The organism is Cognaticolwellia mytili (assembly GCF_002104475.1).
In the GTDB taxonomy this organism is placed as follows: Bacteria; Pseudomonadota; Gammaproteobacteria; order Enterobacterales; family Alteromonadaceae; genus Cognaticolwellia; species Cognaticolwellia mytili.
In genome coordinates this window covers 1-111,053 of the sequence record NZ_NBOF01000008.1, presented here as the reverse complement: position 1 = coordinate 111,053, position 111,053 = coordinate 1, and the positions used below count along the sequence as shown (strand labels likewise).

Annotated in this window: 104 protein-coding genes and 2 rRNA genes; 50 read left to right on the top strand and 56 right to left on the bottom strand. The window is 38.3% G+C overall.

Annotated elements, in window-relative coordinates; genetic code table 11:
- The first annotated feature begins 541 nt into the window (after positions 1–541).
- Together B7C41_RS19810 and trmA are read left to right on the top strand one after the other, a co-directional pair.
- A complete protein-coding gene (locus B7C41_RS19810) occupies positions 542–985 on the top strand; it encodes an RNA recognition motif domain-containing protein (RefSeq protein ID WP_085300709.1) in 444 nt (147 codons plus the stop codon).
- Positions 986–1,235: 250 nt separating this feature from the next.
- Positions 1,236–2,330, top strand: a complete 1,095-nt coding sequence (gene trmA, locus B7C41_RS19805) for a tRNA (uridine(54)-C5)-methyltransferase TrmA (RefSeq protein WP_085300708.1) — start codon at positions 1,236–1,238, stop codon at positions 2,328–2,330.
- On the opposite strand, the gene fabR is transcribed toward trmA, so the two are convergent.
- The gene (gene fabR / locus B7C41_RS19800) at positions 2,311–2,964 is read right to left on the bottom strand and encodes an HTH-type transcriptional repressor FabR (RefSeq protein WP_085300707.1); all 654 of its coding nucleotides are present in this window, start codon (positions 2,962–2,964) and stop codon (positions 2,311–2,313) included. The two genes, trmA and fabR, sit on opposite strands and share 20 nt — an antisense overlap.
- Before the next feature lie 269 nt (positions 2,965–3,233).
- On the opposite strand from fabR, the gene B7C41_RS19795 reads away from it, so the two are divergent.
- The 3 genes from B7C41_RS19795 to B7C41_RS19785 all read left to right on the top strand — a co-directional run bounded on the left by B7C41_RS19795 (position 3,234) and on the right by B7C41_RS19785 (position 6,456).
- Positions 3,234–4,352, top strand: a complete 1,119-nt coding sequence (locus B7C41_RS19795; RefSeq protein ID WP_085300706.1) for a fatty acid desaturase — start codon at positions 3,234–3,236, stop codon at positions 4,350–4,352.
- A 69-nt stretch (positions 4,353–4,421) separates the two neighbouring features.
- Positions 4,422–5,858 carry a Si-specific NAD(P)(+) transhydrogenase gene (sthA, locus tag B7C41_RS19790; RefSeq protein WP_085300705.1) on the top strand — a complete coding sequence of 479 codons (1,437 nt, stop codon included), beginning with the start codon at positions 4,422–4,424 and terminating at the stop codon, positions 5,856–5,858.
- Between the two features lie 106 nt (positions 5,859–5,964).
- Positions 5,965–6,456 carry a SixA phosphatase family protein gene (locus tag B7C41_RS19785; RefSeq protein WP_143764509.1) on the top strand — a complete coding sequence of 164 codons (492 nt, stop codon included), beginning with the start codon at positions 5,965–5,967 and terminating at the stop codon, positions 6,454–6,456.
- A gap of 6 nt (positions 6,457–6,462) precedes the next feature.
- On the opposite strand, the gene B7C41_RS19780 is transcribed toward B7C41_RS19785, so the two are convergent.
- Positions 6,463–6,933 (bottom strand): hypothetical protein, encoded by a 471-nt coding sequence (locus B7C41_RS19780; protein WP_143764506.1) that lies wholly within the window; start codon positions 6,931–6,933, stop codon positions 6,463–6,465.
- A 232-nt stretch (positions 6,934–7,165) separates the two neighbouring features.
- Positions 7,166–8,233 (bottom strand): uroporphyrinogen decarboxylase, encoded by a 1,068-nt coding sequence (hemE, locus tag B7C41_RS19775; RefSeq protein WP_085300703.1) that lies wholly within the window; start codon positions 8,231–8,233, stop codon positions 7,166–7,168.
- An 852-nt stretch (positions 8,234–9,085) separates the two neighbouring features.
- Here hemE and B7C41_RS19770 point away from each other — a divergent pair.
- Both B7C41_RS19770 and B7C41_RS19765 read left to right on the top strand, forming a co-directional pair.
- Positions 9,086–9,919 carry a hypothetical protein gene (locus B7C41_RS19770; RefSeq protein ID WP_085300702.1) on the top strand — a complete coding sequence of 278 codons (834 nt, stop codon included), beginning with the start codon at positions 9,086–9,088 and terminating at the stop codon, positions 9,917–9,919.
- Positions 9,920–10,010: 91 nt separating this feature from the next.
- Positions 10,011–11,126 (top strand): NAD(P)/FAD-dependent oxidoreductase, encoded by a 1,116-nt coding sequence (locus B7C41_RS19765; protein ID WP_085300701.1) that lies wholly within the window; start codon positions 10,011–10,013, stop codon positions 11,124–11,126.
- An 84-nt stretch (positions 11,127–11,210) separates the two neighbouring features.
- On the opposite strand, the gene B7C41_RS19760 is transcribed toward B7C41_RS19765, so the two are convergent.
- The gene (locus B7C41_RS19760) at positions 11,211–11,969 is read right to left on the bottom strand and encodes an FKBP-type peptidyl-prolyl cis-trans isomerase (RefSeq protein ID WP_085300700.1); all 759 of its coding nucleotides are present in this window, start codon (positions 11,967–11,969) and stop codon (positions 11,211–11,213) included.
- Positions 11,970–12,100: 131 nt separating this feature from the next.
- Here B7C41_RS19760 and B7C41_RS19755 point away from each other — a divergent pair, with 131 nt between their 5' ends.
- Positions 12,101–13,084: a WD40 repeat domain-containing protein gene (locus B7C41_RS19755; RefSeq protein WP_407919566.1), complete on the top strand. Its 984-nt coding sequence runs from the start codon at positions 12,101–12,103 to the stop codon at positions 13,082–13,084.
- Entirely contained in the window at positions 13,084–13,305 is a 222-nt protein-coding gene (locus B7C41_RS19750) for a SlyX family protein (RefSeq protein ID WP_235839797.1), read from the top strand. Before B7C41_RS19755 ends, B7C41_RS19750 begins: the two co-directional genes overlap by 1 nt.
- A gap of 87 nt (positions 13,306–13,392) precedes the next feature.
- Here the strand turns inward: B7C41_RS19750 and B7C41_RS19745 are convergent, their stop codons facing one another.
- Positions 13,393–13,587, bottom strand: a complete 195-nt coding sequence (locus B7C41_RS19745) for a YheV family putative zinc ribbon protein (protein WP_085300697.1) — start codon at positions 13,585–13,587, stop codon at positions 13,393–13,395.
- A gap of 130 nt (positions 13,588–13,717) precedes the next feature.
- Here B7C41_RS19745 and B7C41_RS19740 point away from each other — a divergent pair, with 130 nt between their 5' ends.
- A complete protein-coding gene (locus tag B7C41_RS19740) occupies positions 13,718–15,619 on the top strand; it encodes an ATP-binding cassette domain-containing protein (RefSeq protein ID WP_085300696.1) in 1,902 nt (633 codons plus the stop codon).
- 71 nt (positions 15,620–15,690) lie between these two features.
- Positions 15,691–16,413, top strand: a complete 723-nt coding sequence (locus B7C41_RS19735; protein ID WP_085300695.1) for a tetratricopeptide repeat protein — start codon at positions 15,691–15,693, stop codon at positions 16,411–16,413.
- Positions 16,414–16,490: 77 nt separating this feature from the next.
- Here B7C41_RS19735 and B7C41_RS19730 read toward each other — a convergent pair whose 3' ends face one another.
- A complete protein-coding gene (locus B7C41_RS19730) occupies positions 16,491–17,351 on the bottom strand; it encodes a LytR/AlgR family response regulator transcription factor (RefSeq protein WP_085300694.1) in 861 nt (286 codons plus the stop codon).
- 159 nt (positions 17,352–17,510) lie between these two features.
- On the opposite strand from B7C41_RS19730, the gene B7C41_RS19725 reads away from it, so the two are divergent.
- The 4 genes from B7C41_RS19725 to B7C41_RS19710 all read left to right on the top strand — a co-directional run bounded on the left by B7C41_RS19725 (position 17,511) and on the right by B7C41_RS19710 (position 20,436).
- Positions 17,511–18,770, top strand: coding sequence for an acyltransferase family protein (locus tag B7C41_RS19725; protein WP_158089168.1), 1,260 nt, complete (start codon positions 17,511–17,513; stop codon positions 18,768–18,770).
- Positions 18,771–18,916: 146 nt separating this feature from the next.
- On the top strand, positions 18,917–19,048 hold the full coding sequence (locus B7C41_RS19720) for a DUF3149 domain-containing protein (RefSeq protein ID WP_085300712.1): 132 nt from the start codon (positions 18,917–18,919) through the stop codon (positions 19,046–19,048).
- 183 nt (positions 19,049–19,231) lie between these two features.
- A complete protein-coding gene (locus B7C41_RS19715) occupies positions 19,232–20,203 on the top strand; it encodes a hydrolase (protein WP_085300692.1) in 972 nt (323 codons plus the stop codon).
- Positions 20,200–20,436 (top strand): YheU family protein, encoded by a 237-nt coding sequence (locus B7C41_RS19710; protein WP_085300691.1) that lies wholly within the window; start codon positions 20,200–20,202, stop codon positions 20,434–20,436. The genes B7C41_RS19715 and B7C41_RS19710 overlap by 4 nt, the downstream gene beginning before the upstream one ends.
- 194 nt (positions 20,437–20,630) lie before the next feature.
- Here B7C41_RS19710 and B7C41_RS19705 read toward each other — a convergent pair whose 3' ends face one another.
- The 3 genes from B7C41_RS19705 to nudE all read right to left on the bottom strand — a co-directional run bounded on the left by B7C41_RS19705 (position 20,631) and on the right by nudE (position 22,719).
- On the bottom strand, positions 20,631–21,215 hold the full coding sequence (locus tag B7C41_RS19705) for a YceI family protein (protein ID WP_085300690.1): 585 nt from the start codon (positions 21,213–21,215) through the stop codon (positions 20,631–20,633).
- Positions 21,216–21,337: 122 nt separating this feature from the next.
- Positions 21,338–22,165, bottom strand: coding sequence for a 3'(2'),5'-bisphosphate nucleotidase CysQ (gene cysQ / locus B7C41_RS19700; protein ID WP_085300689.1), 828 nt, complete (start codon positions 22,163–22,165; stop codon positions 21,338–21,340).
- Positions 22,165–22,719 (bottom strand): ADP compounds hydrolase NudE, encoded by a 555-nt coding sequence (nudE, locus tag B7C41_RS19695; RefSeq protein WP_085300688.1) that lies wholly within the window; start codon positions 22,717–22,719, stop codon positions 22,165–22,167. The genes cysQ and nudE overlap by 1 nt, the downstream gene beginning before the upstream one ends.
- A gap of 129 nt (positions 22,720–22,848) precedes the next feature.
- Here nudE and yrfG point away from each other — a divergent pair, with 129 nt between their 5' ends.
- Positions 22,849–23,523 carry a GMP/IMP nucleotidase gene (gene yrfG / locus B7C41_RS19690; RefSeq protein ID WP_085300687.1) on the top strand — a complete coding sequence of 225 codons (675 nt, stop codon included), beginning with the start codon at positions 22,849–22,851 and terminating at the stop codon, positions 23,521–23,523.
- 89 nt (positions 23,524–23,612) lie between these two features.
- On the opposite strand, the gene B7C41_RS19685 is transcribed toward yrfG, so the two are convergent.
- The 12 genes from B7C41_RS19685 to gspC form a co-directional block, all read right to left on the bottom strand.
- Positions 23,613–24,356 (bottom strand): type II secretion system protein N, encoded by a 744-nt coding sequence (locus tag B7C41_RS19685; RefSeq protein WP_085300686.1) that lies wholly within the window; start codon positions 24,354–24,356, stop codon positions 23,613–23,615.
- Positions 24,356–24,823: a type II secretion system protein GspM gene (gene gspM, locus B7C41_RS19680; RefSeq protein WP_085300685.1), complete on the bottom strand. Its 468-nt coding sequence runs from the start codon at positions 24,821–24,823 to the stop codon at positions 24,356–24,358. Before gspM ends, B7C41_RS19685 begins: the two co-directional genes overlap by 1 nt.
- Positions 24,820–26,052 carry a type II secretion system protein GspL gene (gspL, locus tag B7C41_RS19675; RefSeq protein WP_085300684.1) on the bottom strand — a complete coding sequence of 411 codons (1,233 nt, stop codon included), beginning with the start codon at positions 26,050–26,052 and terminating at the stop codon, positions 24,820–24,822. Before gspL ends, gspM begins: the two co-directional genes overlap by 4 nt.
- A gap of 111 nt (positions 26,053–26,163) precedes the next feature.
- On the bottom strand, positions 26,164–27,156 hold the full coding sequence (gene gspK, locus B7C41_RS19670) for a type II secretion system minor pseudopilin GspK (protein ID WP_235839796.1): 993 nt from the start codon (positions 27,154–27,156) through the stop codon (positions 26,164–26,166).
- Position 27,157: 1 nt separating this feature from the next.
- Complete coding sequence (gene gspJ / locus B7C41_RS19665; protein ID WP_085300682.1) at positions 27,158–27,832, bottom strand: type II secretion system minor pseudopilin GspJ; 675 nt, start codon at positions 27,830–27,832, stop codon at positions 27,158–27,160.
- Positions 27,832–28,227, bottom strand: coding sequence for a type II secretion system minor pseudopilin GspI (gene gspI, locus B7C41_RS19660; RefSeq protein WP_085300681.1), 396 nt, complete (start codon positions 28,225–28,227; stop codon positions 27,832–27,834). Before gspI ends, gspJ begins: the two co-directional genes overlap by 1 nt.
- Complete coding sequence (gene gspH / locus B7C41_RS19655; RefSeq protein WP_235839795.1) at positions 28,211–28,819, bottom strand: type II secretion system minor pseudopilin GspH; 609 nt, start codon at positions 28,817–28,819, stop codon at positions 28,211–28,213. The genes gspI and gspH overlap by 17 nt, the downstream gene beginning before the upstream one ends.
- Positions 28,820–28,863: 44 nt before the next feature.
- Positions 28,864–29,298 (bottom strand): type II secretion system major pseudopilin GspG, encoded by a 435-nt coding sequence (gene gspG, locus B7C41_RS19650; protein ID WP_085300679.1) that lies wholly within the window; start codon positions 29,296–29,298, stop codon positions 28,864–28,866.
- A gap of 2 nt (positions 29,299–29,300) precedes the next feature.
- The gene (gene gspF, locus B7C41_RS19645) at positions 29,301–30,524 is read right to left on the bottom strand and encodes a type II secretion system inner membrane protein GspF (protein ID WP_085300678.1); all 1,224 of its coding nucleotides are present in this window, start codon (positions 30,522–30,524) and stop codon (positions 29,301–29,303) included.
- A gap of 26 nt (positions 30,525–30,550) precedes the next feature.
- Positions 30,551–32,047, bottom strand: coding sequence for a type II secretion system ATPase GspE (gene gspE / locus B7C41_RS19640; RefSeq protein WP_211279559.1), 1,497 nt, complete (start codon positions 32,045–32,047; stop codon positions 30,551–30,553).
- Between the two features lie 68 nt (positions 32,048–32,115).
- Positions 32,116–34,206, bottom strand: coding sequence for a type II secretion system secretin GspD (gene gspD, locus B7C41_RS19635; protein ID WP_085300676.1), 2,091 nt, complete (start codon positions 34,204–34,206; stop codon positions 32,116–32,118).
- Positions 34,207–34,224: 18 nt separating this feature from the next.
- Positions 34,225–35,169 (bottom strand): type II secretion system protein GspC, encoded by a 945-nt coding sequence (gspC, locus tag B7C41_RS19630; RefSeq protein ID WP_158089167.1) that lies wholly within the window; start codon positions 35,167–35,169, stop codon positions 34,225–34,227.
- Between the two features lie 208 nt (positions 35,170–35,377).
- Between gspC and hslR the strand changes: the two genes are divergently transcribed.
- The 3 genes from hslR (at position 35,378) to B7C41_RS20630 (ending at position 41,650) form a co-directional block, all read left to right on the top strand.
- Positions 35,378–35,791 (top strand): ribosome-associated heat shock protein Hsp15, encoded by a 414-nt coding sequence (gene hslR / locus B7C41_RS19625; protein WP_085300674.1) that lies wholly within the window; start codon positions 35,378–35,380, stop codon positions 35,789–35,791.
- Between the two features lie 3 nt (positions 35,792–35,794).
- Positions 35,795–36,658 (top strand): Hsp33 family molecular chaperone HslO, encoded by an 864-nt coding sequence (hslO, locus tag B7C41_RS19620; RefSeq protein WP_085300673.1) that lies wholly within the window; start codon positions 35,795–35,797, stop codon positions 36,656–36,658.
- A gap of 306 nt (positions 36,659–36,964) precedes the next feature.
- Positions 36,965–41,650 carry a S8 family peptidase gene (locus B7C41_RS20630; protein ID WP_085300672.1) on the top strand — a complete coding sequence of 1,562 codons (4,686 nt, stop codon included), beginning with the start codon at positions 36,965–36,967 and terminating at the stop codon, positions 41,648–41,650.
- 532 nt (positions 41,651–42,182) lie between these two features.
- Here B7C41_RS20630 and B7C41_RS19610 read toward each other — a convergent pair.
- From B7C41_RS19610 to B7C41_RS19575, 8 genes are all read right to left on the bottom strand, one after another.
- Positions 42,183–42,950: a TIGR04219 family outer membrane beta-barrel protein gene (locus tag B7C41_RS19610; RefSeq protein ID WP_085300671.1), complete on the bottom strand. Its 768-nt coding sequence runs from the start codon at positions 42,948–42,950 to the stop codon at positions 42,183–42,185.
- A 4-nt stretch (positions 42,951–42,954) separates the two neighbouring features.
- Positions 42,955–43,947 (bottom strand): DUF2333 family protein, encoded by a 993-nt coding sequence (locus B7C41_RS19605; protein WP_085300670.1) that lies wholly within the window; start codon positions 43,945–43,947, stop codon positions 42,955–42,957.
- A gap of 9 nt (positions 43,948–43,956) precedes the next feature.
- Positions 43,957–44,427 carry a copper chaperone PCu(A)C gene (locus B7C41_RS19600; RefSeq protein WP_085300669.1) on the bottom strand — a complete coding sequence of 157 codons (471 nt, stop codon included), beginning with the start codon at positions 44,425–44,427 and terminating at the stop codon, positions 43,957–43,959.
- A gap of 255 nt (positions 44,428–44,682) precedes the next feature.
- Positions 44,683–45,672: a tetratricopeptide repeat protein gene (locus B7C41_RS19595; protein ID WP_085300668.1), complete on the bottom strand. Its 990-nt coding sequence runs from the start codon at positions 45,670–45,672 to the stop codon at positions 44,683–44,685.
- A gap of 41 nt (positions 45,673–45,713) precedes the next feature.
- Complete coding sequence (locus tag B7C41_RS19590; RefSeq protein WP_085300667.1) at positions 45,714–46,052, bottom strand: hypothetical protein; 339 nt, start codon at positions 46,050–46,052, stop codon at positions 45,714–45,716.
- A 72-nt stretch (positions 46,053–46,124) separates the two neighbouring features.
- On the bottom strand, positions 46,125–46,346 hold the full coding sequence (locus B7C41_RS19585) for a PspC domain-containing protein (protein WP_085300666.1): 222 nt from the start codon (positions 46,344–46,346) through the stop codon (positions 46,125–46,127).
- Positions 46,347–46,500: 154 nt separating this feature from the next.
- Positions 46,501–47,163: a phage shock protein PspA gene (gene pspA / locus B7C41_RS19580; RefSeq protein ID WP_085300665.1), complete on the bottom strand. Its 663-nt coding sequence runs from the start codon at positions 47,161–47,163 to the stop codon at positions 46,501–46,503.
- 13 nt (positions 47,164–47,176) lie between these two features.
- Positions 47,177–47,470, bottom strand: a complete 294-nt coding sequence (locus B7C41_RS19575; RefSeq protein ID WP_085300664.1) for a hypothetical protein — start codon at positions 47,468–47,470, stop codon at positions 47,177–47,179.
- A gap of 167 nt (positions 47,471–47,637) precedes the next feature.
- Between B7C41_RS19575 and B7C41_RS20540 the strand changes: the two genes are divergently transcribed.
- Complete coding sequence (locus tag B7C41_RS20540; RefSeq protein WP_268875412.1) at positions 47,638–47,760, top strand: hypothetical protein; 123 nt, start codon at positions 47,638–47,640, stop codon at positions 47,758–47,760.
- A gap of 122 nt (positions 47,761–47,882) precedes the next feature.
- On the opposite strand, the gene B7C41_RS19570 is transcribed toward B7C41_RS20540, so the two are convergent.
- The 5 genes from B7C41_RS19570 to B7C41_RS19550 form a co-directional block, all read right to left on the bottom strand.
- A complete protein-coding gene (locus B7C41_RS19570; protein ID WP_085300663.1) occupies positions 47,883–48,773 on the bottom strand; it encodes a sulfurtransferase in 891 nt (296 codons plus the stop codon).
- Between the two features lie 732 nt (positions 48,774–49,505).
- The gene (gene dusA / locus B7C41_RS19565) at positions 49,506–50,531 is read right to left on the bottom strand and encodes a tRNA dihydrouridine(20/20a) synthase DusA (RefSeq protein WP_268875411.1); all 1,026 of its coding nucleotides are present in this window, start codon (positions 50,529–50,531) and stop codon (positions 49,506–49,508) included.
- A gap of 338 nt (positions 50,532–50,869) precedes the next feature.
- Positions 50,870–51,715: a TIGR04219 family outer membrane beta-barrel protein gene (locus B7C41_RS19560; protein ID WP_085300662.1), complete on the bottom strand. Its 846-nt coding sequence runs from the start codon at positions 51,713–51,715 to the stop codon at positions 50,870–50,872.
- A gap of 230 nt (positions 51,716–51,945) precedes the next feature.
- On the bottom strand, positions 51,946–52,395 hold the full coding sequence (locus B7C41_RS19555) for a GNAT family N-acetyltransferase (protein WP_085300661.1): 450 nt from the start codon (positions 52,393–52,395) through the stop codon (positions 51,946–51,948).
- 358 nt (positions 52,396–52,753) lie between these two features.
- The gene (locus B7C41_RS19550; RefSeq protein ID WP_085300660.1) at positions 52,754–53,158 is read right to left on the bottom strand and encodes a YybH family protein; all 405 of its coding nucleotides are present in this window, start codon (positions 53,156–53,158) and stop codon (positions 52,754–52,756) included.
- Between the two features lie 108 nt (positions 53,159–53,266).
- Here B7C41_RS19550 and B7C41_RS19545 point away from each other — a divergent pair, with 108 nt between their 5' ends.
- The 12 genes from B7C41_RS19545 (at position 53,267) to B7C41_RS19490 (ending at position 68,241) form a co-directional block, all read left to right on the top strand.
- The gene (locus B7C41_RS19545) at positions 53,267–54,205 is read left to right on the top strand and encodes a GlxA family transcriptional regulator (protein ID WP_085300659.1); all 939 of its coding nucleotides are present in this window, start codon (positions 53,267–53,269) and stop codon (positions 54,203–54,205) included.
- 194 nt (positions 54,206–54,399) lie between these two features.
- Complete coding sequence (locus B7C41_RS19540; protein WP_085300658.1) at positions 54,400–55,554, top strand: sensor histidine kinase; 1,155 nt, start codon at positions 54,400–54,402, stop codon at positions 55,552–55,554.
- A 45-nt stretch (positions 55,555–55,599) separates the two neighbouring features.
- The gene (locus B7C41_RS19535) at positions 55,600–57,297 is read left to right on the top strand and encodes a putative bifunctional diguanylate cyclase/phosphodiesterase (RefSeq protein WP_085300657.1); all 1,698 of its coding nucleotides are present in this window, start codon (positions 55,600–55,602) and stop codon (positions 57,295–57,297) included.
- A 147-nt stretch (positions 57,298–57,444) separates the two neighbouring features.
- Positions 57,445–58,671, top strand: coding sequence for an ABC transporter substrate-binding protein (locus B7C41_RS19530; RefSeq protein ID WP_085300656.1), 1,227 nt, complete (start codon positions 57,445–57,447; stop codon positions 58,669–58,671).
- A complete protein-coding gene (locus tag B7C41_RS19525; protein ID WP_085300655.1) occupies positions 58,671–62,093 on the top strand; it encodes a PAS domain S-box protein in 3,423 nt (1,140 codons plus the stop codon). The genes B7C41_RS19530 and B7C41_RS19525 overlap by 1 nt, the downstream gene beginning before the upstream one ends.
- Positions 62,090–62,539 carry a response regulator gene (locus B7C41_RS19520; RefSeq protein ID WP_085300654.1) on the top strand — a complete coding sequence of 150 codons (450 nt, stop codon included), beginning with the start codon at positions 62,090–62,092 and terminating at the stop codon, positions 62,537–62,539. The genes B7C41_RS19525 and B7C41_RS19520 overlap by 4 nt, the downstream gene beginning before the upstream one ends.
- Positions 62,540–62,553: 14 nt before the next feature.
- Positions 62,554–63,306, top strand: coding sequence for a sensor histidine kinase (locus B7C41_RS19515; RefSeq protein ID WP_085300653.1), 753 nt, complete (start codon positions 62,554–62,556; stop codon positions 63,304–63,306).
- The gene (locus tag B7C41_RS19510) at positions 63,299–63,691 is read left to right on the top strand and encodes a response regulator (RefSeq protein WP_085300652.1); all 393 of its coding nucleotides are present in this window, start codon (positions 63,299–63,301) and stop codon (positions 63,689–63,691) included. Before B7C41_RS19515 ends, B7C41_RS19510 begins: the two co-directional genes overlap by 8 nt.
- Positions 63,692–64,091: 400 nt before the next feature.
- Positions 64,092–66,455, top strand: coding sequence for a M1 family metallopeptidase (locus B7C41_RS19505; protein WP_085300651.1), 2,364 nt, complete (start codon positions 64,092–64,094; stop codon positions 66,453–66,455).
- On the top strand, positions 66,455–66,955 hold the full coding sequence (locus B7C41_RS19500; protein WP_085300650.1) for a DUF6702 family protein: 501 nt from the start codon (positions 66,455–66,457) through the stop codon (positions 66,953–66,955). Before B7C41_RS19505 ends, B7C41_RS19500 begins: the two co-directional genes overlap by 1 nt.
- A gap of 75 nt (positions 66,956–67,030) precedes the next feature.
- Entirely contained in the window at positions 67,031–67,498 is a 468-nt protein-coding gene (locus B7C41_RS19495; protein ID WP_085300649.1) for a chemotaxis protein CheX, read from the top strand.
- A gap of 323 nt (positions 67,499–67,821) precedes the next feature.
- Positions 67,822–68,241: a secondary thiamine-phosphate synthase enzyme YjbQ gene (locus B7C41_RS19490; protein ID WP_085300648.1), complete on the top strand. Its 420-nt coding sequence runs from the start codon at positions 67,822–67,824 to the stop codon at positions 68,239–68,241.
- A 26-nt stretch (positions 68,242–68,267) separates the two neighbouring features.
- Here the strand turns inward: B7C41_RS19490 and alr are convergent, their stop codons facing one another.
- The 6 genes from alr to rpmE all read right to left on the bottom strand — a co-directional run bounded on the left by alr (position 68,268) and on the right by rpmE (position 73,568).
- A complete protein-coding gene (gene alr, locus B7C41_RS19485) occupies positions 68,268–69,341 on the bottom strand; it encodes an alanine racemase (RefSeq protein WP_085300647.1) in 1,074 nt (357 codons plus the stop codon).
- A gap of 6 nt (positions 69,342–69,347) precedes the next feature.
- Positions 69,348–70,766 (bottom strand): replicative DNA helicase, encoded by a 1,419-nt coding sequence (gene dnaB, locus B7C41_RS19480; protein ID WP_085300646.1) that lies wholly within the window; start codon positions 70,764–70,766, stop codon positions 69,348–69,350.
- Between the two features lie 256 nt (positions 70,767–71,022).
- Positions 71,023–71,964 carry a DUF4097 family beta strand repeat-containing protein gene (locus B7C41_RS19475; protein WP_085300645.1) on the bottom strand — a complete coding sequence of 314 codons (942 nt, stop codon included), beginning with the start codon at positions 71,962–71,964 and terminating at the stop codon, positions 71,023–71,025.
- Positions 71,965–72,005: 41 nt separating this feature from the next.
- Positions 72,006–72,533, bottom strand: a complete 528-nt coding sequence (locus B7C41_RS19470) for a hypothetical protein (protein WP_085300644.1) — start codon at positions 72,531–72,533, stop codon at positions 72,006–72,008.
- A 3-nt stretch (positions 72,534–72,536) separates the two neighbouring features.
- Entirely contained in the window at positions 72,537–73,094 is a 558-nt protein-coding gene (locus B7C41_RS19465) for an RNA polymerase sigma factor (protein ID WP_085300643.1), read from the bottom strand.
- Positions 73,095–73,355: 261 nt separating this feature from the next.
- Positions 73,356–73,568 carry a 50S ribosomal protein L31 gene (gene rpmE, locus B7C41_RS19460; protein WP_077286181.1) on the bottom strand — a complete coding sequence of 71 codons (213 nt, stop codon included), beginning with the start codon at positions 73,566–73,568 and terminating at the stop codon, positions 73,356–73,358.
- A 248-nt stretch (positions 73,569–73,816) separates the two neighbouring features.
- Here rpmE and priA point away from each other — a divergent pair, with 248 nt between their 5' ends.
- The 5 genes from priA to B7C41_RS19435 all read left to right on the top strand — a co-directional run bounded on the left by priA (position 73,817) and on the right by B7C41_RS19435 (position 79,207).
- Positions 73,817–76,033, top strand: a complete 2,217-nt coding sequence (priA, locus tag B7C41_RS19455; protein ID WP_268875410.1) for a primosomal protein N' — start codon at positions 73,817–73,819, stop codon at positions 76,031–76,033.
- 137 nt (positions 76,034–76,170) lie between these two features.
- Complete coding sequence (locus B7C41_RS19450) at positions 76,171–76,728, top strand: SPOR domain-containing protein (protein ID WP_085300641.1); 558 nt, start codon at positions 76,171–76,173, stop codon at positions 76,726–76,728.
- 199 nt (positions 76,729–76,927) lie between these two features.
- Entirely contained in the window at positions 76,928–77,446 is a 519-nt protein-coding gene (hslV, locus tag B7C41_RS19445; protein WP_085300640.1) for an ATP-dependent protease subunit HslV, read from the top strand.
- 25 nt (positions 77,447–77,471) lie between these two features.
- Positions 77,472–78,800 carry an HslU--HslV peptidase ATPase subunit gene (gene hslU / locus B7C41_RS19440; protein WP_085300639.1) on the top strand — a complete coding sequence of 443 codons (1,329 nt, stop codon included), beginning with the start codon at positions 77,472–77,474 and terminating at the stop codon, positions 78,798–78,800.
- Positions 78,801–78,829: 29 nt separating this feature from the next.
- Positions 78,830–79,207 (top strand): gamma-butyrobetaine hydroxylase-like domain-containing protein, encoded by a 378-nt coding sequence (locus tag B7C41_RS19435; RefSeq protein ID WP_085300638.1) that lies wholly within the window; start codon positions 78,830–78,832, stop codon positions 79,205–79,207.
- Between the two features lie 313 nt (positions 79,208–79,520).
- Here the strand turns inward: B7C41_RS19435 and B7C41_RS19430 are convergent, their stop codons facing one another.
- On the bottom strand, positions 79,521–81,521 hold the full coding sequence (locus B7C41_RS19430) for a putative bifunctional diguanylate cyclase/phosphodiesterase (protein ID WP_085300637.1): 2,001 nt from the start codon (positions 81,519–81,521) through the stop codon (positions 79,521–79,523).
- Between the two features lie 173 nt (positions 81,522–81,694).
- On the opposite strand from B7C41_RS19430, the gene rraA reads away from it, so the two are divergent.
- A complete protein-coding gene (gene rraA, locus B7C41_RS19425; protein WP_085300636.1) occupies positions 81,695–82,180 on the top strand; it encodes a ribonuclease E activity regulator RraA in 486 nt (161 codons plus the stop codon).
- Positions 82,181–82,286: 106 nt separating this feature from the next.
- Here rraA and hutI read toward each other — a convergent pair whose 3' ends face one another.
- Positions 82,287–83,522, bottom strand: a complete 1,236-nt coding sequence (gene hutI / locus B7C41_RS19420) for an imidazolonepropionase (protein WP_085300635.1) — start codon at positions 83,520–83,522, stop codon at positions 82,287–82,289.
- A gap of 248 nt (positions 83,523–83,770) precedes the next feature.
- On the opposite strand from hutI, the gene hutC reads away from it, so the two are divergent.
- Genes hutC through B7C41_RS19405 form a run of 3 tightly spaced genes read left to right on the top strand, consistent with a single transcriptional unit; the run spans position 83,771 to position 88,067 of the window.
- Positions 83,771–84,481 carry a histidine utilization repressor gene (hutC, locus tag B7C41_RS19415; RefSeq protein ID WP_085300634.1) on the top strand — a complete coding sequence of 237 codons (711 nt, stop codon included), beginning with the start codon at positions 83,771–83,773 and terminating at the stop codon, positions 84,479–84,481.
- A 23-nt stretch (positions 84,482–84,504) separates the two neighbouring features.
- On the top strand, positions 84,505–86,028 hold the full coding sequence (gene hutH, locus B7C41_RS19410) for a histidine ammonia-lyase (protein WP_085300633.1): 1,524 nt from the start codon (positions 84,505–84,507) through the stop codon (positions 86,026–86,028).
- Positions 86,029–86,042: 14 nt separating this feature from the next.
- Positions 86,043–88,067, top strand: coding sequence for a urocanate hydratase (locus B7C41_RS19405; RefSeq protein ID WP_085300632.1), 2,025 nt, complete (start codon positions 86,043–86,045; stop codon positions 88,065–88,067).
- Positions 88,068–88,358: 291 nt separating this feature from the next.
- Here the strand turns inward: B7C41_RS19405 and B7C41_RS19400 are convergent, their stop codons facing one another.
- Positions 88,359–90,734 carry a TonB-dependent receptor gene (locus B7C41_RS19400; protein WP_085300631.1) on the bottom strand — a complete coding sequence of 792 codons (2,376 nt, stop codon included), beginning with the start codon at positions 90,732–90,734 and terminating at the stop codon, positions 88,359–88,361.
- Between the two features lie 893 nt (positions 90,735–91,627).
- Between B7C41_RS19400 and B7C41_RS19395 the strand changes: the two genes are divergently transcribed.
- The 3 genes from B7C41_RS19395 to B7C41_RS19385 all read left to right on the top strand — a co-directional run bounded on the left by B7C41_RS19395 (position 91,628) and on the right by B7C41_RS19385 (position 93,958).
- Positions 91,628–92,332 (top strand): helix-turn-helix domain-containing protein, encoded by a 705-nt coding sequence (locus B7C41_RS19395; protein ID WP_085300630.1) that lies wholly within the window; start codon positions 91,628–91,630, stop codon positions 92,330–92,332.
- Between the two features lie 145 nt (positions 92,333–92,477).
- Positions 92,478–93,464 (top strand): SPFH domain-containing protein, encoded by a 987-nt coding sequence (locus B7C41_RS19390; RefSeq protein WP_085300629.1) that lies wholly within the window; start codon positions 92,478–92,480, stop codon positions 93,462–93,464.
- A gap of 23 nt (positions 93,465–93,487) precedes the next feature.
- Complete coding sequence (locus B7C41_RS19385) at positions 93,488–93,958, top strand: NfeD family protein (protein WP_085300628.1); 471 nt, start codon at positions 93,488–93,490, stop codon at positions 93,956–93,958.
- Between the two features lie 102 nt (positions 93,959–94,060).
- Here B7C41_RS19385 and B7C41_RS19380 read toward each other — a convergent pair whose 3' ends face one another.
- The 4 genes from B7C41_RS19380 to B7C41_RS19365 all read right to left on the bottom strand — a co-directional run bounded on the left by B7C41_RS19380 (position 94,061) and on the right by B7C41_RS19365 (position 96,787).
- Complete coding sequence (locus tag B7C41_RS19380) at positions 94,061–94,384, bottom strand: hypothetical protein (RefSeq protein ID WP_085300627.1); 324 nt, start codon at positions 94,382–94,384, stop codon at positions 94,061–94,063.
- A gap of 68 nt (positions 94,385–94,452) precedes the next feature.
- Positions 94,453–95,295 carry a Rossmann-fold NAD(P)-binding domain-containing protein gene (locus B7C41_RS19375; RefSeq protein ID WP_085300626.1) on the bottom strand — a complete coding sequence of 281 codons (843 nt, stop codon included), beginning with the start codon at positions 95,293–95,295 and terminating at the stop codon, positions 94,453–94,455.
- Positions 95,296–95,338: 43 nt separating this feature from the next.
- Positions 95,339–95,815, bottom strand: a complete 477-nt coding sequence (locus tag B7C41_RS19370) for a nuclear transport factor 2 family protein (protein WP_085300625.1) — start codon at positions 95,813–95,815, stop codon at positions 95,339–95,341.
- Between the two features lie 66 nt (positions 95,816–95,881).
- Positions 95,882–96,787 carry a bifunctional GNAT family N-acetyltransferase/hotdog fold thioesterase gene (locus B7C41_RS19365; RefSeq protein ID WP_085300624.1) on the bottom strand — a complete coding sequence of 302 codons (906 nt, stop codon included), beginning with the start codon at positions 96,785–96,787 and terminating at the stop codon, positions 95,882–95,884.
- Between the two features lie 90 nt (positions 96,788–96,877).
- Between B7C41_RS19365 and B7C41_RS19360 the strand changes: the two genes are divergently transcribed.
- The gene (locus B7C41_RS19360) at positions 96,878–97,645 is read left to right on the top strand and encodes a spermidine synthase (RefSeq protein ID WP_085300623.1); all 768 of its coding nucleotides are present in this window, start codon (positions 96,878–96,880) and stop codon (positions 97,643–97,645) included.
- A 13-nt stretch (positions 97,646–97,658) separates the two neighbouring features.
- On the opposite strand, the gene dtd is transcribed toward B7C41_RS19360, so the two are convergent.
- The 6 genes from dtd to typA form a co-directional block, all read right to left on the bottom strand.
- Positions 97,659–98,096, bottom strand: coding sequence for a D-aminoacyl-tRNA deacylase (dtd, locus tag B7C41_RS19355; protein ID WP_085300622.1), 438 nt, complete (start codon positions 98,094–98,096; stop codon positions 97,659–97,661).
- Positions 98,093–99,070, bottom strand: a complete 978-nt coding sequence (gene pip / locus B7C41_RS19350) for a prolyl aminopeptidase (RefSeq protein ID WP_085300621.1) — start codon at positions 99,068–99,070, stop codon at positions 98,093–98,095. Before pip ends, dtd begins: the two co-directional genes overlap by 4 nt.
- 84 nt (positions 99,071–99,154) lie before the next feature.
- Entirely contained in the window at positions 99,155–100,021 is an 867-nt protein-coding gene (locus B7C41_RS19345; RefSeq protein ID WP_085300620.1) for a virulence factor BrkB family protein, read from the bottom strand.
- Positions 100,022–100,166: 145 nt separating this feature from the next.
- Positions 100,167–100,325, bottom strand: coding sequence for a hypothetical protein (locus B7C41_RS20210; RefSeq protein WP_158089166.1), 159 nt, complete (start codon positions 100,323–100,325; stop codon positions 100,167–100,169).
- A gap of 42 nt (positions 100,326–100,367) precedes the next feature.
- Entirely contained in the window at positions 100,368–100,550 is a 183-nt protein-coding gene (locus B7C41_RS19340) for a hypothetical protein (protein ID WP_085300619.1), read from the bottom strand.
- 324 nt (positions 100,551–100,874) lie between these two features.
- Positions 100,875–102,692: a translational GTPase TypA gene (gene typA, locus B7C41_RS19335; protein WP_085300618.1), complete on the bottom strand. Its 1,818-nt coding sequence runs from the start codon at positions 102,690–102,692 to the stop codon at positions 100,875–100,877.
- Between the two features lie 345 nt (positions 102,693–103,037).
- Between typA and glnA the strand changes: the two genes are divergently transcribed.
- From glnA to B7C41_RS19310, 5 genes are all read left to right on the top strand, one after another.
- Positions 103,038–104,444, top strand: a complete 1,407-nt coding sequence (glnA, locus tag B7C41_RS19330) for a glutamate--ammonia ligase (RefSeq protein ID WP_085300617.1) — start codon at positions 103,038–103,040, stop codon at positions 104,442–104,444.
- Positions 104,445–104,557: 113 nt separating this feature from the next.
- The gene (locus tag B7C41_RS19325) at positions 104,558–105,085 is read left to right on the top strand and encodes a DUF4124 domain-containing protein (RefSeq protein ID WP_085300616.1); all 528 of its coding nucleotides are present in this window, start codon (positions 104,558–104,560) and stop codon (positions 105,083–105,085) included.
- Positions 105,086–105,155: 70 nt separating this feature from the next.
- The gene (gene glnL, locus B7C41_RS19320; protein ID WP_328590815.1) at positions 105,156–106,250 is read left to right on the top strand and encodes a nitrogen regulation protein NR(II); all 1,095 of its coding nucleotides are present in this window, start codon (positions 105,156–105,158) and stop codon (positions 106,248–106,250) included.
- The gene (gene glnG / locus B7C41_RS19315; protein WP_085300615.1) at positions 106,247–107,647 is read left to right on the top strand and encodes a nitrogen regulation protein NR(I); all 1,401 of its coding nucleotides are present in this window, start codon (positions 106,247–106,249) and stop codon (positions 107,645–107,647) included. The genes glnL and glnG overlap by 4 nt, the downstream gene beginning before the upstream one ends.
- Positions 107,648–107,983: 336 nt before the next feature.
- Positions 107,984–109,414, top strand: coding sequence for a hypothetical protein (locus tag B7C41_RS19310; RefSeq protein ID WP_143764500.1), 1,431 nt, complete (start codon positions 107,984–107,986; stop codon positions 109,412–109,414).
- Between the two features lie 115 nt (positions 109,415–109,529).
- Here B7C41_RS19310 and epmA read toward each other — a convergent pair whose 3' ends face one another.
- The 3 genes from epmA to rrf (B7C41_RS19295) form a co-directional block, all read right to left on the bottom strand.
- On the bottom strand, positions 109,530–110,507 hold the full coding sequence (gene epmA, locus B7C41_RS19305) for an elongation factor P--(R)-beta-lysine ligase (RefSeq protein WP_085300613.1): 978 nt from the start codon (positions 110,505–110,507) through the stop codon (positions 109,530–109,532).
- Between the two features lie 103 nt (positions 110,508–110,610).
- A 5S ribosomal RNA gene (rrf, locus tag B7C41_RS19300) occupies positions 110,611–110,725 on the bottom strand.
- A gap of 108 nt (positions 110,726–110,833) precedes the next feature.
- Positions 110,834–110,948 (bottom strand): 5S ribosomal RNA (gene rrf, locus B7C41_RS19295).
- Between the last annotated feature and the right edge of the window lie 105 nt (positions 110,949–111,053).

The following is a 111,053-nucleotide window of genomic DNA, read 5'->3' as shown; positions in this document are numbered from 1 at the left end:
ACATTTTATTTCGTTTTTTTGAACTTTCTTTTTAGAAGATTCAAAACCCTACTTTATAACGTTAAGTCAGCTACTTTGGCCTAAACCAGTGTAGTTAACTCTTTAAAACAAGCTTCTTGGGTTGCCCCGAAGAAGTGGAGCGCATTATGGCGATTTTTCAGAGCACGTCAACACTTAATTTCAATTAAATATCATAAAATGAATCGTTTGCTCTTTAATTATACAAGGCGCATTTTAAACATGCTATTTTTGAGTAATTATCCGCCCCACCGTCGATAGCAGCTTCAGCAGGAGTTGAGTAAACCAGTATAGATGCATTTCATTTATCACTAGTTATGCTTTTAAAAGTACTCATAAGATGAGAATAAAGAAAAGATTACGGCTAAAATTCACGCTTTAGATTCAACGTTAAAAGCGTTTAGGATATTTATCTATTAAATTGAATGAAATTTGCACTTATATAGTTGCACATTACTAAAAGGTGGGTAACATAGAATTGCAATTTAAGTTTTTTTTATAAAATAATAATTAGGTATCCATTATGAAATCTCCTCAAGCATTGACGCTGATTGTAGCGTTGGTATTTGCTATTGCCGTATACTTTTTAGCAGGCAGTGCATTTGAATTAAGTAATATAAGTGTTGCGGTAGTAGCGTTTGTTTGTGCATTTGTTGCCCCTCTTGTTGGCAAAGCTAACAGCGTTAGCCAAGAAGCGGAAGATAACGTTACAACATTGTATGTTGGCAACTTGCCCTATAGAGCAAATGAAGCGGCAGTTAGAGAGTTGTTTTCAGAATATGGCCAAGTTCAGTCTGTTAGATTAATGAAAGATAAACATACAGGGAAAAGACGTGGTTTCGGTTTTGTCGAAATATCTTCACCTGATGCTAGCAAAGCAATATCAGAATTAAATGATAGCGAATTTCAACAAAGAACACTAAAAGTTCGTGAAGCTAAAGAGCGTCCAGAAAAAAGTGCTGAATAGAAATATTTATCATACTTTATATAAAGCCCACTATTGTGGGCTTTATATAATAGCACTTATTTAAATCCATCGATTGCCAACGCTAAAAACCGCATTGTTAGCAGTTAACGAACATGCCTTCCCCTACGAACTATCTCTTAAGTGTAATTTATCCTAAAATATTGATACTAATTAGTAGACAAAAACTGAGCAATCGCTAAAATCGGCGCCTTTATATCATCATTCGCTTCACTATAAGCAAGGTAATTCAATGTTTAGCCATATTCACCCAGACAACTACCAGCAGCAGCTTGATGAAAAACAACAATCTATTGCGACAGATTTTGCTCAATTTGATTTACCGAAATTCGAAATATTTACTTCACCTACACTTAACTACCGTCAACGCGCGGAGTTTAGAGTATGGCATGAAGGTGATGATTTGTATTACATTATGTTTGATAGCAAGACCAAACAAAAATTTCGTGTTGATGATTTCCCGGTAGCAAGCACATTAATAAACCAGTTTATGTCTGCTTTACTTCTCGATATAAAAGATAGAGAAGTTTTACGCCAGCGTTTATTTCAAGTGGACTTTCTTTCGACGATCAGTGGCGAAGTATTAGTTAGCTTGCTTTATCATAAGCAATTGGATGATGAGTGGGTTGAACAAGCAGAGCAATTAAAGTTGCGCCTTAGTGCTATAGCCCCCGTTGATATTATTGGTCGAGCCCGCAAGCAAAAAGTTATACTTAATAAAGACTTTGTGATGGAAACATTAACGGTTGGCGATAAACAATTTCATTACCAACAGGTGGAAAATAGCTTCACTCAACCAAACGCTATCGTAAACGAAAAAATGTTGTTGTGGACACAACAAGCAACCAAAAACACAGGTGGCGATTTAATCGAGCTTTATTGTGGTAACGGTAACTTCGGTATGGCACTCGCAGAAAACTTTGATCGAGTGCTTGGTACTGAGATTTCAAAATCATCTGTAAAGTCTGCACAAGTAAATATCGCCGCTAACAAATTAAAAAATGTCGATATTGTTAGGATGGCAAGTGAGGATTTTAGTCAAGCGATGAATGGTGAGCGAGTTTTTCGTCGGTTAGAAGGATTCGATTTAACTAGCTATAAATATCAGACGGTACTTGTTGATCCGCCACGTGCAGGACTCGATCCTGATAGTGTCGAATTGATCAGCCGATTTGAGCGTATTATCTATATTTCTTGTAACCCTGAAACATTACGCAACAATCTGATCGAATTAGTAAAAACTCATAAAATTGAGCACTTTGCTTTATTCGATCAATTTCCATATACCCACCATATTGAAACGGGAGTTATTTTAACTCGCCTTTAACTTTTCTACGGGCCTCTATACGGACTTCACTACGTAAACCAAATTCAAATGCACCACGAGCAATAAATCTTAACTGCTTAATTGTTCGTAGTGCTAATTCTTCTAAATCTTTTTTATCGCAATCTAAAGCATCAGAGCCGGCACTAAACACGATGGTAACTGCGGCATTGGCTTGTAAATAGGCTACTTCAGCATCTAGTTTATTAGCTTGTTGCAAATAATCACATAACTCAAGCGTAAAATAGCGGATCTCTCTATTCACCGCAGCACGAAATGCAGCAGATGTTCCTGAACGCTCACGTAATAACAACCTAAAAATATTACCATTACTCTCTATAAATTCCATAAAGGTAAGTACAGATATTTGAATAACTGATCCTCCCTTTGCGATACGTTGCCTTGCCTGTCGCATCAATTGCCGCAAAGTTAAACCCGCTTCGTCGACAAGCGTTAACCCTAATTCATCCATATCACCAAAATGGCGATAAAATGATGTCGGTGCTAAGCCTGCTTCTTTTGCAACTTCTCGCAGACTCAAGCTAGAAAAGCTTCGCTCACTACTGAGTTGCCCCAGTGCCGCATCAATCAATTGTCGACGGGTTTTTTCTTTCTGCAGTGCTCGAATTCCGCTCATGACCATTAATACCTAATAATTATTTCAAACTATAGCCAAACAACTTGAAGATGCAGTTTCAAGTGGCTTGAGTACAAAGCTAGTTGGTATGATACTGAAAAGCGCTAATATTGCTAGCAAATTGACGTTAATCAACGACAAATGTCTCTAGTTTGAATTTTTTGTAAATTAACATTACCCAAACAAAACTTGACTCCGCGTTGAGTGAAGCTAAAATAGCGTACATCTGTACACTGAAAATTTGGTGTTTAACCCTAAATGGAAGACCGATGAACAAACCTCCTGTAATTTGGCTAAATGTTTTTGTATTTAGCATCACATTTTTATTCGCCGTGGTAGCAGTGCCTTACCGAGCTTTCACCCATGGCTTTGATGTAGCTGAAATTATCATGGCTATTATTTGCTTTATTTACTGCGGTATGTCAATCACTGCTGGTTATCATAGGTTATGGTCTCACAAAACTTATCAAGCACACTGGTCATTGCGTTTTATTTACGCATTAGGAGGGGCATTTGCACTTCAAAACAGTGCTTTGCATTGGTCTTCAGATCACCGCATTCATCACAAACATGTAGATAAGAATCATGTTGATCCTTATTCAGCAAAAATGGGGTTTTGGCATTCACATATTGGTTGGATGATTAGAGATTATCAGCCAGAGCGTTATAATAATTATGAAAATGTTCGTGATCTACAAAAAGATCCTATCGTGGTTTGGCAGCATAAATATTATTTACTACTCACCATTTTGATGAACTTCGGTGTACCACTATTATTTGGTATATGGCATGGTGATATTATTAGCAGCCTACTTTTAGTTGGTTTCTTAAGGCTAGTGTTAAGCCATCACACAACATTTTTTATTAATTCTTTAGCACATATTTGGGGCAAGCAAACTTACACCGAAAAAAACACCGCTCGTGACAATGGTTTTCTAGCTTTCTTCACCTTTGGTGAGGGTTACCATAACTTCCATCATATTTTTGAAAATGATTATCGCAACGGCATTCGCTGGTGGCAGTTTGATCCAACAAAATGGTTAATTAAAGGCTGTGAACATTTAAAGCTTACGTCTAAGTTGCGTGTGACACCTGAAGATAAAATTGAAAAAGCTCGTTTGTCGATGATATTACTGCGTAGCCAAGAAAAAATTGCTATGCACCCTGATGCAGAGCAACTTCTTGAGCGTTTACAACAAGAATACGACGAATTGATTAATAAGGTGAATGCTTTTTACGCAGCCCGTAAAGCCTTACTTGCCGGTAAACGTGATCAACTTATTGCAGATGTTGAAAGCTCAGAAGCAATGATACAATATCAAGAGATTAAGCAACTTTTAGCCGAACAAAGGCTCAGTTGGCAAAATATGGTAGAAAAACTAGCATAAAAACAGTTACCTTGGTTTTAATTCCTGCTAAAATTTTCTTATCATGGCAGGAATTAAAAAGGTTTATCATTGAGTACTCAAACAAAAAAAAAGACGACCAGTCAAGCCACTAAAAATTACGATTTCGATGCCATTATAATTGGCACTGGGCCTGGTGGTGAAGGCGCTGCAATGAATTTGGCAAAGCGCGATAAAAAAGTTGCTATTATTGAGCGCTATCATAGTGTAGGCGGTGGTTGTACTCACTGGGGCACTATTCCTTCAAAAGCATTACGACAATCGGTAAGTCGCCTAATTGAATATAATTCCAATCCCTTATTTAATGCTGGCCAGAACGCTAAACAGTTAACCTTTCAAGATATTCTCAGTCATGCATCAGCTGTCATTAGAAAACAAGTAAATTTACGTAGTGGTTTTTATAATCGAAATCAGGTCGAACATTTTCATGGTGAAGCCTCATTCATTGATACGAACACAATTCAGATATTACGTACTGATGGCTCTATTGATACGATTACAGCGAAGCAAATAGTTATTGCAACTGGTTCTAGACCATACCACCCTAATGATGTTGATTTTTCACATCCACGCGTATACGACTCAGACAGTATTTTATCACTTGAACACTCTCCAAGGCATATTATTATTTATGGTGCTGGTGTTATAGGTAGTGAATACGCTTCAATATTTAGAGGACTCGGTGTAAAAGTTGACTTAATCAATACCCGTGATCGCCTGTTATCATTTTTAGATGATGAAATGTCAGACTCCTTAAGCTATCACTTATGGAATAATGGCGTTGTTATTCGTCACGGAGAACAAGTTCAACGCGTTGAGGCAAGTGAGAATTCGGTCATTGTTCATTTAGAGTCAGGTAAAAAAATGCGTGCTGATTGTTTACTATTTGCTAATGGCAGAACAGGTAATACTGCTGATTTAAAGCTTGAAAATGCAGGGTTAAAAGCTGATGGTCGCGGGCAATTAAAAGTTAATGAAGCATACGAAACTGAAGTTGAAGGAATTTTTGCCGTTGGTGACGTTATCGGTTACCCAAGTTTAGCTAGTGCGGCATTTGATCAAGGGCGAATTTGTGCCAGTGCCATGCTTAATGGTAATGGTAAAGCTAAACTTACGGTTGATATCCCAACCGGTATCTATACCATTCCTGAAATCAGTTCTGTCGGTAAAACCGAGCAAGAGTTGACAGAAGCAAAAATTCCTTACGAAGTCGGCCGTGCGCAATTTAAACATTTAGCAAGAGCGCAAATTTCAAATAACTTAGTTGGTTCTTTGAAGATCCTATTCCATCGTGAGACTAAAGAGATTTTAGGCATTCACTGCTTTGGTGAAAATGCTGCTGAAATCATTCACATCGGTCAGGCGATTATGCAACAAACCAATGGCGGCAATACTATAGAGTACTTTGTTGAAACCACTTTTAACTACCCAACTATGGCAGAAGCCTTCCGTGTTGCCGCATTAAATGGTTTAAACCGGTTGTTTTAACTAAAATTGAGCAAAGTATGGCTTTATTCTGTCAAATTTTGCTCATTATTGGCTTCAGCTATCAACTACTTCAAACCTCTTGAATCATGCTGAACTAGAGAAAATTATGAAACATAGCTTACTACTCATTTTATTGTTAGAAGTATTTACAGCTCACGCAAGTGATGATTTTACTATTTACTTAACTCGTCACGCCGAAAAGCAAAGTGGATCAAAAGACCCAAAACTTACAGATTGTGGTGCGCAACGAGCGCAGCAATTGGCGAGTATATTAGAAAAAGTTAACATCGAAGGGGTTTATAGCACACAATACAACCGAACGATGGCAACGGCAGCACCAACAGCTCAACAGCAAGGCTTGGCTGTTGAGCATTATTCACCAACGAAGTTAGCTAAATTTTCAAAAAAAATATTAAAACAGAAAAAAAATGTTTTGATTGTGGGTCATAGCAATACTACACCACAATTATCAGCGTTATTAAGTGAATCAGATGTGGCAGGGATTACAGAAAAAGAATTTCGCAACTTATACCAGATACACATCAGTGATAGCGGTAGAACCTTGACCTTATTAACACAACCACTAACCTGCCATTAATGATTACTACATATCAGCATCATTAATTTTATTACCTGGTTTAATCAACTCAATTTCCGTAATAGTCAGAGGTGTGCCCCATTGTTGAATAGTCATAACATTTTTTACTCTACCTTTAAATCGGACGATAGCACCATTTTGAGCAAATTCCTTTGCCATATTCATTGGTAAAACTTTCTTACCTGAATCAGTAATAATGCCATAAAACCCGCCCTCTAAATTTAAAAACTGTACACGACCACGTTGCCAACTACTAAATTCATCTTTTATTTTATGTTCGGTCAATTTTTCAGCATTAATTGACGTAGCAGCAAGCTCTATTACTTCTTGTTTAGCGTTACTATCAGTAAGTTCTTTTTTCATTGCGCTATCAGCTATCGCTGCCTTTTCTGTTTCTTCATTAGTCGAGTTACTACCGCAAGCGCTGAGTAATAAGGTAATTGCTAATACCGATAAAAATTTATTATTTATTGTCATTAAATTATCCATAAAAAACCAGTTATACCTAAAGCATACCTTAATCCAAAAGTAATAACCAAATGCAATAGGATACATCTAGTATTGAAGTTAGCAGACAGCCACCTCTTTAGAGTTTAAGGGCGTTTCAGAAAAAAATCACAAAGTTTAACGCATAAAAAAGGAGCCTTCAGCTCCTTTTTATAAAATAACTCATCTGGTTACACATTGACTACCAAGCTAAAGTTACAATTTATTTATGAAATGGTTTACTTAAGCGATGCACTGATTCAATAAAATGCCCAGCATGCTCAGGGTTAACATCAGGGTGAATACCATGGCCTAAATTAAATACATGACCTGTTCCACCTTCACCAAAGCCGGTTAATATTTTAGAAACTTCTTGTTCAATACGTGGCATTGGTGCATATAGCATCGATGGGTCCATATTACCTTGTAACGCTACTTTATCACCAACGCGGGCCTTAGCGTTTTCAATATCAATTGTCCAATCAAGACCAACAGCATCACAACCCGTCGCCGCAATATCCTCCAACCACATACCGCCATTTTTGGTAAATAAGGTTACTGGAACCTGACGGCCGTCATTATGACGCGTTAATCCATCAACAATTTTAGCCATATATTGTAATGAGAATTCTTTATAATCTCGTGGAGAAAGTACACCACCCCAAGTATCAAATACCATCACAGACTGAGCGCCAGCAGCGATTTGTGCATTTAAGTATAAAATAACTGAATCAGCCAATTTATCAAGCAACAAGTGTAAGGTTTGCGGCTCAGAAAACATCATTTTTTTAATCTTAGTGAAACCTTTCGAACTACCACCTTCAATCATATAAGTAGCGAGTGTCCAAGGGCTGCCAGAAAAGCCAATTAATGGTACGTCACCATTAAGTTCTTTCTTTATAGTACGAACTGCATTCATCACATACTGCAATTCACCTTCTGGATCAGGAATGCCAATTTTATCTACGTCAGCTTTGCAAGTAATTGGACGTTGAAACTTAGGGCCTTCACCTGTTTCAAAATAAAGCCCTAAACCCATGGCATCAGGAATAGTTAAAATATCGCTGAATAGAATTGCAGCATCAAGCGGAAAACGACGTAAAGGTTGAATAGTTACTTCACATGCTAGGTCAGCATCGCGACAAACACTCATAAAATCGCCAGCGTCTTTACGCACGGCACGATACTCAGGCAAATAGCGACCAGCTTGACGCATCATCCATACAGGGGTGTAATCAACAGGTTGTCGCAATAATGCGCGCAAATAAGTATCATTTTTTAATTCAGTCATGAAAATTCTTCTCCGCTATAATATGGGCGCATTCTAGCACTTCAAAATTTATTGATCTATGTCCCAAATCAAATCTAGACCAGCTCTTCTACTCTAAAGCTATTTTTTAACTAAGTTTTGTGACAAAAGAGTAAGTGCGCGATGATAATTATTCACTTTATGCTAACACTCTCTCCTTATTGATGAGATTAATCACACTGGTATTTACTCGACGAATCATCGTCAAAAGCATAATAATAAATTTATTTAAAAAAATAATTAAATTATTTTTTTAAATAAATTTATTATTTGTGTCAGCTTATTTTACAATTTTTTTCTTATATTTCATTGCCTTCCATCAACCTTACAATCTCTAAAGTGGAGCACAGAAAATCTTTTTCTTATTTAATATTTTCCTTTAGACATTGATAGATAACATTTTTTTTACAACTTATAAAACCTATAGCCATTGAGTAGGCCTTTGCCCATTCAAATTTCAAGACATTCTCTGAGCCAAAAGCACTTTTTTTAGATTCTCACCACTGTCATTAATACCTTATATACGAATAAATTCGTGGAATATATGCTCTATTAAAGTTGTTGCACCATGAAAAAGCCTTTGCTATAAATTGTCCCGCGCTACAGAAAAACAATAATAAAAATAAAGAAACAAACAAAAAGAAGCTAGTTAAACTAGACCATACAGCGAGCATTTCAAGCCTTACTTCGGTAAGGCTTTTTTATTGCCAAAATTTTATTAGCACTATTAAATTCATGGCAGAGTATATCGTTTGAAAATCAAGCTATTCACCGTTCTGTTGGTAAAGAACATTAATAGCTAAAACAAAAATAACTGAAACAAGTTGAGGGTTCATGTCTATCGAGCAAACATTAAATCGCTTTAGTAAAATTGCCGTCATTTTATGGTTAGTCGCCGCGGTTCAAAGTTTATTAGCCGTTTTCGGTATTTTCGGTGTTATGCAAACTAACCAAGAACGTATTATATTTGGTATCGTCGAACTCATGACTATGCTGTTAGTCATCATCAATGCAATCGCTATCATGCGTTATGTTGCTCAACAACAAAGTTCATTAGCATTTTTGCTAAGCCGGCTGTGCTTATACTCTCTAATACTTTGTTTTTTCGGCGACATTGTTAATCGAAATTTTATCCAACAGTTCTATGAGTATGATGACGTAATAAAGCACAGCTACTTAGCAGCTTCAGTTATATTCTTTTTTCCTGGCTACCTTATTATTGCGGCTGCCATTAGTTACTTAGCCACGCTCAAAGGCCTTTCAAAAGGCTTTATGATTACTAGCGCGTTAATAACTACGACTATCGCGCTGTATACCTATAACGATATGCATATTACTGGTAGCAGTTCCCTACTAACCATTATTACGGCATCTTACTCTGTGTTGGTCAGTATATTGGCCGTATCGGCAATATGGTTGCTTAAAGCACTATCATGGCGTCAAGTTCCTATTCGTATTTGGTTAGCAGCACTAGGGCTTATTCTCGCGATGGTTGCTGACGCTATAATTGGCCAGTTTTGGATTTTTGGCAATCACGGGCAAGGCTATTTTCCAATTGTTAGCCACATTAATTGGATTATTTATCTAGGTTCACAAGTGTTAATTCAGCAACTTCCATTGGGTATTTTACAATTAAAAATAGCGCAACAGCCTGTTGAGGCAACATAAAACCAAACAGGTGAACCTAATGAGCAATTTGTGGCATGTATGTTTATGGTATATATAGTTAATATCAAACGTTTTATTAGGGACAGTGAGTATGGACAATGTTGATGTATTAATCATTGGCGCAGGGGTGGTTGGTTTAGCAATAGCGGCTCGATTAAGCCAACAATATTCAAATGTTCTATTGGTAGATAAAAACTCAACTTTTGGTGAAGAAACCAGTAGCCGCAATAGCGAAGTGATCCACGCAGGAATTTACTACCCGCAAAACAGCTTAAAAGCCAAGCTCTGCGTACGTGGTAAACAATTACTTTATCAATATTGCCAGCAACGTCACATCCCTCATAAAAAAGTTGGCAAATTATTAGTTGCACATGGCAAGCAAGAAGAAAACTATTTAGCTGAAACTTTAAAACAAGCAAAGTTGAACGGTGTTGACGATCTGGTCTGGCAAAGCAAAGAACAACTACAAGAATCTACCCCCGCGTTAGCGGCAACTGCAGCATTACTTTCACCGTCAACAGGCATTATTGATGTTCACAGTTATATGCAGAGTTTACTTGCGGATACCGAACACAACGGCGCGCTATTTGTTGCTCAAACTCGTTTCGTCTCGGCAACAGCGAATAAGTCGGGGTTAGCAGTTGTGTTAGATAGCCAAGGTGAAACCAGCAAACTGCAATGCCAGCATGTTATTAATTGCGCCGGCTTATATGCCACAGAAGTTGCTACAGCTATTAACGATATGCCAGTATCAGAAATACCTCAATTACATTACTGTCGCGGGCATTATTTTAGTTATCAGGGAAAAAGTCCTTTTAATCAGCTTATTTATCCTATACCTGAAGCAAATGGTTTAGGTATTCATGCATCTTTAAATACCGCTGGGCAATTAAAGTTTGGTCCCAACACTCAATACATTGAAGATATTGATTACCAAGTAGCAGAAACATTAAAAAGAGAATTTGTTACAGCAATTAGTAAGTATTTTCCTGATATAGATAGCAATAAGCTAACTCCTGACTACGCAGGTATTCGACCTAAATTACAAGCTCCTAACGAAGGCTTTAAAGATTTCTGTATTCAAACAGCAAAGCAACACTCAGTACAAGGGCTTATCAACTTATTTGGTATAGATTCCCCTGGACTAACCTCTAGCTTGGCCATTGCTGAGTATGTTGAGCATTTGATGACTAGCGAAAGTACATAATCAAGAATTATAAAAACAAAAAAGCCAACGATAAAGTTGGCTTTAAAAATTTATATACCGATAAACGTATTATAGAATCAGGCCTTACTTGTCACCGACTTGAGCTGCCGCTTCGTGCTTTTGAATTTCAAGTAATTCAATTTCAAATTGAAGTACTGAATTACCTGGAATACTTGGTGGATTGCCGTTTGGTCCGTAGGCTAAATCTGAAGGAATGGTAAATTTAAATTTAGCGCCAACTGACATTAACTGCACACCTTCAGTCCAACCCGCAATAACACGGTTAAGTGGAAATACTGCTGGCTGACCACGGTCATATGAACTATCAAATGTTTCACCGTTTAAGAACGTGCCTTTATAGTGAACTTTTACAGTGTCTGTCGCTGCAGGTTTATCACCTTCAGCGGCAGTTAATACAGAGTATTGGATACCTGAATCAGTCACTTTAACGCCATCTTGCTTGGCATTTTCGTCTAAGAACTTCTGACCTTCAGCTAAGCTAGCTTCTGCACTTACTAATGCTTGCTCTTGTTGCTTCGCCTTCATCGCTTGATCTAAATTCATCAATAGCGCTTGAATATCTTCTTTCTCAATTTGTGACTTGCCATCCATACTATCAGTGAAACCACGGATAATAAGTGACTTATCTAACGTTAAGTCCATTTTATTGTGTTCTTCTAAATTACGTTCCATGTACATACCAATTGATGCACCTAAACCGTAGGCTTGTTTTTGTATCTCAGTATCAAGCACAACTGCTTTTTCTTCTTGTTTTGTTGGTTCTTGACAACCCATTACAGACAATAAAGCAATGGCGACTACAGTCGGTTTAAAAAATCTCATTTACATCTCCGTTATACTACTCAGGCGGAAATTCCCGCTAAGTCATTAAATATGTGTGAATTGTGAAACAATGCGGCTTATACTAACGATAAATGAGACAAGAAAAAAGTATTAATATTTTGCTGAAATTTATCTTCACTATTCGAACGCTCAAAACATTGTTTTTACTAACATTACTATCCGCATGCCAACCTAGCGAGCAAGTCCCAGAGCAACAATGGCGACATGCGATTGAAGGTGCTTATGCCGCAAACATTTCAAATGATGGCAAATACAGTGTTGTATCTTCGATTCACCATGGTGTGAGCCTTTGGGATCTTGACAAAAATGCCTTGAAATACAGCTGGTCACAACAACAAAACAGTACAGACAATTTAGTACTACTTGCTGATATTGCCGATAATAATAGCCATGCCCTGATTGCCAATCGAAATGACTTTTCTTTGTGGAATATAGACAATGGTAAGTCGGAAGGCTTTTGGTCGATCAGTGAATCAAACATTCGCGACATTGCCGTTGCTAATAATGGCAATTATTTATTAGTCGGTCAAAGTAACGGCAAGGTTGTTCATATTACGCCTGACAATGGTCGAAGATTAGAGTTTCTCGGTCACCAAGAAAAAATTAATGCTGTAGATATAATGCCTAATGGCAGAGTCGCTATTTCCGGCTCTAATGATTTTGTAGCCTACGTTTGGGATACTCAATCAGGACAAGTCATTTATCGTTTCAATCACCCTAGTCGAGTTACTATGGTAGCGCTAGATCCTAAAGGTAGATATGCCTTTACTGCTGATAGTAAAAAGTCAGCAAATATTTGGAATTTAAAAACCGGTAAACTAGTCTCTCAACTTAAGTATTTTAATCGCCAAGAAGTCTTTAGTACCGTACGGTTTTCACCTGACGGTACTACATTACTGACTGGTGCTCCTTCACGTAAAGTCAGTATTTGGGCGATTTCTACAGGTGAGCGCTTAACAAGTTGGCGGGTAACACCGCGTGAAGATATTCGTCCTGCAGGAGCGGTTGTGTATAGTGCTGCTTTTAGGGATAATGAGCGCGTAATCACCGAAAGCTCTTCAGGATACGCCGAATTATGGCAGGTAAATAAATAGTGAAATCAGTTAGTGAGATAGAACAAGCGATAGAGTCGCTTGAAACCCGTAATGCCTTTCAAGATGATGTTATTGAACAGCTCAACCATGAACTGTCGGTTCACCAAAGCGAAATAGCAGAGCTTAAGCAGCAACTTAATGTCATTGCTAACCGACTTAAAGAAAATGCGGCTTCGCCACAAGGTAAAGAAGAAATAGAACCGCCACCGCCACATTATTAGCACTATACCCAAGCCACTTGGACGATTAGCGCATGACGAAATTAAGCTAAACAAAAAAACTTTTGTTTAGCTTAAAGTAATTGTTGCTTATTCTTGCTTAAAAATACCAATAACTTGTTCATTTGGTCTCACTTCCTGCGCTACATGTTCTTGGGTTTGCGACATTTGCTCGCCACAATTTACACAAGTTACCGTCTCAACATCATTTTCTTTCGTTAAAGCCATAGTATCCATTGCCTTACATTTTGGGCAAGTTGCACCGGCTATAAATCTTTTTTTCACTTTTTACTCAGTTTTCAGTTAATTTTCAGATAAGAAGGGCAAGATAACTGCCTACAACTCTTATTTTACCTTGAACAACCCCCCAAGGAAAAGCGACAATAGCGCCTTGCATTAAAAAGAGTAGCGATAAATGATCACAGCCACAGATTTAAGTTTAGCCCGAGGCGCAAAATACCTCATAAAATCATCAAGTTTTACCATACATCCAAATCATAAGGTTGGACTTGTCGGGGCAAATGGTTGTGGAAAATCATCTTTATTCGCCAGCTTACTTGGTACCTTACCGCCTGACTTAGGTAACCTTACCATGCCAGCAAGCTGGAAAATTGCCACTGTTAAGCAAGAAACGCCGGCATTAGACCAATCTGCGTTAGATTATGTTATTGATGGCGATATAGAATACCGCCAGCTAGAAGCAAAACTTGAACAAGCTCGTACCGATGATAACGGCACACTCGAAGCAACTATTATCAATCAAATAGATGTTATCAACGGCTATAGCTTACCTGCTCGTGCTGCTGAGTTATTACACGGATTGGGCTTTTTACAAGAGCAATTATCAAACCCAGTTAAATCATTCTCTGGTGGTTGGCGTATGCGTTTAAACTTAGCGCAAGCTTTGATTAGTCGTGCCGATTTATTACTACTTGATGAACCGACAAACCATTTAGACTTAGACGCTGTAATTTGGCTACAACGCTGGTTAAAACGCTTCACAGGTACTTTGGTTTTGATATCACATGATCGTGACTTTCTAGATGATGTCATTGGGCAAATTTTACATATCGAACAACAAGGCGCGAAGTTATACTCGGGTAATTACTCCGCCTTTGAACGTCAGCGTGCCGAACATTTAGCGCAGCAAGACGCTCAGTTTCAAAAGCAACAAAAAGAAGTGGCGCACTTAACCTCTTTTGTTGATCGCTTCCGCGCTAAGGCGAGTAAAGCGAAACAAGCACAAAGTCGTTTAAAGCGTTTACAAAAGTTGCCCGACTTAGCGCCTGCGCATGTTGATAGCCAATTTACTTTCAGTTTTGAACAACCAGAAACCTTGCCGTACCCATTATTGTCACTGACTGAAAGCCAATGTGGCTATAGCGATGAAGCCATTATCCTAGAAAATGTAGAGATGACGTTAGTACCTGGTAGCCGCATCGGCTTACTCGGCCGAAATGGTGCTGGTAAATCAACTTTAATAAAGTCTCTCGCGGGAGATTTAACACTGCTGCAAGGTCAACGCTATTGCGCGCAAGAGCTTAAAGTGGGTTACTTTTCTCAACATCAACTAGAGCAACTTCATTTGCCTAGTAGCGCCATTGAACACATTACACGTGCAAAGCCCGACTTAACAGAACTACAAGCAAGAAGTTTTTTAGGTCGTTTTGGTTTTAGTGGTGACCAAGCATTAGACAAAGTGGGCACGATGTCTGGTGGTGAAAAAGCGCGCTTAGTATTAGCACTTATTGTGTTAGAAAAACCGCAACTGTTACTACTAGATGAGCCAACCAACCACCTTGATTTAGAAATGCGCCAAGCATTAGTATTAGCGTTACAAGACTTTGATGGAGCAATTATTCTTATTGCCCACGACCGTTACTTATTAGAGTCGTGTGTTGATGAGTTTTACTTAGTGGCTAACGGCCGTGTGACTGACTTTGATGGCGACATTGATGACTACCAACAATGGTTAAATGACGATAAAAAACAAACCGTAAAAGCAAACAAAATCATTAGTGAGCCGCAAGTTGATAAAAAGCAGCAACGTAAAGAACAAGCCGAATTACGTAAAAAATCTTCACCACTGCGCAAGCAAGCAGACAAGTTTGAAAAGTTAGTACAAAAAGGACAAAACGAGTTAAGTGAAGTTGAAGCTAGGTTGGCGGATAGCGAAATATACCAAGCTGAGCACAAAGCTGAGTTAACCACACTACTGAAGCAACAAGCTAAGTTAACTCAAGCAATCGAAGAACATGAAATGGAATGGCTCGATTTAGAAGAGCAAATAGAAGAGATAATGTCGCAAGCATTATAAATTTATTGCTACACTTAACTTAAGGTACTTTGTCGCTTTAATAACAGCGGTAACATATATAGGACATTAAAATGAAAAAATTAACCTTAGCAATATTGAGCATAGCCCTATTTGCCAGTCACTCAGCTGTTAGTGGCGACCTTGATCTTGGAATCTATGAATTAAATCGTGGTGAATTTAAAGCCGCGCTTGTTGAATTTGAGCCATTAGTAGCAGAAGAATACGCTCCAGCTCAATATCAAATGGGCATCATGTATTTAAATGGTTATGGTGTGATTAAGAATGCTAAAAAAGCACTTGAGCTGTTCAATTTAGCTGCGTCACAAAACTACTCTGAAGCTTTATTCGACCTATCTCTACTCTACAGCGAAGGTGAAGTGACCAAAAAAGATTTAAAAACCTCTTTTGCACTCATGGAAAAGGCCGCTAATAAAGACTTACCTCGTGCGCAATTTAATTTAGGTGTCATGCTTTACAATGGTGACGGCGTGACACGGAGTTATCTACAAGCATCACGTTGGTATCAAAAAGCCGCTGACCAAAACTATGCTTTGGCACAGTTTAATCTTGCGCTAATGTACTTTGAAGGAAAAGGCGTACCGAAAAGCACCGAGATGTCCTACATCTGGAATATTATCGCCGCAAAAAATGGCTACAAAATGGCAGAAAAAAGCCGTGGTATGGATGAAAACCAACTCACCATAGAGCAAATTAAAGTGGCTAGAGAAAAAGCCGATGCTATTCATCAAAAAATTATCAAGCAACGTGAGATGAAGCTAAGAAAGTATTCTTAAATTTATTATCAGCAAGTAACAAACAATAAGCCCGCGATTAATAGCGGGTTTATTGTTTTTAAAACCGTTAAATAAGATTATTGAACAAGCTGAGATTTAAAGCTATCTTTATAGCGCCGTGACAGGTTTAGCACTTTGCCGTTATTGAGCTTAACTTCACTATCACCACTACTTAATGGCGTTATAGATTCAACACAATTTAGGTTTATCGCATGTGAACGATGAATGCGACAAAAGCCTTTCGTGCTAATTTGTTCACTTAGTTGCGTCAACGTTGCCCTTGTTGGATAAATGCGTCCAGCGATATGTAAATTGACATAATTGCCCGATGATTCTAGCCACTCAACATCAGTAATTTTGATAATAAACTCTTTACCTAACTTTTTAACTAGCAGTCTATCAATGTCGTTGGCGACGCTTTGATTATTGTCTTCTCCCTGTTCAATAGGGTTAGCTTCGCCAGCAAGTCGGTTCAAAATAAATTCATAGGCTTTAATGATGCCAATAAAAAAGATAAAGGCCCATAAGTCTTTACGGTATTCATAAAATAGCTCATACCAAAGATCACCAAAATCGTAATTCCGCTGCACTAAAAAGTAACTTAATTTTCGAATAGCGACCATTATTCCGACATGTAATAGTGAAAAAATGATTGAGGCGAGAAAATATAGAAAAATAGAACGCTTTATCGATTGCCAACTAAAAGGTAAGCGTCGCAATAATACCACCATCAAGGGAAATAACAGCAATATACTAATCGCACTTGAGTATTCCCAAACGAAAGGCTCCCATAATGCAAATGGCAACTCTGATCCCTTACGTTTAGCTTCCATTATTACCGACGTTGCATGCAGAGAATTATTAATAAAAAAGTAGATAAAAAGCACCGCAGCTTCGTAGCGAAGTTTATACTTTTGAAAATGCTCTAGCCTACTCATAATATTTCATCTCAAAGTAATAATGTTTATCCCTGTATTTCACCACTTATCCCTATCTATTGTTTTTACAGCCTTTATGCCGTGAATCTATTCAGTGTAGCAGCGAAGATATCAACATCACAAGCCAACCAAACGTTAACACTTATGTCAAAAATGTTCATGACTACAATTGCAAAACTTTTTATTCCGAACCAAAAGCATATGCCTGAAAGAAGGTATGACCTTGACTGGTTAAGAGTTATTGCCTTTGGTTTATTAATTTTATTTCATTGCGGTATGTTTTACGTAGAGAACTGGGGCTGGCACGTAAAAAGCCAACATAGCTCACAATTTCTTGAAAATATTATGTTGATAGTAGAACCGTGGCGTATGGCACTACTTTGGCTTATTGCAGGTATTGCTATTCGTTTTATTATCGCCAAAGTTTCCGTTTGGCGCTTTATTAGTATGCGATCTTTGCGCATATTACTGCCCTTATTATTCGGCATACTGATTGTTGTGCCGCCGCAACTTTACGTTGAAATGACCAATAATGGCGATCTCAATATGAATTATTGGCAGTTCTTAAAAGTGTTTTTCAGCGATGGTAATGGTGTATTTGATAAATATCAGTCCGGTATCTGGCCTCATATTGATGTTAACCACCTTTGGTTTCTTCGCTCCTTATGGCAGTACTCACTGGTGATACTGTGTTTATTACCTTTACTCAATTCAACCAAAATAGAAAACTGCATTAACTGGTTATTCAAGCAATACGGTGTAATTGCCATTTTATTGACAACTTTACCGATATTTATCATTCAAATTAACTGGTCTATGGAGCAAGTACGCTACCCATTAGGTTTTACCTTTATGGTTTATGGCTACTTAATTGGCTGGCAAACAGACTTTTGGCAACGAATAAGCAACAATATAAGTTGGCTAATATGTAGCTTCGCCATTGCCTATATCAGCTTTATATTCTTTTATAATCAAGTTTGGTTAGTTGAACTGAGCGCTCCAGGCAGTCGTGAGTCATGGTTACTAATGCTTGGTATGTTTATTTACAGTCTATTGCGCATCTTAGGCGTGCTTGCACTGTTTGCTATTGCTCATAAAATGCTAAATAAAAAATCAAAACAGTTAAGCTACCTTAATGAAGCGGTTTACCCTTTTTATATCCTACATCAAAGCTTTATCGTAGTTATTGGCTATAACATTTCTAGATTAAGTCTAAGCGCGACGATAGAAGCTATATCATTGATATCAGCAACTATCATCTGTTGTTTTATCAGTTTTGAAATCATAAAGCGCATTAACATTTTACGACCATTTTTCGGTATACCAATGCAAGCTAACGACAGTTTAATTAACCAACGTTTTACTTATGCCGTAGCGGTAATTCTAGTATTACCGATTGGTTTTGAAATTATTCTATAATCGGGAAATACAAGCCCAACACAGGTATTCGACTTCAATGTAATAAAGTGAATATGACTGTGATCTAAATCAATAAGCGTTAATTACTTGTTATTTACAATATGCTCTATGCTATTTACTTAATTTTATATGTGTTGGAGCAAGTTATGAACATTATAGAAATGCTACTTAATGACCCTGTTGTACTTTATTCTTTCATTGGTTTAGCTATTCTTCTAGGGATAGGTGGCTTTTACATTTACTACTTCTTAAAGCAAATGAATGAAGATGAAAAATAATAAGCCATTGATGTAACTAATTACTATTTTAAAGATGAAAATTCAGCCGCAAGGTAGCCAATAAACCATTAGCTATAATACAGCATTAACTTATGACGATATTAGCAACAGCTTCTTATCCTGTGCATCAATGATGTTTTAACGTACAATAAGCCTTTGTATTCATCAGTATTTATTAGGTTTATGTTTAGCGAAAGTTCTTTTTCTCCGGCCTGGTGGCTAAAAAATGGGCATGTTCAAACCATGGCCGCAAAATTACTACGACGCCATCACATTTTAGAGACTAGTGATGAAACCTTAGAGCTACCTGATGGCGACTTTGTTGATTTAGCATGGACAGAAAAAGTAAGTCCAGCCTGTCAACGTCCAATAGTTGCGGTTTTACATGGTTTAGAAGGCTCTAAAAACAGCCATTACGCTAAAGGGATGCTATCAGCGATTAAAGCCAAAGGTTGGGTGGGTGTATTAATGCATTTTCGTGGATGTAGTGGCCGACCAAACCGTATGGCAAAGTCTTATCACAGTGGCCAAACTTGTGATGTCGATTTTTTCAGTCAACACCTTGCTAGTACCTATCCTCAAGCTAAAAAAGCTATTGTAGGGTTTTCGCTCGGTGGTAACGTACTTACCCGATACCTAGCAGAGCAAAAAGAAGAAATTTATCAGGCAGCAAGTGTAATTTGTGCACCATTAGATCTGTCAAGTTGCTGCGATAGAATCAATCAGGGCTTCTCTCGTATCTACCAAAAGTATCTTGTCGATATGCTCAAAGCCAGTACGATTGAGAAAATCAACATCAACTTGCTCCCTAATATTAATCAGAAAGACTTGCTCAATATTCGCTCTATTCGTGATTTTGATCAAATGATCACTGCGCCAATCAATGGTTTCGCCGATGCCAATGATTATTATCAACAAGCCAGTGGCCGAGATGTACTCAATAATATAGCAACCCCGTGCTTGATTATTCACGCCAGTGACGATCCTTTTTTATGCAATAAAAACACTACAGCTATTAAAACACTACCCGAACACATTAACTTTGAAATTAGTAAACGTGGAGGCCACGTTGGCTTCATTAATGGCAATAATCCTTTCAAGCCGCAATACTGGTTAGAAGCACGAGTACCTGAGTTTTTTGCGAGACACTTATGATTATCCCATTAGACACATTACCAAAAGAAACGTTAAGTGCCATTATTGAAAACTTTGTACTAAGAGAAGGCACTGAATACGGTAGTGAAGATGTTGCACTAAGCGATAAAATTCAGCAGGTTCAGCAACAATTAAAACAAGGTAGTGCATTACTGGTTTATTCTGAGCTACATGAGACCGTTAATATCATGCCGGCCGATCAATTCATTGAAGGTGTTGAAGAAGAAGTTTAAACATTGTTAAAAAAATCATCACTGCATGTATTTTGTTCTAAACATTATTTCAATGTTGGAAACTCTCAGGTGAATCACTATTCTTTCAGATCCATGTGAGCGTGGTATATCGTACTTCATATAAATAAAAAGGCACTTTTTAGTGCCTTTATGTTCATCTAGCATCATTAAGTTACTAGCGTTTTACACCACGTTTAATGTCTAAATGTTACCGAAAAGTTCACAGGCACTACGTAATCAATACTTGGTAAAGCCGCCAACTCTTTTAATTTATTAATGCCAGCAACAACACCATAAACATCAGCTTTAATAAAGAAAGGTTTTGTCGTACTTACTAATAATGTTTTAGTGTTAATTTTACTCACGTTAACTTCGATGGTGACCTCTTGATTTTGACCATGAAAGCTCAAGTTACCTGTTACAGTTTTCACATCACTTTTTCCAACTTTAAGGTTTGACAACAAGTCTTTATCAAGTTGAGTAGTAAACATTGCTGAAGTATATTCTGTAGTTTCAAAAACAAACGTTTTCATACGTTCATCTCGAATAGCAATATTGGTATCTACACTGGTTAAGTCGACCTTAATACTAACTTTACCGCTCTTATCGATACTTCCCTCAAGTGCAGAAAAATGATGATTTTCAGCCACGGTACCTTTTTTAACTGAAACAAAATTAAGTAGCGAATTTTTGTTATCAAGCTGCCAACCTGCGAAGCTAGGTAAACTGGTTAAAGCAAATGAAAGTATCGTTATTAAAGTTAATGTAGATTTGCGCATTAAGCACTCCGTAAATTAAGTTAAGAATAGCTGTTGATTAAACTTATTAGCTATTTCATCAAATTCTTAGTTAACTCAATTGTAAGGGTAATTTTGTGACATATCTAACACTATATGGTTTTTCATCCCAGTGAGCGACTCGTTCTGTGCGGTTTAATGGCATGTTGCCAAGGTATAGCCTTATTGCCTAACGAGAGAAAGTCGGGCTGCATTAGCGTTGTACGTTGATTATAGGTAAGTGGATTAAACTCACTATCAATAATACTACCGCCAGCTTGTTCAATAATACAGTGACTAGCACCGGTATCCCATTCTCCTGTTGGCCCAACTCGCAAATAACAATCGGCACCGCCTTCAGCTATCAAACAATTTTTTAATGAACAACTACCCAACGCAATATGGTCGTAGGAAAATTCATCATTTAGATATTGCCCCATTAAATTAATATCTTGGCGTCGACTAATCGCGACTTTAATCCGGCGTTCACCATCATACTCTGCAACATGAATTCTATGACTGGCAAGGTTATTTTCTTTATAAGCACCTAAGTTATTCTGCGCATAATAAGTTAGTTGGTGATCTGGCGCATGTATCACTCCAATACTAGGCCAGCCATTTTCAACCAAAGCTATATTTACCGCAAAATCGCCACTGCCAATAATAAACTCACCAGTGCCATCTATCGGGTCTAGTAGCCAATAACGGGACCATTTTCCTCGTTCTGCTAACGGTAAAGCTCCAACTTCTTCCGAAATTACAGGAATATCAGGGGTCAAAGTCTTCAACTGATCCATCAAAACATCATTTGCAGCAATATCTGCACTGGTAACAGGGCTATTATCAGCCTTCATTTCAGCGGTATAGTCACCTTGTTTGTAGTGTTTAGCGACTTCTATACCCGCTTTTTTAGCACTTTCAATCGCAATAGATAATAATTTCTCTGAGTCCATCAAATTCCCCTCAAATGGTCTTTTACTAATAATAGCGCAGCAATACTACGCGCCTCATTAAAATCACTCGCCGCCAACAATTGCTGGTAATCAGCTAGTCTCCATGGCACAACTTCTAACTCTTCAGGTTCATCACCTTCAAGTTTTTCAGGATAAAGTTTTTCACCAAGAAATATAGTCATTTGGGCATCAAAAAAAGCAGGGGCAGTGGCAACATGGTGAAGGAAGGTGAGGTTTTCTGCGCCATAGCCTATTTCTTCTTTAAGCTCTCGATTAGCAGCTGTTGACGGCGCTTCGCCTGGATCAATTAGCCCTTTTGGAAAGCCCAGTTCATAACTATGAGTACCAGCACAATATTCACGAACTAGCAGCATAGTTTTATCATCAAGCATAGGCACAATCATTACAGCACCCGAGCCTTTACTAGGTATACGCTCGTACTCTCTACTTTCGCCATTACTAAAACTCAGATCAATTTGTTCGATAGTAAACAGTCCGCTTTTGGCTACTTGTTTACGTGCAGTAATTTTCGGCAATTGTTTTTTTGTACTCATAACGCCCTTTAATCGCAACAGAAAGTGAAGAAAGCTTCAATAAAGCAAACTAAGATTTAGTAATATTGAATACACAGCTCAACCTCTTGGGTATAATCCTATAATAAACGTGTTTCTAGGATAAAATCTATGCTTGATTGGTCAAAAATCTCAACTGTTTTACTGGATATGGATGGAACCATCCTAGATTTACATTTTGACAACCATTTCTGGCTACATCATTTGCCCAAACGCTACAGCGAAAGCGAAAATATAAGTCTTGAACAAGCCAAAAAAAAATTATCCGCGCACTACCAAGATGTTGAAGGTACTATAGACTGGTATTGCTTAGATTACTGGGCTAAACATACAAATTTATCAATTACTGACTTGAAACGCGAGATACAGCACTTAATTCGATTACGTGATGATGCTCATGATTTTCTAACAGCATTAAAAGCCTCGGGACGCGATGTAGTCTTAGTCACTAATGCGCACCCTGACAGCTTGTCATTAAAAATTGAACGTACCGAGTTAGATCAGTATTTTGATACTTTATATTCAACCCACGAATTTGGCGTCACCAAAGAATCACAACTATTGTGGCAGAAGTTACAAGCTAAACATGGCTTTGATGTCGACTGTACGTTATTCGTTGACGACAGTTTAGTGATCTTAGATTCCGCCAAAAAATTTGGTATCAAGCACCTTTTAGCGGTCGCCAACCCTGATAGTAAACAAGCAAATAAAAAAATTAGCGGTTATCCCGCGATAACTGATTTTGGTATATTTGTAGAAGAGATAAAACGTAGCGGTTTGAACTAATTCGCATCTAAATAGCCACAGGTAATGAAGGTTGCTAAAAGGCAATAAAAGCACTGATGGCACCTATTACCTTTCTAGTTAGTTGACCGCTATATCTTTAATCGATAACGCCCTTTTTTATCTGCTTTACCAATAAAATTTAAGGCTGACTTTAGTTCTTCAGGGAATTTCGCACCCGGCGTTAAATAACCGCTACCGCTAAAGCGACCACTCTTTTTAATTTGTGCACGGTAACTAAGGCCTAAATTATTTTTCGGATCAATGTCAGCAATTAGCTCGCCTTCATCACAACTGAGTTTCGCAGATAACTTGCCTAATTTAATTTTTTCATCAAGCGCAGTGACAGCAGCATTACGCCAATGAAAATCACCGTCAAGTTCACTACATATCGGCGCGCCAATAACAAAGCGTGCAACGTTAATGGTCAGCTGCTCATGGGCAATAATATCAATCGGTAAATTAAGTTTTGCTGAGACATTATTAGCGGCCAAACCAACCATCGCGTCTTCAATGGTTATATCTGTTAGCAAACCACTTAACACTAAGTGCCCTTCTGGCCCATTGATTAATGCATCACCAAAAGTGATATCAAACTTAGGATCTAACATCAATACTGATAGCAGGGACAATGAACTTTCTACTTGACTAATGATAATATCATCAACGATAACTTGTGATATTTTAGTCTGCCAAATACTGCCTTCAATACCAGCAACAGTAACATTATTAGGTAATTTAATTTGTCCTGCTAGCCAATTAGCTGGCATCAGTGCAATAACAAAAACACTGTACAAAACGATAAAAATTGCAGCTATAGTAAAGTTTTTTTTCATTAATTTTTTCCTAACTGTAATCGACGAACTCTAACAACACCTTGCTGATCTGCCTTGCTCAAATCAATATTTTTCACTTGTAGGCCATCTCTGCTGGCGAGCTTTCCTAGCCATAATAATAATTGATTGAAAGATATTTCATCAATCCATACCTGTAAATCATCGCCTTGTGGCTGCATACGCGTAATGCTAATTTGTTCTATTCGTGAAGTGCGGTTAACGATACTTGATAAGCTTTCACCACTACTGTTACCGCCATTACGCTTAGCCTGCTGGTACCGTTGAGCACTTTCTTGTACCCAAGTTAACAACTTTTGCTGACGTTCAATTTTCAACTTACTTGTCGCGATACTTTCATTCATCGGTTGCCAGATTAAGCTATAAAGAATGAAGATAGATATCAGTGCTGACATCACAACCACAAGTCGTTGCTCACGAATATTTAACTGTTGCCACCAAGTTTTCATGAGCGTCCCTTAGATGATTTATCTGTGATACTAAAAGACCCTGAAATTTGGTCACCCTGATTATTTTGTGCACCGAGATTAACCGTCAGCCCGGCTTTTTCTAACGCTACTTTGAGTTTTTCAAAATACTGATAATCTTTAGCTACGGCTTGCATACGAACTTCTTTACGCTTGCCATCAAACTTCAACGTTTGCGGCTTAATCTCAGGCACACTCGCTAACGCTGGCTCTAAGTTAATCAATAAGGGTAAGAAGCCTGCTGATTCACCACTATTACCGACTTCTGCTAACTTGCGTTTTAGTTGCGAACGAATAGTAGATATTTTAACTCTTTTCGTTTCTGGGAAGGCACTTTTATAAGTCGCAATAACTTCCTGCTCAATTGCTGCTTGTTGGTTTGATAGCTGATATAACTCTGCACCTTTGAGTGCAAAATTAAGCACTAAAGCAAAACTTGCAATACCGGCAACCCACAACCAGTTCGTCAATGTTGTTGAACGCTTTTCTTTAACCTGAAATTCACCTTGCAGCAGGTTAAACTTAGTCGAATAGTGATTGGCTAAAATAGCTAATGGTAACTCTTCTGGCAAAAACTCAACACTTAAGTTATCAGGCATATTGGGTAATGGCGAATACGAGTGAATTTCTTTATCTACATCGCTGTTATTAATCAGTTGTGGAACAACATATGGCCAAGCATTACTTTCAAATGACATTACTTGCCAAGGTGATAAGCGCATAAGAATTTGTTCGTCTAACATCACCGCAGTGCAATGTTCTTCATTGATAGGTAACGCTAGCGCGTCTGGGATCATCAATTTACAGAATATATCAGCATCGGCTAACCATTGCTGCCAAAGTGATAGCTGTTCGCGTTCAAGTGCGGCTAAAAAACAATTATTACCTTGCTCATTTTGCTTTTGTTCGTTAAAGGCAAAAAACAGCTTTTCAACGTCTTGCGCTAATTCATCCTCTAACATATAAGGGGCCGCTAAACGAATTGCTCGTTGTGAAGAGCCCGGTACTGTTAAGCTTTTAACGGCAACATCGCATGCAGGTACAAAGGTAACAACATCACGTGCCGCAGCCTTTGTGGTTAACTGTGTTAATTCGCTTGCATTGGGCAATTCGCCACTGGCAATAATTTCTTCATGTCCGTTAGTTTTAACCAGCCAATGTATTTTACTGTCAACTCGGTTGCCTAAACGGATAAATAAGGTTTCACCCATTACTTTTGTCCTATGACGCAATTGTTCACGCTAATATTATTTTTATTTGCCACTTTAGCTTTCACTTTTCATTTTTAATTTTTCATTTTAAGAAGACTAACCATCGTAAAATCACTCTCGTCCAATGATGCGACTGACCACGTTAATATTATTCTTATTTTCTACTCTCATAATGCTTTTCATCGCAAAGTAGCTGCTATTAAAACTTGCGTTAGTTTTGAACTTAAAATATTCACTTTTGACGGTAAAGAGAGTTTTCTTATCTTCAGGCTTTTTTACACTTTTCAATATACTTAATTTAAAAAGCTCATCGACACTTTGAAAACCTTCTTCTTTTCGACTTGAAAGCACTTCTTCAGCTACATTTTGGGTGATCCCCAGCATGGCGACAAGCAATTCAGGCTTGTCTTGTGCAATTGTATTAATATTCACTTTGTTCAAATTCGTATCAGGTAACACGCAAACGTAATCTCTTAATTTATTTATCACGGTAACGTTAAAGTGCTCTACAACACGTAACTCATTGATACTCGCTAAATAATTATTTGCGGCTAAATAAGGAAATTCTTTCGCGGCATAATCATTGTCTTCAGCGCCACCTGAGCTAGATATACTATCATCTGCATCAAGCCAATCAGCTAAGGCATCCGCCATTGATTCCGCTTCAAAATTCCCAATACCTTCAATATTAAGTGCGATCAGCAACTCTTCAAAAGCTCTTCTTGCTATTGACTTAACTGTGCCCTTATCACCGCTACCATCATCAGAGCGCAGTGAATTTAAATTAAAGCAGCTGTGCAAATCAGTTATTTCACCGGTTATTTCACCAAAATCTACTGGTAAAGTACTTTCACCTTGTGCCCAAATCTGTTCTAAGCTGGTGACTTCTGCATTGTCTTCAAATGACTGTTTTAATATACCTTTAGCAAAAGCTTCTGCCCCCATAGCATACCAGTACGCTTGTTGGTTTGAGCCGATATTAGTAGTTCGCTGCATTTGTAACTGCAAACGTGCTGTCATTTGCGTCGCCAATATGGCAATTAAAGCAACAATTAGCATCACTGTAATTAAAGCGACACCTTTTTGTCGATTATTTTTTGCCATTCTATTCATCCTTGTCTTGCTGGCTGTCACCTGCCATTAGATACTGGCGGCGAATGACACCATAATCTGTGGTATCAAGTTCAATAGCAATCGCAATCGGCAAGGTATTTTTTTGTAAATTTTTTTGCCATTTCTTACCATCATAAAACTCAAAATCTAATTTTTCTACTTGAGAAATTAATGGCCGAATTTTTGGCTCTTCCCCTAAGACCGCATCAACAAAATTAAAATGTAAACGCTCAAGGACATTATCATTTAATTGATAAGCAACAGATTGCACATCACTACGCGGTAAGAGCAAACCAGGGTTAGTCCAACCATGACGAACGAAGCCTATAGCTTTCTCATCACTAGAAAAACTTTCATTGTCGGTATGTAAAAAACCTTCTTGTGGCGCTTCGCCATTAAATCTCATACTACGCCTGGCTATTTGCAGCATATCGCGTTCAATGATTAAGAAACCGCGTTGTAATTCATTAATTCTATCAGTACGTTCTTTCGTTACGGTATCGCTATTTAATACGGTTTCAAAGATGCTAAAACTTGCCATACTAATCACTGAAAATATTGCAATAGCTATCAATACTTCCAGTAAAGTAAAGCCTTTACTTTTATTTATTAAAGACAAGTTAGTTTTCTTGACAAGCTTATTATGCCTTGTTGCTGTTTTTTTCATTAGTTCTTCTTAGCAACATAGGTCGTCAAACTGCTAAGTATTGACTCTTCTGTTTCTGTAAGCCGTACTTCCATGACAACTGCTCGTAAATTTTTATCGGTAGTTTTAAGTACTTTTTGCTGCCAAAACCATTCTTGTCCAGCCAATTCAACTTTGCCTTTTTTATTGTTTTTTGGCGGCCATACAGTATCTAAGGTCACTTCAACTAACTGGTTTGAGGCAACCCAGCTAGCGATAATTTTACTTTCCAAGTGCCCTAAGTTACGAGCATTAGTATCAGCGGTTCCTAAAATAGCAATACCTGCGATAGAGAACACCGCCATTGCTAACATTACTTCAATTAAGGTAAAACCATTTTTAAGTTTTGTGCGGGTGTAGTTAACGACGGTTAGCATTTTCTAGCGGTCCTTCTATCGTTAATGGCACGGTGTAAATGCCTGTAACCTTAAAAATAACGTCTTCACCTTTATCGAAGCTAAAATCAGCAAGTTCAAATGTTAAGCTAAATGGTGTGATATCGCCTCCTGAAAGAATATACACCTGCGGAATGATTTTTTTCTCTTCTCCTTCCTTTTCGAAAAGGCTTTCATCGTCTTCGTTATTTAATAACGTAGGGTCAAACAGCAAAACATCTTCGATCGGTAAGTCGTCAAGCTGCAATACCACTTCAACACCTTCCGGCAAAGTAAAAGCTTCAAACACTGGCTTATCAGCTATTGGTGACCAACGCACGCCATCATAACCAAGGAATTGATAGGTATTTTCATCAATGTACAAACCAAGCTCAATATTATTAAGCATGCCGTATTCAGCGGCGACATCAAAAATGCCCGCAAAGCGGGCACTACTTTGTTGTAATAATTGCTCAGGCTTACTACTGGAAAAACTGAATTGAACCGAAGAAACCATAATGCCGATCAAGACAATCACCAACATCACTTCGATTAACGTAAAACCTTGATATTGCCTATTTTTTATAGTCCGCAAATGGCAGATTCTAGTCTTCATAGTTAACAAGTAATCAAAATTGACTACTGAAAATCACCTAAATTCCAGTTACCAATATCATCATCGGTGCCTGCTTCACCATCAGGCCCCATAGAAAAAATATCCATATTACTGTTTTCGCCGGGGTTTAGTAACTGATATTCACTGCCCCAAGGATCATTAGGTAACCGCTTCACATAACCATTTTCAGGGAAACGGCGTGGTGCCGGCTCAATATCAGTTTCAGTCACTAATGCTTCTAAGCCCTGCTCTGTACTTGGGTACTTATAGTTATCCATTTTATACATGCTTAATGATGTTTCCAATGCATTGATGTCAGAAATAGCTTTTTGCATATTAGCGCGCTCTTGGCTCCCCATTAAGTTAGGGACTACCATACTGGCTAAAATGCCTAAAATCACAATAACAACCATGACTTCTAAAAGGGTAAAACCTCGAATATTTTTAACTGCTTTCATTTCTAACTTCCTATTAATGTATTTAACTGAAGAATTGGCTGTAATATAGCCATTACGATGAATAAAACAATGCCCGCCATAACCACCATTAATGCAGGTTCAAAGGCCTTTAACGAAATGCTAACGATGGCTTCGAATTCTCGATCCTGATTATCGGCAGCACGACCTAGCATATGCTCAAGCTGACCACTTTTTTCTCCACTAGCAATCATATGTAACATCATCGGTGGAAAAAGTTTTGTCTGCTCTAATGACACGCGCAAACTTGCTCCTTCTCTAACTTTATCTGCTGATTCTTTGACGCTTTGTTTAATGAAAAGGTTATCTAAAACTTCACCAGAGATTTTCATGCTCTCTAATAGAGGAACGGCGCTAGCGGTTAAAATGCTCAACGTTCGGGCAAATCTGGCAGTATTAATACTTTTAGCCACTTTACCAATACCAGGTAAGGCAAGGAAGTGCTTATGATAAGCAAACTTAAAGTTAGCCTTTTTTAATAGTTGTGACCAAAGAAACATTAAGGCTGCAATAAAAATCACAATAAATAAACCATAATCACGTAAAAAATCACTACTCGCAATCAACAGTTTAGTTGTACCAGGTAAGTTCGCGCCCATATGTTCAAATTGGCCAACAATTTTAGGTACTACTGCTGTTAACAAAATGGTGATAACGCCCGTAGCAACTATTGTCATAATAATAGGGTAAACCAGTGCCTGAATAAGTTGCGATCTTAACTGTTGCCTTTGTTCTGTATAATCAGCAAGTCGATCGAGCACTTTATCTAAATGTCCTGATTTTTCGCCTGCCGCAACCATAGCACGAAACAAATGGTTAAATACCTGCGGAAATTCAGCCATACTTTCCGCCAAGCTATAGCCTTCGGTGACTTTAGTACGAACAGCCATCACCATACTTTTCAAAGATGTTTTGTCACATTGCTCACCGACCGCCATTAGCGACTCTTCAATTGGCAAACCAGATTCAACCAAGGTAGAAAGCTGCCGAGTGATCAATGCTAATTCAGTTGCTGATATTTTCTTACCGCCACTGAATATTGACTTTTTCCCTGCCTGTTTACTTTTTTGTAAACTTGCGGTGACTTCTGTTGGCATTAGCCCTTGTTCGCGTAGCAAGCTGCGAACATGTCTTGGCGTATCTCCTTCGATTACACCTTTTTTATTCTTACCACGGCTATCAACCGCTTGATAATCAAATGCTGCCATAATTTACAATTTAATTTAAAACCTAGTTAGTCTTCACGAGTAACACGTAAGACTTCTTCAATAGTCGTTTCCCCACACATGACTTTGTCAAAGCCATCACGACGAATACTCGGTGTTGTTTCACGAATGAACTTTTCGATAACTTGCTCACCTTTGCCGTTATGAATAAGCTCTCGCACTTTATCATCAACAACAATCAGTTCATGTATACCTGTTCGGCCTCTATAGCCTTTGAAATTACACTCTTCACAACCTACGGCTTTAAAAATTGGCGCTTGGTCACCTTCAGAAAGTTGCAACAAACGGCGTTCTTCTTCCGATGGAGCACAACATTCACGACAATGTGGGCACAAGGTTCGCACTAAACGTTGTGCTAATACACCAAGTAGACTCGACGAAAGCAAGAAAGGTTCAACGCCCATATCTTCCATTCGCGTAATCGCACCCGCAGCGGTGTTAGTATGCAAGGTTGAAAGCACTAAGTGACCAGTTAAACTAGCTTGAACACCAATTTGAGCAGTTTCTAAATCTCGAATTTCACCCACCATGACTACATCAGGGTCTTGACGAAGTATTGCACGTAAGCCTCGAGCAAAAGTCATGTCTACTTTAGTATTAACCTGTGTTTGACCAATACCTGCAATAGCGTATTCAATAGGGTCTTCTACCGTTAAAATATTTCGTTCTTTACTATCAATTTGGCTTAAGCCTGCATACAAGGTAGTACTTTTACCTGAGCCTGTTGGCCCAGTAACCAAAATGATGCCATGCGGCTTTTCGATTAATTCAGAAAAGCGTGCTCTATTGCCGTCCGTCATTCCTAAATCTTGTAGGTCTAATCGGGTAGAATTTTTATCTAATAAACGCAGTACGACTCGTTCACCATGGCCTGTCGGCATAGTAGATACACGGACATCAACCGCTCGACCAGCTATTTTTAACGAAATACGGCCATCTTGTGGAATACGTTTCTCAGCGATATCAAGCTTTGCCATAACCTTAATACGTGAAACTAGCAATGATGCTAACTTGCGATTTGGTTTTAAGACTTCACGTAAAACACCATCAACACGAAAACGAATTTGTAATGATTCTTCAAAAGTTTCGATATGAATATCTGAGGCATTTTCTTTAATTGCTTCACTTAACATGGCATTGATCAATTTAATGATCGGTGCATCATCTTCATTTTCGAGTAAATCTTCAGTTTCAGTCATTTCATCGGCAAGCGAATATAAGTCGACTTCGTTACCAATATCTTCCATCATTTGCTGTGCTTCAGAAGAGTCACGCTGATAAGCAATCGTCAGCATTTGCTCGAACTCTTCAGCCGTTTTCACTTCAATTTCAAAAGGTGACTTCAGTACTCGCCTAACTTCAAGTAAAATATCAGCATTTAACGTATCAACACAGACTAAGCGTAAGCTATTCTCGTCTTTTTCAATAAGCACGTTATGGCGCTTAGCAAAGCCAAATGGCAAGCGAAAACGAATGCTTTCATCGACAATAATGTCACTATCCATTAATTGTTGTTCATCATCAGCTTCACTTGCCACAATAAAAGCCTGAGCTTGAGAATCGATATCACTCATTACTCATCTTCTTTTTTGGTAAATATTTTTTTCTCTTCTACTTTTTTCATATGCTCTTCAAATGATGGTGGCAAAGATAACTCATCATTCCATTCAGGCAAAATAGGTAGCTTTTCATCATCCATTAATTCTAGCCCGGCTTCACGGCTTGACACTTCTTGCGCACGAATATAGTTGTATTTCTCTTTACTTAAATCACTCATTAGCTGGCCATCACGAACAATCGTTGGACGTAGAAACACCATTAAGTTACGTTTGCGCTTAGTATTACTTGTTGATTTAAATAAATGCCCAAGGATTGGAATATCACCTAATAATGGTACTTTCTGCACACTTTCTTGCACGTCTTCGTCAATCAAGCCGCCTAAAATTACTGTCGCGCCATCATCGGCCATCACAGTAGTTTTAATTTCACGTTTATTAATCGAAATATCAACACCAGTTGCACCACTAACAGAAGAAACTTCTTGCTCGATGGTTAACTGCACACCACTACCTTCATTAATTTGCGGTGTAACCTTTAACTTAATACCAATTTCTTGACGTTCAACTGTTTGAAATGGGTTGTTATTACTACTACCCGTTGCAGAGCCCGTGATAATGGGCACTTCTTGACCAACAATAAAATAGGCTTCTTCGTTATCAAGGGTAGTAATACTTGGCGTAGATAATATGTTCGAGTTGGTGTCCGAACTTACCGCTTGTAAGACTGCGCCCCAATCACCTTTAACAATACCGAACAGTGTTCCGCTTACTGAACCTAAGACATCGGCAGCTAGGCTGTAATCGCCTTTAACGTCAGGCTGATCGGGATTTGTAGTTTTATCGTCTCCATTTACCACTGTAGAACCTTTCGCTCCTGGTGTTGATTGAGCAGCTTCAGCTGCTGCGGCAATTGAGCTAATTGGTGCAACACCATTGGTAAATTGCGTCATTGCTCCTGATTCGTGATACCACTGTACACCTAAGTTAACACCATCACCTTCAAAAACTTCAACAATGATGGCTTCAATAAGTACTTGAGCACGGCGAATATCTAATTGACGAATAACAGCTTCAAGTGAGCGCAACATATCAGGTTGAGCCGTAATAACTAACGTATTAGTATCTTCATGAGCATCAATACTAACATTTCTTGTTTTACTATTTTTAGAGCTCTTTTTCGAGCCTGAACTATCAGATTCAATCGATTTACTAACACCCTCTAACACTTTTACCATCTCTTCAGACTTAGCGTATTTAAGATGATAAACACGAGTATTACCGTTAGACTCTAATTCACTATCTAAACGAGATACAAGTCTTGCTACTCGCTCTCTGGCTTGTGCTTCACCGCTGACAATAACGCTATTCGTTCGATCATCGGCAACAATTTTGGGAATTAAAAACGTAGGTGTACCTGCCGACTTGCCTTGGCTAGATTTGTTCATCGCTTCAATAATACGCACCATTTCACCGGCAGAAGCGTATTTAAGCTTAATAATTTGTACGTCATGATCACCAGCCTTATCAACGCGCTCAATGATTTTGACTAAACGGTTAACTACCGCAGCGGTACCGGTAAGCATTATAACGTTGGCAGGGTCGTAGTTAACTACATTACCGCCACCTGCTTGATCCGATAATTGACGAAGTAATGGGGTTAACTCACGTACAGTAACGTTCTTCACTTCAACAACACGGGTGACCATCTCATCACCAACACCTGGATTTTCATTACCAACAACCGGTATTGATGAGGTTTTTGCATCTTTATTACGAATAATTTTGACAACATTATTGTCCATTTCTACTGCTGCAAAACCATAAACTTCGAGAACATTTAAGAAAAATTGATAATACTGTTCTTCAGTTAACAGGTCGTAACTACGAACATTAACTTTGCCACGGACATTAGGATCAACGATCATCGTTTTCTTTAAGTTCTTACCAACAATATTGATAAATTCTGCAATTTCAGTGCCTTTAAAGTTTGGTGAGTAATCAGCAGCATTAACGCTAGCTGAAAGCAAAACACCATTGAGCATCACAGCAGTAACAACCCCAGTAAGACTTCTCTTATACCAAGGCGCGCCTAATAATTTGCGCATTTATTATTCCTTTTTATTCTAATTATCGATACTGAAAAGTATTTCAGTCATTTCATTATTACGGTTTAGCAACAGTGAAACTTCTCGTTCTGTTTTTAAAGATTGCAACGCTTGGGCTGCTTCTCTTGGCTCTATTAAATTGAAACCATTCATTTGCACAGCAACATCACCATTCTTAAGACCGGCATTTTGGAAAAAAGTTGGATCTTTTCCTGGCATTAGTCGGTAACCGCTAATTTTTCCATTCTCACGTTTCGGTGATATTTTCAAATAATCTGTAATTTTTCCTGGGTCATCATTTAAGTCCTTTCTCAATGATTTAGTACTTTGCGTGAGTGCTTTGTTATTTCGTTGGTCAACAATATTAGGCGAAGAAAACCTTTTAGATGGAGCTTTTTTAGTTGTTCTTTGTTGTTTACTCACTGGCTTTATTGCTTGAACGTTTTTATTAAAATCTATGCCTTCAATCATCAATGTTTCTAAGCGGCCAGAAACTTTCAACAAGACTCTGTCGTTAAACACTTTTTCCAACACGGCACGTGTGCCTTTAATATTTTCACCAATGCTGTAGGTTTCTTGCTTACCTGCACTTTCAATAATGGCTGCTGAGGTTGCTTTATCACTACTGGCAACGGCACCAGTTAAGGTTAATTTCAATCGAGTTTCTGGGGCATCTTCAATAACTAACTCTTCAACTTTTTCGACTGCCTGTTGAGAGAATGCGCCAAATAAATTAAGCGCTTCAATAGCTTTAACATTGAACGACTTGGGCAATGATGTTTGGGTAGGTTGAACTTTATTGGCTTTTAGCCCTGATGCACTATTAGGTTGCGGCATTGCTAACCAAGTAACTTGGGCAAATAGGTAGGCGATGTAAGCAAGCAACAGAAAAATAACCACTTGAGTTAATTTTCGCTGAGGAAGTTTAGCTAGCTGCTCAAATATATTTGATAAGTTGTTCATTAATGACATTTTATAATAATTTTATTGTCTAAAAATTTTAATTCACTTTGATGATACTTGACCGAGAGCTTGGCAACAAGACGTCATATTATTTTTTAGCTATAATTAGTTAAAAATTTGTAACCAAATACAATCTAGCTAGCGTAATCATTAGCTTTATGCTAACTTTCGCCATTTTTATAGTACTTAAAAGAGTAATAGCAAAGCAATGGCTAAATCGATCGACAGCAGTGCAGGAAACAAACAAACTACACGCTTAGATAAGTGGCTATGGGCTGCGCGCTTTTATAAAACACGTGCCATCGCAAAACAAATGATTGATGGCGGAAAAGTTTTTTATAATGGTCAACGCAGTAAATCAGGTAAAGCCGTAATATTGGGCGATCGCATCACTCTGCGACAAAGCTTTGAAGAGAAGCATGTAATTGTTATTGCACTTGCTGATAGACGGCGGGACGCCACTTTTGCCCAAACACTCTATCAAGAAACCTCTGAAAGTATTCAAACCCGAGAAAAAAATAGCTTAGCTCGTAAACAAGGCATTTTACTTAGTCCCGCGAGTGAGACAAAACCAGACAAGAAACAACGTCGACAAATTCGACATTTGAAAGAAAGGATCTAGACAGTGACCAGACAAACTGACGTATTAAATCGCTATTTATTTGATAACCTGCACGCCCGAGGTGAGTTGGTAAATTTAAAGCAAACGTTTCAAGATATTGTTGCCCCACATGATTACCCTGCCGGCGTAAAACAACTATTAGGAGAGCTTGTTGCTGCAACTTGTCTATTAACAGCAACATTAAAGTTCGAAGGCGAAATTGCAGTACAACTGCAAGGTGACGGTCCTATAGGTTATATGGCTGTAAATGGTAACCACCTGCAAGAAATGCGTGGCATTGCCCGTATGGCAAGTGAAACCAATGCTATGACCTTAAAAGAACTTATTGGCAAAGGCAATATGATAATCACTATTCGCCCTAATAGTGGCGAACCTTATCAAGGTGTTGTTGCACTTGATCAGGAAACATTAGCCGGATGTTTAGCGCATTATTTTGAAGTTTCAGAGCAAATTCCCACTAAAATTTGGCTCTATACCAACAGCGACATCACACAAATTGCTGGTAGCCTAGTTCAATTAATGCCTGATGGCGAAGATAAAGAAAAGCAACAGGCCGATTTCGAGCACTTATGTCAACTAACAAACACGATACAAAATGAAGAAATATTTTCTATTGATAGTGAAGCCCTACTGTACCGCTTATACCACCAAGAAAAAGTCGTATTATTTGAACCGCAAAATGTTAGTTATAAATGCAGTTGCTCAGAAGAAAAGTGCTTAAGTGCTATTTCACAAATAGAGCCTTCAGAACTTGAAAACATTATTGCTGAACAAGGGAATGTATCAATGACCTGTGACTATTGTATGACAACCTATAAATTTTCACGTTATCAACTAGCACATTTCATTGATGATACTTCACACTAAAAAGTCTTATTTTCAATTGGTTGCATATACGAAGTGATAAGCAACTAATTGAAAAGGTTTCTGCATGACACTCTATTAGCTAGTTAACCTCCAGAAGCTGTTTTGTAAGCTTAGCTTTCCATATGCCGTAAAATTTAAATTTAGCTCAACTACCTATAGCATATTTCGTTTACATTATTTTTACATGTGATATGTTTATGCATTCTATTTTTTACCTCTAATATTCAAAATCAGTTTTCAGAAAACAACTATTTTTAATCTTAAAATAACAACTTGCACAAATATTGTGCCTTAGGGAGGTTCTTTGTGAATAACAAAGTAACAATCGCTGTTTCTACAGCACTATTATCGATGGCGAGCTTGCAAGCTTCAGCCAGTACTATACCAGTGCAGCATTCGGCTGAATCGTTAAAATCAGTAGCACCAATTTCAATCAATAAAAACGGTACATACAACAAACAACAAGCCAAAAAGATTCACATAGAAAAAGACTTAGCTGACGGAACTTATACCTATATTGTTCGCCTTAAAGACCAACCTATTGCTACATATGATGGTTCAATTGCAGGTTTAACTGCAACTAATCCTCAAATCGCTAAAAAGTCATTATTCAAATCATTAGCGAATAGTACAAAAAGCTCACAAGAAGTTAGAAAAGAACTGCGTCTTGATTTAGAAACGGTTGAAGCTATAGCTTATAGTAACTATTTAGAAGGCAAGCAAACGTCTTTCCTAGCTAAAGCAAACAATAAATTAACCAACAACCTAAATCCTCTTTATAAATATAAAAATGCCTTTAATGGCATGGCATTACGGTTAACACAATCAGAAGCAGAAGCATTATCTAAGTTAACTGACGTTGCGTTTATTGAACGTGAACGTATGGAGCACATGGATACCGATACTGGTCCAACTCATATTGGTGCCACTCAAGTGTGGGACGGTGAAGGTCAAAGCGCTCTTAATATGGGCGAGGGAATCGTTATTGGTGTCATTGATAGTGGTATTAATTCAGATCACCCATCATTCGCAGATATAGGTGGCGATGGCTACGATCATACCAATCCACGAGGCGCTGGTAATTATGTTGGTGATTGTGCGGGCGACTTCGTCGAACTATGTAATGATAAACTCATTGGTGTTCGTTCATATGCTTCAATTACTGATGATTACGATGATACTACTGTTTTCGGTGATAACCCTCCAGCCAAAAATGGTGAAGATTACGGTGGACATGGCTCACATACAGCAAGTACTGCAGGTGGTAACATTTTAAAAGATGTTCCTATGGTTGAACAAGAAGTAGGCAAAGAACAAGGTAAAGGCATTAATAGTACGGGCTTTGAATTTGAGCAAATATCTGGTGTAGCTCCACATGCCAACATTATTGCTTATCAAATTTGTAGCCCTGGAAATAGGGGTTCTAATGGTGCCCCATCAGATACTTATAATGGTTGTGCCGGCGCAGCAATTCTTGCTGCATTAGACGATGCACTAACCGACAATGTTGATGTACTAAACTATTCGATTAGCGGTGGCGGAAACCCTTGGACTAGTGCCACAGAGCTTGGCTTCTTAGCAGCACAAGAAGCTGGGATTTTTGCTGCAGTATCTGCTGGTAACAGTGGTCCTGAGGCGCAAACTACGGTGAAGAATGCTCCTTGGTACACTGTAGTCGGTGCTTCAACACATGGCCGTGAAATTGTATTTGATAAACAAATTGGTGAATTCACTGGCGGTGATACTGAGCTTTCAACGCTTAACGGCAAAAGCGCTTCAGGTGGCATTACAGCTAAAATAGTTTGGGCTGGTGATTATACCAATTCAAATGATACTGATGGCGCACCAGAACAATGTTTAAAACCTTTCCCTGCTGGCACTTTCAATGGCGAAATCGTTGTTTGTGATCGTGGCGCAATTGCTCGTGTTGATAAAGCTATTAATGCTGCGGCTGGCGGCGCGGCAGGTTTCGTACTGGGCAACCTTGACGTTGAAGGTGCTTCAAACTCTGTAGCTAGTGATGTTTTTGTTATTCCAGGTATTCATGTTAATGCTGAAAACGGTAATGCGCTACGTACTTGGTTAAGTACTGGTGAAAACCACATGGCAACCATCACAGCTTCAAATGGCGATACAAAAATCGGCCAAGCAGATGATATGGCGGGCTTTTCATCACGAGGTAGTAACGTTACCGTACCAGATATAATGACTCCATCAGTTACCGCGCCAGGCGTAGCAATTTATGCAGCTTATGCTGATGAACAATACGGACATGATGTCATTCCTCCTGACCCTGCTGACTACGCTTTTTTACAAGGTACATCAATGGCAGCACCGCATACGGCTGGCGCTGGCGCTGTGTTAAAGTCTGCTCATCCGACATGGACACCTGATAATATTCGTTCAGCATTAATGTTAACGGCGGTTACAGATGTTCGTAAGGAAGACGGCACAACAGCTGCTGATTTCTTTGATATGGGCTCTGGTAGCATTCGTGTAAACTTAGCACATACAACCGGCCTTTTAATGAATGAGACAGCAGCAAACTATACTGCTGCAAACCCTGCAATAGGTGGAGATCCTAAAACATTAAACATTCCATCAGCGACAAATGCTAGCTGTATTGGCTCTTGTGATTGGACTCGTACTGTGACAGCTACTATGGCAGGCACGTGGACGGTTGAAGGTGCTGAAATTTCTGATGGTTTAGTTATAACAGCCACGCCAGCATCATTTTCACTTGCTGAAGGTGAGAGTCAAACTATTGCAATAAATGCTAATGCTATTAGAGCTCAAAGTGATGTTTGGACATTTGGTCATGTTGTTATGACATCTGATCAACATCCAACGGCTAGAATTCCTGTTAGTGTTCAAGCTTCAAACGGCAATCTACCAGATTCAGTTTCTTTTGAAGCAAACCGTAATGAAGACAGTGGATTAATTGAAAACGTAACTGCAATTGAAATTACCGAATTTACCAGTCGTTCTTATGGTCTAACTAAAGCAGATCAAATAAAAGCAACATTAGCAGTCGATAGTGACAATGGCTCTGCCTACGATGATATATCTGACGGTATTAATGTCACTATTCACACTGTTCCTGAAGGAGCAAAGCGCTTTGTTGCTGAAGTATTGGCATCAGCATCTCCAGATTTAGATCTGCGTGTGGGCTTAGATGCAAATGGTGATGGTATACCACAAGAAGATGAAGAAGTGGGTAGCAGCGCAACGGGTACCGCACTTGAAAAAGTATCTCTAACCATGCCGGCCGCTGGCAGTTATTGGGTTGCTGTTCAAAACTGGGCTGCATCTACTGAAGGTGCTGAAGATGCTTATACTTTAGCAACCGCTGTTGTTGACAGTGAATTAGGTGATAACCTTACTGTTGAAGCAGACAGCGCTATCTCTGCCTTAACAGAGTTTGACTTGCGCTTTAAATGGTTACTTAATGACGGTGTATATGGTGATATGTATTACGGCGCTGTTGATATCGGTTCAAGTGCAGAAGATGCAGGTAATTTAGGCTTAGTTTCTGTTGACCTCATGCGCGGCATGGACGATGTATCTATTTCAAGCAATGCAGATGCTTACATGCAGCGAACCGACCAAGTTGATTACACTATTACGGTGTTACCAAAACTAACTAAAGGTGATCGTACCTATACAATTAAAGCAAATATTCCAAGTAGCTTAGAGCTAGATGCTGACTCCATAACAGGTGATGCGACGGTAACAGGTAATGAAATAACTTGGCAAGTAGCTAGAGAATCATTATTTGGCCAAGTACCTACTTATTTAATGACAAGTAATGCAACTGATGCAACTTGTGATTTGCCAAACTTTGGACAAAATGGCACTGGCTCAGGTTACATTGATTTATTAGCATTAAGCCCTACGCTTACTCCAAGTGCTCTTGATGGTGACCAAGTCACAGCGACATTTAATGTGCCAGCTAACTTTCTTGGTAAGGCGTATAGCTCTATAAATGTTTCAGAAAATGGCTTCATCTACTTCTCAGGAACCGATGGTGCAAATGCATGGAGAAATCAATTATTACCAGATACTGATACTGCAAACAACTTGGTTGCACCTTTCTGGCGCGACTTTAAAATCGTTCGAACTGATACTTCAGGTGTTACCGTTGTTCCATCAAGTTCAGGTAGATATACTGTTGTTGAATTTGATGACATGGTTCACTCTATTACAGTAGATGGTCATTCATCAGGTATTGCACCAGGTGAAATTGAAGATGTTATGGATTTCGAAGTTGTATTTGATAATGCAACAGGTAACTTTGTATTTGCTTATGCCAATGTAAATCACGACTGGGGCAATACTTTAGGTGGCACAGTTGGTTTTGAAAATAGCACGGGTACTGAAGGACGTACAGATATTTACCGTAAGTCTATTTGGGGTGGTGCTGATGGTTCAACTGGCTCATTGGAATCAGTTGAGTCTGGAACAATTTTTTGCTATGAGTTACAAGAGGTTCCGAAAACTCCTGTTACATTGACTTTCTCTGCAACAATCGTTGACGATTATGTTGGTGGTCCAATTAACGTAGCCCTTACACACAGCACTGATGATACAAATACAACTGAAGCAGTGAATGATTCAAGTGTTACTATCCAAGTTGAAGGTGCTCCTACAGCCGTAATTACAGGTGCTACAAATGTTGTCGAAGAAACAAATGTTCAACTTAGCGGTTCAAGCTCTTCAGATCCTAATGGTGATACGCTTTCTTACGTATGGGTGCAGTTAGCAGGTACACCTGTAAGCTTTAGTGAAAACTCAGCTTCTATTAGCTTTGAAGCACCTAAAATAGTCAATGACGAAACGATGTCTTTTCAATTAACAGTAAATGATGGCAAAGGTAACTCAGACACAGTTGTTACCTCAATATCAATTGTAAATAAGAAATCAAGTGGTTCATTCGGTTGGTTAATGTTGCTACTAACTCCTATGTTATTTACTCGTCGCAAAAAAGCATAACTTCATAGTTTAGGTTACTCATAACCTTAAAAACAAAAGCCATCAACATTTTGTTGATGGCTTTTTATTATTCACTGTTTTATCTATCTACTTTTAAACGTTTATCACTTAACTCCCATTCAACTGCACTTGACTTCCAGATAAGTAATTTTGTCTCTCGGGTTGGTAGTCACGTAGACTGATAGAGTAGAATAATTTTACACGCTAATTAAAGCCTGTTTTATGCCGTGAACTATTACTAGTAAAGCCCTTATAATAAGTGGTTCCAATTTTCATTAGTCGGAATAAAAGTATAACTAATCACCTCTGTCATAACCCTTTAACACTATTTAACCTCAGCCCGGCTTAGACAATGCGCCCAATAAACTGAGTTGAGGTTACTTAGCCATTCATCACTAAGATCAATTATTCATTATCTAGTACTCGGGTTTAATAATGAAAACGGATGAGTAACAAGAAACAAAAAAGCAGGGCCAATTGCTCGACTCTGCTTTTTATAAAATCACTTAATTTACGTTGTAGGTTTTAGACCTTAAAAATGTATTGTGGTGCCTATGAATACGCCGTCAAATTCAATGTTCGTATATAAGTCATTTAAATCTTCTAGCTCTAGTTTAACTGAACGGTATCCAGCATTAACATCAACATCTATTAATAGGTTATCGATAAGCTCATAACTTACACCGACTTGATAATCGTATAGAGTGTGATCATCAATTGATAGAAAATTACCTTGCGCGAAAAGGTTTAAGCCCGTTAGAGGCAAGCCTAAGTTTGCTGCCACATATAACATAGGAACAATATCAGTAACGGCAATACTAGACGATAGTGTAGAGGCGCTTGAACCAGAAGTTATTTGCGTTGAAGCAGTAACGTCGCCATCAAAATCACGTGCGGTAATACCAAAATCAAATGATAACAAGTCATTATCAAACAACTCATAATATAAGGTGTAGTCAACATAACTTATATTAAAATCAGCGTTAACGTCAGCCCCTTTAAGGAAGGTTTCATCATCAAATTTAAATTCATTATCCAGCGTTGCCATGCCATTAGTTTCTAATGACGTAGAAGCAATACGAATATTTGGAATTAATGGTAATGGGTGTTCAAAAGCAATAAAAAAACTACTTTGTTTTTCATCAACTAAATTAAAGTCAACTTGTGAGCTACCGTCACCAAATGTACCTGAAGCTTGGTTTTCCCATAATTGGCCACCTAAATAAATGCCTATGGCATCAGCTTGTACATTTGCTGATAAAACCGTGGCAAGTGCTGCCGCTAGCGCTATTTTCTTCATGTTTTTACCCTTGACTCAATAAGTCATTTAAATCAATCAGTGCAGCATTTGCACGTGATATATAATTTGCCATTACTAAAGAATGGTTTGCTAACATACCAAAGCCATCACCATTTAAAACCATTGGGCTCCAAATAGACTCTTGACTTGCTTCTAGTTCTCTAATTATTTGCTGAACACTAACTTTGGCATTCTTCTTTTCTAGTACATCATTAAAATCAATTTCTATTGCTTTTAAGAAATGTAATAAAGCCCAACAAGCACCACGAGCTTCATAAAATTCATTATCTATTGCCCACCAACTTGTTTTTATTTGCATACTAGATGCAGTGTTTGTAGATTGCTGTGCAACACTATCACCAGCAAGATCAATATTAATCTGGTCACGACCAACACTTGCACTTAAACGCTGCGAATAGCTCCCTAAACGTTTCGTAGCTTCTTGAATCCAAGCACGCAAATTGTCTGAGCGAGCATAAAACTGTGCTGATTGATTATTTACTTTTGTTAACGCCGTGCGGTAAGCATAAAGTTCATCTATAGCTTTTTGATATTGCCCTTCAGCACTTGGAATCGCCCAACTGGTGTGGTCAATATTAAATTGTGGTTGCGCGACTTTTAAGTTCTTATTTTCAGCTGACTGAGACTGTGAACGACTAAACTCTTGACGCATTACCAACGCCATATCCCTAACCATTTCCAGAGCGCCAAATTCCCATGCTGGAATATTGTCTAATAACACTGATGGTGGAATAGCATCATTGGCTAAATAACCACCCGGTTTATTTAACAATGTTTCAGTCACTCGAATCAGTGCAGTTGTCGTTGTATAACCAACCACTGGTGCAACATTTTCAGCCGTCGCCGCTTTTGTTACTTCAGCACGAATATCTAGTTGGTCTGGTTCAAAACTCCAATAAACACCGAGGAAATATAGAAAAATAAAAATACCAGCGAACGCAGATACAACTGCTTTTGTCGAAATATTAACACTCATATTTTACTCCTAATGATGGTGATGCTTCTTCTGCTTAAGACCTTTGATCAGATAATTCACATCAATGCTCGACTCGTCGTCGAAATGCAACGTTATCTTAATATTTTCTTTAGCTTTTAGTGGTTGTTTTAAATCAAAAATCATCAAATGAAAACCTGATGGCTGAAATACTGTGCTGTCTTTAGCTAATATTTCTACATATTCACGCTGACGCATTTTCATTAAACCATTTTCCATGGTGTGCTCGTGAATTTCTACGCGATCACTTACCGAACTGGATGCACCAATCAGCCGTAAATTATTTTTAGAAACATTATTTAATGTCATATAGGCAGATGAAATTGTTGTACCGGGAATACTTTCTCGCGCATAACTATTTTCAACGACCATACCGTTGCTCTCGTTCGCAAAAACACTATTAACAAGAACACTACAAATTAATAATACCAGTGTAAGTACTGGTGCAAATACATTCCTCATAAGCTGTTATACATCCCTTTTATTCATATTATGATTCTTCAACACCATTGTAACTAAGCTGGAAGAAAATGGATAACTTAATTAATTCAAATGAGAAAAATGCCGTTCTTTGTACGCCCGTTAAAGGCAATAAAAACATAAAATAAGTGTACAAAAAAAGCCAGAAGCTTAAGCCGCTGGCCTCCTATTAAAAACCGTCAATATACTGTAGAGCGAAACAAATAATCGACCGTAACAACTTATTTTAATAACGACTTAACCAACGCGTTTTTTTAATTGCTTTTTAAGCTTTTTCTTTAATTTTTTAACTTTATCTTCTAATTCTTCATCTTCACTAATATCTATTTGAGCAATAAAGTCAGTTGCTTTTGCTAACTCTTTCTCTTCAATATACAGCTGCGCTAAGCGATATCTCACCCAAGGTTGGTATTGTTTTTCAGCTAAAGGCAATGCCTGTGTTAAGGCATTAATACCTAATGCGGCTTCTTCGCCTGACTTTACCGAAACCTTACCTTGTTGATACAAAGCTTGCCCTTTTTTCTCATCATCTTTGGCAAACTGAGCAGCAAAGGTTAAATCTGTTCTCGCTTTATCCCAAGCTTCACTGGCAATATTTTCCATCGCACGGGCAAAATACAAAGTGCCGCTTTCAGGGAATTTTTCAAAACCTTCAGCCATAGTTTGTTTCGCAAGTTCTGGCTTTTCAGTTTTCCAATAAACGTTAGCAATTTGACTATAACCTTGCTCCGCATCATATTTTTGCAATTGTTTAGCATAAGTTAGGGCTTCTTCTGTATCACCACCAGCAATGCCTGGGGCATTTAAATGAAAGCCAATTAAGGTATTAAGTGCGTCTTGATGATCAGGTTTTAATTCAACCGTTCTTTCCATCGCTTTAATGAAATCTTTCGCATAGCCAAGTTTTGAAAAAATACTGGCTTTTTGCGCCATAATCACTGCGCTAACGCCCAAGTAATAGTTCACATCAACATTGTTTGAATGCTGCTCAAGCATATCTTCAAAATAGTCAAAAGCATCTTCTGTTTCATCTTTTGCAATTAATAGACGCCCAACAAGTATTTGTCCGTCAACACTCGCTTTTTCATCTGCCGTTAGGGTGCTAAATGCTTGTTCAGCTAATGCAGTGTCATTCGCTTTAAATACTTTTTTCACTGACGTAATATCGGCATGACTTGCCATACTAATTGAGGTAAAAAGTGCTAGTGCAATTAATTTCTTCTTCATTTAACTTCCTGTTTTTTTTATTATGCTCAAATTTACTCTGGTTAATATTGTACGGCTCTTTTATCTCTTGTAACCAACCAAATAACGATTGCTACCAATATGATAGGCCAAAAAACACCTACCAATAGCATTGCACCACCACCTAGCAGCAACATAGCAACAAAAATTAACGAACCAAATACACTCATCGCTATCGCTAAAGCAACCAAAACTAATAAAACGACAACTAATGCTGAGATACTAATTGCCTTTAAAGGTTCAATTAACCTCTCGCCCATATAGATATCAACATCAAGTAATTCAATCAAGCTAACACCCAACACGTAAGTTAAGAACATGGTGGCAAAAATTGCTAAAAACAAAGACTTAAAAAAAGTCATAGTGTTCTCCTTTTCATACAAAAGCGCTTAATAAGCTACTTATACACTTAGTGCATCACTACCCTAAACACCTTAAAGGCGGCGAGTTTTATTAGGTATTAATAACGTAGCCACTAAGTAAGCAACACCAGTTGCAACAGGGAAAACTAGTAACGCAGCAATAGCGCCAACTCTAACCGCAATACGAGGCACATTGTAATGCTTAGCAATACCACCACACACACCAGATAACTTTTTATGAACTAGGTCTTTAGTTAAGGTTTTATTAACTGAATATTCACGATTAAAACTCATTATTTACTCCTCATGTTCAACTTTGGCTTCTTGAACATTAACTTTAAAAAAACTAACAGCCCGGCACCGATAAAGAAGCTAACTACCGGCGTTATAAACATAACACCAGCAATTAACCACAATGAAGATGCCACACTAATACCTCTACGATTTATTAACCGTTAACAACTTTTTTCTTAAGTTGTTCAAGCTCTTGCTCGATGTTCTCATCGTTTTCAAGCTCACGAAACTGGCTATTCAAATCTTTCGCTGATGTCATATCGTAGGCTTCAACTTCCGCTTCAACACGGTCAATCTTCTGCTGGTAGCGCTCAAACTTACTAATGGCTTCATCAATATTATGCACAGCCGCTTTTTCACGAACTTTTAAACGAACTTCTGCAGACTGCTGACGAACTCGGTAAGCTTCTTGTTTACGCTTGGCTTCAGAAAGCTTTTCTTGCAAACGTTGGCCGTCTTGCTGCACTGCTGTTAAATATTCGTCAAACTGGCTTAACTCTTCATTAAACTCGGCAAGCTTTTGGGCACAACTTTGTTTTTCAACTAAGGCAGCTTTTGCTAAATCTTCACGGCCTTTGGTCAAGGCAAGTTCGGCTTTTTGCTGCCAATTAGCAACACGACTTTCCATATCGCGAATATTGCGCATTACCGTTTTCTTTTCCGCAATATGTTTAGCGGCTGTTGAACGAACTTCAACTAATGTTTCTTCCATTTCTTGAATGATCAACTTGATCATCTTCTCTGGGTTTTCAGCCTTGTCTAACATTGAATTAATGTTCGCGTTAATAATATCTGTGAATCGTGAAAACATGCCCATGGTATTTCTCCTGTTACTCTTCTGAAGTTTGTTGTTTTTGTTGACGTAATTTAGATTGCTTTGACACTACAGCTACTTCTTGTGGCTTCACGGTTGCATAGCGTAGTGAAAAACGGTTTAACTCAGCCTTAATAGAATTTGATAGTTCCGCTGATAAATCACGTGCGGCCTTTTGTCCCTGTGCCTGTATTGTTGCTGCTAAACTACGTTCTAAAGATGCTTCTTCTGCAAAAGCGCTAAAAGTAAATAGCAACGTACAAGATAATAAAACGGTGCTTAAAGCTTGTTTACTTGGTAAAAGTTTCATTATTGATATCCTTATGTCAGTAACATGAAAAGTTAACGTTTAACCTTTCTTGTTGATTTCTGATATTACTATTACAAGTGCTGTGCCAACTGATGAAAACTTTTTAAGTCGCTGTTATTTATATGTTTATACAAAACCACAAGAAACAAGGAATTTCAAGACATAATATGTCGCACGATAAAATGGTCAATATAAACACATTGGTTAGTGAAATTGACCAACAGAAATTTGCTTATTCAATTGGAGGTTTTCGAAAGACAGGTAACAACAATGAAGCTGAATTATTTTAGCCGTAAAAATAAAATAGTAGTGATAAAAATTGCCTATAAAAAGCAAGAGTAAAAGCAAGAATAAAAGTGGCAGCGCTAACTGCCATAATACGAATAACAAACTTGTGGCTAAATAACCTTAACTAGCCTTTTTCAACTTGTGTATGCGCCAATGAGCCCCACTCACTCCAGGAGCCGTCATAAACACGAACATGTTCTAAACCACTTATATCAGCTGCCAAAGCTAAAATACAAGCCGTAACACCTGAGCCACAGCTCATAACCATCGGCTTATTTGCGGTATTTAGCTGTTGAAAAATTTTAGTCAGTTCATCTGCCGACTTAAACAAGCCATGATTCGAAACATCGAATAACTCGCCGAAAGACAAGTTTTTCGAACTTGGAATATGTCCACTGCGCACGCCTGCACGCGGCTCGGCAACAACACCGCGGAAACGATCATTAGCTCTAGCGTCTAAAATGACTTCTTGCTGCTTATCTATTTGCTGCTCAACCTCGCGCCAATCACAAAAGTAATTCTCCTGCGCATTAGCAGCAAAGTCCCCTTTCACATTACTTTTAACATTACCTTTTGCAAGGTCATCGATATTCCCATCAGCACCGGCGCTGGTTACGGGTTTATTCAACGACAGCCAATAGGGCAAGCCACCATCTAATACCGCAACATTTTTATGCCCCATCGCTCGAAACATATACCAAGCTCTTGCCGCTGAAAATAATCCAAGATCATCATAAATTACAATCTGGCTTTGTTGGTTAATACCCAAGGCTTGCGCGGCACATTCAAAATGTTCAGCACCTGGCATAGTGTGCGGCATGTCACTATCAAGGTCAGAAAAGTCTTGGTTTAGATCAAAGCGGCGAGCCTTCACAATACAATGCTCAGGCCAGCTATGCGTAGGTGCTTTCATTTTTCCTACGGGGGGAATACTGGCATCTAGCACCACAAGGTCTTTACAGTCCAAAATGGCATGTAAATCGGTACAAGAAATTAACTGTTGAAAATAAGTCATATGCTGAGGAGTTTACTAATTAACATCTAGCAAAATTAGCTGAGATTAATCGTAAAGTACAGCGTTTACACTTGAGAAGTTTCCACCTAAGTGGCAAGAAATCAGACAAAAAGCCTGACAATGAAAAATAGTAGGGTTAGCAAGTTAAAAGCGAAAGCACTTAAGTAGCAATTAACCTATCAATTGGCTTTGTAGGTTGGTGAAACCCAAGGTTGTATCAGAATTTGCGATACTAACCTTGAGACAATATAGACTTTTTCCCTTGCTCTAAACGCGCGACAACAAAAGACGTCGCCAACATACAAACACCGGGTAACATAAATAGGGTAAATAACATGGTTAAGCTTGGCATTGCATCATTCCTTTTTAGCAGTTTAAACAGCTGTAATTTATAACTTGTTACTAGTTAAGTTGCATAAACACTTACAAAGGTTGTGCCAAGGATCGAACTATTTGTTAGTTCGTTGTTTTTTAAGTGAATTTAATTTTTACAAAATAATGCGATTTGTTAAAAACACCGTAATAGATAAGCGATGTGGTTAAATTAACTAACTTATAGTGAACTTAAAGGCGAACAGTGAAGAAAATAGCATTAATGCTAATAATGTCCCGAAATCGAGAAGTCATTTACCGATATCGGGATTTTTATAATCTCGCACACCGGCGCTAACTTACAGGTGCAACAAATGAAAAAACTTTGGTTAAGCTATGCGAAAAAATTACACGCGTAAATTACACGGCTAAGTTTAAGTCGGGGTTTAGCTGTATTACTCTTGCAAAGGCTTGTTGCAAAATATCGCCTGACACTGCTTGGCCGCTACAGTTTTCGCTTAAAAAACGACGGAACTGCTTTGCACCCGCTAAGCCATTACATAAACCTAGCATGTGCCTTATGACATGCCATGCACGACCACCATTAGCAACGTGATAGTCAATATATGGCACCATCTCATTAATCACCGCTTGTCGTGATTTAACCGACTCATTCGTTTGCCAAATAGCATTATCAGCTTCTACTAGCATATATGGGTTCTGGTAAACCTCTCGGCCGATCATCACGCCATCAATGTGCTGCATATGTTCATTTGCTTCAACAAAGCTTTTTATACCGCCATTGATCGAAATTTCTGTTTCGGGGAAATCTTGCTTAATTTGATAAACACGTTGATAGTCCAACGGCGGAATATCTCGGTTTTGCTTAGGGCTTAAACCACTTAACCACGCCTTGCGCGCATGAATAATAAAATGCTGACAGCCTGCAGCGCTTACCGTAGTCATAAACTTATGTAAAAACTCATAACTGTCTAAATCATCAATACCAATACGCGACTTAACCGTAGTAGGAATACTAGTGGCGTTTTGCATACTCAATACACAATCAGCGACTAGTTGCGGTTCAGCCATCAAACAAGCGCCAAACATACCATTTTGCACACGGTCAGACGGACAACCAACATTAATGTTAATTTCGTCATAACCTTGTTGCTCAGCAATTTTTGCACACTCAGTCATCGCTTTTACATCGCTACCACCCAACTGTAAAACTACTGGATGTTCTTGCTGGTTATATTCAAGGTAATTACCTTTACCAAATAGAATAGCCCCTGTTGTCACCATTTCGGTATACAACACAGTGTGCTTCGACATTACACGATAAAAATAACGACAATGACGATCAGTCCAATCAAGCATAGGTGCTATGGAAAGACGGTGACTTGTTGAATTTGTTGAGTTTAATGGCTTAATGGGATTTAACACTTTATTACCTTGTTCAATGTACTTTAAAAACGTTTAATGCGATATAAATGATAATGACGGCACTCATCATAAAAACAACGCGATTATACACTGAGAAAGTAAAACTTGTTGCAAAAACAGCTATGCCAAATTTTAAAGGCAAGTATCAAAGTGAAATATGAGATATTTTTACTCTTGATTATCATTAAGAATGCTAGCATCTAGCAACATTAAGCCACAGCATCATAATGGAGAATAAGAACTTTAATGGCTTGAATACAAATTCGCGGCCAAAATTAGTTGACCACTACATAATAATTGACTGAAATGTATGAAGCACAGCGTAACCTAGCCAACAATTACAAGTGCACAATCACACCAACAAAAGCCCCTTTAAATTCAAGATCTGTATATAAATTGTCTGAATTTTCAAATTCCATTTTTTCGGCCCGATACCCTAAGGTCAGGTTAAAATCCATTATCCAGCTATCAACTAGGTCGTAACTTAAGCCAACTTGATAGTCATAAAGTGAACGTTCTTCTATTAATAAATCGCCTTGGGCAAATAAACTTAAGCCTGTTAACGGCAAGCTAATATTAGTGGCAACATATAACATGGGCTCAATTTCGTTGGTCTTTATTTCACGCGTAGTTACAGTATTTGTTGTTTCTGCAACATTATGATAATCATGTTCATCGTGCTCTTCTCCATCCCAAATAAGTTCTCTACTGGTAGTAATAATATTTTTTGTTTCCGTTACAGCGACAGCACCTCCAAAATCTCTAGCGGTTAAACCCAAATCAATCGCAAAGAAGCCGTTATCAAATAATTCATAATATAAAGTGTAATCAATATAATTGACGTCAAAAATGGCATCAATATCAGTAGTAACGTCAACATTCACATGAGCGATTTCATTGTCGAAGCTAGATTTTTGCGTTAAATTAGTTTTACCTGTGGTATCAAGCGTGCTACTTGAAATGCGTACATTAGGCAGCAAAGGAAAAGGATGTTCAACGGCAATAAAGTAGTTACTTTGCTGTTCTTTTTTTAAATCAAAGTCAGTTAGCGTATTTTTTTCACCAAAAACACCACTTGCTTCACTTTGCCAAATTTGACCGCCAAAATATAAACCTACGGTATCTGCTTGAACGTTAGCAGTAAAAAGTGCAGCAAGCGTTACTGCAAAAAGCTTTTTTTTCATCTAATAATTATCCCTGTTTATCCATGTCCATGTTTTACATACTCGCCATCATTTTTATAACCACAAAAAATCATAAAAAGTGCAATGAATACAATAGTCCGCTGTAGTTCATACTTCGATTCAAGTTAAGAAAAGCGTAACGCTTCACTTAAGTGCAGAGAAATAATTACTTGAAGTATAAAACGACAGGAAACTTAGTCAGTTGTTATTAGCTTGACTTAAAAGCCTTACTAGGCAACATTTAGCACCATGATAGTTTCATCAAACTCATCTTGTTCAACAACACTAAAATTAAAGCGCTCAAAAAAAACCTTCATTACATCATGTCCTTCAACGTAGCATATTGAAATAGCTTTACAGTCTTCTCTTAGCTTGATTTCATCAAGCGCTAACTTAATTGCTTTCGTACCATAACCTTTCCCTTGATGCGGTACATCGATCATAAATTGGTCAATATAAATTTCATTCGGCTTTTCATTTTCGTAGTTAGGAAAGTACTGGATAAAACCCACGGGATCTTCATTGAAGTAAACTGCACGATTAACATAGTGGTCATTAAACTTAGAGCCTGCGATTGACTCTGCATTTAATGCGACGAAGTCTTCTTGTTCTTTTGTGATTTCTAATAAGATAATATCTTCCCAATTATCTTTAGTAACGTCTCTCAGGCTAATTGCCATAACTGAATAATACTCCTTGTTAGCTAACTATTTATTATGGCGACATGTTCAGTAACATTCGCCTTATACCTTTCATTTAATCGGCCTTAATATCACATAGTTTCAATATTTTAGAAACTAAAAAGTGAAATTACAGCCGAGTTTAGCTATTACTGAGAGGCATCAGTAATAGCTAACAAAAAATTTGACTAAATTATTTTAGATATTGAGTCTTTAGAAGTGCAGTAACTTGTTTTCTAGTTTTTACTCAGAGTGGTTTTTCGTTTGGAAAACAATGAGCTGGCGGTAATAACAAGTAAGCCCTTGAGCTAAGGGCTCTGCTAATTTTTCTTGCTTAAAAAAATGCCGCTATGAACACTTACTGCGCTTCAAAATCATCTTCACGTAATTTAGCACTGCCATCACTTTGAATAACCCATAGTTCATTGGTGATAACACCTGCAGCCTTATTCATTTTCCAGCCAGAACGCAATACTGCGCTTGTCGCGCTAATAACCTCAATAGTAGGTTCGACATAATCAACATCACTAAAACCATCAGCGACTAACTGTTGCCAAAATATCTGAATAGCTTCTCGGCCTTTAAATTGGCCAAACGGCATCGCATTCATCACAGCGTCAGTTTCATATTGCGCAGCACAACCTGCGTAATCACCACTATTAAAGGCCGCTTTCCACTTACTACTTGCTTCGTTAACAGCCTTTAATACTAAACCTTTAGTTTGTTCTGATATTTGGTTTTTCTCTGTTTGTTGACTAGTCATCTTTAATTCCTATTTTATGGATTAGCTTATTGCTTGGTTAATGGTCAGTATTATGCAAAACTTCCAAGCCTTAGACATATGGCGTAACTGACACAAAACGGTTTGAAAATGACAAATAAAATTAACATTGCCCTAATTGACTACCCACAAGCCTTGCAAAGTGCCGTACATGGATTAGCCGAGCTATTTACCATGGCGAATAAAATAGCTAAAGCACAGTTATTTGATAGTGCCTTTGTCGTCAATACAATCCAACAAAAGCAAATACTCACCGACCCAGACATTAATAATCAACAGCAATTTGATCTTATTATTTTACCGCCAAATTCTAATGAAGACTACTTTCAACAACCGCCTGAAGAATTAATTTTACTATTGAAAAATGCACACCAATCGGGTGCAATATTGTGTTCTGCCTGCGCTAGCGCTTTTACCTTGGCACATACCGGTTTATTGGATAACCGCACCGCAACAACACACTGGCAGCTTGCTGAAAAATTTAGTACAACCTTTCCACAAGTTAAGCTAAACATTGAAAGTTTATTGATTAATGATGGCGATATTATTTGTGCTGGCGGCCTTATGTCATGGTTAGATTTAGGTTTAGAAATAGTTGCACAATGCATGAAGCCGCACATTATGCGTAGCTTAGGTAAATTATTACTTGTTGATACGGGTAAACGTGAGCAGCGTTACTATGGCAGTTTTACACCGTTTTTTAATCATGGCGATAAAGCAATTGTGAACGCTCAACATCATATACAAGCTAACTTTCATCAGCCAATAAGTGTTGGTGAGTTAGCAAAAATTGCTTTTATGAGTGAGCGAACTTTGCTACGACATTTCACCCATGCAACTTCATTAAAGCCTATGCAGTATATTCAACGAGTGCGCGTACAAAAAGCTTGTGAATTATTAGAAGCCAGCAAACAAAGCTTTGAACAAATATCTGCGAGTGTTGGTTATGACGACGTAAACAGTTTTCGTAAGGTTTTTATTAAAGTGATAGGGCTAAGTCCAAGTGCCTTTAAAGCACGTTTTGTTTAAATTAACCTAAAATAAACGAGTAATTATTGCTATGAAAGCGCCTCACTTTCCTTTTCACGAGCGCGCAACCACAAGTCAAAAAACAATCGCTTGATTTGAATCAAAAAAAGACGGAATAATCTCGATTTTACTGCCATACTCATTCTTCAGGGTAAATTAACGATATCAAATGGCAGTAGATCAAATAAAACAGTATGAAAAAAAATCAATGGAACGATAATAATTTTGACGGAGTATTTGAAGAGTTTATAGCGGTTGTAATGGCCTCGTGTGAAAGTTCTCTTTGCTATATACACCTTGATTTCTTAACACATAAATGGAGTAAGTATCAGCCAAACAAGGACAAGGGCAACGATGAAAGCATTGCTTTAGTATCTGATTTTGTTATTGCTCAGAAGAGCTTAGTTGAAGTACATGACCTACAACAAGATGAACGCTTCAGCCAACAAAACATTCTACTAGCAAATAAGGCTGTAAGGCACCTTATTGGCATTCCTCTGATCACCAATGATGGCTGTGTTGTCGGCGCGATATGCCTTTTCGATATCAAGCCCAAACGTCTAGACAGTCATCAGAACATAATGCTTAAGTTATTAGCTAGAGATATCGTTTTGCATGTCGAAGTTTTAAGAAAAGAACAGCTATTAAGTGAACTTACTCAACTTCGCCAAACGCTCAATAAAGACCTAGATGAATTTACTTATATCGCATCACACGACTTAGCATCACCATTAAATGCCATAAAAAACTTGGTTTCTTGGATTGAAGAAGACGCTGAACAAGGCATTACTCGCGATAACCCGAAGTATTTTAAAATGATAAAAAATAGCATTGAAAGGATGCATCGTTTATTAAAAGGTTTAGCAAGCTACGCGAGAATAAGCCGCTGTGACACTAGTCCTGAACACATCGGTTTGAAAACAATTATTTCTGAATGCTGTGAGTTATTAGATAACAGCCATCATTTTGACGTTCAAGTTAGTGGTAGTGATATAGAACTTCCTAAGCCGCCATTGATGATCGTCCTACAGCATTTAATCTCTAATGCAATTAAGCACCATCATAAAGGCTCAGGCATTATTAAAATTAATTGCTTATCGCATACAGATCATTATCAATTACTAGTTTCCGATGATGGCCCTGGCATTCCCCCTGAGTTTAAAGATAAAATTTTTCAGCCTTTTCAAACATTAAAACCTAAAGACGAATTAGAAAGTAGCGGGCTAGGCTTAGCCATAGTGAAAAAGACATTAGCGCTATATGCTGGAAGTATTGTTATTGAAGATCAACAAGGAGGCGGTGCTGTTTTTACCATTATCTGGCCAAAAAGTGCAGGTAATAAAAACTAATACTGTATTTAGTTCGATATAAAGTACCACGTAAGGAGGCGTAGTTTGGATATTTTATTAGTCGATGATGATGCCATCGATAGAGAAACAGTGAAAAGAGCATTAAGAAATAATGCCAGTGTAACCCGCCTGCGTGAAGTTCACTCGGCCGAAGAAGGCTTAAAAGCTGTTGAAAATGACCGTTTTGATGTTTTATTACTTGATTATAGAATGCCGAAGGTTGATGGTATTGAGATGGTTATAGAGTTACGAGGCCGACCAAATTTAGGTGAGACTGCCATTGTAATGATGAGTACTTCTGACGATGAAGTATTAGCCCTTTCATGCTTACAGGCAGGGGCTCAAGATTTTATTACTAAAAGCGAGATCACCGCAGCTAAGCTGCAACGCTCAATCATTCAAGCTAAAAAGCGCTTTGAACTTGAGAAAAAACTCTACGACAGCTACTGCCAAGTGAGAGAACTTGCTGAGAAAGATTCACTCACTGGCTTATCAAACCGTTATCATTTTGAAGAGGCATTGAAAGTTTCTATCAGTAACAATGTTCGTTTTCAGAGTAACATTGCGCTACTTTTACTCGATCTTGATCACTTTAAAAACATCAACGACACCTACGGTCATGAAATGGGCGATAAGCTCCTTAAATGTGTGGCTAAGCGCATTAATTTATGCCTACGCGGGAACGAATTATTTGCTCGATTGGGCGGTGATGAGTTCGCTATTCTGATAACAGGTTTAAAATATATAAATGATGCCACAGCAGTCGCCAAGCGCATTATAGAATCACTCGAAGCCCCTATTGATATTGACGGACACACCGTTCAGTGTGGAGTTAGCGTAGGTATTGCCATGCACCCACACAATGCTGACACGGCCGAAGAACTAACCAAGTATGCCGACATTGCAATGTATCGCGCAAAGAAGCAAGGCCGTAACCAACTTTGTTATTTTGAAGATGCGATGCAAGAACAATTTTCTCGTTGCTACCAAATTGAAACACAGCTGAAATCCGCAGTAATACAGCAAGATTTTGAGCTTTTTTACCAACCGGTTATTAATGTACAAACAAAAAAAATCATCGGGGTAGAAGCATTAATTAGATGGCCAAATTCTTCACTTAATTCAACCCCTGATGAATTTATTCCAATTGCAGAACAGACTTACTTAATTGATAAAATAGGCGAATGGGTACTTGAAAAAGCGATTGAACAAATATCCGACTGGCAAAATAAGTTTAATAAGAGTCTTACTATGGCAATCAATGTTTCTGCCGTACAACTTGGCCAAGCATCATTATTATCAACAATTAAGCACTTATTAAATAAATATAATGTTTCCGCTGGCAGCATCGTTCTAGAATTCACTGAAACCGCATTATTAAATAAAGACGAAGCCAGCGAACAGCTAATCAACCAACTTGATGAACTTGGTTGCAAGTTAGCATTGGACGATTTTGGTACTGGCTTCTCATCTTTGTCACATTTACTTAACTACCCTATTAATATTGTAAAGTTGGATAAGTCGTTGCTGCCGACTGACAGTTCAGAAGTACGCCACTTGTCTATCGTTAAAGGACTAGCAGCAATGGCTAGCATTATTGGTTTACATATTGTCGCTGAAGGTGTTGAAACACAGTTTCAATGTGACTTATGCGATGCTTTAAATATTGATGAGTTACAGGGCTATTTTTTTGAAAAAGCACTGCCCGCAAAAGACATCGCACAAAAATGGTTAATGCCTTGATTACTCATATTTTCAATAATGTAGAGGGGGCCTTATGAACTATCTCAAAAAATAGAGTAGCAGTAGGTAATCAGAAAATGAGTATTGGCTATTTTATAAAAGCAATACAACACCTGTAATGAAGATGGATATTTTAACAAGGTTCCTATGAGTAAATGCATAAAAACGTTTGTCGCGCTGCTTTATTTATCTGCTTTTTCATTGTTGGCAGAAGATAAAACTCTCTACATATATCAAGATGCCGACCTTTCTAACCACAACGAATCATCTGAAGCCATTCAAAAAGGTATTGAAGTCGCTTTTAAGGAAATTAACAATCAAATTGAAGGCTATAGTATTGCCTTTAAATATTTAGATCACCGTGGCAATGTCATTAGAAGTAAAAGAAATTATCAACAGTTTCTTGCAGACCCCAATGCCTTGGTTATTTATTCAGGCATTCACTCACCACCGTTAATCAAAAATCGAAATTTTATTAACGAGAACAAAGCACTAACCCTCGTACCTTGGGCAGCAGGAGGCCCAATAACGCGCTACCCATCAAAAGAAAATTGGGTATTTAGATTATCTGTTGATGATACTCAAGCGGGTCCTGTCATTATCGATTTTGCCATTAAAACACAAAAGTGCCGTAGCCCCCATCTATTGCTTGAAGAAACTCCTTGGGGGATTTCAAACTTAACGAGTATGACAAAAGCATTAAAAAAGTACTCAATTGAAGCGCCCAAAGTGGTACGTTTTAGCTGGAACCTAAAAGCAAAAGGAGCGCGTGAAATTCTTAACGAAATAAGGCAGCAAGGTAGTGATTGTATTGTCTTGGTAAGTAATGCCGTCGAAGGAGCAGTCATAGTAAATGAGGTACTCAAGCTATCTAAAAGTGATCGCTTGCCTATTATCAGTCATTGGGGGATCACTGGAGGTGATTTTCACGAAAAAGTCAGCTCTGAGGGGCTAAGCGAACTGGAACTACATTTTATTCAATCTTGTTTTTCCTTTACTAATCCGAAGCAAAGCCCGCTTGCTAATCATGTATTTTTACAACTACAGGAACATTCGCAAGGTGCGATAAAAAAAGCAACAGATCTAAAGTCAGCAGTTGGTTTTATCCATGCATACGACCTGAGCAAGTTACTTATTGATGCGATAAAGCAAGCGGGCATAACAGGTAATATAGCGGTTGACCGAAATGCCATACGCTTAGCTTTAGAAGAATTGGGCACTCCTATTCGAGGGCTCGTCAAAACTTACAATAAGCCTTTTTCAGCTTTTGACGAAAAACAAAACTTTAACGGCCATGAAGCCCTAAATGCAGAAAATTACTGCATGGGGCAGTTTGGCCAACATGGCGAAGTCTTAATTTCACAGGGTAACTGATGACAACTGCAGCAAAGAAACATAGATCACCATTAGAGTTTTCTGTTTTACGAGTTTATGGTATTTTCTCGATCAGCCTATTTTTATTGATTATGCTATTGAGCGCTTTTGTCATCATGCCAAAAATTAATCAGTTATTGGAATCACAGCATAATAAAGACATACAGGCAGAATTAGCACTAGAGGCAGCCTTATTCGCTCGTTTTATTGAAAGCCAACAAACTATCGTTGAAAACTTAGCCGCATATCCAAGTCTGACAAGTGCAGTAATGCTGTCTGACGCGAGTGATCGAGCCACCCATCAATTACTCGATAATGCTTCTATAGGAGGTAAGAAAAGTCGCTTAGTACTACAAGATATTGCAGGTAACATTCTTATTAAGACAGATAATCAATTACAAGCTAATTATACTGGTGAACCTTTGTGGTTAACGCAAGTAATCAATAGCATCATCCCCTATCATTTTCAGTTATTAAGCCAAGAAGGCCCATTACTTACCTTTAAAATATCAGTTCCTATAATCTATAACGGTCACGTAGAAGGCATCTTAAGCAGCGAAATAACTAGCTCCTTACAGGATATATTTGTCAGCCAATCATTTAATAAAAGTGTCGCATTCAAATTAGTTCAAGGTCCTATTACGGTTAGTACGGGTACTGATAGCATTGAATTAATTCGAGAAAATTCGTTACTGCTGCAAGTCCCTAACATCACCTTTACCTATATAACAGACGACATAATTATTAATAAAAGTAAGCGCTCTCTACAAAACAGCATACTGTTAGTGTTGTTAGTTAGCTTTTCACTATCTTTTCTTCTGCTTGCTGTTATAGGTTATCGTAGTTTATTAAGAAGAAATAAAATTAAAAGGCACCAAACCTTCACTTGGAGAACTTATACTTTTCCTGTTGTTGTCGGCATTATTGGGATTAGCGCTAGCATTGCCGCTTTTATGATTTCATCGAATATTAAAAATGCAGTTATTGAAAAAGAGCTTATTTTTGATAGTAAGCAAAAAATAAAAGCACTGCGTAAAAACATAAACGCCAACCTGCAAGTTATAGATTTTGTCAAAGCACTTTATGGTGCTTCAGACAATGTAAGTCGACAAGATTTTTCAACCTTCGTAACCCCAGCCTTATTACGCTACAAAAGTATTCAAGCAGTAGAATGGGTGCCTTTTGTGCCCCATGAGCAACGTGATGCCTACAAAAAAGAGGCAATAGCAGACGGTTTAAGTCATTTCACTATTAAAGAAAAAAGTAGTAATGGCGAACTTATCACCGCTACGGAACGTGACAGCTATTTTCCAGTTTATTACGTTGTTCCGTTAAAGGGCAATGAACACGCGATTGGTTTTGATCTTGCTTCAGATCTTAAACGTTTAGCAGCGCTTAATAACGCGATAGCCTACGGTGATAAGGTTGCAACCGCGCGTATAAACTTGGTTCAAAATTCAGTCACTCAAGCTGGTATTCTAATTTTCACCCCTGTTTATGAAGAAAATTCAGTTACCAACAATTTAAAACAGCAGCAGAAGTTGCTTGGCTTTGCTGTATTGGTACTAAGAATTAGCGAGCTAATTGAAGAGTTATCAATTGAGGAGAGCAATCAAGTATTAATGCATATCGAAGATATTTCAGAGCCTGATCACGTTGAAACAATCTACGGTCTTAAACAAGAGAGCCAAAGCTTATCTCGAGTTGAAGTGATTACCGTTGCTAACAGAAACTGGCGTATTACCACATATAACGATACAAAAGAAAGCCCAAGCATTTTATCTCAATGGTTAGTATTGATTAGTGGTTTAGTGCTATCTGGTGTTATCACTTTAGGCATTTACTCTCTTATACGTCGTCGTGAGGTTGTCGAGAATCAAGTAAGTAAGAGAACATATGAATTACAAGCAAGTGAAGAGCAACATAGAGCAGTTGTAGAAAATGCCGTCGATGGGCTACTGACTATTGATGAGGTAGGTACTATTGAAAAATTCAATCAAGCAGCTCAGAAAATTTTTGGTTACAGCCCAGAGGAAGTTATTGGCGTTAATATCAAAATATTGATGCCTGAGCCATATCACGGTGAACATGACGGCTATTTAAAAAGTTATCGTGATACCGGCGTTAAGAAAATTATCGGCATTGGTCGCTATGTTGAAGGTAAACGTAAAGATGGCACTATTTTCCCTATAGAGCTTTCTGTTAGTGAAATGAACTTTGGTAGTATTAAAAAATTCAGTGGTATTATCCGTGATGTTAGTGAACGCGTTGCCTTAGAAAAAGAGCGTGATAGCTTCACTGAAAAACTTATTGAAAGTGAGGAGCAGCACAGAGCTGTTGTAGAAAACGCCGTCGATGGCCTATTGACTATTAATGAGGTGGGTACTATTGAAAAATTCAATCAAGCAGCTCAGAAAATTTTTGGTTACAGCCCAGAGGAAGTTATTGGCGTTAATATCAAAATATTGATGCCTGAGCCATATCACGGTGAACATGACGGCTATTTAAAAAGTTATCGTGATACCGGCGTTAAGAAAATTATCGGCATTGGTCGCTATGTTGAAGGTAAACGTAAAGATGGCACTATTTTCCCTATAGAGCTTTCTGTTAGTGAGATGTATTTTGGTAGCACCCGCAAGTTTAGTGGTATTATTCGTGATGTTAGTGCTCGGGTAGAACAAGAAAAAGAACGAGAAAAGCTTATTGACAAATTAACCGATTCTAATGAAGAGTTAGAACGTTTTGCTTTTGTCTGTTCGCATGATTTGCAAGAGCCTTTAAGAATGGTACGTAGCTTTTCAGAAAAACTCCAAGACCACATTGCTGAAAGCCTAGAGCATGATGTCAAAGGGAAAAAATACTTTCACTTTGTTATTGATGGTGCAGCACGAGCACAAACACTGATCACTGATATTTTAACATACTCAAGCATCAGCACTGACACTCAACTACTTGAAAGCGTTAACATTGTAGAGATTATTACTATTATTAAAAGTAATATGCTAGATACAGCCGAAAACACAAAAGGTAGAATAACCTTTGACTCCCTACCTACCTTGCAAGGCAATAAAACTCAGCTATTCCAACTATTTCAAAACTTAATTAACAACGGTTTAAAATATCAAAAACCTAACGTAGAACCTCATGTGCACGTTAGCGTGGAAGATAGCGACCAACACTGGACTTTTAGTATCAAAGACAACGGTATTGGTATGGAAGAACGGCATTTGAAGAAAATATTCGAAGTGTTTCAACGTTTACATCGAAGAAGCCAATATGCTGGTACAGGTGTTGGATTATCTATTTGTAAAAAAGTCACTGAACGCCACGGTGGTAGTATTTGGGTTGAATCAGAAAAGGGAATAGGTTCAACTTTTTACGTTAAATTATTAAAACCAACAATTATTGAGGATATATCATGACGCATGACACTCGCTTAGCAGAAATTTTACTTGTTGAAGATAATGAAGGTGATATAGAACTGACCCGTGAGGCTTTTGAGGAGGCAAAGTTTCGTAATAATCTTCATATTGCTGAAGATGGAGATATTGCCTTAGATTATTTATTTAAACGTAATGAATATGAGAATGCCGTAAGGCCCGATATTATTTTATTAGATTTAAACTTACCCAGTACTGATGGTAGAGAAGTATTAGAAACCATTAAAGCTGAGCCTTCACTTAGACGAATTCCGGTTATTATATTAACCAGTTCAAAAGCAGACAAAGACGTTGTCAGTAGTTACGACCTGCACGCTAATTGTTACATCGTAAAGCCAGTTAATGCAGTAAAGTTTATGGATGTAGTAAAAAGCGTTGAAAATTTTTGGGTCGATATTGTTTGCTTACCCTCGAAAGCCTTCAAGTAAGACAAGGTGAATACATGAATGATAAATTAGAAAATGAGTTAAAGATAGCTCGTCAAGAACTTGCTGCGCTTAAAATAGAATACGACGAGTTTGTCTATATTGTTTCGCACGATCTTAGTGCACCCTTACGACAGATAGAAGGCTTTAGCGAAATTATCGTCAGTAGGCATGCCGATAGTTTTGATGAGAAAACCAAACGTCATCTTGCTCTAATTCAAGGAGGGTCTAATCAAGCTAAATCAATTTTAGAAGCGATAAGAAGTTATTCACACCTAAATACTATGACGCAGCCTTTTGTTTTATTAGATCTCAATAAAATCGTCTCTGATACAAAAGTAAAGTTGCTAGCGATGTTCGACGAGGTAAGCGCTTCAATCACTTGCAATAACCTACCAGAAATTATCGGCGACCCAAAAAAAATAACTCTACTATTTGAGTGTCTTATTCATAATGCCTTAACTTATCAACCTCAAAAGCAACACTGCAATATTAATATTACAGCAATTGAACAAACTAATGATTGGCAGTTTTGTATCACAGACAACGGCATAGGCGTCGACGAAAAAGTACAAAAGAAAATTTTTAAAGTACTAAAACGCGGCGTTTCGGACAAAAAATTTCCGGGCCTTGGTATGGGTTTAGCCATTGTGAATAAAATACTTCAACAGCATAAAGGGCGCATATGGTTAGAATCAAACAACAACGGTGGTAGCGCATTTTATTTTACTATTCCAAAGCATCTAACTAAGGGACTATCAAATGAGTGAAGCCTACTATCTGCTGTATGTTGAAGACAATGAAGGTGACGTAGAGTTATTGCAGATGTGTATTGAGCGATATTGTCCAGCACAAGATATTATTCTCGATGTTGCAGAAACCATCGAGGAAGGAAAAAAATCATTTAAATTTGATAAGCATATTGCGGCCTTAATTGACTGGAACCTACCCGATGGTGAAGGCACAGAAATGGTTGAATTCATCCAAGCTAAAGCTATTAATATTCCCATTTTTTTACTTAGTGGCGTTTTTACTCCTCGTCATTTGCGCATTGCTGAAGAATTTAACTTCACGACATGTATAGAAAAAGACTACAACAAACACTTCATTGAACAAATTTTACAAAAACTCAACTTAAACATCATAAGGGACTAAGTACAAGGACTAACAAACTTAATGATTAAAGTAGTCGCTAGATAATGAGAGTTTCATGAGAAACCAACTACAGGTTGGCATTTTAACACTGAGTACAAGTGAACCGGTAATATTAGGTAAATGATGTTTAGCCAAAAAAAGCATGCCAAGTAGTTATTCCTCCTAAGGATTCCGCTATTGATGATAAAACATTTTCTGGCATATTTATTGACCAAGCAATAGCACTCTCTACTTCTAAACAAAAGTGTATTTCAAGTCACTGTTTGTTAAAAACAACCTGACCTGTTTTTTCTACGCTCTATCGCATATTTCACTGTACATTACTCACCTACTGACGAAAAAATGTTATAAAAGATAATTAGTATATTAAAATATAAAAGTTTCATTCTTCAGGGAAAATATGAAATATTCAATTAAGTCAGTATTACTTTGCTTGTGCGTTGCCGCCAGCGGACACACCTTGGCAAAGAGTAACATTAGCGACGACAAGTTTCGTCAGCTAGAAGAAAATTTACCAACGCCAAATACTTACCGTACAGCGTCTGGTGCTCCGGGTCATCAATATTGGCAACAAGATGTGGATTATAAAATCGACATTACGCTAAATGACGAAAAACAGACCTTGTCTGGTAGCGAAACGATTGATTATACCAACAACTCTCCCGATACTTTACGTTACTTATGGATGCAGTTAGACCAGAATAAATTAGCCAGAAATGCAGCGTCTAAAACTACCCGTACCGCCCCTAAGAAAAAAATGACTTATAGCGGTTTGCGCAACGCGATTGAATCAGAGAAATTTAACGGTGGCTACGACATCACTAAGGTTACTGGCTCAAACGGTAAAGCCTTAAATTATGTAATTAATGGCACCATGATGCGTATTGATTTACCAAAGTCACTTAAATCTGGTGATAGTGTTGAACTGAACATTAATTGGAACTACCAATTACACGAGCAAAAAGTTTTAGGCGGTCGTTCAGGTTACGAATATTTTAAAGAAGATAAAAACTACCTTTATGAAATTGCTAGTTGGTTCCCTCGTGCAGCAGCTTATTACGACGTAATGGGTTGGCAGAATAAGCAATTTATCGGCAGCGGTGAATTCACTTTAGAATTTGGCGATTACGATGTAAGCATTACAGTTCCAGCTGACCATGTAGTTGCGGCAACTGGTGTTTTACAAAACCCTAAAGAAGTATTAACGAAAACTCAGCGCAACCGTTTAGCTAAAGCTAAAAATGCTGATAAACCTGTATTAGTTATTACCCCTGCAGAAGCATTAGAAAACGAAAAGTCTCGCTCAACAAAAACCAAAACTTGGGAATTCGAAGCGAAAAACGTTCGTGATTTCGCTTTTGCTTCAAGTCGTAAATTTATTTGGGATGCCCAAGGTTATAAAGGTGGCAAAACCGAGACGATGGCAATGTCGTTCTACCCTAATGAAGGTAATCCTTTGTGGGAAAAATACTCTACTGAGTCAATTATTCACACGATGGAGCAATACAATAAATATACTTTCGACTACCCATACCCTGTTTCAATTTCGGTAAATGGTCCGGTTGGCGGCATGGAATACCCAATGATAACGTTCAATGGTCCACGCCCAACGTTAGATAAGAAAACGGGTGAGAAAACTTATTCTCGCGCGACTAAGTACGGCTTAATTGGCGTTATTATTCATGAAGTGGGTCACAACTACTTCCCGATGATTGTTAACTCTGATGAACGTCAATGGACATGGATGGATGAAGGTTTAAATACCTTTCTACAATTTGTAGCTGAGCAAGCATGGGAAGAAGGTTACCCATCGCGCCGTGGTGATGCTGCCAATATTACTAATTACATGAAGAGTAATAACCAAGTGCCAATTATGACTAACTCTGAGTCAATTTTGCAATTTGGTAACAACGCTTACGGCAAGCCAGCAACGGCATTAAACATTTTGCGTGAAACCATTATGGGTCGTGAATTATTTGATTTTGCTTTTCGAGAATACGCACAACGTTGGAAGTTTAAGCGCCCTACTCCTGCTGATTTTTTCCGTACTATGGAAGACGCTTCTGGTGTTGATTTAGACTGGTTCTGGCGTGGTTGGTTCTACACTACCGACCATGTTGATATTGCTTTAGGTGATATTCACTTATATCGCCCAAATAGCCAAAACCCTGATACGGAAGAAGCTTGGGAACGTGCACTTGATAATGAAAAGCCAGAATTTGTCAGTAAAATTCGAAATAACGGTCAATGGGTTCGTACACAAGACAAACCTGAACTGCTCGACTTTTACAACGAACATGACAAGTTTACAGCCACTAACAAAACACGTAACAAGTATAATTCAAGCAATAAAAAGCTAGAGCAATGGCAAAAAGATTTACTTGTTGACGAAAGAAACTTCTACATAGTTGATTTTGAAAACATGGGTGGCTTAGTTATGCCAATTATTTTAGACCTTACTTTTGCTGACAACACGGTTGAACGGGTAACCTTACCAGCTGAAATTTGGCGTCGTAACAGCAAAAAAGTGTCTAAGTTACTTATTCGCGACAAGGAAATAACGGCTATTGCTATTGACCCTAACTGGGAAACAGCTGATGTAAATGTAAATAACAACTACTGGCCAGCACGTCCGATTAAGTCACGTTTTGACCTTTACAAGCGTAAGAAAAAAGACATGATGCGCGATTACAACGTTAAGTTGAAAAGCGCTGGCGACAAAGATGCGAAAGAAGAGTCAAAAGACAAGGCTGAAGAGCAGTAATGTTCATCAGCCTAGCTAAACGCTTTTTTGTTTTGCTATTGTGTGGGCTAGCCGCAAATGCGGCTGCTCACCGTTATTTTTTCAGTATTACCGAATTATCATTAAATAAAAATAACCAATCGATAGAAATTATTCATCAAATAACAGCTCATGACATTGATAACGCCATTGCTGAAATTAATCAAATTCACTTTTCGGTTGCTCACCCAGATTACGAAACCATTATTCGTCAATATATTGAAAATAATTTTCAGCTGGATTATCAAGGAAAAACGCTGGTATTAAATTGGATAGGCCTCGAAGTAATCAAAGGCAACATCTTTATTTACCAAGAAGCTAAGTTCCATCATTCTTTGCTTGGATTAAAAATAACCAACAAATTGTTAACTGATCACTATCCAAAACAAATAAATACCGTTAATTTTCACGATAAAGCGATTAAAGGTAGCCTAACTTTCAAAAGATCAGTTACTATTAATGAAATAGAAAATAACAATTAATACTGGTAGACTTAATTTTCTGATACAGTTAAAAAAGTAACCAACCAGTTAACACCAAAAGTTTTGGAAATCTTCATGAATGTAGAGTTTATTAATCCGTTTTTATCTTCAATGCTTAATGTTATGTCGACCATGGCTAGAATGGAACTTACACCTGAGAAGCCGCGTTTGAAAAAAAATGAAGTCGCACATGGCGATGTTTCTGGTTTAATAGGTATGGTAAGTGAACAAACCAAAGGTTCGCTATCTATTACGTTCGAAGGAAAACTTGCTTTAGCAACAATGAAAAGCATGGTTGGTGAAGGGCCTGACGAAATTAACGAAGAAATTACTGATTTAGTGGGTGAGATTACCAATATGGTCACTGGTGGTGCCAAGCGTATGTTGAGTGAAAAAGGTATTGAATTTGATATGGCGACACCTATGGTGGTTTCCGGTACAAATCATACGATTACTCATAAAGCTGATGGACCAATTGTTATTATCCCACTTGCTTCAGCCGAACATGGTAAAGCCTATATTGAGTTTAGTTTCGACAAGTAAACTATTTTATCAATTCATTAAGCCTCGTTTATTCGAGGCTTTTTTATGTTCAGGATGAACGGTCAGTTTTTTGGTTCCAGACAGAAACTAAGTACCTGCATCCATGCAGGCAATGTCACGATCGCATGGATGCGAAAGAGTGACGATGTTCAGGCCTTTCTCAGACATCCTGTCTTACAAGGCATTAGTGTATCTCGGTAATTCCTCCTGCATTACGCTAATAACTCACTTCCATGTATGAACATGCACGTCGATGCACAACAATATCAACGCTCAAAACAATCTAGGTGCTATGATATATGTTTTCCAATTGAGAGAGTCTTATGTGGCAACAAATTGAGTTATCTTTAAAACCTCGTGCACGCGGTTTTCACTTGATCACCACTGATATTGAACGAGCGGTAGCGGAGCTATCTCCTGTACGTCGTGGTTTATTAAACGTATTTATCAAACACTCTTCCGCTTCCCTGACTATTAACGAAAATGCTGATCCGACCGTACGCAATGATATGGAACAGCACTTTAATCAATTTGTACCAGAAAATGCCTCGTACTATCGCCACACACATGAGGGCTCTGACGATATGCCAGCACATATTAAAGCTAGTACATTAGGTAGCAGTGTTAGTGTCCCTTTAACATCAGGTAAAATGAACTTAGGAATGTGGCAAGGTATTTATTTAGGTGAACATCGTAATTATGGTGGAACACGCACCTTGGTGTTAACCGTTAGTGGCGAATAACGCTAACCTAGCACCTGGGCGGCTATTTACGCCAATTGAATATGGACTCGACGGGTAATATTACACAGTAGCTCATAGGGAATTGTGGTGGCGAATTCAGCAATTTCTTCAACCGGTAATTCTTTGCCCCATAAAGTAGCAATATCACCAACGTCATCAGTTTTGTCGTTGCCTAAGTCTACCGTAATCATATCCATTGAAACTCGGCCAATAAGAGGCACACGACGTCCATTGATTAATATTGGTGTACCATTCGAGGCATGGCGGGGATAACCATCACCATAACCTATTGCGACGACGCCAATAGTGGTTTTCTTATCACTGACCCAAGCCCCACCATAACCAACAGCTTCACCGGCGTTAATTTCACGTATAGCAATTAAGCTAGATTGCAAAGTCATGACTGGCAATATACCATCGACTGCAACACCTGTCGGTAGTGGTGATACGCCATAAAGTAAAAGCCCAGGGCGAACCCATTGATAATGACTTTCTGGCCAAGCGAGTACGCCAGCAGAGTTAGCCAAGCTTTTTTCTATTGATAAGTCGTCAGTAAGTTTATTAAATAAGGCTATTTGCTTAGATGTTGCCAAGTTGCCTTTTTCATCTGCGCAGCCCAAGTGACTCATCAAAACTATCGGTTGTTGCACATTTTTTGATGCACTTAATGCTCGATAAAAATGTGCTAACTGCTCAGGGTTTATACCTAAGCGATGCATGCCGGTATCAATTTTCAACCAAACTTTTAACGGTTTTTCTAGGTTGGCATTAATGATCGCGTCAAGCTGCTGAGTATTATGTACGATGGTTTGTAAGTTATTAACAGCAAGAATATCAATGTCAGTTTCAGCAAAAAAACCTTCAAGTAGGACGATCGGTTTGACAATACCTGCTGCCCTAAGTGCTAGCGCTTCATCAATACGTGCAACACCAAAAGCATCGGCAGCAGGCAATGCGTTCGCAATACGTGCTAAGCCATGGCCATAACCATTAGCTTTTAGCACCGCTAAAATTTTACTATTTGGAGACATCGTTTGAACCAAACGGTAGTTGCTGCTTAACGCTTCTAGATCAATAATCGCAGTTGCTGTACGTAACATTAAGACTTAGTCTTCTTCAAGTACATGTGGACCAGCATAGTTATCAAAACGCGAGAATTGGCCTTGGAAAGTCAAAGGCACACGCCCAATTGGCCCGTTACGCTGTTTACCAATAATAATTTCAGCCATGCCCTTATATTCAGAGTCATCGTGGTAAACCTCATCACGATAAATAAACATGATTAAATCGGCATCCTGCTCTATTGAGCCTGATTCACGTAAATCTGAGTTAATTGGGCGTTTATCTGAACGTTGCTCCAAACCACGGTTAAGCTGAGACAAGGCGACAACTGGCACTTCTAACTCTTTCGCCAGTGCTTTTAACGACCGTGATATTTCAGCAATTTCCAAGGTACGATTATCGGAAAACTGTGGTGCGCGCATCAATTGTAAGTAATCAATCATGATCATACTAATACCACCATGATCACGGGCAATACGACGAGCGCGAGAACGCACATCTGTTGGCGTTAAACCCGCAGCATCATCAATATACATTTTACCTTTTTCCATCAACAGGCCCATGGTTGATGATAATCGCGCCCAATCTTCATCTTCTAATTGGCCGGTACGAATTTTGGTTTGGTCAATACGGCCCAACGAGGCTAACATTCTCATCATTAGCTGTTCTGAAGGCATCTCTAAACTGAATATTAAGGCAGGTTTATCTTCGGTCATCGCCGCATGTTCCGCGATGTTCATCGCGAAGGTGGTTTTACCCATGGATGGACGAGCCGCCACGATAATTAAATCTGACTTTTGAAAGCCTGCAGTCATTTTATCTAAATCAGAATAACCACTGGAAACACCGGTAACACCACCTGAAGGCGCAGAGCAAAGCTTCTCAATTCTATCAACCGTTTTTTCAAGGACCGAATCAATATTTTCAGGGCCTTCCGATTTATTCGCCCGTTGCTCTGCGATAGCAAATACCTTGGTTTCAGCAAAATCGAGTAAATCTGCACTGGTTCGTCCTTGTGGATCATAACCTGCTTCGGCAATTTCATTAGCTACACTGATCATTTCACGCGTTACAGCACGCTCACGTACAATATCAGCATAAGCAGTAATATTGGCCGCACTAGGCGTATTCTTCATCATTTCAGCGAGATAAACAAAACCACCAGCGTCTTCTAATTTTTGATCGTTTTCTAAGGCTTCAGAAAGGGTGATTAAATCAACAGGTTCACCGACTTCAATTAACGCGCCAACAGTTTCAAAAGTAATACGGTGCGAACGACTGTAAAAGTCTTGTGCAACAACACGCTCACTTACTCTATCCCAGGTTTCGTTGTCTAACAATAAGCCACCTAAAACTGATTGTTCAGCCTCTAAAGAATGTGGTGGAACTTTTAGTTCATCAATTTGTTTGTCACGAGGAAACTGGTTATTTTTACTAAATTTGGCTGGCTTTCGATCGGCCATATTACACCCTAAACGCTTGGCGATAATCTTTACTTATTAGCGTGTTTATTACACCAATGAGCACTAAAAAATTATTCGAAAATAAAGAGAGCTAATGTAGCAGAATTTGCTGCTGAGCAAAATGATAGAATGAAAAGAAATATTGTCACGAGGTAGGGTTAAAATAATAATCGTAGTAAATATTTTAACGAAAATTTTCGCTAAACGTCCGCACATATGGGGACGAACGTTTAACGCTTGTAAGTGCTTTTATTTGTTACTTAACAACTATGCTACCACTTACAGTACTTGCGCGTACTGAACTGCTGCCATTACCTGTTTCAAAAGATAGCTTAGAGCTAGGTCCATACTTTGCTCGCTTCGCTTGTGCCGATGTAAGGCGATTAATGATGTCGCCGCCAGCATTAGTTTTTAAGCTAAAGCTTGCTTGCACTTCGTTTTTAAAGTTAACCTGCAAGTCGCCACTAACACTCGACATTTTAAGTAAACCATCATCATTTAATGAAAGTTCGCTATTAAACTCACCACTGACTGTTGAAACAATTAACTCATCAATCTCAGCTAAATGTAAGTCAATATCACCTGATACCGATTTAGCCGAAACTTCATTAGCCATTGATTTCGAGCCTAAGCTACCACTAACGGTTTTGAAATGGGCTCGGCCTGAAGAGTTTTTATCTTCAATGTTACCACTGACTGATGAAAGGCGTAATTTTCCTGATAATTTTTTACTATAAATATTGCCACTTACCGTAGCTAACTCGACTTGTTGCATTAAGTTCTCAGCCTCTATATTACCACTAACAGTTTGAATTTCAACACCATTAATAAAATTTTCGACTTCAACATTTGATGATACTCCTTTAAAACTTACCCGTACATGCTTAGGCAATTTTATGCTTAGCTCAGAGCCATCAGCACCCCAACCATTATGGCTATTGTGCGGTATTTCAACTTTTATAATTATGCGTGAACCTGACTTTTCAAAAGTTAGACCTTCAGCTTTATCATCAAGCTCACCAACAACAGAAACAGTATCCCCATCGTTACCCATTACTTTTACTTCACCGCGTAAATTTTCAATAATGACACTTTTGGCGCCATTCAATGACATTGATTCGTCAATCTTCTCGCCAGCTAATGTTGGTATTGCTGTTGTTAGCAATATCAGTGGTAAATAACTTCTTAAGTTTCCCATATAAACCTCTTATTTCTTGTTCGTTAACAGCTAAATAACGACTATATTGTTTGCCACTGCGGACTATATAATTGCTTTAGTAAATCTAACTCTTGCTTCTGTGTCCAGCGTAATAGATTTAACAAGTCACTATTATTAGGATCATCTGCAAGTGCTTTGCTAATTGTTTGTTGAGCCGAGCTCAACTTCGTTAATTCTGCTTGCATTGCAGTTGGTAGTTTTTTCACGTCTGGCGCACCAAAACTCACCAACATAGTTTTCTTTTGCTGTTCAAAATCTTGTTGCATTTCAACAACCAAATTTACCTGTTGTTCGCTATTATCTGGCGTTGGCCCTAAGGTTACCCATGTTAGCAGTACAGCAGCAACAACCGATGCCGCCCACGCTGTCGGCATAAAAACCTTAGCTTTTGAATGTTGGCTTGGCGATGCTGTTTGTGAATTTTGGCTAATTGCCTTTTCGATACCTGACCATAAATCACGCTCAGGTGTCATTTCTCGCGGCAATTTCGCAATAGCAGCTTTTAAATTTTGCTCTGCATTTTTATTGTCAGTCATTGTCTTTTTCATATATTACTCACCTAACGACTCGCGTAATAAACCTTTAGCTCGATGATATTGTGATTTACTCGAGCCTACCGCCATTCCCAACATTTTAGATATTTCTTCGTGACGATAGCCTTCAATGGCAAATAAAATAAACACTAGCCTTGCTCGTTCTGGCAAAGATTGAATATTCTTATCTAAATTTGATAGCTCAGGCATTTCTACTGCGATGTCTTCAACCACTTGCTCTTCAATACTGAAAATACGTTGGATCCAAGTTTTATTCTTGCGAATATGTCCTAAAACTATATTGGTAGCGACACTATGTAACCAAGTGGAAAATTTACTTTCACCACGAAAGTTATTAATTTTTTGCCATAGTTGCACAAACACTTCCTGGCAAACATCTTCAGCACTGTCTTTATCTGCCATCATGCGCCAGCACAACGCATAAATACGGCGGTGATAGTTTTCATATAAGTGATGAAATGCCTGTTGGTTTCCCTGCTGAGCTTGTGCTATCCATTGCGACTCAACATCTGGGCTAAAACGTTCATGGGCATCAATAATTTTTAACTTGTCCAAAAAAACAAATTCTCGATGTTTTACATAGTTATTAGGTTAGATGCAGTATGAAGTAAAAGGGTTTAAATAAAAGAAAAATAAAATAATATTTTTAAGTAACCTAAACTTAAGATAAGCAGTACGCATCACCCAAAGTTCGGCTTATGCCATGGCGATTAGAATGAAAAATCTTTGAGAGGATTAAAATAAAGCAGGTGGTTTTTATTTAAAGATATAAAAAAAGCGCCAATAGGCGCTTTTTCATCTGGTAATTTAGCAGAATTACTTCTTGCTAAGAGCACCAAAACGCTTGTTGAATTTATCAACACGACCGCCAGTCTCAGCAGCTTTTTGCTTACCAGTGTAGAATGGGTGACATTCTGAACATACGTCAAGGTGTAAGTCTTTACCTACAGTTGAACGAGTTGTAATAACGTTACCACAAGAACAAGTTGCCTTGAACTCTACATAATTTGGATGAATACCGTCTTTCATGGGAAACCTCTGTTAAGGCCGTATCGCCACTTGATCAGTCATTATTGCTGCCAAGCACCATACGAGTTAAAAATAATGGAGGCGAATTTTATAGGATCATTGCCACCATAGCAATAAATATCGCTAAAAAAATGAGCAGTTTTTCGTTTTATTTATTAAAAAACCATTTCTCATTATTTTCTCGCTTGGCTTCACTCAATTTACCAGTAGAATAAGGCCAACATTTGGTTTTAACATGACAAAAATTTGTGGCAATAACTTCAACTGACAAATACGTAAAAGTAGCGATTCCCGTTCCTATGCGTCAATTGTTTACCTATAAATTGCCAGCAAAATTAAATGTTAACGCTATTAAGCTTGGTGAGCGGGTTATTGTGCCCTTTGGTTCTCGCCAAGTCGTCGCCATTGTTTTAGCTGTCGATGACGACACTGAATATGCCGCAGAAAAAATAAAGTCGATATTAAGCCGTGTTAAAGACAATTTTAGCTTCTCAGCTGAACTATTAAACTTTTTGCAACGCTGCGCTGATTATTATCACCATCCTATTGGTGATGTTTTTCAACAAGCGCTACCGGTTCTTTTACGACAAATAAAACAACCTGATGTTGAATTGCCACAAATTTGGTTAACAAAAGAATCGTTAACTGATGAAGAACACACTGCCACACAAAAGCGTGCACCTAAACAAGGTGAATTACTCACTTTACTTAAGCAACACCAAGGCATGACTTGGTCTGAACTTTTAACCTTAGGTTTTAATAAAGCACAACTTAACGCGCTGGAAAAAAAGCAACTCATTTACTCTGAATCTCGCCCAGTGGAAGTATTCAGCTGGCAAGACAGTGCTTTACAACAAGATAACCGTTTAGAGCTTTCTGCGGAGCAAGCCATTATCGTTGCTACCATCAAAGAAATGCAAAAGCAGTTCTCTTGCCACTTAGTTGATGGCATTACTGGCAGTGGTAAAACAGAAGTTTATTTACAAGCGATGGAAGAAGTCCTAGCAGCAAATAAGCAAGTGTTAGTGCTAGTACCTGAAATAGGCTTAACACCACAAACCTTAGCTCGGTTCGAACAACGTTTTAATGTGCCTATTTGTTTGCACCACTCAGGCCTTAATGACAAAGAACGATTACAAACTTGGCTAGAAGCTCAACGTGGCTCAGCTGCGATAGTAATAGGCACGCGCTCAGCTATATTTACGCCATTACATGACTTAGGTTTAATTATTGTTGACGAAGAGCACGATGGGTCTTTTAAACAGCAAGACAGCTTTCGTTATAATGCTCGTGACATTGCCATATTAAGAGCACGGCAACTTAATATTCCTATTGTACTTGGCAGTGCTACGCCTAGCTTTGAAACACTGCAAAACGCACTAACTGGTCGTTACCATTATCATCAATTAAAAAAACGTGCAGGCAATGCCTCAACGGCAAAAATTAGCCTAATCGATGTTGCCCAACAGCAAATGGAGCATGGCCTTTCAGGTACCTTAAAACAAGCAATAAAAAATACCTTAGAGCGCGGTGAACAAGCGTTAGTTTTTCTTAATCGCCGAGGTTATGCGCCAGCAATTAACTGCCAAGAATGTCATTGGATTGCGGATTGCCAACGCTGTAATAAACCTTATACCCTGCATCAAGGTCAAGGATTATTGATCTGCCACCACTGTGGCAGCCAAAAGCGTATTCCACCACAATGTCCAAGTTGCGGCAGCGTGCGGATAAAGTCGTTAGGACAAGGTACAGAGCAACTTGAAGAAAGGATTGGTGAACTATTTTCTGATTTTAGCACCGTACGCATAGATAGAGACAGTACCCGTAAAAAAGGTGAACTAGCAAAGCTGCTACAACAGGTCAGTGATAAAGAACATCAATTATTGATTGGTACACAAATGCTAGCAAAAGGTCATCACTTTCCCGATGTAACTTTAGTAGCTGTACTTGATGTTGACGGCGCTTTATTCAGCTATGATTTTCGCGCCGCCGAACATATGGCGCAATTATTAGTGCAAGTATCTGGTCGAGCAGGCAGAGCTAGCAAACCAGGTAAAGTTATGGTGCAAAGTAATTTCCCTGATCACCCGCTATTACAAGATCTAGTCAATAATGGCTATCAACACTTCGCCAAACAAGCACTAATAGAGCGCCAACAAGCGATGCTGCCACCGTTTAGCTTTCAAGCACTATTTCGAGCGGATGCAAACTATCCTTCTTACCCTGAAAAGTTTTTAAGAGCATTAACTGAGCATTCCTTTGATGGCTGTCAATTTGCAGGTCCAGTGCCAGCAGCGATGGAAAAAAAGGCTGGAAAGTTTCGCTATCATTTAATTTTGCAAGCAAAGTCTCGCAAGCAGCTACACCAAGCAGTATTTCAATTGATTCATCACAGCGCCAATAATGAATGGCAATCAAAGGTACGCTGGTCAGTCGATATTGATCCGGTAGATTTAAGCTGGTAGGCAAACAGTTTTTAACGGGCATACTTTGTATTCTTGCTGCGCTGTCATATCTAATTACAGCTTATACGTGACTAAGTAGTGATATTTCTTACCCAGTTGGTTAGAATTGGCGAAAGTTTCCCAGTATAAAGTTTTCCATGGCGCATCAAGATTACGTTTCCCGCTCTCGAGCAAAAAATAAAAAGAAAAGCCCATATAAAAAAAATATTGAGCCAGCGCCAGCTATATCATTGAAAGTTAAAATGATTGCGCTATTTCTAGTACTCGCCTTACCTAGTTTTGGTTATTTACTGTGGACAATTAAAGACAAACAGCCTGACGTAGTGGTGACGCCAAAAGCGACAAAAACCGCTAAAGCTAAAACGACTGAATTACCTAAGCCACCTGAAGAAAAGTGGACTTACGTTGACGACTTAAAAAGTAAAGAAGTAGAAGTTGGCGAATATAAGGTCACTCAAAAAGGGCCATATAAAATGCAATGTGGTTCTTTTAAAACTCGTAAACAAGCCGAATCGTTAAAAGCGAGAATCGCCTTTACGGGTTTAGTTGCACAAGTTAGCAAGTCAGTTGGCACTTCTGCTACTTGGTATAAAGTTTACTTAGGGCCATATCCCAAAAAACGTGGCGCTGAAAAAGATAAACACAAATTAAAGAACAATTCAGTGCACGGCTGTAAAATTTGGAACTGGGACTAAACCTTTACATATCATCCAAAAATTCAGGCAATGCTGCTAAATTAAACCACGATGCATTGCCTAAACTATTCCCAAAAGCTTTCTGCAAAAAAACACGACAAATTCCGACTAGCTCCCTTGAAAAATGCCGAGTTATCCCCTATCTATTCTACATTAGACAAGCCGACTATCTCAGTTGGCCATATGTAAGAGGTTATTTGTGACTACTATTGTTTCTGTCAGACGTAATGGCAAAGTTGCCATCGGTGGTGATGGTCAAGTTTCGCTTGGCAACACTGTAATGAAAGGTAATGCCCGAAAAGTTCGTCGTTTATACAATGACAAAGTACTGGCCGGTTTTGCTGGTGGTACCGCTGATGCTTTTACTTTATTTGAACGCTTTGAAAGCAAATTAGAAATGCATCAAGGTCATTTAACAAAAGCCGCTGTTGAACTTGCCAAAGATTGGCGTAGTGATCGTGCATTACGTAAGTTAGAAGCCTTACTTGCTGTTGCCGATGAAACGGCCTCTTTAATCATTACTGGTAACGGTGATGTTGTTCAGCCTGAGCATGACCTAATTGCCATTGGCAGTGGTGGTAACTTTGCGCAATCAGCCGCAACAGCGCTATTAGAAAATACCGAGCTTTCAGCAAAAGAAATTGTAGAGAAATCATTAAAAATTGCTGGCGACATTTGTGTATTCACCAATCAGCAACACGTGATTGACGAACTTTAAACGCCAGATTTAGTAAGGAATTAACATGTCGAATATGACACCACGTGAAATAGTTCACGAACTTGATAGCCATATTGTTGGTCAAAGCGATGCAAAACGTGCCGTTGCGATAGCACTAAGAAATCGCTGGCGTAGAATGCAGCTTAATGAAGAGTTGCGCACAGAAGTTACTCCTAAAAACATTTTGATGATCGGCCCAACGGGTGTTGGTAAAACAGAAATTGCTCGTCGATTAGCAAAACTTGCCAATGCGCCTTTTATTAAAGTCGAAGCAACTAAGTTCACCGAAGTGGGCTATGTGGGCAAAGAAGTAGAAACAATTATTCGTGATCTTGCAGATATGGCGATTAAATTAACCAAAGAACAAGAGATGTCACGCGTTAAGCATTTAGCTGAAGAAGCCGCTGAAGAGCGTATTTTAGACGTATTATTGCCGCCAGCTCGCGATAGCTTTGGTAATGATGAGCAGCCAGATAACAGCTCTACTCGCCAAGTGTTTCGTAAAAAATTACGTGAAGGACAACTTGATGATAAAGAAATTGAGTTAGATCTAGCAGCGCCACAAGTCGGTGTTGAGATTATGTCTCCTCCTGGTATGGAAGACATGACTTCGCAGTTACAAAACATGTTCCAAAGCATGTCTAGCGAGAAGACTAATAAGCGTAAGTTAAAAATTAAAGATGCTTTTAAAGCCTTACAGGAAGAAGAAGCCGCTAAAATTGTTAACCAAGAAGACATCAAAGAAAAAGCCATTTATGCGGTTGAGCAAAATGGTATTGTTTTCATCGATGAAATCGATAAAATTTGTAAACGTGGGGACTCATCAGGTCCGGACGTATCACGTGAAGGTGTACAACGTGATTTACTACCATTAGTTGAAGGCTCTACAGTTAGCACTAAACATGGCATGATTAAAACTGACCATATATTGTTTATTGCTTCCGGTGCCTTCCAAATGGCAAAACCTTCTGACTTGATCCCTGAGTTACAAGGGCGCTTACCAATCCGCGTTGAACTGCAAGCATTAACAACTGACGATTTTGTTCGTATTTTGACCGAGCCAAGTGCCTCGCTAACTGAGCAATATATTGCTTTACTTGCCACTGAGGGCGTTACCATTTCATTTAGTGAGGACGGTATTCAAGCCATTGCTAATGCAGCATGGCAAGTTAATGAAAGTACAGAAAATATAGGTGCTCGTCGTTTACACACCATGATGGAACGTTTAGTTGAAGAATTGTCGTTTAATGCCAATGATCGAGCTGGCGAAAGTATTGTCATTAACGCTGAGTTTGTTGGCAACATCTTAAACGAACTTGTTAAAGACGAAGACTTAAGTCGCTTTATTTTATAATTTACGGCATTGAAACGCTGGAGTGAAACATGAGTAATATCACAGGCTTTACCATTCATCGCCAAGCTGCGAGTTTATCAATTCAATTTGATGGTCTTGAGCAAGATAGCGTTGAATTGAGTTTTGAATATCTCCGCGTATTTGCTCCAACCGATGATAAAGGTCAGCCAACAGGGTTAACACCTAAGGTTTATCATAAGAAACAAGTGCAGTTATTACGCATAGAATCGGTAGGCATACATGGCTACCGATTAATCTTTGATGATAGCCACAGCAATACTTATAGTTCAACATATCTTCAGCTGTTACTAGCGGAATATGAGCAGCGCTGGCAGCATTATCTAAAAAGTGCTAATTCAGCGATTAACAGCCGCGAGGCAACAATAGATTTCAAAGAAGTTAAGTAACCTCAAGTTATTAATTAACTAATCTGAACTCTGGATAATGAGTGCTTGATATTCAAGTGGATCAGCGACTTAGATAGTGAAGTAAATACTATGGCAAGATAAACGTCATTATAGGCGCCATCAATGTTTTATTTTATGTCATTTCCAAGACAAAGCGTTTATGAATAGTGCTATTTATCGACGTTTTCACGCAGAAAATGGATTAAAATGAAGTATTGAGTAAGTGCTGTATATCCAGCATTCAGGTTAACTAAAAAAAGCTTAAATGATTAATCATTTAAGCTTTTTTTTCATTGAATGTTATTCAACGTCATTATTTTCGTTTTAGATACTTAGTAAACTCTTTCTCAGAAATTGGTTTACTAATAAAGTAACCCTGAACAGCATCACAGCCAATGTTGCGTAATAATTGCAATTGCTGTTGTGTTTCAACACCTTCTGCCAAAACACGCTTGCCTAAACCATGTGATAATTCAACCATAGTTTTCACTATCGTTAAATCTGAGTCATTAGAAGCCACTTCTTGAATAAAACTGCGATCTATTTTTATTTTGTCTATCGGTAACTTACGCAAATACGCTAATGATGAATAGCCAGTGCCAAAATCATCAATGGATACCTTGATACCCATATTTTGCAATACCACAATAGTATTCATTACTAAATCAATATCAGTGATCACAACATTTTCTGTTACTTCTAGTTCTAAGTAAACCGGAGGTATAGCATATTTTATTAACAACGCTTGAATATTACTGATAAAGTCAGGCGCTTGAAACTCGACAGCCGTAATATTGATGGCCAAAGGAACTCGGCGTTTATAGGTTTGGTACCATTTGGCAATTGTTTGACAGGTTTTTTCTAAAACATAGCTGTCCAGTTCACTGTAAAGATTCAGCGCTTCAATATCATCAAAAAATTGTCCCGGAGCTAACAACCCTTTAGTAGGATGTTGCCAGCGAACTAAAACCTCAGCCCCCTCCAAGCGATTGTTTTTCAAATTTAACTGTGGTTGAAAATGTAAAATAAACTCTTCATTACTGATTGCTTGTTTAATTTCTTTTTCCATCGCCAGTAAATGACGGCCATGCGACTGCATACCTGACTCATATTTAACCGTTTGAATATTATTACTTTCAGCCTGAAACAAAGCCAAATTTGATTTTTGTAATAGTTCGTCAGCAACCTCAGCATCACACGGGTATTGACAATAACCAACACTACACTGCAAGTGCACTTCTTCTTGAGAAACAAAATAAGGCCTTTCAATTAACGCATGTAAATGTTCTGCGGCGGTCTTTTGCTGCTTTCCATTTTCAGACTCAATAACATACATAAAAGAGTCACCGCTTAAGCGCCCTACTACTTTGGGCTTCAATAAACTTTGATTCAGCCTTTGTGCTATCTCACCTAAAATAAGATCACCTATTTTTAGCCCATAGGTATCATTTACAAATTTAAAATGTTTTATATCTAGAAGAAAAACACACAGTGCTTGATTCTGATCAAGCGATATTTTCATTTCGTTAGTGAGCTTTTCAAGTACCTGCTCTCGGTTGAGTACGCCAGTTAATGAATCATGCTTACCGAGATATTTCGCACGGTTTATCGCCGTTGACGCAACATGACGCTCAGCACCTTGCATCCAGATAAGTATAATAAAGCCTAAGATGGTATGTAGACTCATATCTAAATAGATCAAGTTCTGCGTGAGATACCTAAACCAATCTTCGGTGATAAATATTATCGAGGCGAATGAATAGCTAATATAACGAAGGCCAACCAAAAGGCTGTAGATTAAAAATATTTTTCCAGAAAAGTGATTGATATTCGCTGAAAATAAATAAAAAGCGGAGGCAATAAAAGCACTGCCAAATATGAATGCTGCTAAACTTTCACGTAAGTAAAAACGATTAAATACACTTTGAGTATCAAAGCCATAAAATAATACTGCGAAACACCCGATGAATAAAGCTGAAGATATACCAATGACCTGCATTTTTTTCGTAACATTTTTCTCTTTCGTTGCCGCATAAATGCCGAAAATAAAGAATAAAATATGAAAATACTGACTGACTTGCCGTAACAATGCAAAACTAATATCAAGCGTACTGCCAACATTTTGCTGATAAAAAATACTTTCACAAGCAAGCGCAAATTGATTAACAGCAAGTGCCGATAAACTTAACATCCAAAGCTTAACGTATTGACGTCCTAGCCCACGATAATAGGTAAATAAAAGAAAGGCAAGAATGCTAAAAGCAAGAGTTTCTGTAGAATAAATGAAGCTGTAGGTAAGTGCCCTTTCTGCCATAAAAAACTCTTGGGAGAAAATATAATATAGTTATTAAATAATGTTTTCTGCTGAATTACAAGCAACTCTTTTTTAAAATATTTATTATCTATAGTGACTTGGGGATAACTATTGTGCCTTCGCTCCCAACCGTTATACTAGAGGCTGCTATACACAACAGCAGAGAACAGAATATGGAATACAATACTTCAGAGCTATGTGACACCTACACGGATTTAATCGACGTACTTGAACCCATTTTTAGTAACTATGGCGGCCTCAGTTCATTTGGTGGCAGAGTAGTTACCGTAAAATGTTTCGAAAATAATGGCCTGATAGAAGAAATAGCCGGTAGTGATGGTTCGGGGAAAGTATTAGTAATTGATGGCGGCGGTTCAACACGGCGCGCACTTATTGATATAAAAATAGCTAATCTTGCTGCTAAAAACAACTGGGAAGGCATTATTTGCTTCGGCAGTGTCCGTGATGTTGATGCCTTAGAAGAAGTTGATATCGGTGTACAAGGTTTATTATCTATTCCTGTTGGCGCTAGTGATAGCTGTATAGGTGAAAGTGATTTAGCTATCAACTTTGCTGGCGTAACCTTTTTACCAGATGATCATATCTATGCTGATAACACCGGCATTATTTTATCTCCCGATCCTCTCGATATTGAATAAATGCCGTTATTTCAATCTACATCCTCAATTGAACAGCATACAATTCTTATATATTTGCTAACTCCACAGACTACGCGTAGGAGTTAGCAACATAAACACACAGCCATTAAATTACGATTTTTCCTGCCTTCATTAATTGCTTCAGTGGATTAACACCAAACTGATAACAAAGTTCTGCAGGTTGCTGAATATCCCAACAAGCAATATCAGCATCATAACCAATCGCAAGCTGCCCCTTACAGTCAGCTAAACCAAGTGCTTTCGCTCCTTGTGATGTAACAGCGGCTAGCGCTTCAACCGGTGTTAAGCGAAATAGCGTACAAGCCATATTTAACATCAACTGAATTGAAGTAATTGGTGAAGAGCCGGGGTTAGCATCTGTGGCAATCGCCATGCTAACGCCGTGTTTGCGAAGTAAATCTATTGGCGGCAATTGGGTTTCTCGTAAGAAATAAAATGCACCCGGCAATAATACTGCGGTCATATTGGCCGCTTTCATGGCAATAATACCTGCTTCATCAAGAAACTCAATGTGATCAGAAGATAACGCGTTATATTCTGCCGCTAATGCCGTACCACCTAAATTAGAAAGTTGCTCTGCGTGCACTTTTACAGGCAAGTTATATTTTTTTGCCGCCGTGAATACTTTTTCAGTTTGCTCAATACTAAAACCAATACCTTCACAAAATACATCAACCGCATCTGCTAGCTTCAAGCTTGCCACTTTCGGCAGCATATCAGTAACGATTAGATCAATGTAATCATCAGATCGGCCCTTATATTCAACGGGTAATGCATGAGCACCTAAAAATGTTTTTCTCACCGTAACAGGTAAGCTTTGCGCTAATTGCTCCGCAACTTTAAGCATTTTTATTTCGTTTAAGGTATCTAAACCATAGCCCGATTTTATTTCTAACGTGGTTACACCTTGTTGATGCAATGCCGTTAAACGCTTATGCGCACTAGCAAACAATTCACTTTCACTGGCCGCACGTGTTGCTTTAACCGTTGAAACAATACCACCGCCAGCATTGGCTATTTCTTCATAGCTTTTGCCTTCAAGACGCATTTCAAATTCGTTAGCACGATGACCACCAAAAACAAGATGAGTATGACAATCAACTAAGCCAGGTGTTAACCAAGCGCCTTGTCCATCAATTACTTCGACTACATCTTGATCAAACGTCGGCAATTCATCCATTGCGCCAAGCCAAGCAATTTTACCATCAGCTATCGCAAGGGCACCTTGTTCAATGGTGCCATAACTTTTTGCACCGTCACTCATGGTTGCAAGGTTTACGTGGGTCCAAAGCGTTTGCCAGTGTTGAGTTGTTGTCGACATAAAAAATTCCAAAGCAATTATTTCCCGGCTAGTTTTAACCTGTATTCTGCAATGTAGTAAACTAGTGGTTAAATGTTCTAATACCAAAGAGATTGGTACCATTAATAATTCGCACTCTAACCGATAGCAAATTAACAAGCAAGCTTGTATATACAACCCTTGACCTACTCTAAAAAAGATGAGATTGTATATACAAGTTAAAGTGACTTTTCGTTATTACCCAGTTACAACATTAACCGAGCATAACAATGACACAATTAAAGCCCGCCAAGTATACCATCATCAAACAGTACATTTGCGAAAAGATCGAATCTGGCCAATGGCTTGAGCATAGTAAAGTCCCGTCTGAAAACGAGCTAACTGAACAGTTTTCCGTTAGCCGAATGACCGCTCGCCGTGCTTTACAAGAGTTGACTGAACAAGGTTTATTAGTACGCTCTCAAGGCTCTGGTACCTTTGTCGCCACGTTTAAATCGCAATCATCGTTATTAGAAATTCGTAATATCGCTGATGAAATACAAGACCGAGGTCATCAACATCATGCCACACAACTTGCATTGCAAGCTATCGACGTCAATGAAGAAGTGGCTATTTTGTTGGCGTTAAAAGCTGGAGATAAAGCCTATTTTTCCAGCGTATTACATTTTGAAAATGATGCCGCTATTCAGTTGGAACAACGCTTTGTTAATCCAAAGTTAGTACCAAATTATTTAGCACAAGATTATACCAAAATCACCCCACATGAATACCTATCTTCTGAAGCACCGCTGACAGAAGCAACCCATGAAGTTGAAGCTATTCTTGCCAGCGCAGATATCTGCGAATTATTGAGTATTACTAATACTACTCCCTGCTTACAGGTTAAGCGCCGTACTTGGTCAAGCCAAGGCGTTGTCAGCTTAGCTATATTAACGGCACCTGGTAATAAATACCGTTTAGGTAGCCATTTAGTTTTTTAATTTTATAATTCAGGAGCGTTAATATGACGTTTAAATATGGTATCGATCGTCTAAACCTTGATATTGTTAACGGTATTGCCAATGGCAGTATTAAAGCCGAACTTTGCCAAGAAGCTTTAGATAAAATAGACACAAGTCGCCAACGTGTTGAGAAAATGGCTGCATCAAATGAAGCTGTATATGGTATTAATACCGGTTTTGGTCCGTTATGCGACACCCAGATTTCCCCAGAAGACACAAATTTACTGCAAAAAAACCTGCTTATTACCCATGCCGTTGGTGTAGGCGAGCCAATTGCCAAAGCAATTTCAAAGCTAATGCTGATCACCAAGGTTCATGCCCTTAGTCAAGGTTTCTCAGGTATTCGCTTAGAAACCGTAGAAAGAATGCTAGCCTTTATCGAGCTTGACTTAATTCCAGTCGTACCAGAGCAAGGCTCGGTGGGCGCATCGGGTGATTTAGCTCCTCTTTCTCACCTATTCTTACCGCTTTTAGGTGAAGGTGAGTTTTGGGTAAGTGAAGCTGGGCAAGATGATAAAATAGTTCCAGCAGCTAAACTTCTTAAAGAACACGGTTTAGCAGCAATGGAATTGCACGCGAAAGAAGGCTTAGCGTTAATTAATGGTACACAGTTTATTCTGTCACATGCCATTACTGGCTTAACCAAAATGCGTTACTTATTAAATCTAGCAGATTTAACAGGTGCTATGAGTATTGAAGGTATGCAAGGTAGCGAATCGCCGTTTAGAGAAGAACTACATAAAACCCGTGCTTTCAAAGGCAACTTAGAAGTTGCTGCACGCATGAGAGCATTCTTTCAAAATTCAGAGAACATGGCTGATCATGAAGAATGTGACCGTGTACAAGACCCATACTCTTTAAGATGCATTCCACAAGTACATGGTGCATCACGCAATGCTTATTACCATTTAGAAGAGTTAGCTGAAATTGAAATGAACTCAGTTACTGATAACCCAATTGTTATCAGTAGCGAAGAAGCTATTTCAGGTGGTAGTTTCCATGGTCAACCTTTAGCGATGGTGCTTGATTACGCTTCTATTGCGGCCTCTGAATTAGGTAATATTTCAGACCGTCGCTGTTACTTATTGTTAGAAGGCTTACACGGTTTACCACGGTTATTAACTACTGCCGGCGGTTTAAACTCAGGCATGATGATCCCACAATACGCGACTGCTGCGTTAGTGACTGAAAACAAATCACTTTGTTTTCCACCTTCAGCTGATAGTGTTCCAACCTCAATGGGACAAGAAGACCATGTCTCTATGGGTAGTATTTCAAGCCGACAGTTTAACCAAATCTTAGGTAACTTAGAGAAAATTTTAGCGATTGAGCTGATGTATGCCGCGCAAGCAATTGACTTTAGACGCCCGAATAAGTGCTCAGACATTATTGAGAAAAACTTTGCCGTGATCAGAGAAAAAGTGGCAAAACTTGAAGAAGATAGACTATTAAAGCCTGATATTGATGCCATGATCGCCTTAGTTAAATCACAAGCATTTACCGTTAGCACTGATGAAAATAAATAGGGAGAGTTTTTATTATGGAAGCAACAATGAATTTCCAAGATATGATTATGCAAGGTATCCCAACAAAATTACCAGCAGCTAAGCCTTACCCTGCTGATGCTAACCGCGCACCTAAACGTAAAGATATTCTTAGCGTAGAAGAAAAGCAGTTGGCAATAAGAAATGCTTTACGTTATTTTCCAAGAGAGTGGCATCAAGAACTAGCAACTGAATTCGCGCAAGAGTTAAAAGACTTTGGCCGTATTTACATGTATCGCTTTAAGCCAAGCTATCATTTGCAAGCACGTTCTATTACTGATTACCCAGCAAAATGTGAGCAGGCAGCTGCCATCATGCTAATGGTCGAAAACAACTTAGACCCTGCTGTAGCACAGCATCCAGAAGAGCTAATTACTTACGGTGGCAATGGGGCTGTATTCCAAAACTGGGCACAATACTTATTAGCCATGAAGTATTTAAGTGAAATGGAAAGTGATCAAACCTTACATTTATACTCTGGCCACCCAATGGGCTTGTTCCCTTCATCGGTAGATGCACCACGTGTAGTTGTGACTAACGGTATGATGATACCTAACTACTCTCAGCCTGATGACTGGGAAAAGTTTAACGCCTTAGGTGTTACCCAATATGGCCAAATGACTGCTGGCTCATTTATGTATATCGGTCCTCAAGGCATTGTACATGGTACAACGATTACCGTGATGAATGCATTTCGCAAGGTACTGAATAAAGGTAAGAGCAAAGGCGAAAACCCACAAGGTAAAATATTCCTTACTGCCGGTTTAGGCGGTATGAGTGGTGCTCAGCCAAAAGCAGGTAACATTGCGAACTGTGTAACGGTTTGTGCTGAAGTTAACGCAAATGCTGCCACTAAGCGCCATCAGCAAGGTTGGGTTGATGAGCTAATTGATAACATGGATGACTTAGTTGCACGTGTTAAATCAGCACAAGCTAATGATGAAGTCGTATCAATTGCTTATATTGGCAATATTGTTGATGTATGGGAAAACTTCTATGAGCAAGAAATTTATGTACATTTAGGCTCAGACCAAACCTCATTGCATAATCCATGGTCAGGCGGTTATTACCCTGTAGATATTAGCTACGAAGAATCAAATCGATTGATCCGTGAAGAGCCAGAAGTATTCAAAGAGAAAGTACAATCAACTTTAAAGCGTCATGCTGCAGCTGTTAATAAACACACAGCGCGTGGTACTTACTTCTTCGATTACGGCAATGCTTTTCTACTTGAAGCATCACGTGCTGGCGGCGATGTCATGGCAGAAAATGGCATTGACTTTAAATACCCATCATACGTGCAAGATATCTTAGGCCCTATGTGTTTTGACTATGGTTTTGGTCCATTCCGCTGGGTTTGTGCTTCAGGTAAACCAGAAGATTTAGATAAAACTGATGCCATTGCTGCAAGTGTACTGAAAAAAATCATGGCTGATTCACCTGAAGAAATTCAGCAGCAAATGCAAGACAACATCACTTGGATTGAAGACGCGAAACAAAACAAGCTAGTGGTTGGCTCACAAGCACGTATTCTTTATGCTGATGCACAAGGCCGTATGGAAATTGCTAAAGCCTTTAATGATGCTATTAACAACGGCGAAATTGGCCCAGTAGTACTTGGTCGTGATCATCACGATGTTAGTGGTACAGATTCACCATTTCGCGAAACATCAAACATATATGACGGTAGCCGTTTTACCGCCGATATGGCGATTCACAATGTTATAGGTGACAGCTTCCGTGGCGCAACTTGGGTTTCAATCCACAATGGTGGTGGCGTTGGCTGGGGTGAAGTGACTAACGGTGGTTTTGGTATGTTGCTTGACGGCTCAGCAGCTGCAGAACGTCGCTTAAAATCAATGTTATTGTTTGATGTTAACAATGGTATTGCACGTCGTAGTTGGGCACGTAATGAAGAAGCTAATTTCGCTATTAAACGCGAAATGGCGCGTACACCTAAGCTTAAAGTGACCTTAGCCAACTTAGTTGAAGATGATATTTTAGATAACTTATCACTGTAAGTTGCTAATGCTTTAACTAGCGCTAAAAGCTCTTACTCTATGATAAAAAAGCCGACATTTGTCGGCTTTTTTATGTACAGAACTTTCTAAGAGATCTTCTCTTTCAAGGCATTAGACCATCCCTGCATGTTGGAGCCAACAGCATTACCGATAACTCTTTACGAACGAAAATGAAAAACATGTTTGTTCTCAGCTATTAGAGGTTTCTCTACCATGCTTTTTATGGATGGTCTGGTGCAATTAAAAAGGAACCTGATAAAAGGCTCCTTTGCTTTGAAGGTTAATGACTACTTAGAAGAATGTATAATCTAAACGAACAGTTAAATTACGTTCTGGCAAGTACTCGATATACTGTTGTGCAGTGCTTGTCGCGCTACGACTACGTGCATTTTTGTACTTAACATCTTCAGTGTCAAACAAGTTATTGATGTGAAGACTTAATTGTACAGAGTCAGAAACTTCAACACGGCCAGATAAGTTAAATACTTGATAAGCATCGACTTCATCGCTAGGAAGTGTTTTAAAGTGTGTCTTATAGGCACCATATGCTGTCATATCAATACGAATATAGGCTTGTTTACCAAAAGCTTCTATCGATTTATCAAAAGCAAGATAAGCGTTGTAATCGGGAACCATAGTCATATCGTCGCCTTTCTTACCACTAATAGCGTCATTATCTTCTGTTAGTTCTGACTTGGTATAAGAAGCATTAAATACCATTGAGATATCGTTTGTTAACTGAGCTGTTGATTCAAACTCCAAGCCTCTTGAAACAGCTTCACCGCCATTGGCTGTGTAACTAAATCCGCAAGTGTCCATATAAATATCGGTTTTAATATCTGTCCAGTCAATTTGGTAAGCGGCAGCAGCAAATGTAAAGTTACCGTCAAATACAGAGCCTTTGAAACCCACTTCATAGTTATCGATTTTATCACTGGTATAACGGTCTTTCTTATCACCAGCTTTAGGGTCGTTAACACATGACTGTGCTAATGGGCCATTGTTACCACCAGGGCGATAACCTTCAGAATATAAGAAGTAAGTAGAGAAGTTATCACTTGGACGATAAGAGGCACTGAACTTCAAACGATTACCGCTTTCTTTACCACTTGTAATCACATTGTCTTCAGACCAAATACCAGCAGAGGTTGTGTGGCTATAATCTTCAAGGTCATAACGGCGAATACCGGCATTCAACTCAATTTCCCCCATGTCGCCTGCATCAATTGTATATGATGCATCAGCAAAAAAGGATAGCTCTTTTTCCCATGCAATTACACGTGCTGAATTCCAGTTACGGTTAGCGTCGTTAAACTCTTCAATACCTGTCGCTGTTGCATCTACACCCCACCAATAGTTGGCTAAAGCAGAAACTTGATCACCACCCTCATGATATTGCCACTGTACGTTAGGGTTTTTAGGCTCAGTAGTTTTGTCGTAAAACATACCAACAGTCCAGCTAATTGGACTGTTTACGTCTAGGTTTTGAAAACGTAGTTCATGCGTTGTTCGCTCTTCAAAATCATCATTTATGATCCAAGTACGGAACATGTCGTTTGCATCAAGACGAGACCAGTTATCTAGTCCTCCTTCTTCATACTCGCGATACGAACCAACATAGCTCACTGAGGCTATATCAAATAAGTTGTCGTATTCAAAAGCTAAAGAGAACAAGTCTGTTTGCTCATTATACGTACCGTCGATTAGGTCATAAACAGTATATTTATCTTTAACATTTCTATCTAAAATATTTTCTCCACCTAACAAACAGGCTGGACGCTCAAGGTTAGCATCACAGTCAATCCAGTTTTCACTCACATCATATCCGTATGGGGCATCTGCATCTGGCGTTAATACAGCCTCATAGTATCCTCCTGGTTTAGAACGATCACCTAAAGTAGTACCTTCTGAATCATACTCTTCACGAACATAACCAAAAGTAAAACGCATATCGTCAGCAGGTTCCCATAATAATTGTGTGCGAATAAAGTTACCGTCAGATTCACTTTGGTTACCTGTATACGCATTCACCATAGGTCGCTTGTTATTGTATAAATTACCATTTACACGCAACGCCAAGGTATCGTCTACTAGTGGCAAGTTGATACCTAAAGACATATTAGAATCGTATCCCGCAACACTCTTTTCAGCTTTCCCTTGCATTGAGCCAAATAATTCAAATTCATTCATTACTGGCTTTTTAGTAATAACACGAATCGTACCGCCAATAGCATTTGATCCATACAATGTCCCCTGTGGCCCCCTAAGTACCTCAACACGCTCAACATCCGAAAGGTTGGTAAATTCAAAAGGTACGCCATCAGTGAATGTTGCAGTTGTACCAGGTACAGAACTGTTACCTCCACTCAGGCCTCTTAGAATCAACTCTCCACGAGGCGCTGCTGCACCAGCTAATGTACGATAAAGATCTTGTGAATCAATATAGTTTCTATCAACAATTTCCATGGCTGAAATACTTGAAATAGCCATAGGTACTTCAATAATACTTTCTTCTTTTTTACGAGCAGTAACCATTATACGCTCTACTTGCTCTTCTTCTGCATTACTTGCACTTTCTTCAGCGATTGTTTGTGCAGAGCTTAATGCTGTAATAACTCCGCAGCACACTAGACTGGTTTTCATTAAGTTAGATAACTTTTTAGACATGACGATATCCCTTCAATTTTTATTATTGTAATGATCAAGCTTGCTGATATAGCTACGCTTGAATTAATAGGTGCAACTTTGCATCGTTCTCTTTGCAATTTTGATTGTTCTATAAAAAGACAAAAGGCAGAAAACGTTGTGGAATAAGTTGCGCTCTTACCATTAGGAGTTAATCACGAGGAATTTAGCCAAACAATAGCTCAATTAAAGAACAGCTTAGCTAAGTCTATATTTTTAATCATAAAAAGTGATTTTTTATAAGTTTTAGCGAATTATTTACCTTTGCACATAACGTTAACAGCTGTAGTTGAACTAAAGTAAAGTTAACAATTGTCTTTTTCTAAAAAGTAAATATTTATTCGAATAACCTCAAAAGTAAAAAATATGTAACCAAATGTAACACAAAAGTTAATAACATTACCTTTGGTATCCATTAACGATTTACAACAATAGTAAATTAATTTTTACCTAAGCTGATATTTTCAAATGAAAAAATATTTTTTAACGGTAAGGAAGCCTGCTGACATTTCAAAAAATAAAAACATTAAATGCTATGTTATAAATAAGCTGATTATGAGTAATATCAACATCTGCATGCAAAAAATCACACGGCTAAATATTTGAGTTGCTCAAAAAAATAATATTACGGCTCTAACAACAGATACTACCAATAGAGAAAAAAAAATATTCACATGGAATAGTCTGTACTCTATTGAAGGTTAATTTAGCTGATTTTTCTAGTTAAAGTTAATTAGCGATATCATCACAACTAATTGAAAGCATTAGCCTGTCACAACAATGACGCTATAATGACGTAAGGTATTTCTCGCTTTTTTCTAACCTCAATTGCATATTTGCTGGCGAAACGAAAATGACATTTTTAGGAGTATTCATTGCAAAGCCTCAGTACTAATTTATCCTCTGAAAGGGTAAAACACTTCCGTAAAGACAATGGTTGGTCGCAAGAATTATTAGCTAAAGCTTCTGGCCTAAGCTTACGAACCATTCAACGCGCAGAAAAAGATGGCAATAGTTCAGCGGAAACTCAGTTAGCACTAGCGGCAGCATTTAATATTTCTCCAAAAGAGTTATTCCCTGTTTCATCAACCCTAGATGTAAATTGGAAGAGGAAAAATATTATGCAGAGTTTTTTAGCGTTACTGGTGGTAACAGGTGTCGTTACAATGCTAGCGATACTTGCCGGAGGAATCTCGCAATTTATAGACGTTCAAAGTTTATTGTTTGTGCTGTTATTTATGTATGCAGCCACAGTGATCGCTTTTGGCTCCACTGGATTGTTGAAGTCATTCAAAGGGCTTAGCTACTTGTTTGCCAGTGACATTTCACCAACGCCGGCAACAGAGTTTTTATCCGTCATATTTAAAAGACAAATATACTTTATTTATGGTGCAGCACTTATTGGCTTGCTCATCGGTAGTATTGCAATTCATACCAATGTTGATGAGGCTATTATATTCCACCGAGCTTATGCCGTTAACCTAGTCGTATTACTCTATGCCGCAATCATCGCTGAAGGCTTATTAAGACCACTCGCTGCTAAATTAGAGCATAGGGAGTTAGCTAATAAATTTGACTAAGTACCTTAGCTCATTAAATTTTTCCTTAAACCAGCAAGTTTGACATAATATGTCAAACTTGCTACTTTGTTTTTACTAGAAATTACTCAAGGTTAGTTTTCAATAGCTCACTTTAGTATTTCAATAAAATCAAAAAGGAACAAAAATGGAAGCATTTGCCCCTCTTATCTCTAGTCCATGGTTATGGATCACCATCGTCGTTTTATACACGCTTAAAAAAGGCATCTATTTTGTTCCGCAAAACAGAGGCTATGTTATTTATACGCTAGGTAAATATGACAAAACTCTTTCAGCGGGATTAAACTTTATTATTCCTTTCGTTCAATCTGTTGCGGCAGATAGAAACTTAAAAGAGCAATCTTTAGATATTTCATCGCAAATGGCTATCACCAAAGACAATATAACACTGGCGCTTGATGGCATATTATTTATGAAGGTGACCGATGCTGCAGCAGCAACCAATAACATTACCGACTATAAATTGTCAGTAACACAATTGGCCATGACCACAATGCGTAATGCTATTGGTTCAATGGAACTTGATGAGTGTTTCCAGTCTAGAGATATCATTAATGCCACTATACTATCGGCGATGACAGAAGCTACCGCACCTTGGGGCGTTATGGTGACACGCTATGAAATAAGAGATATTAGTCCGCCACAAAGTATCCGTGAAGATATGGAAAAGCAAATGACCGCAGAGCGTGAAAAGCGTTCAGTGATTTTGACTGCAGAAGGTGTGAAAACAGCGTCAATCACCGAAGCGGAAGGTTTAAAAGCTGCTCGCGTGCTAGACGCTGAAGCATCAAAAGCCGAACAAGTATTAAACGCTGAAGCTGACAAAGAAAAGCAAATATTAGAAGCTGCAGGTAAATCTGAAGCTATCCGACTAGTCGCAAATGCTGAAGCAGCAGCTTTATCTACAATTGGTGACGCTGCAATTACTCAAAGTGGTAAAGCCGCAGTAACATTAACACTGGCACAAGATACAATTGCTGCTCATCAAGCTATTGCTGCACAAAGTACCGTGGTACTAACTGACGGTAAAACTGGCGAAAATATTGCCAATACTGTTGCTCAAGCAATTGCGGTATCTAGCTCTTTAAAGCTACCAACAAATGATGCACCTTAACGTTAATTCTAAAGGATAACCTCATGGATATTATTAGTTACCTCAATGAAAATCATGCCCATTTATTCTACCTAATGGCAGGTATAAGCTTTGTTATTGAACTTACCATTCTTGGCTTAAGTGGACCTTTATTATTCTTTGCTCTTGCAAGTGTATTAACAGGCATCCTGATTAGACTAAATATACTGTCGGGCTGGGAAAGCGAATGTTTTACCGTAGGGTTGTTATCAGGGATAATCGCTTGGGTGCTATGGAAGCCAATGAAACGTTTCCAAAACTCAGGTGGTGGCGCTGATACGAGCAGTGATATGATTGGTAAAAAAGTGCCTAGCTCAAATGAAATAACACATGAAAAAGGCAGCATTCGCTTTTCAGGGATCGACTGGAGCGCTAGGTTATCAAGCGATTGCCACGAAACGAGCTTAGCAGCGAATAGCTCGTGCATCATCACAGGCGTTAACGGTAATATTATGCTAGTAAAGCCAGCGCCTTAAAGAGTACCGTTTGCTGTATCTGTGCTTATTCATTATTAACCCTAGTTTACTAGAACAAAAACCGACAATTATGTCGGTTTTTTTACGGGTGTGGTCATAAATTTATATCAGTAAAAAACCTATCGATAAGACTAAAACGAGTGAACATACCAACCAAAACTTATCGGTTATTCTTACTTTTTTATCACTATCTATTTGTCTTAGTTTACTAATCGCTAAATAAAATCCTGTTGCTAGTAAGGCAATAAGAAAATGTACCTGAATGGTTAACGGCTCACTATTTTCCTGCCAAAGAAATACTGGCCCCTTATAATTTACATAAAATAGATTTAACAAAGACACATGTGCCCACAGCGCTAAAAACAACAAAGCCATTTTATATTGGTAAATCACTTTTAGCGTTTTTATGATGACATTATTTGCCATAGTATATTAACCTTAAATTATTACTGTCTAATAATGCTATTACGACGAAAAGTGCAACTCATACCCAATTATAGTGTTGTTGCCCACTGTAGCAAATCATCATATACATATTGATAATTCAAGTCATTCCGCAATTTATCACCAACAACTTGCTTCCCTATACGACTAACCTGTACTTGTTCAAAGCAAGGTTTAGCCAACCCCATAGCCTGGGCTGTTTGTTGATAGTATTCCTGACGACTTGTTTTAGTAGCACTAACAACATTGTAAACTTTTGAGGGTATATTCGCTTTATCTGCGATGAGTATTTTAATAATGTTAACCACATCAGCTTGATGCACTAAATTCACTTGTGCACTCGCATTTTTAAACAAACGATCTGACTGTAAAAATTTACCCGGATGGCGATTAGGCCCCACTAACCCCGCCAAACGTAAAATGTAAACTTTCTTCGAAAACGCCTGTACAGCTTGCTCTGCAGCGACTAGTGTTGCAACTTTTTCAGCATCTAAATTCAGTGTGTTACTTTCACCAATATCTCCAAGTAGCCCATTATAAATGGCTGTAGTATTTAACAAAATAACTTTCTGTGTTTTCCCTAGTTCAGCGAGCTTAACTAATTGCTGAATTTTCAAAGGATAATCTAACCGCCCTCTCTTTAGTTGTGGCGGAATAGCGATCACTAACACATCATGCTGAAATAATGCTTTGCTAGCATCAGCTATATCAAAGCTATCATGGCTATCAAAAAAAATTGGTAATACTAGCTTAGTCGCTGGTATATTTAAGTCGTTAAGGTTCTCTAACGTTGATTGAGACTGATAGCTAGCAAGTACTTCAATATTTTCTCTCAATAATGCCGACGCAAGTGCTTGTCCTAACCAACCACAACCGATAATACTAACACTCATAAACCAAGTTTCTCCATAATATAATAATGACTTATCAACAAAATCAGTTAACCTTTTCAGCTTTGTTAACGCGATAGGCCTTCACTGACTCGACTACGTTCTGCGCAATAGCGTTAGGAATTGGAATAGATAAATTATATTGTAGTATCTTCCAACCTTGCTCAGTATTAATCATCACACCGCTGCCACGGCAACGGCCATAATTTTTGTTTTCTAATAATTCATCAAAAAATATAATATTTTCTGCTTGGGCTGCGCTAACATGACGCTGAACAGGGTGATATAACCAACCGTGTCCTTGGCTAAAATAAGGTTTTACAAAACTCGAAAATTGCTCTTTAGTCCAACGTTCACCACTATCGGTGCCCATATATACAGCATCATCAGCTAATAATGCCATATACTGCTCATAATTAGCATCTGCGGCGGCTTGGTGAAAGCGATTTAATACTTGCTCAGCATCTTCGTTTGCTAAAGAGAATAGACTCACAAGCAATAAACCTAACACAACTCTATACATAACAAGCTCTCTGCCTTATCTGAATGTAATACCATAATAGCCGATTTTTTTGCCTCGTGGCAGCACTTAAACTAGCTTGTCAGTTTTTAAAACTGCCACAAAAGAGCCAGTAAAAATAGCAACCGTTTTATCTCCACAGCCAATTTTCACTTCAATAGTAAAGCGAGCATTTTTGCCCAAAGCCAGCGCATCACCACTCCCTGAAACTAAGGCATGAGACGTTTTTGCATATGCAACGCCTGCCAGTGGTGCAAGATAGCGAATACTACCTTCTGCTAAAACAATATCAGCCTTCTGCTGATATTGCTGCAATGCAAAGTATACCCAGCCCCAACCAGTTAGTGTCGCAAGAGTGTAAATGCTGCCCGCAAACATAGTATTGTGTAAATTTTTATTAAATATAGGCTCACAATTTGTCACTAGTTGCTGTTGATCAAAATAACAAATATTAATATTCATTGCTTTACTCAACGGGATCGTTCGATGCCAAATACCTTGCAGGTGTTGTGTTTTTTCTACTAAGTTACTACTAGCACTAGTCAGTTCTTTACACATTTTGGTATGGTGTACCACATCATAGAGCGTATGTGAAAAGCCTTGCTCTTGATAGCCTAACTGTAGATAAAAGCCAACGACATTTTCCCTTGCTTTGAGCTCTATTTGAGTAACGCCTACTTGCCGAGCAACTTTTTCAAACTCTTCTAAGAGTAACTTACCCAAGCCTTTTCCTTGTGCATTATCTGCAATCGCCATAAAGCGTACTTGCGCACTATTCTGCGCTGTTTTATGTAAGCGACCAACACCGACAACATTATCCATATCATCCAAGATCACTCGATGATATGATTGTGATTCGAATTCATCTTTTTCACTACCTTTAGGCTGCTGCCAAGGGCTTCGTAATATTTTCCAGCGAAGTTGATAATAAGCATTTAATTCAGTTTGATTTTTTGGCGCCCTACATTTGTACATTATTTTTACCAAACGGGTTAGTTAATGAGATACTTAACGAACAATAAACATCCAAAGTTAAGCTATTAATTTCAGGATAATAAAAAGCACGTGAAAATATCTCAAAATATTAGTCAATATAAACTAGTGTACCTCAGTAATGATGACAGCCAAATATCCATTCTTGAAAATAAATATTATCGTTGGTTAATGTTTGATGATGTTATTCAAAGTATTATGCATTTAAGGCAGCCTAAAAAGCTAACCTTGCCACATCAATACGCTGCGTTAATGCCACTATTATTTTTTAAACCAAAACAGGTGATAGAACTAGGTCTAGGTGGTGGTAACATCAGTCGATTTTTAACTGCATTAAATTCAGATATTGAAGTTGTTAGCGTTGAACTTTCTAGTCAAGTTATTCGTTGCTTTGATGATTTCTTTAACCCATCGCAACGTAATACTTCTATCGAAAATGAAGCAGCACTTACGTGGTTACAGAACAAAGAACGTGTTGAAAGAAAATCTGCAGACTGGTTAATTTGTGATGTATACCAACACCATGCTGACAGCTTTCAAAATAGAGTAAAGTTATTGACCGCTTTAGTCGATAATTTGGCAGAAGATGGCTGCTTAACCATTAACTTACCAGATCTCGATGATCATGAAATTAATCTATGTTTAACGATATTGAAGCAACTACAGGATTCACACCAAATCATTTATTTTCATATTCCACGTTACCTCAATATCGTTATCCACCTTTTACCAAACCATTGGCTTATCAGTAACCCTAAAAAACGTTCAAAAGCTACGTTTCTACCTGCATGGCAGTATCAACGGTGGCGTAAGTTATTTTCTCAACATATTAAGGCATAGTATAAAGTTTATATCAGCACTGTAAGTTAATCGTCACAGGGCCATCATTTAGCAATCTAACTTGCATATCAGCACCAAAAACCCCTGTGGGTACTGCAAAGTCTAATTGACGCAGCCGCTGACAAAAATGTAGGTATAATGCTTTACTTAATTCAGGACGAGCAGCACTAGTAAAACTTGGACGCAGCCCTTTTGATGTATTTGCAGCGAGAGTAAACTGAGAAACAACGAGTATCTCGCCCTTTATTTGCCTCACGTTTAAATTCATTTTACCACTATCATCTTCAAAAATACGGTAGCCTGCAACTCGTTCAGCAAGACGTTTAGCTTTTTCTTTATTATCTTCAGGTTCAATAGCAAGCAAAACCAGTAAACCCTGATCTATTTCACCTACAACGTTATTATCAACACTAACACTCGCCTCAGAGACTCTCTGTAACAATGCAATCATTTACCCATATTTCCTTGCTCTGTAATAAAGTTAGCCATAGTATCCGCTGCTTTGCAAAAACCATCAATCGTTTGTGATTCAAAACCGCCATGCCCAGCCTTTGGCAGGATTTGTAATTGAGCATTAGGCCAGAGTTGCACAAGTTGATGAGCATGGATTAACTGACAAACCATATCATATCGACCATGTAATATAATGGCAGGTATATCAGAAATAACGGCCAAGTTATTTAATATAAAGTTTTCTTCAATAAAGCAATGGTTAACAAAGTAGTGGCTAGAGATCTTCGCCATGCATAGTGCTTGGTGTGCATCGTCAACATGCCTAATGTCAATGTGATGATGCTCGATAGTAGATAGCCGTAACTCCCATAAGCACCAAGCTTTACTTGCGGCAATAGCGGCAATTTCATTACTACCCGTCAATACCTCATAATACTCCTGTAGTAATTTTTTATGGTTTACCCCTGAAATATGCTGATTAAACTCTTGGTAATATTCAGGAAAAAAACAGGCCGCGCCAGTATTATGATAAAGCCACCGGTATTCAGAGTCATTCCCGAGAAAAACTCCCCTCAAAATAAAGCCTAGCACTGCTTTAGGGTATTTAATACCGTAGAGCATTGCTAAGGTAGTACCCCAAGATCCTCCAGCCACTAACCAATACCCAATATCCAAACGTAGGCGAATATTCTCAATGTCTTCAACTAAGTCAGCACTCGTATTATTATCGATGCTGGGAGAAGGTCGAGAGCGACCACAACCTCGCTGATCGATAAGGATAATACGATATTTTTCAGGGTCAAAATAACGACGATGATGCTCACTACAACCGCCACCAGGACCGCCATGAAGATATATAACGGCAATGCCATCAGGGTTGCCTGACTGTTCAATGTATAACTGATGACCACCTCGAACATCTAACCATTCTTTTTGGTATGCGGAAATTTTGGGGAAAAGCACTCTAGACATGTATTTCTCCTCGAAGGGAATAGCTTCAGTTTAGGTACTAGAACAGTAAATAGCGATGCTCACATAATATTAAAATTCAGCCTATTACCGATTAGCTTCTTTTTTACTTTTGATATCAAAGTCTTCTAGTGAAACGGTAAATAATGCGCCAACAAGCACCACTAGCCAACTTAAATATACCCATAAAAATAAAATTGGGATACTTGATAGTGCCCCATAAATAACTTGATAAGATGGTAACTGGATAATATAGATAGCAAATGCTTTTTTTGCGATTTCAAATAATACAGCAGCTAGTGCCGCGCCTGCAAAGGCAAACTTAACGGGGATAATTTTGTTTGGCACCACCATATACAAAATAAAAAATGCAGCAATTGAGGCAAATAAAGGCAAGGCACGAACCAATATATTGGTAATACCTAGAAAGTCATAATCACCAAGAGACACTAAAGAAAAAATATAAGAAGTCATCACTAAGCTACTGCCGACAAGAACAGGCCCCAGTGTTAGCACCATCCAATACATTGAGAAAGAAGTCATTACTTGCCGCTTTTCATTTACTCGCCATAATTTATTCAAACATTTATCGATTGCAGAAATGAGCAACATAGCAAGAACAAATAGTGCTGTGATTGCTACGGTTGACATTTTTGATGTATTACTGACGAAGCCCGTTATGTATTCACGAACGACATCCCCTGATGCAGGGATAAAGTTCTGATAAACAAAATTTTCAATCAATTCTCTAATTTCAGAAAAAATAGGAAAAGCAGTCATCATAGATAACATCACTACCATTAACGGCACTAATGACATTAGCGTTACATACGATAGGTAACCTGCTGTGACGTGAATGTGCTCTTTTTTTAAATTATTCAGAAATAAAGATAAAAAACTTAGTCCTCTATTTACATAATGGTGCTGTTTCATTTCTTCTAACTTAGGGTGCATAATCGTCACTATTAATTACAATTACTAATATATTAAGATAATGCAGGAAGGAACGGTAGTGCATTGTCAAAATATCATTATTTATAAATGATTTTATACATGAATATTATTGGAATTTTATTTAGGGAAGAGAAAAAAGGAGCAGCTATAACGGTAGCGTGTCAAACCGCGCATTCAAATTATCAGATGATGCACTAACTTCTGCTAACAATTCTGATAATTGTTTCATTTGTTTTGGGCCAGCCAAACCACTTTCAAATAGTTGACCTAGTTGCTGTAAATTCTTCAGTTGCTCAGGTGACATTAAAAGTTCCTTCTTCTTTACTTATTAGCAATAGCATTCATTTCAACCTACAGTACATTTTCCTACTCGTGGGAAAATCACCATATTACTACTTTTTTTATCGCGGCCATCATTAATAAACTCATCATATAACTCATCAAGTTCACGTTTTTCTAATAGTTGTGCATTATTGGCAACAGCCTTTTCAAATAAACGGTTTAGCCTTACAAGTTTACTCGGTTCCATGTATTTTACCTTTCTCAGTATTGTAAAGTACTGAAGCTATAATTATAGGTACCTATAACTATAGCAGCAGAGCTTAATTCTAAAAGGTAGATAAAAATGGATTTAAAATAAATATTGAATAGTTGACAGATGACTTTCCATCTAAACTTCTAACATACTGTTTTTAATTAATAATTAATAATCTTGATGAATTAGCTATGCTTATAGCTGATAGTATTTTGAGACATGTCTTACATTTATAATCTTTGCATTGTGGATAAAAAAGCATAAAAAAACCACTTGAGGTACCCCAAGTGGTTTTTTAAATCAGTAATTTACTAAAGTCTATTTAGCAGAGCGACCTTCACGTTTACGGTCAGATTCTTTTAAGAATTTCTTACGTATACGAATACTTTCAGGTGTTACTTCAACCAATTCATCGTTATCAATAAACTCAAGAGCTTGCTCAAGAGACATAAGAATAGGTGGCGTTAATGTTTGCGCTTCATCAGTACCTGATGAACGAACGTTAGTTAACTGCTTGCCTTTAAGAGCGTTTACCGTTAAATCGTTATCACGGCTATGAATACCAATAACTTGACCTTCATAAATATCAATACCGTGACCGATCAACATACGACCACGAGACTGTAAGTTGAATATCGCGTTAGTTAATGCTTTACCTGTTGCATTGGCAATCATTACACCATTTTTACGTTGGCCGATATCGCCACCTTTATGAGGACCGTATTCAAAGAATGTATGGTAAATCAAACCAGAGCCAGAAGTTAATGTCATAAATTCAGTTTGGAAACCGATTAAACCACGACTTGGCATGATGAAGTCCATACGAATACGACCAGTACCATCTGGTGCCATATCAGTTAATTCTGCTTTACGAACACCCATCTTCTCCATGATAGGACCTTGATGTTGTTCTTCAACATCGATAGTTACTGTTTCGTATGGTTCGTGTAATACACCATCAATTTCACGTTCAATTACTTCAGGACGTGATACTGCGATTTCGTAACCTTCACGACGCATGTTTTCAATTAAGATGCCTAAATGTAATTCACCACGACCAGATACTTTAAACTTATCAGGATCATCTAGTTGTTCAACGCGTAAAGCAACGTTATGTACAAGTTCTTTTTCTAAACGATCTTTAATGTTACGTGAAGTAACATACTTGCCTTCTTTACCACAAAATGGTGAAGTATTAACTTGGAAAGTCATGTTAATAGTAGGTTCATCGATAGATAGCGCTGGTAAACCTTCAACTTCTGTTGGACAACAAATAGTATCTGAGATTTTCAATTCGCCTAAACCAGTGATTGCAATAATATCACCAGCAAAACCTTCTGCAATGTCATGACGCTCTAAACCTAAGTAACCAAAAACTTTACCTACTTTAGCATTGTGTACACCACCGTTTGCTAATTGTATTGTTACTTGTTGGTTAGGCTTAACGCTACCACGCATGATACGACCAACACCGATTACGCCTAAGTATGAGCTATAATCAAGTTGAGAAATTTGCATTTGAAATGCCCCTTCAGGGTCTGCTTGTGGTGCAGGAACTTCTGAAAGAATTGTTTCAAACAATGGTGTCATGTCTGAACCAGTTTCGCCTTCTTCAAGTGATGCCCAGCCATTGATTGCTGAAGCGTAAACCACTTTAAAGTCTAGCTGTTCGTCAGTTGCGCCTAAGTTGTCAAATAATTCGAAAACTTGATCCATAACCCAATCAGGACGAGAACCAGGCTTATCAACTTTATTGATAACAACAATTGGCTTTAAACCTTGAGCGAACGCTTTTTGTGTCACAAAGCGAGTTTGCGGCATTGGACCTTCTTGCGCATCAACAATTAGTAGTACAGAATCTACCATTGACATTACACGCTCAACTTCACCACCAAAATCAGCATGGCCAGGAGTATCTACGATGTTTACACGGTAGTCCTTGTAGTTAATTGCCGTGTTCTTAGCTAAAATAGTAATACCACGTTCTTTCTCGATATCGTTCGAGTCCATCGTGCGTTCTTCAAGACCGCCTCGAGCATCAAGCGTACCTGACTGTTCTAATAACTTGTCAACCAAGGTTGTTTTACCATGGTCAACGTGGGCGATGATTGCGACATTACGTAATTTATCTAGCACTGGCTTTACTCACTTTTCTTTAAAGACTTTTTCATTAAAAGAATATAGGACTACAATTGGGCGCGTATTGTACAGTAGAAGTATGGATAAAGACACTGTATTAAAAATATAGCTTAAATTAATAATAACAAAGCATTTTCCTCTTGATATACTTCAATGGCCAAATTAGAGCATGCGCACCACAATACAGCAATAGCTGCACCATATTGGTGCAGTGTCATTAGTTAAAAATCATTAAAAGCATATATTTCAATGACTTTATCCTTGGCACAATATTCGCTTATGCATAGACAATACAAAATTAATTTTTTGAAAATTTAAGATTTCACTACCTGGAGACTTTCAATGTCAAACGCAGTTTTAGATTTAATTAAAGAACATGACGTCAAGTTTGTTGATTTACGCTTTACCGACTCTAAAGGTAAAGAACAACACGTTTCAATTCCTCACCACCAAGTAAACGACGACTTTTTTGAAGATGGTAAAATGTTTGATGGCTCTTCAATTGAAGGTTGGAAAGGCATTAACGAATCAGACATGGTAATGATGCCTGATGCTGAATCTGCGGTATTAGACCCGTTTACTGAAGCTGTAACATTGAACATTCGTTGTGATATTGTTGAACCTGCGACAATGCAAGGTTATAGCCGTGACCCTCGTTCAGTAGCTAAACGCGCTGAAGACTACATGCGTAGTACAGGTATTGCTGATACCGTATTAATTGGTCCTGAGCCAGAATTCTTTGTTTTTGATGACGTACGTTTTCATACGGACATGAGTGGCTCATTCTACAAAATTGATGACAAAGAAGCTGCTTGGAATTCTGGTACAGAATACGAAGAAGGCAACATGGGACATCGTCCTGGCGTAAAAGGTGGTTACTTCCCAACAGCACCGGTAGATTCATCACAAGATTTACGTTCAGCTATGTGTTTAGTAATGGAAGAAATGGGCTTAGTCGTTGAAGCACATCACCATGAAGTAGCAACAGCAGGACAAAACGAAATTGCTTGTCGTTTTAATACTATGGTTAAAAAGGCTGATGAAGTACAAATTTACAAATACGTTGTTCATAACGTTGCCCATGCATATGGCAAAACAGCAACTTTTATGCCGAAACCACTTGTAGGTGATAACGGCACTGGTATGCACGTTCATCAATCACTAGCTAAGGACGGTGTTAACTTATTTTCTGGCGACAAGTACGGCGGATTATCTGAAATGGCGCTTTACTATGTTGGTGGTATCATCAAACATGCTAAAGCACTAAATGCTTTCACAAATGCTTCAACCAATTCTTACAAACGTCTTGTTCCAGGTTTTGAAGCTCCGGTAATGCTTGCTTACTCAGCACGTAATCGTTCTGCATCAATTCGTATTCCAATTGTGCCTAGCCCTAAAGCAATGCGTATCGAAGTTCGTTTCCCTGATCCAACAATGAACCCTTACTTAGGTTTTACAGCAATGTTAATGGCTGGCCTTGACGGTATCAAAAACAAGATCCACCCTGGCGATGCTATGGATAAAGATCTATACGACCTTCCTGCAGAAGAAGCAGCAGCTATTCCACAAGTTGCTTCATCTTTTGAAGAAGCACTTGATGCTTTAGAAAATGACATGGACTTCTTAACTGAAGGTGGCGTTATGGATAAAGATATGATCAACGCGTATATCGGTTTGAAGCGTGACGAAGTTGAATTATTAAACTCAACGACTCACCCAATTGAATTTGATATGTACTACAGCGTATAACAAATTCAGCTAGCTAGTTGTGCAAAAAGCTCACTTAGGTGAGCTTTTTTTGTGGCGAAGAAAGTAATATGTACATAGATTAGAAGGAGGCCTTTTGCACAGGAGCTTTACTATTGAATAATTTAATACGCCTATCGATATTTTTTTTATTGCTCGCACTTACCATACCCTCATTTTCAAACTCAAACAAAATCTATGTCTGGCGTGATAAACAAGGAATGCTAGTATACTCCGACACGGCGATAAATGGTGCTGAAGAAGTTGAAATAAAAACATCTAGCATGGTCAAATATTCAATAGACACTTCAGTTTTGGATATCACGCCAAAAATTATCAATGAAAATTACGTTGTAAATATTACCCAACCGATAAGCAATAGCACTGTGCGCAACAATACAGGCTCAGTTTATATTTCGGCTAATATAAGTCCTGTATTTAAGCCTAAGCATAAACTCCAATTATATTTAAATGATGAACTATATAAACAACCTCAAAGACATTTGATGTTTATGCTGCGAAATATAGACCGAGGCGAACATAAAATAAAAATAACTTTGATTAGCGATAAAGGCAAGGTTATTGCAACATCTTCTCCTGTAACGTTTTATATGCATAGAGTCTCTGTTAACAAGGCAAACTAGCAGTATTTAAGTGCATATTGCACCATAATTATTTACACTCGTTACTTAACGCACTAATTTGGTGCAAAGGATGATGATGTCAAATACTATGGTAGATTTACAGCAACTAAAAGCTCACTATCAGCAAGCATTACCCAATCAAATGGTGACAGCTGTAGTGGTATTAGACCAGAGCCTTGCCATTTGTTATGTCAATCCCGCAGCAGAAGCTTTATTAGTAAAAAGTTTAAGTAAACTATACCAACTTCCTATCGAACAAGTATTTTACAACACACCAATTAATAGCAATCGCTTACAACAGTTGCTTACCACGGGTCAGGAATTTAGCGATAGTGATGTAACAATAGAGTTTTTTGATCATCGAAAAATCACCGTTGAAATTACCGCCTCTTCCGTCACCTTTGAAAACCAGCCACATATATTATTGGAATTCAAACAAATTGATCAACAAAAACAAATCAGCGCAGAAGCATTTCAACAACAACAGTGGGAATCTGCTCGAGATTTGATCCGCGGTTTAGCTCATGAAATTAAAAATCCCCTTGGCGGCTTGCGCGGTGCAGCGCAATTATTAGATTTAGAGCTCAATATTGAACAAAAAGAATATACTGCCATGATCATTGAACAAGCAGACAGGTTAACCAACTTAGTCGACCGCTTGTTAGGACCTAATCAGTTGCCAGTAATGAAATTGCAAAATATTCATATCGTAATTGAAAAAATATTCCAACTAACAAAATTTGATAATCCTAAAAATATTGTACTTGAACGAGACTATGACCCCTCAATACCCGAATTGATATTTGATCAAGACAAGCTCCAACAAACTATTATCAACATTGTTAATAACGCCATTCAAGTATTGGGTAGTGATAACAAGATAACACTAAGAACACGAGCAGCCAGTAATAAAACGATTAATGGCAAACGTATAAAGTTATGTGCAGAGATCAACATTATTGATGATGGTCCGGGGATTCCTGAACATATTCAAAGTACACTTTTTTACCCTATGGTTTCAGGTAGAGCATCAGGCACAGGTTTAGGGCTATCTATTTGTCAAACCATTGTTCATCAACACAACGGAAAGCTTTCATGTAAAAGCCGCCCCGGACACACCGAATTCACAATTTTATTACCTTTTAACAGCGAGATAAATTCATGATCACAGAACAAGTCTGGATAGTTGATGACGATAGCTCTATTCGCTGGGTGCTAGAGAAAGCATTATCAAATGCCAATATAAGTGTTGGAACATTTCATGATCCTCAAGATCTACTCATTGCCCTAGAACATAACCAACCCGAAGTTATTATTTCGGATATTCGGATGCCAAATATTGACGGTATGACTTTATTAAGCCAAATCAACCAACAGTTCGAGCATATTCCCGTCATCATCATGACCGCGCACTCAGATCTTGATAGCGCAGTTAACGCATACCAAGGGGGTGCATTTGAGTATTTGCCGAAACCATTTGATATTGATGATGCTATTAGCCTCACTAACAGAGCACTAACGCACGCACGTGAATTGAAATCTAAAAAGCAACTTAATGTCCCTTTCGCAGAAAATGTCGGTATTATCGGTGCAGCTCCATCAATGCAGGAAGTGTTCCGCGCCATTGGACGACTTTCTCGTTCAAGCATTAGCGTTTTAATTAATGGCGAATCGGGTACAGGTAAAGAACTAGTCGCACATGCTTTACATATGCATAGTCCACGTTCTTCAGCCCCATTTATACCACTTAATATGGCCGCAATTCCCAAAGACCTTATTGAATCAGAACTATTTGGCCACGAAAAAGGCGCATTCACGGGTGCTAATGCGGTAAGACATGGCCGGTTTGAACAAGCGCACGAAGGAACATTATTTTTAGATGAGATTGGCGATATGCCACTTGATATTCAAACTCGGTTATTACGTGTATTGGCTGATGGTCAATTCTATAGAGTAGGTGGACATTCACCAATCAAGGTTGATGTCAGAATTCTTGCGGCTACCCATCAAAACCTAGAAGAACGGGTTGATAGCGGTGAATTTCGTGAAGACTTGTTTCATCGCTTAAATGTCATCAGAATACATATTCCAAGCCTTCGAGAGCGTAAAGAGGATATTGCACAGCTTGCTTCACACTTTTTAAAACAAGCAGCAAACGAGCTTTCGGTTGAAAGTAAAACACTACATAAATCTGCATTGACCTATCTAGAGCAGTGTGAATGGCCAGGTAACGTCAGACAGTTAGAAAATATTTGTCGTTTTCTTACAGTCATGGCCAGTGGTAAAGAAGTGCTGCTTGATGACTTACCTAGCGAACTTACTGATAAGCCAGTAGTAACCACAACTACTGATAGTAGTTGGCAAGAAACCCTAAAGTTATGGGTCGATAGTGAGCTGCTACAAGGAAACAGCAATATTATCGACAAAGCATTACCAGAATTCGAGAAAGTATTACTTAGTTGTGCCTTACAACATACTCAAGGACATAAGCAAGAAGCAGCAAAACGTCTAGGCTGGGGACGAAACACCCTGACTAGAAAGTTAAAAGAACTCGACATGTAGAGTCGCCAACTTAAATAACGTTAATTGCTTTTGACTACTAAAACGCTTAAATTGCTATGCCAGTATTTTTTGTACTTTCAATTAATTAAGCACAATTTAAACGATCTATATAAAGAATAAACATTACTTTTAATACAAGTATATAAAATTTTATACGACCGTTTTGTATATAGAAAGAGTGGTTCTATCATAGGTAAAAGTAATATCAGCTTAGATATAGATTACTTGAAGGCAACGTCAAATCTTACAAACTTTTCGAGAAAATACAGAAAGCAACATTAGTCGCTATAAACTTTTAAGTTACAAATAGCGGTTTAGCAATTAAAAGGACTTATTGTGAATAAAAATATCGTAAAAATATTTATTTTGGCTCAGATACTCACACTATCATCTAACACTTTTGCCAATCAAACAGTACAAGGCCTCCCCCCGATACTTGATTACATTCCTAATTGTACATATCAAGTCATAGAAAAACTCATGGTTAAAACGGATACAAGAAATCCAAAATCAGAAAGCATAGTAAATGAATTGTTAACCAAACTTCAAAATAAAGCAGCTGAAATTGGCGCGGATGCATTGATTTTAGTTGATAAAAAAATAGAAATTAAGAAAGCATATACTCGGGCGCAAAATGGTAAGCGACACTATACGTATCGTATTAGGTACGTTGCAGAGTCAATAAAGCAATGTAAAGATAAAAATTTAACAGACCGAAAACTTGCGCGCTTTAACCATCAAGGACAAAGAACCGTAGCCATGGCAGGTGCAACATTAAAACTCGAAAAAAAATTCACCTTTATTAATAAATCTAAAACAAGTCGTCCAAAAATCACTGACAATGAAGTATCGCTCAGCAACGGTGTTTATGGTGCCAAGCTAGGTGAGGAATACGAAAGCGTCATCGATAAATTTGGTGTACCAAGTGTGCAACTTTCATTGCTAGAAGATGAACTAATTATCGGTTACGGTCGAGGCCATTGGTTTCATTTTCAAGCGAATAAACTTGTAAAAATACAAAGTAGTAATGACTTTTTATCACAAAGCATCATCAATCAGGTTCCCTTATTAGAGTTTTTTGACGATGCAAGCTGGAAAATTAATAATACAGTTGCTAGAAAAATGCTTTTAGATGATGTTAAATCGGCTTTAAATGTCGACAGAGGATTAAATGATAAAAATCAATTAACCTTTAATCGCGATGACGGAATAATGATGTTGAATTTTATTCATAGCATAAATCATCATAATAAAGAAGAGTCCTATGTGCTAAAGGGATTCATTCTACAGACAGATAATTACAAAAAAGGTAACATTCAGCCGTTTAACCAGCAACTCAAACAATTTAACACTATAAGCCAAGCGTATAAAAATTTGGCGCTAGAAGAAGACATAGATTTACCAGAGTTTAAAAATAGCCTAGGGGATCCCGTCGGCAGAATAATTTTATCTAAAAGCTTAACATTAGAGATTTATAATCCTAACTTATTAGTGACACTAAAAAACAACGAACTTGCTTCAATTCATTTAACTGATGGCGTTTTTTCCAATAAACTCAACATTATCCCCGTATCAAACAATTGGTATTTAGACCATTTTAATAATGGAGAATCTCTTGATCAAACTAGAATGTTTTTCCCTGAAAATGCCTTTGAAATGCATAGCAAAGTAGAATTACAATCGGACAAGTACACCTTATACCTATTTTTTGATGAAAATAGCGAAGCTAATGCTTTATATGAAGCTGAGATAAAGCTGTGGTTCTAGTTAATTTTCGGCTGATTACTTTATTAATATTGGAAAACATAAGCACTTAACTATAAGCTATCGTTTTCACATAATTTATAAAAAATGATACCGTAGTAGGAAGTAAATATACCTACTACGCATTTTCAATATTAAAGCTAATGACGCTGTCTATATGATTTTTTTCTAATGCTAACATCAGTAATCTATCGATACCGAGTGCTACACCAGAGCATGGTGGTAATCCATGGGCGAGAGCCGATAAGAAATTTTTGTCGATCATACGTTTGTCTTTACCTAATTCTCCTCTAAATCTATTATCCTGTTCAAAACGAGATTTTTGTTGATTCGCATCAGTTAGTTCATTGAAGCCATTGGCTAACTCAATTCCTTTAAAATAGCATTCGAATCGCTCTGCAACACGTTCGTCTTCCGAACTTATGTTTGCCAATGACGCTTGGCTAGCTGGAAAATTATAAACAAAACAAGGAAACTCTTTACCTATTACCGGCTCTATTATCTCTGACATCACGAATTGCAATAACGTATCGATATTATCTTCTTTCACTAGCCAATCACTTAACATATTACGCACTGCTAACAATGCCAAAAGCTCACTTTTAGTGGTAAGCAACGGATCTATCGCGACTTCACGTATAAACAGTTCTTGATAGCTAATTTTATCGATCTTATCACAATTTAATATCTCGGCTAATAAGTCTGCAACTTCATCCATTAATTGAAAGTGATCAAAACCAAGCCGATACCATTCAAGCATGGTAAACTCCGGATTGTGAAAACGCCCATGCTGCTCATGGCGAAAGGCCTTACATATTTGGTAGCAACAACCGTAACCACTGGCTAACAGCCGTTTCATGGCGAATTCAGGTGATGTTTGTGCATATAGTGGTACTGACTGTTCAATATCACTGTCAGCAGAATAATTGAAATGAGTAACGAAAGGTTCTAAATGTACATCCGTAACCGTCGCATTCGACAGTAAAGGTGTATCAACTTCAATAACATCACGTGTATTAAAGAAGCTTCTAATTTTGGCAATTATCTGTGCACGTTGTTTAGCGTGCTGCCAATTCAGACTAGGTTGCCATGCCATTGATGCAGTTACCTTATAAAAGAGATTGGAAGTTTAACGCTACTGTAAACGAAAAAAGCCCTTGTCAAAAGACAAGGGCTTACTTATACCTTTAAAAAAGGGAGTCTGATAATGTCCTACTCTCACATGGGAACTCCCACACTACCATCGGCGCTAACACATTTCACTACTGAGTTCGGAATGGGATCAGGTGGGACTATGTCGCTATTATCATCAGACAAAAAAACGTTATGAATTAAGTAACTTTGAATTTATATCAAATTATTTAAGTCATAAGGTTTTGACAAAAAGCCCGTCACATCAGCAACGGGCTTTTCTTAATAGAAGCCTAGCAATGTCCTACTCTCACATGGGAACTCCCACACTACCATCGGCGCTAACACATTTCACTACTGAGTTCGGAATGGGATCAGGTGGGACTATGTCGCTATTGTCGCTAGACAAAAAAGTTAATCTAGAAAGCATTTATAAATACGTTAGTGTCTTATTCAATTCTTTATGTACGTGTCACTCTTGCGAGTGTTGTCAAACTTACCTACAAAACCA

Excerpts from the sequence above, each read along its gene's own strand:
- dtd (WP_085300622.1), bottom strand. The coding sequence starts at position 98,096 with ATGATTGCATTGTTACAGAGAGTCTCTGAGGCGAGTGTTAGTGTTGAT.
- B7C41_RS19570 (WP_085300663.1), bottom strand. The coding sequence starts at position 48,773 with ATGACTTATTTTCAACAGTTAATTTCTTGTACCGATTTACATGCCATT.
- B7C41_RS19735 (WP_085300695.1), top strand. The coding sequence starts at position 15,691 with ATGAAAAAATTAACCTTAGCAATATTGAGCATAGCCCTATTTGCCAGT.
- dnaB (WP_085300646.1), bottom strand. The coding sequence starts at position 70,766 with ATGGCCGATCGAAAGCCAGCCAAATTTAGTAAAAATAACCAGTTTCCT.
- rraA (WP_085300636.1), top strand. The coding sequence starts at position 81,695 with ATGGAATACAATACTTCAGAGCTATGTGACACCTACACGGATTTAATC.
- B7C41_RS19405 (WP_085300632.1), top strand. The coding sequence starts at position 86,043 with ATGGAAGCAACAATGAATTTCCAAGATATGATTATGCAAGGTATCCCA.
- gspL (WP_085300684.1), bottom strand. The coding sequence starts at position 26,052 with ATGGGTGAAACCTTATTTATCCGTTTAGGCAACCGAGTTGACAGTAAA.
- B7C41_RS19495 (WP_085300649.1), top strand. The coding sequence starts at position 67,031 with ATGAATGTAGAGTTTATTAATCCGTTTTTATCTTCAATGCTTAATGTT.
- glnG (WP_085300615.1), top strand. The coding sequence starts at position 106,247 with ATGATCACAGAACAAGTCTGGATAGTTGATGACGATAGCTCTATTCGC.
- B7C41_RS19725 (WP_158089168.1), top strand. The coding sequence starts at position 17,511 with ATGACTACAATTGCAAAACTTTTTATTCCGAACCAAAAGCATATGCCT.
- B7C41_RS19505 (WP_085300651.1), top strand. The coding sequence starts at position 64,092 with ATGAAATATTCAATTAAGTCAGTATTACTTTGCTTGTGCGTTGCCGCC.
- pip (WP_085300621.1), bottom strand. The coding sequence starts at position 99,070 with ATGTCTAGAGTGCTTTTCCCCAAAATTTCCGCATACCAAAAAGAATGG.
- pspA (WP_085300665.1), bottom strand. The coding sequence starts at position 47,163 with ATGGGCATGTTTTCACGATTCACAGATATTATTAACGCGAACATTAAT.
- glnL (WP_328590815.1), top strand. The coding sequence starts at position 105,156 with ATGATGATGTCAAATACTATGGTAGATTTACAGCAACTAAAAGCTCAC.
- B7C41_RS19550 (WP_085300660.1), bottom strand. The coding sequence starts at position 53,158 with ATGACTAGTCAACAAACAGAGAAAAACCAAATATCAGAACAAACTAAA.
- B7C41_RS19760 (WP_085300700.1), bottom strand. The coding sequence starts at position 11,969 with ATGAGATTTTTTAAACCGACTGTAGTCGCCATTGCTTTATTGTCTGTA.
- B7C41_RS19730 (WP_085300694.1), bottom strand. The coding sequence starts at position 17,351 with ATGAGTAGGCTAGAGCATTTTCAAAAGTATAAACTTCGCTACGAAGCT.
- B7C41_RS19365 (WP_085300624.1), bottom strand. The coding sequence starts at position 96,787 with ATGTACAAATGTAGGGCGCCAAAAAATCAAACTGAATTAAATGCTTAT.
- B7C41_RS19515 (WP_085300653.1), top strand. The coding sequence starts at position 62,554 with ATGAATGATAAATTAGAAAATGAGTTAAAGATAGCTCGTCAAGAACTT.
- B7C41_RS19525 (WP_085300655.1), top strand. The coding sequence starts at position 58,671 with ATGACAACTGCAGCAAAGAAACATAGATCACCATTAGAGTTTTCTGTT.
- B7C41_RS19545 (WP_085300659.1), top strand. The coding sequence starts at position 53,267 with ATGACAAATAAAATTAACATTGCCCTAATTGACTACCCACAAGCCTTG.
- gspJ (WP_085300682.1), bottom strand. The coding sequence starts at position 27,832 with ATGAAAAAAACAGCAACAAGGCATAATAAGCTTGTCAAGAAAACTAAC.
- B7C41_RS19610 (WP_085300671.1), bottom strand. The coding sequence starts at position 42,950 with ATGAAGAAAATAGCGCTAGCGGCAGCACTTGCCACGGTTTTATCAGCA.
- gspK (WP_235839796.1), bottom strand. The coding sequence starts at position 27,156 with ATGGCAAAAAATAATCGACAAAAAGGTGTCGCTTTAATTACAGTGATG.
- hutI (WP_085300635.1), bottom strand. The coding sequence starts at position 83,522 with ATGTCGACAACAACTCAACACTGGCAAACGCTTTGGACCCACGTAAAC.
- B7C41_RS19375 (WP_085300626.1), bottom strand. The coding sequence starts at position 95,295 with ATGAGTGTTAGTATTATCGGTTGTGGTTGGTTAGGACAAGCACTTGCG.
- gspD (WP_085300676.1), bottom strand. The coding sequence starts at position 34,206 with ATGCGCAAATTATTAGGCGCGCCTTGGTATAAGAGAAGTCTTACTGGG.
- trmA (WP_085300708.1), top strand. The coding sequence starts at position 1,236 with ATGTTTAGCCATATTCACCCAGACAACTACCAGCAGCAGCTTGATGAA.
- B7C41_RS19380 (WP_085300627.1), bottom strand. The coding sequence starts at position 94,384 with ATGGCAAATAATGTCATCATAAAAACGCTAAAAGTGATTTACCAATAT.
- gspE (WP_211279559.1), bottom strand. The coding sequence starts at position 32,047 with ATGGATAGTGACATTATTGTCGATGAAAGCATTCGTTTTCGCTTGCCA.
- B7C41_RS19600 (WP_085300669.1), bottom strand. The coding sequence starts at position 44,427 with ATGAGGAATGTATTTGCACCAGTACTTACACTGGTATTATTAATTTGT.
- B7C41_RS20540 (WP_268875412.1), top strand. The coding sequence starts at position 47,638 with ATGTCGCACGATAAAATGGTCAATATAAACACATTGGTTAGTGAAATT.
- yrfG (WP_085300687.1), top strand. The coding sequence starts at position 22,849 with ATGCTTGATTGGTCAAAAATCTCAACTGTTTTACTGGATATGGATGGA.
- hslR (WP_085300674.1), top strand. The coding sequence starts at position 35,378 with ATGGCTAAATCGATCGACAGCAGTGCAGGAAACAAACAAACTACACGC.
- B7C41_RS19475 (WP_085300645.1), bottom strand. The coding sequence starts at position 71,964 with ATGGGAAACTTAAGAAGTTATTTACCACTGATATTGCTAACAACAGCA.
- gspM (WP_085300685.1), bottom strand. The coding sequence starts at position 24,823 with ATGAAAACTTGGTGGCAACAGTTAAATATTCGTGAGCAACGACTTGTG.
- B7C41_RS19780 (WP_143764506.1), bottom strand. The coding sequence starts at position 6,933 with ATGACAATAAATAATAAATTTTTATCGGTATTAGCAATTACCTTATTA.
- B7C41_RS19435 (WP_085300638.1), top strand. The coding sequence starts at position 78,830 with ATGAGTAATATCACAGGCTTTACCATTCATCGCCAAGCTGCGAGTTTA.
- B7C41_RS19715 (WP_085300692.1), top strand. The coding sequence starts at position 19,232 with ATGTTTAGCGAAAGTTCTTTTTCTCCGGCCTGGTGGCTAAAAAATGGG.
- B7C41_RS19595 (WP_085300668.1), bottom strand. The coding sequence starts at position 45,672 with ATGAAGAAGAAATTAATTGCACTAGCACTTTTTACCTCAATTAGTATG.
- B7C41_RS19710 (WP_085300691.1), top strand. The coding sequence starts at position 20,200 with ATGATTATCCCATTAGACACATTACCAAAAGAAACGTTAAGTGCCATT.
- cysQ (WP_085300689.1), bottom strand. The coding sequence starts at position 22,165 with ATGGACTCAGAGAAATTATTATCTATTGCGATTGAAAGTGCTAAAAAA.
- B7C41_RS19370 (WP_085300625.1), bottom strand. The coding sequence starts at position 95,815 with ATGTATAGAGTTGTGTTAGGTTTATTGCTTGTGAGTCTATTCTCTTTA.
- fabR (WP_085300707.1), bottom strand. The coding sequence starts at position 2,964 with ATGAGCGGAATTCGAGCACTGCAGAAAGAAAAAACCCGTCGACAATTG.
- B7C41_RS19720 (WP_085300712.1), top strand. The coding sequence starts at position 18,917 with ATGAACATTATAGAAATGCTACTTAATGACCCTGTTGTACTTTATTCT.
- B7C41_RS19785 (WP_143764509.1), top strand. The coding sequence starts at position 5,965 with ATGAAACATAGCTTACTACTCATTTTATTGTTAGAAGTATTTACAGCT.
- B7C41_RS19340 (WP_085300619.1), bottom strand. The coding sequence starts at position 100,550 with ATGGAACCGAGTAAACTTGTAAGGCTAAACCGTTTATTTGAAAAGGCT.
- B7C41_RS19540 (WP_085300658.1), top strand. The coding sequence starts at position 54,400 with ATGAAAAAAAATCAATGGAACGATAATAATTTTGACGGAGTATTTGAA.
- B7C41_RS19490 (WP_085300648.1), top strand. The coding sequence starts at position 67,822 with ATGTGGCAACAAATTGAGTTATCTTTAAAACCTCGTGCACGCGGTTTT.
- B7C41_RS19560 (WP_085300662.1), bottom strand. The coding sequence starts at position 51,715 with ATGAAAAAAAAGCTTTTTGCAGTAACGCTTGCTGCACTTTTTACTGCT.
- nudE (WP_085300688.1), bottom strand. The coding sequence starts at position 22,719 with ATGAGTACAAAAAAACAATTGCCGAAAATTACTGCACGTAAACAAGTA.
- B7C41_RS19555 (WP_085300661.1), bottom strand. The coding sequence starts at position 52,395 with ATGGCAATTAGCCTGAGAGACGTTACTAAAGATAATTGGGAAGATATT.
- B7C41_RS19770 (WP_085300702.1), top strand. The coding sequence starts at position 9,086 with ATGTCTATCGAGCAAACATTAAATCGCTTTAGTAAAATTGCCGTCATT.
- hutC (WP_085300634.1), top strand. The coding sequence starts at position 83,771 with ATGACACAATTAAAGCCCGCCAAGTATACCATCATCAAACAGTACATT.
- B7C41_RS19765 (WP_085300701.1), top strand. The coding sequence starts at position 10,011 with ATGGACAATGTTGATGTATTAATCATTGGCGCAGGGGTGGTTGGTTTA.
- B7C41_RS19430 (WP_085300637.1), bottom strand. The coding sequence starts at position 81,521 with ATGGCAGAAAGGGCACTTACCTACAGCTTCATTTATTCTACAGAAACT.
- B7C41_RS19705 (WP_085300690.1), bottom strand. The coding sequence starts at position 21,215 with ATGCGCAAATCTACATTAACTTTAATAACGATACTTTCATTTGCTTTA.
- hslU (WP_085300639.1), top strand. The coding sequence starts at position 77,472 with ATGTCGAATATGACACCACGTGAAATAGTTCACGAACTTGATAGCCAT.
- B7C41_RS19590 (WP_085300667.1), bottom strand. The coding sequence starts at position 46,052 with ATGACTTTTTTTAAGTCTTTGTTTTTAGCAATTTTTGCCACCATGTTC.
- B7C41_RS19585 (WP_085300666.1), bottom strand. The coding sequence starts at position 46,346 with ATGAGTTTTAATCGTGAATATTCAGTTAATAAAACCTTAACTAAAGAC.
- epmA (WP_085300613.1), bottom strand. The coding sequence starts at position 110,507 with ATGGCATGGCAACCTAGTCTGAATTGGCAGCACGCTAAACAACGTGCA.
- B7C41_RS19810 (WP_085300709.1), top strand. The coding sequence starts at position 542 with ATGAAATCTCCTCAAGCATTGACGCTGATTGTAGCGTTGGTATTTGCT.
- B7C41_RS19795 (WP_085300706.1), top strand. The coding sequence starts at position 3,234 with ATGAACAAACCTCCTGTAATTTGGCTAAATGTTTTTGTATTTAGCATC.
- B7C41_RS19400 (WP_085300631.1), bottom strand. The coding sequence starts at position 90,734 with ATGTCTAAAAAGTTATCTAACTTAATGAAAACCAGTCTAGTGTGCTGC.
- B7C41_RS19530 (WP_085300656.1), top strand. The coding sequence starts at position 57,445 with ATGAGTAAATGCATAAAAACGTTTGTCGCGCTGCTTTATTTATCTGCT.
- B7C41_RS19575 (WP_085300664.1), bottom strand. The coding sequence starts at position 47,470 with ATGAAACTTTTACCAAGTAAACAAGCTTTAAGCACCGTTTTATTATCT.
- B7C41_RS19470 (WP_085300644.1), bottom strand. The coding sequence starts at position 72,533 with ATGAAAAAGACAATGACTGACAATAAAAATGCAGAGCAAAATTTAAAA.
- B7C41_RS19390 (WP_085300629.1), top strand. The coding sequence starts at position 92,478 with ATGGAAGCATTTGCCCCTCTTATCTCTAGTCCATGGTTATGGATCACC.
- B7C41_RS19385 (WP_085300628.1), top strand. The coding sequence starts at position 93,488 with ATGGATATTATTAGTTACCTCAATGAAAATCATGCCCATTTATTCTAC.
- B7C41_RS19510 (WP_085300652.1), top strand. The coding sequence starts at position 63,299 with ATGAGTGAAGCCTACTATCTGCTGTATGTTGAAGACAATGAAGGTGAC.
- rpmE (WP_077286181.1), bottom strand. The coding sequence starts at position 73,568 with ATGAAAGACGGTATTCATCCAAATTATGTAGAGTTCAAGGCAACTTGT.
- glnA (WP_085300617.1), top strand. The coding sequence starts at position 103,038 with ATGTCAAACGCAGTTTTAGATTTAATTAAAGAACATGACGTCAAGTTT.
- B7C41_RS19500 (WP_085300650.1), top strand. The coding sequence starts at position 66,455 with ATGTTCATCAGCCTAGCTAAACGCTTTTTTGTTTTGCTATTGTGTGGG.
- gspC (WP_158089167.1), bottom strand. The coding sequence starts at position 35,169 with ATGAACAACTTATCAAATATATTTGAGCAGCTAGCTAAACTTCCTCAG.
- alr (WP_085300647.1), bottom strand. The coding sequence starts at position 69,341 with ATGTTACGTACAGCAACTGCGATTATTGATCTAGAAGCGTTAAGCAGC.
- hutH (WP_085300633.1), top strand. The coding sequence starts at position 84,505 with ATGACGTTTAAATATGGTATCGATCGTCTAAACCTTGATATTGTTAAC.
- hemE (WP_085300703.1), bottom strand. The coding sequence starts at position 8,233 with ATGACTGAATTAAAAAATGATACTTATTTGCGCGCATTATTGCGACAA.
- B7C41_RS19605 (WP_085300670.1), bottom strand. The coding sequence starts at position 43,947 with ATGAGTGTTAATATTTCGACAAAAGCAGTTGTATCTGCGTTCGCTGGT.
- B7C41_RS19740 (WP_085300696.1), top strand. The coding sequence starts at position 13,718 with ATGATCACAGCCACAGATTTAAGTTTAGCCCGAGGCGCAAAATACCTC.
- B7C41_RS19450 (WP_085300641.1), top strand. The coding sequence starts at position 76,171 with ATGGCGCATCAAGATTACGTTTCCCGCTCTCGAGCAAAAAATAAAAAG.
- B7C41_RS19345 (WP_085300620.1), bottom strand. The coding sequence starts at position 100,021 with ATGCACCCTAAGTTAGAAGAAATGAAACAGCACCATTATGTAAATAGA.
- gspF (WP_085300678.1), bottom strand. The coding sequence starts at position 30,524 with ATGGCAGCATTTGATTATCAAGCGGTTGATAGCCGTGGTAAGAATAAA.
- gspG (WP_085300679.1), bottom strand. The coding sequence starts at position 29,298 with ATGAAAGCAGTTAAAAATATTCGAGGTTTTACCCTTTTAGAAGTCATG.
- B7C41_RS19520 (WP_085300654.1), top strand. The coding sequence starts at position 62,090 with ATGACGCATGACACTCGCTTAGCAGAAATTTTACTTGTTGAAGATAAT.
- gspI (WP_085300681.1), bottom strand. The coding sequence starts at position 28,227 with ATGCTAACCGTCGTTAACTACACCCGCACAAAACTTAAAAATGGTTTT.
- B7C41_RS19685 (WP_085300686.1), bottom strand. The coding sequence starts at position 24,356 with ATGAAAAAAAACTTTACTATAGCTGCAATTTTTATCGTTTTGTACAGT.
- B7C41_RS20210 (WP_158089166.1), bottom strand. The coding sequence starts at position 100,325 with ATGTCACCTGAGCAACTGAAGAATTTACAGCAACTAGGTCAACTATTT.